We start from the raw sequence: 115,343 nt of genomic DNA on the forward strand, positions 1-115,343 counted from the left end.
GTAGTTAGTATTTAGACCTATAGTGGGATATTAGAATCCTTGTTTTGAGGTAAGAAGGGAAAGGTTGTTTTGAACCAGGAAAAAAAGGATTTTAGGATTAACAAGATCCTGCCCATCCTTTCATCCTTCCTTTCTTGGTTCAGAAAATTACCCTTCTACAAGATCCTGCCCATCCTTGCATCCTTCCTTTCCTGGTTCAGAAAATCCACTTCAATGCCCATAGTCTGGCCGCAATAGGTTTAAATACTAACTACTAAATACTAACTACTATACAACAACTACTACTTAAAGCCCTTTCAAACCCAATACAAACCCAATACAAACCCAATGCAGAACCCAATGCAGAACCCTTTCAGAAGGGGTTTGATTTGGGTTTGATTAGCGTTTAAATTGCGAATGTCAGATAGCAGATACCATCCTTACCATAACCAACTCCGCTCTAATATCTAACGTCTAATATCTACTGTCTAATTTCACAGCCCTTAGCATTTCACGTTTTCCGGGCGCGCCGGGTGCTTTTTCGATGCTAAAGCCTATAGACTTCATCGCTCTTTTGAGGTTACCGGTAATGGCGTAGGTGACAAATACGCCGCCGGGTTTAAGAAATTGGCAGACATGCGCTAATGCTTCTACAGTCCACATTTCGGGTTGGTGGATTTCAGCGAAAGCATCGAAATAGAGCACATCAAAAAGTTGATCTGGATGGAAGTCCATGAGCTTTTGATGTGCGATTTGCAGATCAATATGGGGAAGAATGTTTGTTTTGTCAATTAATGCAGCTTCATAATGGTCAAGAAACGCGTCCCAGAGGGAGGCATCGATGTATTGATTGTATTCAGATTGACTGATCAAACTTAAGGGCAATGGATAAGCCTCGATACCGCAGTAATCTAGCGTAATCTCTGATTTTCGGCAATAATCTGCTGTTAATAAGAAATTTAAACCTGTCCCGAAGCCCACTTCTAAAATGGATGCTTGGGTTGTTTGTTCCTTTTCGAGGAAAAAGCGTAAGCCGGTGTTCAAGAAAACGTGTATACTTTCCTGATGTGCGCCATGTTTAGAGTGGTAGTGTTCACCCACCTCCGCTTGGTAAAGCGTTTTGGAGCCATCGTCTGTTTTTACAAATTCCATTACGTATTTTTGGCAAATCTAAAATAAAAACAACTATTTTAGCTTTTCTCAAAGAATATTTAAATGAACAAGGTTCTACAAAACTATGGAAGCATCATCTGGTTGCTCGTTGGTATCACAATCGGTAGCTTAATAGGCGTATTTTACCCATCGGCCGTTGATGTGTTGAAACCAGTTGGAGATATCTTTTTGAACCTGCTCTTTGTATCGGTCATTCCACTTTTATTTTTCGCTATTTCTTCTTCTATCGCTAATATAGAGGACAGCAAAACCCTGGGAAAAACAATCAGCATCATGACGATCGTGTTTATCTCGACCATCGTGATAGCAGCCGTTGCGACAATCTTTGGGCTTTGGACTTTCCCGGTTACAGCACTGCAGGACAGCAATGCGCTGACAGACGCGCTGCCGAGCAATCCTGAAGACACTTGGGGCGACCGCATTGTTCGTTTCCTGTCGGTAGATGAGTTTGCTAATTTATTATCTCGCAAAAGCATCCTGGCATTCGTTATATTCTCCTTATTGGTCGGCGTTGCAACTCGTCGTTCTGGCGAAATGGGAAAACAGTTTACACAGTTTCTAAATGCAGGAAACAAGGTCATGGAGAATCTGTTGACCTTGATCATGAAAGCAGGGCCTATAGGTCTTGGCGCATATTTCGCCTTTCAAGTGAAAACATTAGGACCAGAGCTTTTCGGATTCTATGCAAAGCCGCTGGGCTTTTACTATGTGTTCGGAATGATATTCTTCCTCGTATTCTTCAGCCTTTATGCGTTTATCGCAAAAGGTCCATCGGGTATCCCTTTGTTCTGGAAGCATAATATTGCGCCTTCGCTAACCGCACTGAGTACCTGCTCAAGTTTGGCCACCCTTCCTGCTAACTTGTTGGCGGCAAAAAGAATAGGCATTCCGCATAACATCGCCAGTATTGTCATCCCGCTAGGAAATACGCTATATAAGAATGGATCAGCTATTTCATCTATCTTAAAGATCTACGTAGCATTTTCCATTCTCCAATGGGATTTCTTTGAACCCACGACCTTGATTACAGCAGTAGGAATTACCGTGTTGGTATCCATGGTAGCCGGCGGAATTCCCAATGGTGGATTTATTGGCGAGATGCTGATGATTTCGATCTATGGAATCCCGAATGAAGCTGTGCCTTCCATTTTGATCATTGGCGCCCTAGTCGATCCATTGGCAACGGTATTGAATGCAACTGCCGATACCGTGGCAGCCATGCTGGTGACACGGTTCTCGGGAGAGAAATTTGAAGCTGAAAGTGCCGAAGCTTAATATTTAAGCATTATTCGTCACTTCGAAATACTTCGATAATACCATCACGGCAATCAGATCTTCCTTTTCCTGATCCTGGAACTTCCTGCAATAGCCATTCGCCTGCTTTACAATTTCCTCTGCCTCCTCAGGATGTGCGATATAGTAGTTGAGGCGTTCTTCCAGGTCGCTATAGTCGGCTTTGATCTCGATATAATGCACATTTGGAATCAGCGTACCTTCCATATACCAGGTTTCATAGGTCGGCTTGGGCATGACGGCGACCGAATTGGACGACATAATCCACTTGAGGTTGGTCGCTACATCGTGTCCTTCGATAGCCAGGACGAATTTATATTTTAGATGCTCGGTAATCGAGATTTATGGCTTTTCCCACTTACTACCTTTCATGATATCGCCTAGATCGCAGAGCGGATGATTAAAATAAAGTTCGTAGAAAGCCTTGCGATGCTCTTGTTGCACAGCCGCACGACCAATAAGTTTATTCATCTTACTCCTAAAAGGAATATCATCCTTTATAAAATTGAAATGCCTGATCTTGTCAAGGTTTAACAAGACCGAGTTTGCATTATCGCCTGCAATAGGGCGGCTTTTTACGATGCTTGGCGACTCCGGGATGTCGACAACATCACCAGGTACCAATTGAAACGTCAAGTCACCCTCGAAATAGCGCAAGTATTCTTTACTATCGTAATAGTACACTTTAAGATGATCAGGACGATGATAATCGGCGATTCGGAGTCTGCCATTCAATAAGGGGCGATGCCCGGAGAGTTTATTATAATAATCTACGCGTTGTTGAATTTCGTTACCATCATATCGCGATAGAGTCTGTAAAAGTGATTCTCTTTTACTAACGAAGTCGGCAGCAAACTTATCTCGGAATTCGGCTTTCAGGTAACACCAGGGTTTAAAGTTCTTATTTTGGAACAATAACTTCTTAATGTTCATAGCAAAGGGTAATAATTATTAAAATGGACGCTTCCCAATCGAAGTATATCCAATTTAAAGGTAAAATTTAAAGTGGAGATTTAATCATAAAACTGCGCCATATAGGTCAATGAATTGCAATCATCATTTTACAATTCAAATTTGGTTTGCGTTTTCAAGCCAACACATTAACTTACAAGCGCTTGCAAATGGCCGCTACACTAAATTAGAACAATTCTAAATAACTTCAAATATTTGTTTAATTCATTGCAGTGCGTTGTATTTCGTATTTTTGTAATTGATTAGAATTATATTAACATAAGATGAAGAAAAGCTCGATCATTTTAATTGGTATTATCGCTATTGCGATTGCGATGATTCTTGTGATCTATACAGATTCAAGTACCTATTCTACGTTTACTGAAGCGAAAGAAAAAAATACAGAACTGTATGTTGTAGGGGTTTTAAATAAAGAAAAGGCTTTACACTACGATCCTGTTACAGATGCTAACCATTTTTCATTCTACATGTATGATAATGACAGCACTGAATGTCAGGTTGTATTCAATGGGTCCAAACCTCAGGACATCGAACGTTCTGAGCAGATCGTTTTGACCGGAAAAATGGAAGGCAACACTTTCCATGCGAGTAAGATTTTGATGAAATGTCCTTCGAAGTACAATCAAGATCAAATGGAAGTGATTGAAACGTCTTCCGCAGCCCTTTAATTTAAAATACTTTTTTAATTCCTTATGGACGTAAATTACGTTGGAGAAAACCTGTTGCCAGGCCAAATAGGACAATTCTTTGTTGTACTTTCCTTTGGTGCGGCATTATTTTCCTTCATTTCTTATTTTTTTGCTAGTAAAAATCCCGAGGTGACATCGTGGAGAACCATGGGCCGTATTGGTTTTTGGTTAAACGCGCTGTCTATTGCAGTTATTGGTGGTACCCTATTCTACATTATCTATAACCACCTTTTTGAATATCATTATGCCTATGCGCATTCATCGACAAAACTTCCGACACACTATATCATTTCCGCATTCTGGGAAGGACAGGAAGGTAGTTTTTGGTTGTGGATGTTTTGGCAAGCCGTTTTAGGGACTGTATTGGTCTTTAAAGCGAAATCTTGGGAAAGTCCGGTAATGACTTTCGTCATGCTATGTCAGGTTTTCTTGGCATCCATGCTACTTGGTGTAGAGGTATTTGGCTCCCGTATCGGTAGCTCGCCATTTATTCTCTTGCGCGATGCATTGAATTTCCCTTTCTTAAAAAATGCAAATTACTTATCCATGATTCCTGATGGTAGAGGATTGAATCCTTTATTACAGAACTATTGGATGGTTATCCACCCGCCTACCCTATTCTTAGGTTTTGCTTCCATGATCGTTCCATTTGCTTATGCAGCATCTGGCCTTTGGTTGAAACGCTTTAAAGATTGGATCAACCCGGGATTACCATGGGCATTATTCGCTGTCATGATTTTGGGAGCTGGTATTATTATGGGTTCTTTCTGGGCATACGAAGCGCTTAACTTCGGTGGCTTTTGGGCTTGGGATCCGGTGGAAAACGTATCGATTATTCCTTGGCTAACCTTAATCGCGGCAGTGCACGTGATGGTAGCTTTCAAAAATACTGGACACGCTTACTTTACTTCAGCATTCCTATGCTTAATTAGTTTTGTATTGGTGATCTACGCTTCTTATTTGACACGTAGCGGTATCTTGGGTGAAACCTCTGTACACTCTTTTACGAGTTTAGGGATGTCCGGACAGCTCATCCTGTTCAATCTAACTTTTTTAGTCATTATGATTGTGGTCTTAGTGTTCAGAAAGAAAGAAATGCCTTCTACGCAGAAAGAAGAAGATATTTATTCGCGTGAGTTCTGGTTATTTATCGGAGCCTTGGTACTTACAGTTGCCTGTGTGCAGATGATTGCAACGACTTCCATTCCGGTGTTCAACGCGTTGTTCGGAACGAAGGTAGCTCCGCCAATCGACCCTATCCCGCACTACAATAAATGGCAGGGCGCATTCGCCGTTGTGGTTATGACTTTAACTGCTTTTACGCAGTTCTTGAAATACAAACGCTCAGATGCTAAGAAATTCTGGGCTTCCACCCTAGCATCGTTTATTATCGCATTGGTTCTGTCCGCTGTAATCGTGTACTTCACGAAAGTCTACGGAAATATCATGTACATCCTGATTACGTTCAGTTCCGTGTTTGCGATCTTAGCAAACCTGCAGATATTAGCAGACTCCTTCAAAGGCAAATGGCGTTTGGCAGGATCAGCCGTATCCCATATCGGTTTCGGTTTATTATTGATTGGAGCTTTAATTGCGGCTGCTACGAATGAGGTCATCTCGGTGAATAGCAGTAATTATATTGCAGTTGCCGGTTTCGATCAGGTAGAAAAACCGGGCGAGAACTTATTTTTGACAGAAGGCGAGCCGGTGCAGATGGGCGAATACAAGATTACCTATGTAGGTGACTCCGTTGCTGCTCCAAACGTATTCTACAAGATCAATTACGAGCGCATAGACGAGGAAACAGGTGCCGTGAAGGAATCCTTCGTACTGATGCCTTTCGCACAGAATAACCCACAAATGGGTGGATTGATTGGTACTCCAGGCACAAAACACTTCTTAACACACGATATCTACACCTTGATTACTGCAGCAGCTTCGGATTCACAAGCAGCCGTAAACCAAGAGGAAGACGCTTCAGAGCGTTCCAGCTTTGATGAATACGAAGAGCCGGCGACTTATGAGGTTAATATTGGCGATACCCTACGCTACAGAAATGGTTACTATATCATCGATGCCATCAATAAAAATGCGACTATCTCGAATATTCCTAAAGAAGAAGGCGACGTACTGGTGGGTATGCAAATTAGAGTTGTGGCTTCAGATGGCAAAGAATTTAAGGCAGAGCCTATCTTCATGATCAAAGGTGGCAATACGATGGATTTCCATAAAGATGTTCCTGAACAGGGCCTTCGCTTCCGTTTCTCGAACATTATGCCAGACAAGAATAAACTAGAATTAATCGCTTACCAAAAGCCTCTTCCTGAAAAGAAATGGGTGGTATTCAAGGCGATAAAATTCCCTTATATCAACTTCTTCTGGTGCGGAACGATCGTGATGACCATCGGATTCTGTATGGCCATCTACAGAAGATTAAAAGATTCTAGAATTAGTAAAGTAAAGACCAGCTAATGAACATTGTTTTAATAGGCAGCGGAAACATCGCCAGCACTTGGGGAAAGGCCCTTGCTGCATTAGGACATCACATTACGCAGATTTATAGTCATACATTAGCCAATGCGCAAGCATTGGCTAATTCGCTTTCTAGCCTGGCGACCGATAAACTTGAGGAGCTTGATTTGACCGCTGATCTTTATATCGTAGCAGTTAGCGATTCAGCTATTCCCTCAGTCGTTGAGCAGATGCTTCAGCATTTAGCAGGGCTCGTTATACATTGTTCGGGTGCAACGGACATAAAAGCACTGTCGGGCTTTAAACGCTTTGGCGTGGTCTACCCTGTTCAAAGTTTTTCCAAGACGGTTGCCATTAATTTCAATAAAATTCCCTTCGGTATTGAAGCCAATACCGCAGAAGATGAAGCTTTGTTGCAAGGATTATTTTCGGAATTATCTTCGAATGTCTTCCCTTGCTCTAGCGAGCAGCGCTTGGCGATTCATCTAGCTGCCGTCATGGTCAACAACTTTAGTAATGCCTTATATCAGATGGCTTACGAGCTTTTAGAGCAGAAGAATTTATCCTTTGACCTGATGCGACCAATCATCCTTGAAACGGCAGAAAAGGTGCAAAATCACGTTCCTAAGGACGTTCAGACAGGACCCGCAATAAGAAATGACGATGTGACGATAAATAAGCATTTACAGTTTATTAGTGACAATCCTGAATGGCAATCTATTTACCAACAAATAACCAGCCTTATTAAAAAAAGAGGATGAAAGACAATTAAAATTTAGAAAATCACTAAATCTTTACGTTCCTCATCAAATTCTTCTTTATACTCGTTGAACTTGCTAATTTTGCATCTTAATAGTCAAGCGGTTGATCTGTTATTTAATGTGGCACATTTATAGCAGCATCAATCTGGAATTGAAAAAAAGCTTTTGATCATATAATAAATCTATCATGCAGGTTAGAAAACTAATTTTAGGGACGATCATCCTTATTAACTTAATCATCATTTCTTTCGGTATCATTTTCACACCGAGATGGTTTTGGTTATTATTAATCCCTTTCCCTCTTTTGATTATTGCGTTATATCACAGTTTCCAAACAAGTCACGCGATTTTACGTAATTACCCATTAGTAGGTTATTTCAGATATTTTTTCGAATCTATTCGCCCGGAGTTAAGACAATACTTTTGGGAATCCGATACTGATGGACGTCCTTTCAACCGTCGTCAGCGTTCGCTTGTTTATCAGCGTGCAAAAAACCAACGTGAGACCGTAGCATTCGGTATGCAATCTGATCCGCAAGCGGTGGGTAATGAATGGGCTGCACACAGTATTTTCCCGGTTCACATCGAAGATCATAACCTTCGTACTATGGTTGGAAACAGCCAATGTAAGCAGCCTTATAGCTTAAGTGTATTCAATATCTCTGCAATGAGTTACGGTGCGTTAAGCCGCACAGCTATCACAGCGTTGAATAAGGGTGCTGCCTTACAAAATTTCGCTCATAACACGGGCGAAGGTGGTATCAGTCAATACCATATCAGCGGTGGTGATTTGATCTGGCAAGTGGGTACAGGTTATTTCGGTTGCCGTGATGAGAATGGTTTCTTCTCGCCTGAGTTGTACCGCGAAAAATCAACAAGACCCTATGTAAAGATGATCGAGCTGAAATTATCGCAAGGTGCTAAGCCAGGTCACGGAGGTATCCTTCCTGCGGCAAAGAACACGCCTGAAGTTGCTGCAATTCGCCACGTTGTTCCTGGAACAGACGTTATGTCGCCTCCAGCGCACAGCGCATTCCGCACGCCCGTGGAGATGATGCATTTCATCCAGCAATTGCGTGAACTATCGGATGGTAAGCCGGTAGGTTTTAAATTATGTATCGGTGATAAGAACGAGTTTTTAGATATCTGTCATGCAATGCAAGAAACGCAAATTATGCCTGACTTTATCTCGGTTGACGGTTCTGAAGGTGGTACGGGTGCTGCTCCGCTAGAGTTCACGGATAACTTAGGTATGCCTTTATACGATGCTTTAGCTTTCGTAACAACGACATTAATCAACTACGGTCTGAAGAAACATATCAAGATTATCGTTTCAAGCCGTATCGTTACGGGATTCGATATTCTTAAAGTGATTGCTTTAGGTGCTGATGCTTGTTATAGTGCGCGCGGAATGATGTTCGCATTAGGTTGTATCCAAGCATTGAAGTGTAATGAAGACGTTTGTCCAGTTGGTGTTGCCACACAACAACCTCACCTATACAAAGGATTAGACGTGCAGGATAAGTATGTCCGCGTAGCGCAGTTCCATAGAAATACCTTGCGTGCAACGGTTGAGATTATGGAAGCTTGTGGTTTCAAAACGCTGGAAGATGTTTCTGCAGATAAATTCTTCCGTAAGGTAGACAGCCAGAATACATTAAGTTTCCAGGATATTTATTTCAAGAATACAGGAAAATTAGTCAACAACCGAAGCGATTTCGCTCCGGAAGTGTTTGACTAATAAAAATATCATAAACCTTATTTAAGGTTGTTAAAAACTATCTCCAGAATCTGCTGAGCCTGTCGCATAGAATCTCTATCGACTCCCTCCATAGCTTCTGAGATAGTTTTTTCTGCTTGTGCCATACACTTATCTTTAATTCTATGGCCTTGTGCAGTTAAATAAATCTGATTTGTTCTGCGGTCCCCCGATCCGCTTACACGAACTAATAATTTCTGTTTCTCTAAGTTGGAAATCAAGCGAGAAATACTCGGCTTGTCGCGAAAGGTAAGACGCGCAAGATCTTGCTGGCTTAACCCTTCTGAATCCCACAAGAAATACAGGATACTCCATTGCTCCGCGGTAATATTTAAACCTATCTGTTTAAAATTACGCTGTAGACGACGTCCTATCGCGGTGGAAACCCGACCGGTCAGGAACGAATAGAATTCGTCTTGGTACATGTTTGCTACATCCATTATAATAATTTGGCTAATACGGTTAACAGTTGTTGATGCAATTAAGAGATAAATTAAGAGAATTGCAAATAAAAATGTTACAAAGCGGATTTGATTGAAAAAATAATTAACTTTAAGGCTATGGAGACTATTTTAACAATACTGCTTGTAGTTGGCGGAATCTTATATAAGATTTATGAAAATTATAAGGAGGAAATGGAAAAATCGAGGAAGCGCATGCAAGAGCGGATGAAGCAAATGCAGCCCCCTGCTCCTACTCCACAACCACAATCTATGAAGTCTGCGCAGAAGCAACAGGAAGCTAAACCTATTGTTCTTCGTGTAGAGAGAAAGCGTGACGAAATCCCTCCTATACCAGTTTATCAGTCTGAGGTTCGGGAAATTGACGATGTAGAGTTGGCTCATCAACAACGATTAGCTCGCCAAATGAAACAAAGACAAGCACAACAACAGCAGCAGCAAGCTTTAGCACTTGTTGAAGAGCATTCCAATATACAGGGTAAATTTGACCTAAGACGTGCTATTATTCAACAAGCAATCTTAGAACGCCCTTATAAAGACTAGTTGATTTAGAGAATTTTGAATTGATCCTGATCATCAAGGAAAGGAAAGCGATCTCTGTTTTCCTCTAGATCTTTCGGATAGATGGTAAATGTATATAAATCCTCGTCCTCCGGTTTATAATACACTACATCACCATTTGGATTGATACACATCGAACCGCCTGAATAATAAACTTCATTACCATCATGTCCGACACGATTGACACCAATAACGAACGCTTGGTTTTCAATTGCGCGTGCTGGTATTAAAGCACGCCAATGCTGCGATCGTTTATCTGGCCAGCTTGCTGTATAAACCAATAAATCGTAAGCTCCGTTTTGATTTCTAGACCAGATAGGGAATCTAAGGTCATAACAGATCATTGGGCAGATCTTCCAACCCTTTAGTGGCAATATCACACGGGATTGCCCTGGGGTAAATACCTTATCTTCGTTTGCCATGCTAAACAAATGGCGCTTGTCATAGTGTACATAGCTGCCATCTGGCGACATCCAAATAAAGCGGTTATAATATTTGCCTTCTTCCTCGATGATGAGTGTTCCGGCAATCACACAGTCGAACTTCTTGGAAGTCTCATAGAGCCAGTGCATTGTTTTGCCGGACATCGTTTCAGCACACTTCTCGACATTGGTCGTGAAACCTGTATTGAACATTTCTGGCAGGATGATCAAGTCTGTCTTTTCTCTGAGTGCCGATAGGCGCAAAGAAAGGTTCTGCAAGTTCTTATCGACGTTTTCCCAAAAAAGATAGGCTTGAAATATTGTTATTTTTAAAGGCTCCATTTGCTAAAATCCTTTTTCGCTATGTATTATTCTAATTACCAAAGTAACAAAATCCTTGCAAATTTCATAATTACTTAACACGGTTCATCAGCATGTCTGCCAATGCAAAAAGCTCTGCTTTATTCGCTTCAGGAACATCAATAGCGCTTAATTGATTGTATGCCAATTGCATATATTCTTCTTTTAGCTGATTTGTGTATTCATCGACTGCGAGTGTACTGTATAACTTTTTCATCCTCGTGATCTTTTCTTCGTCACTAAGCTGCTTAGGAAAAAGAAGATTCTGCAATTCTTCTTTGTTTTCGCCTTCTGCTAATTGCTGCGTGCGGATACGCAGAATGGTCTTTTTATCGCAAAGAATATCGCCTCCTACTTGCTTGCCAAAGCTAGAAGGATCGCCATAAACATCCAGAAAATCATCCTGTAATTGGAATGCAATTCCTAAGTTCACTCCGAAATCATAGATCAATTGTTGTTGCTCTTCACTAGCGTCTGATAGGATAGCCCCCATTTTCAAGGCTCCACCTAGTAAAACCGATGTTTTGAGCTTAATCATATTCAAATAAGCCTGCTCGGACACGATTTCCATATTCTCGAAATCCATATCCAGCTGCTGTCCCTCGCAGACTTCTAAAGCAACTTGATTGAATACGCGAAGCAATGCAGGAATTTTATCGGCCGGACAATACGCCAGTTCTTCATATGCTTTTACTAATAGGGCATCACCAGATAATATGGCTACATTATCATTCCATTGCATATGCACTGTTGGCTTTCCTCTTCGCAAAGGTGCCTTATCCATAATATCATCATGAATCAGCGAGAAGTTATGGAAATATTCTATCGCACAGCTTGCAGGCAATACCTCCTGTAGATTTTCTTTCCCAAACAAACGTGCCCCCATCAATGCTAACATGGGGCGAATGCGCTTTCCAGAAAGGGAGAGGATATAGCGAATGGGATCATAAAGATAAGCAGGCGCCTGAGGAAAACTGCGTTCTTGCAGATATTGACTAACTAGTGTGCTGTAGGGATGCGTTTCGAACATAATCTTTTAATTAGGCGAAGATAAGGAATTTTGAAAGGAAACGCCGTTTTGGGCTTTTGAATTTCAGGTCAGTCTATGTAACTTGCGAAAATTCACAATCTATTTATGCGGATTCTCATCATTCATAATCAATACCAACACATTGGAGGCGAAGATTTCGTCATGCGTCAAGAAATGGATATCCTCCTGAAGGAGCATGAAGTAGAGTTATATTCCGTAAAGAACGTCAAAGGCATAAAAGGCTATTTGCAATACTTGAGTTACCCTTGGAATTGGAAAGAAACTAAGCGCATCCGTTCCAAAGTGGAGGAATTTAAGCCTGATATCATTCATATACACAACATGCATTATGCCTTAGGCCCGCTGTTTATTCTGCATTTGAAGAAGCTGGGAATTCCTATGTTGATGACGCTGCATAATTTCCGGTTGATCTGCCCATCGGCTACATTATTTCACGATGGCAATATTTACCTGGAATCAATCAAGTCCAAGTTCCCCTGGGATGCTGTGAGAAAGAAAGTGTTGGAAAATTCGTATATAAAAACGTTTTGGACAGCTATGACCTATTGGATACACCGCAATCGTGGAACTTTCAACGCTATTGATCAATACATTGTGCTGTCAGATTTTGCTAAACGAATATTTGCAGAATCCAGTTTTCCGGTTTCTGCGGAGAAGTTTATTGTGAAACCCAACTTTGTTGCACAAATCGAGCCGGATAGCATCGTTGATGATAGCTCCTTTATTTACATCGGTCGTTTATCAGAGGAAAAAGGGATCCTCCCTTTATTACATGCTTGGAAAGCTACTAACCATCCCTTGAAGATATTTGGTACCGGTCCGCTACAACAAGACGTAGAACAGATCTGTAATCATTCTCCCAACATTCAGTACATGGGCTTTCAGTCGCGTGAAGCAATCAGTCGGCATTTGGCTGGAGCAACAGCACTCGTTGTCCCTTCTGTCTGTTATGAAGCCATGCCCTTGTCGGTATTGGAGGCTTACTCCGCCGGGGTACCTGTGCTGGCAAGCAATATTGGAATTTTAACGGAAATGGTTGTACCTTTGTATACAGGTCTACTTTTTGATCCACACCATCACACCGACATTATCCAGCGATTAGCTGAATGGGTCAATTTAGATGCTGCAAAGAAATTAGAAATTCAAGAGAATTGTCGTCGTGAATATCTGCAGAAATACGAGCGCGCGTTGGTGATGAAGCAACTCGAGCAAATTTATCAACAGGTATTGGCAAAAGGAAAAGGAGAATAGGATGAACATTATTATCATGGACAGGCTAGGTTTAGCCCCTCAAATACAAGATGCTTTAGCAACGGTCTATGACCCGGAATTGAAGCCTGCAAATATTCTGGATCTAGGTCTGGTTTATGAAATCATAACAAAAGAGAATAAGCAAGCGAAGATTGTCATGACGCTGACTGCACCGGGATGTCCGGTAGCTGGAGAAATCATGAATGAAGTGCAGCAAAAAGTAGCTGCCATCGATGGCATCGACGAAGCTCTGGTAGAACTTACTTTTGATCCGCCTTGGACAAAAGATATGATGACTGAAGAAGCAAAATTGGAATTAGGACTGCTTTAGTCCTTTTCTACTGAAAAATACTGTCGAAGTGCTTGAATCTGTTTAAGGTTGAGCACTTTTTTTAGGTCCTCATCCGAAGCTTCTCTTACCTTTTTTACCGACTTAAAGGTCTTCAACAGCTTCTCTACCGTCACCTTCCCTATGCCGGGAATATTGTCTAACTCCGAAACAAAAGTCTTTCGACTACGCTGATTTCGGTGGAAGGTAATACCGAAGCGATGCGCTTCATCACGCAAATGCTGAATAATCTTTAGAGTTTCTGATTTCTTATCTAAGTAAAGGGGATATTGATCGCCCGGATAAAATAATTCTTCCAAACGTTTAGCAATACCGATTACGGTGACCTGCTTTTCAATCCCTAACAGTCTAAGACTCTTCAAGGCTGCTCCCAATTGTCCTTTTCCACCGTCGATGACGATTAATTGAGGAAGGCTTTGGTCTTCGTCCAGCAGTCTTCTATACCTCCTAAAAACCGCCTCTTCCATCGTTGCAAAGTCGTTTGGCCCTTCTACTGTCTTCACGTTGAAATGCCGATAATCTTTCTTTGAAGGTTTAGCGTCTTTAAAGACAACAATTGCCGATACAGGATAATTCCCTTGAATATTGGAGTTATCAAAACATTCGATATGACGAGGGAGTACAGGGAGGCGCAAATCCTTCTGCATCTGCTTTAGGACGCGTTCTGTTTTCACCTCCGGATTAAGCTTCTCATATTGCAACAAACGTTCTTTTTTAAAGTAGGCCACATTCTTGAGCGATAGGTCGAGTAGCTTTCGCTTCTCGCCCATTTTAGGCACCACAAATCGATTATCCTCATTCCCTTCGATGTCTAACTCGAAAGGTACTATAATCTCCTTAGAATGGCTCCGAAAGCGGGACCTTATTTCCGGGATAGCAATAGCCAATAGCTCTGCATCGGATTCATCCAAACGCTTTTTCATCTCCAAGGTCTGCGTTTGAATAATAACGCCATTCACGACTTTCAGGAAGTTTACAAAAGCATAATTATCTTCCGAAGCAATGCTGAACACATCCACATTGGTAATCGAGGAACTTACGACAGTAGACTTGCTTTGATAGTTGGCAAGTTTGTCAAGCTTCATTTTAAATTTCTGCGCGCCTTCAAAATCCATCCGTCCGGCCGCTTCCTGCATCTGCTCTTTCAAACGGTTGGTCACCACTGTAATTTTACCGTTTAAGATATCCTTGATATCGCTGAGATTCTGATTGTAATCCTCTTCGGTTTGATAACCCTCACAGGGTCCTTTGCAATTGCCGATCTGATACTCCAAACAGACTTTGAATTTCCCTTTTGCAATGTTCTCCTGACTAAGACTTAGGTTACAGGTGCGTAGTGGGAAAAGTTCTCGGATCATATCCAAAACAATGTGCATCATACCTACTGAAGCGTAGGGACCAAAATATCGCGACCCGTCTTTGATGTATTTTCGGGTCCAGAAGATTCGAGGGAAGCGTTCATGTTTGATGACAATCCAAGGATAGGTCTTATCATCTTTGAGCATGACATTATAACGAGGCTGATGCTTTTTGATCAGGCTATTCTCCAAAAGCCAGGCATCAATCTCGGTGTCTACGATGGTAAAAGCAATGCGGTTGATTTTACGGACCAGCACACGAGTCTTGCTGTTCAGTTGATCAGAATTGACAAAATAAGAACCCACTCTGTTCTTCAGATCTTTTGCCTTTCCGACATAGATTAAAGTCCCTTCTTTATCAAAATATTGGTATACTCCCGGTCTATGGGGTATCTTGGTCAATTCTTTCCTGTAATCAAATTCCATCATTGCATAAAAAAACCAGACTTCAATTTACGTAAATTTTCAGTCTGGTAAAAAAATTGATATCGTTGTATGACTAGAATCCTAGTCGATCATCTTCTGTCAACGGTGTTTCTGTTCTACTTGGATCATTTCCATAGAATTGAGAGAAGTTCGAACAGTTCATTTCAAAACGCGTTATTCCACCTTGAGGCATTGGGAAGTCTTCCTGCGTATAATGAAGATCCTTGTCTGCATAGACGCGTTTCATGAACAACCCGAATACCGGCATGGCCGCAGCGGCACCTTGTCCATATTGCATACTGCTGAAGCTAATACCTCTATCCTCCGCACCAGTCCAAACACCTGTAACTAGGTCTGGAGTTACACCAATAAACCAAGCATCAGAGTTATCATTCGTAGTACCAGTTTTACCACCAATTGGGTTTTTCAATCCACCAAAGTTGGGATCCCATCTCAATCGATTACCCGTACCGCCATCAACTACGCCTTTCAACATATCCACCATAGCATATGCCGTTTCGCTGTTCAAAGCCTTCAATACCTTTGGTGCTTTTTCATAAATCGGCGCGCCGTTTTTATCTTCAACACGTAAAATCATGGTCGGTTCTACCCAGGTTCCCTGATTAACAAAAGCTGAATATGCACCAACCATATCAAACAAAGAAGCATCGTACGAACCCAACGCAATGGAAAGCTCATTAGGGATATTTGAGTTAACCCCCATACGCTTCGTTAGATCAGCAACGTTTGCTGCTCCAACTTCATTGATCAAATATGCAGAAGCATAGTTTTGTGAGTACTTGATTGCATTTTTCAACGTAATAGGGTCACCACCTTGCTGTGTTCCGCGCGGTGTCCAGTTGCCGTAAGTTCTAGAATGGTTAGGAATAGATACACACGGTCCGTAGCCATTATCAATAGCATAAGCATACACAAACGGCTTCGCGGTGGAACCTACTTGGCGAGTTCCTAAGCGTACTTGATCATATTTGAAATGCTCAAAGTTGATACCACCGACCCAAGCTTTGATATAACCTGTCTTGGGCTCCATCGCCATCATCGCATTGCGTAAGAAGAGCTTGGTATAGCGGATAGAATCCATTGGAGTCATCGTCGTATCGATATTACCCTTCCAGGTAAATAGATTCATTTGAACTTTCTTATCAAATTCCTTACGAATCTGTGCGTCCGACAAACCTTCTGCTTTCAATGCGATATAACGATCCGAACGCTTCATCCCTTTTTCTAAAAGGTTTGCGTTCTTGCCTGTAAAAGCATTGCGGCGCTTCCATTGTTTATCAAACTCACGCTGCAAGCGCGTCATCCACTCTTTCTGAGCTTCTTCAGCGTGCTGTTGCATTTTATAGTTAATCGGGGTGTAGATTTTTAATCCGTCACGATCTAAATCGTATGGAGTACCATCAGGCTTTGTGATAGCTAGGCGTTGAAATTCTTTCTTGATTTCCTCTTTCAACACCGCTCGGAAATAAGGCGCTAAACCTTCGCCATAGTTCGAAATCGTTAATTTCAGACCTAAAGGTTTCTCCGATGCCTTTGCATAATCCTCAGCCGTGATAAAGTTCTGATTACGCATATTAGCCAACACCAAATTACGACGTTGCAATGCTCTTTCTTTTTGTCTAACCGGTGAGTACTGGCCTGGACCTTTCAACATCCCTACCAATAAAGCAGCTTGCTCCGCAGTCAGCTTATCTGGAGTGGTATTGAAATAGGTACGAGCTGCTGATTTAATTCCGAAAGTATTATAGGCTCCAAAGTCTACCGTATTGAAGTACATCATGATGATCTCTTCTTTGGTATAATTACGCTCTAAACGAACCGCCGTAATCCATTCCTGAAACTTCTGCATGATACGCTTCACCGAGCTGCGCGCTCTTTGTTCACCAAAAAGGTTCAGCGCTAATTGCTGGGTAATCGTACTTCCTCCCTGCTTGTTTCCACTTAGGGTTAATAAAACCGTTGATATCGTACGTGAATAATCGATACCTGAGTGCTCGTAGAAACGCTTGTCCTCCGTAGAAACCAAGGCTTGAACAAGGAATGGAGATAATTCAGAATATTTTACGTTGGAGCGATTATGCACATAATAGGTTCCTAATACGCGATTATCGTCAGTAATAATTTCAGATGCTAAATTACTTTTGGGATTTTCTAAGTCTTTGAAGGTTGGTAATTTTCCGAAAATACCGATGCGGACACTGAGTAGAAATAGTGCGCCAAACAACACCAGTCCAATTAAGATTTTCCAGAAATTACGCGTATACCTTTTTACGTCTTCTTCGGTAAGATTACTACTTTTTGCTTCTCTCTTCATTTGTTAATTAATGAAACCACGAAAGCCTCACTCACTGTGTGATAGTTTCGATTTCCTATAACATCAGTAAGTGTGCCAATTGTTAGATTACAGGTACAAAAGTACCATATTTTTCTGGACCAAAAGGAATATACGAAAAATGAACAAATATTTTTCTGGTGATCGTGTTTAGAGAAAAGAGAAAACGCATTTTAACGGGAATTGTAAAATCATTTATACAATGGACATCCGTCAATTTTCTACGGCAATAATGTTTATCTATTTGCGATAATCGCTTTCAAATAGCTACCTTCGCAATAGTATGCTGGCGAAAATCAACACTAAATCTGGGCTATTCTTCATCTTTCTTACCGTCGTATTAGACTCCATAGGTCTGGGTATTATTATTCCGGTAATGCCTGCTTTGATTAAAGAGTTAATCCATGGCGATATTAGTCAAGCCTCATCATATGGCGGCTGGCTTACATTCTGCTACGCATTTATGCAATTTTTCTTTGCGGCAGTATTAGGAAATCTAAGCGATCGCTATGGTAGAAGACCGGTATTATTATGTTCGCTATTTGGCTTCGCTATTAATTACATACTGATTGGATTTGCCCCAAGCATATTTTGGCTATTTGTAGGCCGCATTGTAGCCGGAATCACTGGAGCTAGCCATACCGTTGCTGCAGCTTATATTGCAGACGTTAGTACGCCACAGAATAAGGCGCAAAACTTTGGCCTTTTGGGTGCTGCTTTTGGATTAGGCTTCATTATCGGGCCTGTACTAGGAGGTTTACTTGGTCATTATGGTCCTAGAGTTCCGTTCTTCGCAGCCGCAGGTTTAACTTTTTTCAATTTTCTATACGGGTATTTCATCGTCCCGGAGTCGTTGAAACCCGAAAACAGAAGACCTTTTAGCTGGAAAAACGCCAATCCAATCGGTAGTTTCCGACATATCGGGCGCTACGTGCATATTCAGCCGCTTGTCCTCTGCATCTTCTTGATCAATATTGCTGCCCATGCCGTCCAGAGTACTTGGTCCTATTACACGATGGAACGCTTTGATTGGAATGAAAGAATGATCGGTTATTCTCTTGGATTTATCGGAATCTTATTAACTATTGTACAAGCCGGCCTGATCCGCATCATTATCCCTAAAATAGGCATACCGAAAAGTATCATCTTTGGTCTCTTACTGAGCTGTATTTCCTTTCTGATGATGGGACTAGCAGGCTCGTCTGCCATGCTCTATTTCTCTAGCATCCTCTATGTTTTCTCAGGCATTGCCGGCCCCGCCATACAGAGCTCCATATCCAATCAAACTCCAGCGAACGAGCAGGGACAGATTCAAGGGGGATTGACCTGTATCATCAGTTTGACAGCTATTATCGGCCCATTGATGATGACCAGCCTTTTTTCCTTCTTCACAAAAAAGAGCACCACGCTTTATATGCCTAGTGCTCCATTTTATCTGGCTAGTTTATTAGGCTTGATCGCCTGCTTGACTGCCTTACAATATTTTAGAAATCGTCCGAAAGATTAGTCGGCTTTTTGTATTAAACATACTGCATAAGCAACAACACCTTCCTCTCGCCCGATAAAACCCATCGTTTCATTTGTCGTTGCCTTTATCGATACATCGTCTACCGATATTCCTGCTGCTTCGGCAATATTGATCTTCATTTGAGGAATATAAGGCTTGATCTTAGGTGCTTCTAAACAAAGCATGCCGTCGATATTACCTAGCTCATACCCCTTTTCTTTTATTAAAGCTACGCAGTGCTTCAATAGATCCAAACTATTTGCGCCTTTCCAACGATCGTCAGTATTGGGAAAATGATAACCAATATCTTCTAAATTGGCAGCGCCGAGAATTGCATCACAAATCGCATGAGCCAAAACATCTGCATCTGAATGTCCGAACGCACCTGCATGGTGTTCCAGTTTGACGCCTCCAACAACGAAGGGGTGCCCTTCGCGCATTTGATGCACATCAAAGCCAAATCCTACTTTTATTTTCATAATTGTTACGAAGATACAGCAATATATTCTGTTAAAAAAATGAAGGAAAATCGCCTATTACAAGCTATTATTCCAACATTTTACTACAAATCGTTAAAAATCATTGCATACAGTACAGGAAACTCATTTTCCTCTAATATTTATTTACTACTTTTGGATTTTAAATCCTCATTATTTATGATGTATTCGAAAAAAATATTAATTCCAACACTTTGCCTAGCCTTCGGTTTATTAATATTTAGCTCGTGTAGTAAAAGCCACAACAGTAATTATTCGTCGAAAACCGGCGTGAAGTACAACGACCCTTATAATGGCGGTCTGCAGATCAATCGTAAAGTCAAAGAAGCTCCAGGCCCCGGCCTTGTAGGCATCGAAGGCGGTACTTTTGTTATGGGAGGTAGCCTTAATGAAGATCTGGGTTATGACTATGACAATGCGAAACGTCGTGTGACCGTTGCATCGTTCTATATCGACGAAACAGAGGTCTCTAATGCAGACTGGTTAGAATACTTGCAATGGATTGCGCAAAGCTATCCTGAAGACGGAAAGATGTACTATGATGCACTTCCTGACTCGCTAGTATGGCGCCATCCCCTATCTTACAACGAACCTTACGTTAATTTATATTTCAGACATCCTTCGTTCCAAGACTACCCTGTTGTTGGTGTAAGTTGGGAACAAGCGAATGCGTATTGCCAATGGCGTACAGATCGCGTAAATGAGCACATTCTTCGCGAATCGGGTGTATTGATGGACTATAAAACCATGAATAGTCAGCAGACAAAACCAGAAACTGGTTTTAATACTGAACTTTATCTAAATGGACAAATCCGCGGCGAAAATGTCGATGGAAAGAACATGCCTAAAGATAACAGTATCGGTGCTGCCAAAGATGCGCGTCGTCCGGTACGTATGGAAGATGGTGTATTAAAACAACCTTACCGTTTACCAACGGAAGCAGAATGGGAATATGCAGCCCTTGGATTAATTGGAAATTCATTCCAAGGAAATATTCAAACTGCTCGTACCTATCCTTGGGACGGCTTAGGCGTGCGTTCTGCACAACGTAAATCGCAAGGAAAGATGTTGGCCAACTTCAAAATTACCTCCGGTAATAATATGGGAGTGGCAGGTAACTTAAATGATGGTGGAGATATCACTGTACCGGTACGTGCTTATATACCAAATGACTTTGGATTATATAATATGGCCGGAAATGTGAATGAATGGGTTAGTGACGTTTATCGCCAGTTATCTTTCGAGGACTTTGAAGATTTCAACCCTTATCGTGGACATGTGTTCATGGATAATCAATATGAAGACGCACAAACTCGTACGCTAGCAAAAGATGAGTATGGAAGACCGATCAAGGTTCCTGCAAAGGCTGCGCGCAAACAGACTTGGGAAGAACTGCAGCAAGCAAAGACAATCGACTCAATCAATATGGGAGCAGCAACAGCTTACGATCATGATGTTCGCGGATATTTAGACGAAGAGCAAAAAGCATTATTCGGAAAAGCAACGCTTGTGAATGATAAGTCTCGCGTTTATAAAGGAGGATCATGGAACGACAGAGCTTACTGGTTGAACCCAGCGACACGTCGCTTCGCTCAACAAGATCAGTCCAGTGCAATGATTGGATTCCGATGTGCAATGACCATGGTTGGAAATATTTACGGACCTGCATCAAACACTCGCCGTTAATAGCATTCAAAAAATTATGACATAAAGAAAAGGGCTTTGAAATTTCAAAGCCCTTTTCTTTATGTGAATCCGAAGTAAAATCTATGCAGATACTTCTTCGTTTACAAATTCATCATACAAATCTCCGAACGCTTCATAATCGTCATCAGACGCAGGAGCGAATAAGCGGATATTGTTGTCTTTGATATAAGACATAATTTCTGGATCGATGTTCTCATCAGATTTAACTACGACGTCTGTAAATGACAAAGCGCCTTTTGTTAGATCTACAAAACTTCCAGAACCGTAAGCAGCAAGATCAGCAGCATCGATATCAACTTGTGATGCCAATTCAGCATACTTACTACCTAACGATGCGTTAGCAAAGTCTTCCTCGTACAACGAATAGAATACTTTAGCATCTTTGAATGTAGGATCGTCTTTGTAGGCAGTCTTTAAGTAAGCAGGAACCATAGCTGTAAACCAACCGTGGCAGTGTACTACATCCGGAGACCAGCCTAATTTCTTAACGGTTTCCAATGCTCCCTTACAGAAGAACAAAGAACGCTCGTTGTTGTCATCAAAGAACTTCCCACTCTCATCACGAAAGACCTTCTTCCGCTGGAAATATTCCTCATTATCTAAGAAATACACCTGCATCCTTGCCGCAGGCAATGATGCTACTTTAATAATTAGCGGATTATCATTATTGTCCACCACAATGTTCATTCCCGACAACCTTATCACTTCATGAAGACGATTTCTGCGCTCATTAATATTACCAAAACGAGGCATCAGAATCCGAATTTCGAATCCTTTTTCTTGCATCGCATGTGGTAACTGGCGTGTAATTTCAGAAATTTTACTTAATTCAAGGAAAGGCGACATTTCATGGGTTATAAACAAGATTTTCGTTTTTGCCATCTCCAAAGTTTTTTTTAATATTGAATAGTAAAATCGGTCTACAAAGGTACTAATAATAAATGAATTTTACAATTCCTTAAAAATCATCATTTTATAATTCAAAGATTATTCCTCACTTTTGTACCTTATTTTAATAAACAGAAGTGAAAATATTCCGCACAAAAAATGAGCTTAAGGAAGCTCTAGCAGGATTGAAAGCGCAAAACAAGACCGTAACGCTTGTCCCTACCATGGGCGCTTTACACCAAGGCCACATCTCTCTCATCGATTATGCCAAACCGCAAACTGATATCATCGTTTGTAGCATTTTCGTTAACCCGACACAATTTAATGACCCCAAAGACTTAGAGAAATATCCGCGCCCGATCGAACAGGATATCGCGCTACTAGAAGCAGCAGATTGCGATATACTCTTCCTGCCTACAGTCGAAGAAATGTATCAAGCGAATGATCCGGCTTGGCGTATAGATTTAGGAGATCTCGATCGAATTTGGGAGGGCGAGCATCGCCCGGGACACTTCCAAGGTGTTACACAAGTCGTATATAAACTGTTTTCTTTGGTAGAACCAGATCAAGCATGCTTTGGACAAAAGGATTTCCAGCAAGTTATGGTTATCCAAAAGATGATTGAAATCAAGGAGCTACCTGTAAAACTACTAATCTGTCCAATCGTAAGGAATGAAAACGGGCTCGCATTGAGCTCACGTAATGCCCGATTGACTGATGAAGGACGAGATACTGCTCTAATTCTATACAAAGCGCTAAATCACATTAAAACCGCCAATAAATCAAAATCTCCACAAGTATTGATTAATGAGGCGAAAGAAATTATAGCAGCAGTTCCTGAAGTTGAATTGGAATATCTGGCAATTTGCGAGACCAGCACGCTCCACTCCGCTTCCCAGTTCGATCCTGAAAAGGAATATGTCGTCTTAGTTGCGGCATGGCTCGAAGGCGTGCGATTGATTGATAACATTTTACTGTAATTTTTCCGGAAACCAGCTTGCTAAGCGCCTTAAACGCGCTGCCAACAAAGAATAACTGTCCTAAATAAAAAAAAGAAAAGCGTAAATTTGCATCATGATGATTGAAGTAATGAAGTCAAAAATTCACCGAGTACATGTCACTCAGGCTGAATTAAATTATGTTGGAAGCATCACCATTGATGAGGATTTGATGGATGCTGCGAACATTATCGCGAACGAAAGAGTTCAAATCGTAAATAATAACAATGGCGCTCGTTTGGAAACTTATGTAATTCCTGGACAACGTGGATCGGGTATTATCTGTTTAAACGGAGCCGCGGCACGATTGGTGCAGGTTGGTGACATCGTTATAATCATCTCCTATGCCCTGATGGACTTCGAAGAAGCCAAGAAGCATAAGCCAACCACTATCTTCCCCGACGACCATAACAAATTAATATAACGAGATCAGTGAAAACGGCTATAATTTTGTAAATTTATAGCCGTTCGCTTTTTACGACTATGCACAAATCAACTACATATCGCTTATCGATAGCTCGCTTCCTCCTCATATGGATGTGTGGCATTATCGTCAGCGGCGTAGTGTTTATGCACAAAGAGGTGACATCAACCGGAGAAATAGTCACCCACATTCACCCCTATAACTTAGGAGAGAAAAAACATCACCGACACCATTCGGACGCAGAAATTAGATACCTCGATATCATCTATCAAGGCAGTTATGTCGAATGGTCACCGTTTGTGTATAGTACTCCTATACAGACCCTTTTATCAGAAGTACAATTTGGCTTTACTGAAAGCCAACACATAACCCGCTCAGCGCACAGTCACGCCGACAGAGGTCCTCCTGCCCTTTTAGTATAACCCATCTTTTTATTTTTGGTATCCATCGATATATGGATACCCGATTGGTTTATCCTATCCGGATAAGCCTAATTCATGTTGGATTTATAGCTAAATTTCTAATGACATTATTATACAACAAGTATATGTTATGCCTATTCTTTTTATGGATGGGGCAGCAAACTATTTATGCCCAAATTAAGGGGCAGGTGATCAACGATAAACAAGATCCTATCGCCAATGCAACCGTTCAAATAGACGGTACACAAATCGGAACTTCTACAGATACCCTCGGTAACTTCGAAATACATATTAACGGATTGAATAAAGCAAACCTAACGGTTCGTGCGGTCGGTTATCAACCTTTGAAAAAGCTGATTCAAGGTGAGCAGATCAATAGATTCCAATCCCTAGCATTGCATGAAGACAACCTGAACCTGCATGAGGTGGTTGTCAGTGCGTCACGCTATGGCATGGAGCGAAAGAAAGCTCCCGTTATTGTCAATGTGTTAAGCCCAAAACTTTTCAATGCCACACAATCCGTAGCCATGTCAGAAACACTCAATTACCAACCTGGTGTCCGAGTGGAAAACAACTGTCAGAACTGTGGGTTTACCCAAGTACGCTTAAACGGTATGGAAGGTGCTTATTCACAAATTCTGATCAATAGTCGTTCGGTTTTCTCCGCCTTGAATAGCGTATATGGCTTAGATCAGATTCCTACGAGTATGATCGATCGTATCGAAGTCGTACGCAGCGGAGGCTCTGCGCTATTCGGCGCCAATGCGATTGCCGGAACAATCAACATTATCACCAAGGATCCTGTTGAAAACGACTGGCAAATAAAATCGACAAACTCCCTTATTGACGGAAAGTCTTGGGATAATACAATTGACTTCAATACGTCTTATGTCGACAATGATCTGCGAGCGGGCGCGACCTTTTATGGGATGCATCGAAACAGAGAGACCTATGACGCCAATGGCGATGATTTCTCGGAGATGACTAAACTAAAAAACTTGACTTTCGGCACGAAAGCTTTTTTCAAACCATCTGAATTCAATAAGTTAACAGTTGATTTAAGTGTATTGAATGAATTTCGACGTGGTGGCGACCGCTTAGACCTTGCACCGCATTTTACCGATGTAACCGAACAGCTTCGTACAAATTCCTTTATCGGCGGCTTGACCTTCGACCAATATTCGAAGGACTTTAAACATAAGCTGTCGCTATACGCGTCGGCCCAAAAGACTAACCGCGAGAGTTTCTACGGTGGTCTCGGCGGCGGAAGAACAGCGCAGGATTCTATACTCGCATCCAATTCTTACGGCACGACAGATGACTTCGCGATGGTCGCTGGTGCGCAGTACACCTATACCTTCGAGAAGGACGTCATCACTGCCGGAGTGGAATATTCAGGAAACAAGACAGAGGATAATATCCCAGGCTATGAGCGATTGATTGACCAAAAGACGCATGGAATCGGTAGTTATTTCCAATATGAATGGAATATCCTACCGAACCTAAAGTCCCTACTCGGCGCTCGCTATGACTATGCGCACGTCGATGGAAAGTATAAGTTAGCTGGGTATAACCGTAGCTCCGCAGAAGATTTCGGAACTTTTAGCCCACGAATCACCTTGCTTTATGACATCACAGATTTCCTACAATTCCGTGGTGGATATGCACGCGGCTTCCGCGCTCCGCAAGCCTTCAATGAAGATATGCACGTAACGTCCATCGGGGGACAACAAGTCTTTGTGTTGATTGGAGAAAACCTTAAAACAGAATACTCCAATGCCTATACCGGATCCTTGAACTTCACTAAAAACTTCGGCTCCCTGCAGACCAGCCTATTAGTAGAAGGATTCTATACTGATCTTAAAAATCCATTCACAACCGTGATGACCTCCGAAGAGGAAAACCTCATCATCGAGGAGATGCGAAACGGCGCAGGCGCCAAAGTATATGGCTCCAATATCGAGCTGAATGTTGCGCCATCATCGCGTTTCAGCGTTCAAGCAGGTGGAACCATACAGCGCTCCAACTATGAAGAGAATCAATTGCTATACGAAGGGGCTACAGAAGCGGAAAACGTAAGCTCTAAGCGCTTCGTTCGCACACCAAATACTTACGGATACATTAATACAAATTGGAAACCTGTAGCACCTTTTAGCGTGGATTTAACAGGTGTTTATACCGGAAGCATGATTGTTCCGCATGTGTTGGCTGATGATCAATTCCTACTGAAGAAATCGCCTGACTTTATGGAACTAAACTTACGCCTCGGCTACACCTTCGCGTTGAAGAAAGATCTGAACATGGAGATCTTCGGCGGAATGCAAAATATCTTCAATGCCTTCCAAAAGGATTTTGACACCGGTGCATTGCGCGACTCGCAATATATCTACGGACCATCAAGACCACGAACGATTAGTTTCGGGGTTAAAATAGGACATTTCCACTAATGAAGTTGTTACAAATCATTATAGCACAACTATTCATGTCGATCTCACTTTCGCAGGCTCAGGAGCCTGCGAAAGCCGAGATCAATTGGCTTAGCTTTGAGCAATTAGATGATTCCCTGGCTACAAGTCCAAAGCCAGTCCTATTGTTCTTTCACACCGATTGGTGCAGCTATTGCAAGAAGATGCTCGATGAAACGTTTCAGAATCCGCAGGTAATCCAAAAATTAAATAAGGAATACTATTGCGTACAATTCGACGCAGAAACCGCAGATATGATCCAGTTCGATGGCGTAAATTATACGAATGACCTAAAATCTAAAAGAAGAGGGAATTACCATACCCTCGCTAAATTGATTTTGGGTAATCCAAAGCAATATATTTTTCCGACTACAATCTTACTTGACTCCGATTTTAATGCAAAAAAACACACATCCAAATACCTTAGTATTAAAGAATTATTAAAAATTTTATAATTTTTTTCACTGTTTTGTAGCACATTTATAAATTCGAACGTTTACATTAGCATTACAGATATTCACAACACATTATGAAAAACTTTAAAATTTTACTTATTGCTTTATTGGCCGTTGTTTCCGTGAGCTCGTGTATGAAGAATGATGACGCAACGCCAGGTATTGATTATGAAAAAGAAAGAGCACGTATTGATTCTACTTTGAGAGCTCAAAAACCAATCTTAGCGGAATGGGCACAAGATAATTTCGAAAATCCAGTTTATAACGATTCGCTTCAAATGTGGTACGAGGTGATCACGCCGCCAACAGATGAAAGTTTCGAGTACACTCTATCGGGATACTCTTTCGTACCAGTTTCAGCTACGGTTAAATATAAAGGAGAGTTACTTGATGGTACAGTATTCGACGAAGCGACTACTGGAACTGTAATGACTATAGGTAGAGGCCAGTGGGTTCAAGCATTCGAACGCGCATTTTGGCCCGAAAAAGTCACTATTTCGGGCGTAGATTATTATCCAGGTTTAACACCAAAGGGATTGAAGAAAGGTCAAAAAATCAGATTCGTAGCTCCTTCACCTTGGTGTTATGATAACAAATCCCGCGAAAAAATCCCTGCTGACTCTCCATTGGTGTTTACTATCGAAGTAACCGATATTAAATCAACACTATAAGTTTATTGAAACAAACATATTTAAAGAGTAGGGGCTATCCAAAATAATTGGACAGCCCCTCTTTTCGTTTACGAATAATCCGCGCGCTCGAAAGTCTCCTTTCAAGGATCTCACCCTAAGCGGCTTCAAACCTGCTTGCTACATAAGCTTTTCTTTACTCTATTCAAACCCATATCAAACCCCTTCTGAGACGGTTATGATTGGGGTTATAATTGGGTTTAGATTGGGTTTGAAAGGGGTTTGAGTAGTACTTATTAGTTAGTATTAAGATATTAGACATTAGATTTTAGACAATTTGAGTAATGTGTCAGGAAAGAAAGGAAATTTGTCTTGAACCAGAAAAAAAAGGATACAAGGATTGGCAGGATCGGGTGGAAAGGAAGGATGTAAGGATTGGTAATGTTGGAGACGTTTAGTGAAACGTCTCTACGCATTGGCGTCCAATTGGCTCCTATACAATTTTGAACTTTATAGGCGGTAATCATGACGAACCGCGTAGAGACGTTTCACTAAACGTCTCCTATAAAAAATACAATCGCCCCCTTCATATGTCACAATACCCGATCCTGTCAATCCTTAAATCCTTGCTTTCCTGGTTCAAGACAAATTTCCTTCCTTTCCTGATACAAGACACATACTCTAATGTCTAAAATCTTATGTCTAATGTCTACTAGCCCCCCTTAAACTTAGAATCTTCCAATATCTCCTGCGCATTTTCAGTTTTTAAAAGATCGACTAATGTTTTTTCGGGATGTCGACTCATATATTTTCGAACAATCTGCCAACCGATATAGCTTCCTAATTTAGGGGCAGACTCATTATTGCTGCCTAGTTCTGGTGTGAAGGGTGCTTCGGTAAAGTATTTCTGAGTTCGCAGGTAATCGGTACTGTAGAGGAGGTCTTCTTGCAGAAACCATTGCCATACGTCTTTTTGATATTGCTGAGCCCAGGCTAGCTGCGCTGAGGTATATCCTATTTTTAGGGAGTCTGGTACTTCCGTCAATTGATCCATCGCGTATAAGACCTTTCCGTGGTAGATCATCTGCTGAAGCGTATTGACGTCGGCATCCCGAACAGGGAATAACTCTTCGCGGATAACGGCTTCGATGATGCGAGGAGTGATATTTTCAGCAGTAAATCGGCGCGAAACGTATAAGGGGATGGAGCCTATTAAGGCAGGGTAAAAAGGCGAATCATTACCTAGGAACATATCGAGTCCTACCCCGATATATTTCTCTCCAATCGGCACCTGTACTTCAAAGCCAGAGAAAAAAGAAATTATACGAGGGGCTTCATATTGGGGAAAGTAATGCTTGATATAGCGAAAAGCCTGTGTAAGCTCTTCCTCCTGTGTTTTTAGATCAGGATATTTCTTCCCGATTGCCGCCGCTAAATCGACGAAATCCTTCTTTTGTATGACTTCCTTTAAAATTTCCTGTAAATAAATCGAGTCTCGAGGATCGCTGACCTTCAGCATATATTGCATGTAGTCAGCGTAGAAGGGATTGTATTTCTGCTGCCATTCCGTATTTTTCACTTGTATCTCATTGGGCTTAAGGGCTGCAATCTCACGATCGAATCTTTCGATCTTAATATCCACAGGTATGGAAGAAACATCAGGCTTTTCCTTTTTCGATTGACAGGACAGAATAAAAAAACAAAGAAACAGAATCGATAATAGCTTGTTTAAAGTACGGCTCATCAAGTTATACGCTAGTGATACACAAAATTAATTAGTAAATTTACAATAAATTCAGCCACATGAAAATTGCGTTAGCACAACTTAACTACCATATCGGAAATTTTGAAGCGAATAACCAAAAAATAATTCAAGCAATACAGACGGCAAAGTCTGCTGGGGCAGATTTAGTTGTATTTGCAGAATTAGCAATTGGAGGATATCCCGCAAAAGATTTATTACGAAACCTTTCCTATCTAACCCAATGTGAGCAGAGCATTGCAGCCATAGCAGATGCCTGTCAGGGAATTGCTTGTATCATTGGTGCACCTATTCGTAATCAAGATGGTGAAGGCAAAGCGCTATACAATGCTGCCTTGCTCCTGGAAGATGGAAATGTTTCGCAAACCGTAAAGAAGAGTTTACTGCCGGACTATGATGTATTCGACGAATACCGCTATTTCGAACCTAATAAGCAAGTAAATTGCATTCCTTTCCGAGGTAAGACCATCGCATTAACCGTATGCGAAGACCTTTGGGATGATGACGGGCCGAATTCCTATGTAGGCGATATCATGCTGGAGCTAGCGAAAGAGAATCCAGATTTGATTATCAATGTTGCCGCTTCGCCTTTTTCTTATACGCACTTTGAAAGCCGCAAGAATGTTTTAAGCCGCAATGTGATTAAGACAAATGCACCGCTGATCTATGTCAATCAGGTCGGAGCGCATGCTGATATTATCTTTGACGGCAGATCGCTTGCATTCAATAGAAAAGCAGAAATCATTGAAGAGTTAAATGCTTTTGACGAAGATTTGCAGTTTGTTGAGCTTGAAAAAGATTTAACAGCAGAACGAACAATTACTATTTCTACGAAGAGTGAAATTGCGCTGATTCACGATGCGCTAATCTTGGGACTTCGCGATTATTTCAAAAAATCAGGATTCAAAAAAGCTGTCCTAGGACTTTCCGGAGGGTTAGATTCAGCGTTAGTCGCGGCACTCGCATGCGAAGCGATAGGCGCGGAGAACGTCTTGAGCGTATTGATGCCTTCGATTTACTCTAGCGATCACTCATTGAAGGATGCATTAGATCTTGTAAATAATACGGGGTGTGCACATCAAATCGTGCCGATTAAGGATATAGCCAACGCGTTTGAAACAGGTTTAGCGGATACTTTTGCGGGAAAAGCGCCTGATACGACCGAGGAGAACATACAAGCTCGAGCTAGAGGAACTATCCTGATGGCAATCTCCAACAAGTTCGGAAACATCCTGCTCAACACCTCCAACAAAAGCGAAGCTGCCGTAGGCTATGGAACCTTATACGGCGATATGGCCGGTTCCATTAGCGTTATTGGCGATGTGTATAAAACGCAGGCCTATCAGTTGGCAAACTACATCAACAGAGATCAAGAAATTATTCCCATTAATACAATCGTTAAACCGCCATCGGCAGAGCTGAGACCTGATCAGAAAGACTCAGACTCCTTGCCACCATACGATATCTTGGATGCCATCTTATTTCAACTGATTGAAATGGAAAAATCCGCCAGCGAGCTGGTAAACCTAGGTTTCGAGGAAGCATTGGTGCAAAGAATATCCAAGCTATTAAACAATGCAGAGTTCAAGCGCTTTCAAGCTCCACCGATATTGCGCGTCAGCCCGAAGGCTTTTGGATCAGGCAGAGCAATGCCATTGGTTGCAAAATATCCTTTTTAATAAACTGGTTTTAAACCTTTAACGTTTAGCATAGTCAAAGAGAAAAAGAGTAGAATTATGAAATCGCTTTTGTCTACATTCATTGCCGGGGTCGCGTTATTTTTAGCGTCCTGTTCATCCTATAAGTATAATACTACGAGGGTGCAAAATTTAGATTTCTCACAGTATAAAACCTATGGTTGGTTGCCTCCTGTGGATTCCCTTTCAAAGAATTATTTCACGAATGATATTTCACGTAGCAACATTATCTCGACTGCAAATAAGCAGATTGAAGCACGTGGACTAACTTATTCTAAAGAAAACCCAGATATTCTATTTCGTTACGTGACGATTGTGAACAACAAAAGTCGCATGGTTTACAGCCATAGCTACGGATGGGGCGGCCCGTGGGGCATGTATCGTCCGTGGGGTTGGGGCTGGGGATGGTATGGCGGTGGTCCTTCATACCCGGTTGGAAAAGAGAAATTCCGCTACTCTCACGTTATCATAGAAGCCGTAGATCGTAAGACAAATTCGGTGGTATGGCAAGCGAGAGGTTCTGGTGAGATTAGAACGCCAGAAAAAGCAATCAATAACCTTCCGAAAGTTGTGGAAGGTATCTTCAACGAATATCCATTGAAGTAGTTTGAGCAAAGATTTTTTTAGATTTTTTATAAAAAAGAGGGGCAGCCGATATAGACTGCCCCTTTTCTATTTTATTTATCCGCCCTTAGATTGAAGGCCGCTGATTAATATAAAATGGCACTTCGACATGGTCTTTTGATTTATTGATAATTAACTCTGCAGCCATCTTTCCCATCATCTCAAAATCCGTTGATATTGTCGTAATACCGTTTAGAATAAATTTCTTAAGCGGCGTTTCATTGTAGGAAATCACGCCTACATCCTGCCCTATCTGCAGCTTCTTGTTGATAATCTTATCCAACAGCTTTACCAAATCATCTTCCGCGATATTGATATAGCAGGTTCCGACAGTAATACGCTCCTTGTCAAGTTCGCTCACCAAACAATGATTAAATGCATACTGCTGAGCAAACTTATAAAAACCTTTAATAATAGCTTTCGGATAATCGCTATTGTCCGGGAATATCAACTTGATTGTCGCATATTTGGCCAATGCCGGCAAGGCTTCTTCCAATGCACAATAGATATCCTTTTCATAATTCTCATAAACTGCAGCAAACTCCCCCTGAATATCTTCGATATACTTACCTAAAAGCACCAGCTTTTCTCTGGGAATATATTTATTGATGATCTCAGACGCCTGATCTCTACCCTCTTTAAAATGTGGGAAAAGAACGTAATAGTCATAAGTTTTGGTCAAATTTCCCAAAAGGGTCCTCAGATAAGTAATGTCGCTGTTATAAACGAATAAATCCAAAGCGGCTTCATCCGCTAGCTCGTTTGCAAATGAGTCGTAGACAATCTTCTTATGCGCGCTCAATTTGTTCAACAACATCGCAATCTTGGCGCGTTGCTTCACATCCGTTGTAGCAACGTAGTACCCTTTGCCGGGTATAGAAGCAATAACATCAGAATTCTTTAAAAATTTATAGGCTTTTTCAACGGTATCTCGAGAAATATCGACATAAACACTGAGCTCATTGATCGATGGTAACATATCATCCTTTTCGAGGGTGCCATTCTTCACCGCATCAATAATCGCAGATGCTAGCTGTTGATATTTCGGAGTTGCCGAAAAATCACTTATTTGAATGGTTTTCAGAAAGTCTGTCACCTTACTGGTCATAGGATCGGCATTATAATAAGTCAGGTTCTCTTTATGTTGCATTCTAATATAGATAAAATACTTTACTTAGCGACTATATTTAAGGAATAGCCAGCATTGGAACCCTAAAATTAACCTATGCCATTTGTTAATCTATCCTGCCCTTACACGCGATAGCTGTTTAAAATACTTTCGCTAATTGTATGCCCAAGGCATGATCTTGATAATACGGACTGATAAATGTTGTCGAGTTGTGATGTTTCCTATTAAACAATTGCGATGTCATGGGATAGGTCCAATAAGCGAGTTCTGTAGATAGTATTCCTATGCCGGCACCAGCAACAACATCGCCAACCCAGTGTCGGTCATTGAATATTCTATAGATGCCTGTCGCTGCAGCCAAAGGATAGCCGGATATACTCAGCCAGAAGTTGTTGTCTCTATACTCATGGAATAGAAACTGTGCAGATGAGAAGGCTGTCGCGGTGTGTCCCGATGGAAATGATCTTGTATTCGATCCATCCGGACGAATCTCTCCGACCCACCTTTTCGTTGGGATCACCATCGCGCCCATATAGACTTGCGAGGTGAGGTATATCATCGTTCGATCTTTAAGATTATGCTTTCCTTTAACGCCAAATATGTTCAGTCCATAAACAGCCCCTGCAGGCGCATACTGCATGTAATTATCAATAACAGCACCCACCGTGATATGCTCTCTCGTTTCGTAGCGCGTGGAGCTATTCAATTCTTTTAAACTGGGGCTTATCAAACTGGCAACCCCGTATCCAATAAAAACAGTAGGAATAATTAGCTTCTTGTAGTGGAAATGATAAGCAGGATCATCGAGTAGTATCCTACTAGAATCTATATGGTCTACTATTTGCGCCTGAGCATGACAAACGTCAAGAAAGATTAGTAGGCAGATGAATCCAATTCGCAGCATGATGTTGTTTTTCTAACAGCAATTAACGCAATTATTCAATAAAAAATATGCAAACAAAAGTTAAAGATTTTAACATTTGTAGCGATTCGTCAACCTGTATAATTTGTATGCTGGAAGATAGAATTATCCCGAAAATTCATCTAACATTTCTAAAGATGGAACGAAGAACAAACTTCCCGTCTTCGCTGTACTGAAGTCTAATATCCGATCGTAGTTTCCGGCAGGATTTCCGATAAACATATTCCTCAACATCTTCTCTACAGTCGTAAATGTGCTGGCATAACAGATAAAATAGGTACCCATCTCATTGGAACTTACTGTACCGAAAGGCATATTATCCCTAACAATCTTGAAGTCATCACCGACATTCGCCAGTGCGCTATGCGAGTTGGCAGGTTTCTCCTCATCGCTCATCTCGATATCCATATCTTTCGAGCGGCCGATTACTTTCTCCTGTTCAGCAATGGGGAGTGCATTCCAGGCAGTTAAATCATGGACATATTTTTGAACAAACAGATAACTCCCTCCTTTATACGCCGGATCCTCACCTGAAACGATAGCAAAGTAATCCCGATCGGCGCCATGTGGATTCTCCGTGCCGTCTACAAATCCTAATATCGAACGACTATCCCAATAACGGAAGCCCTGCACTTCAACAATACAGTCTGCAAAATCGTTCATAAAAGAACTGATCGTGTTCGCCATATCATAAGCCAGGCTCTTTTCGTCAGCGCGAATGTGAAAATGAAAATCAGCAGGCGTAGATACCGCTACATGCTTATCGCCGGCTATAGCCTCAAAATTCTTGAGCTCTTTTGGGAGGGGCTTTGGTAAATCTAAACTTTGCCAAGCGTCATGTCCGATTCCAAAAACGACGCTAGCCTTTGCGTCCGGAAAGCGATCCAATGCGGAATTATTCAAATTGATCACCAACGCACAGATACGCTGAAACTTCTTTTTAATTTCAGGAAGTGCCAAGGATGTACGCATTTTCCAAACCAGGAAAAAGGTATTATTATTCGGATAATCGGTGACATTTTGTGCATGATGTGCACTGTAAGACTTATTAACAGCCATAGGAAATTCTTAATCTAAAAACCATCTGCTTCAACAACGAATAAACGGCATCAATGTTTTGATCCGAACTTTTGAATTCTACTGATCCGTTCCGAAGATTTTATTAAGAATAATCTCCTTTATTGCTGTAGGCTCCAGAGAACCTTCAAACTTGTCCTTACTGATCCATATTGGATAATATTGCCGCTCTACCTCCACTATTCCATGCGAACCTTTGACCAGGTTGGCATCCAATGGCGTAATATCTAATACCGCACGAAACCCAATCTTTTTCAATAAAAGCTTAAAGATTGCCCTAGATTTCGAGGTCATGAACATCTCTACAGGATCGTAGCCGGGCTTCTTATGAATATCGACCATGCGCGCATAGTCTGGAGCCTTCGCATCGTCCTCCCAGAAATAATAGGTAAACCAGGCATTCCGCTTTGCTAGTACTAGTAAATCGCCGGAACGCTCATGGTCCATACCATAGGATTTCTGTTCTACTTTATCCAATACTTTATCCACCCCATCCAAGCTTGACAGCAGGTTTTTAACCTTGGTCTCTATGGCTTTCGATTTACAGTAAACATGCGCAATCTGATGATCGGATACCGCGAAGGCATCCGACGCCGCTGCATCGAGCAACTCCAAACCTCGCTCCATACGAATCCCCAAAAGTCCCGCTTTTCGAAGCGCTCGATTGATATGAACCGGCTGATCAACCGCCGCGATACCATATTCCGAAAGAAGAATGACTTCAATATTTCGACTTTCAAAGAACTCCACTAGCTCTTTCACAAGGCTATCGATCTCCAACAGTTCGTTTTTGATTTTCTCTTGATCTGGACCAAACTTCTGTAAGCAGTAATCCAGGTGCGGAAGATAAATCAAATTCAATGTGGGCTGATGCTTCTCCTCCACATACATGGCCGAATTGGCAATCCAACGGGAGGAAACAATATTTGCATTTGGTCCCCAAAAATTAAATAAAGGGAATTTACCAAACTTCTCCGTCAGCTCGTCACGCAAGCTAGCAGGATAAGCATAGCAGTCGGGCATCTTTCTGCCGTCTGCTAGGTAATTTGGACGTGGTGTAACCGAATAATCCGCATCGTTGTACATGTTGTACCACCAAAACATCTGAGCGCAACTGAAGTCAGCATTGCGCTTCTTCGCGGTCGTCCAAATGCTCTCCGCCTGCACCAGCTTATTCGATTGTTTCCAGAACTGTATCTCCGAAGCCGAATGATCGTACCAACCATTTGCCACAATCCCATGTTCGCTAGGCGTCGTGCCTGTTAAGTATGTCGTCTGCGACGCAGTTGTCAATGCCGGCATTACTGGTTTAATATCCCCTAAATGATTACGCTTTACAAAAGCATTCAAAAAAGGCGTGTATTCGCCAAGTACCGACTGTGATAAACCAACTACATCTATTACGCAAACTCTATTCATCTCTATGTTAATCTTTTAACTCGTCTAATAACCATTGCAACTCCCTTGCTATTGAATCCTGAATCGGAATCTGCAAAGATGGAGGCAGCACCCCCCAGGTGTAAGTCTCTATTTCCAAATGTCGCGACCGCTCTTTCTCCTTATGCAAAGCTAAGACCTCCAATATATCTTGCTGTGTGGAAGACACTTCGCCATACTGCTCTAAGAATATAGGCACATGGAAATGGCTGCGCCATTCTACCTGATCCAGATTCTCGATATGGGGCAGCGCATCCATTAAGTCGCGATACTTAACCAATTCATTCTTTTTATCACGAGCGATAACCTGATGAAGATAGATCGGTTCATCAAATTCCTCCAGCACCTTCTGCTTATGAAGCCTGTCGGCAACATCATCAGTAAACTGTACCTTCAGCGCCGAGCTGATCTGGAACTTACCGATGTTAATTCCCAATTTTTCCAAACGCTTCATTGCTTCCGGATGCTGTTCGTATGCCAGTGCAAAATGACAAACATCATAACAAAGTGTAATATATCGATTGATGATGTGCTTTGACTGCTCTGCATCCAAACCCGCCACCATCTCAAAATATGCGCGCGCTGCTGGCAATAGTTCTTCCTGATACCAAGCAATAAACTCATCCACATTCTCAAGTACACCGTCAGGTTCAGGCTCTATATCCAGGTGCATATACTTCCCTGTGCTAATTTCCTTCTGATACAGAAAGTTTGCGACCTCCACAATCTGCTGTGTGGCCTCATGCCGCATCGTCCGCCATTCCTCGGCCGACTCATCAAACCAAAAACGATAACTAAGCGGCGATGTTGAAATCCCCGCCTCTCCTTTATCCGGTATCAGCTCCGCCAAGATTTTAAATAAGGAGATCGTATAGTCCTTCCGCTTTTTGCTCGTCCAATCCGGAAAATGAACCATATCCTTCACCCGCTTCTCATGGAAATCCCCAAAAGGAAAACCGTTCAGCGTAAAAACATAAATATCATTACGCTTCAGCCATAGCTGGAACTCCAGCAAGCATTCAGGCTTCAACAATTCTTCACTCGCTTCTGCCGAGATACGCAGACCTAAGCCAAAGGGAGCATCTGGAGAAACAGCCTCTTTGATCGCAGGAACATGCGTCCGCAACTGATCAAAATGCGAATGCCAATCCTGTCCTGGGTGTATATTCGTGCAATACGAAATATGTGTGTTAGCTAACTTCATCCAATTGATTATATGCTTGTTGAAACTCACTTAAAAAATCAATCGCCTGTAGCACATATTCCGTATCAATCTGATGGTAATCCTTGCCTTTACCCATCCGCTCTAATAGAACGACAGTCAGGCGACCGCCCAAGTGTTCCTGGAACTCCGTCAGACCCTTGATCAACTGCTGTTTTCCTTCCGGTTTCGATAGGATCGGATGATATACCGGCAATCCGAGATGATGAATCAGATGAACAACCGAAAGCGCCTCATGCTCCGAAAGATTGCCAATAAGGTAAGAATAAACGACGTCGATCGCTATCCCTATCGCCACAGCTTCGCCGTGTAGCACCTCAAAATTACTTAGCTGCTCCAGTTTATGAGCACTCCAATGCCCAAAATCCAAGGGACGCGAAGATCCCAACTCAAATGGATCACCATTTCTGATATGTTCTAAATGCAAATCTGCACAGCGATATATCAACTCGCTCATGGATTGAGAATCTCTGCGCGGTAGATCATCCGCTTGGGCCTGTATCCAGTTATAAAAATCCAGATCCTTGATCAGGGCAACTTTAATTGCCTCAGAAATCCCAGCTAACCAAGATCTATTATCCAATGTAGATAAAAACGAATAATCATTGAATACTGCGACAGGTGGTGTAAAAGTTCCTAAGAAGTTCTTCTTTCCTTTATAATTCACGCTGTTCTTTACGCCAACACCCGAATCATTTTGCGAAAGCACCGTTGTCGGAATTCTGATATGGCGAATCCCACGATGGGAAATTGCAGCGGCATAGCCCACTAAATCCAGAATTGCCCCGCCGCCGATAGCAACGACATAAGAATGTCGGTCGACACCGTATTCATCTATAGCTTGCACGATAGACTCCAATGCTTCCGGATTATTTTTGCATACTTCTCCGCCAGCCAAGATCAACGGCTCGCCAGCGAGAACAACGTCCTCCAGATCCTGAAAATAATCCTTCAGCTGTCCCGCCAAGGCTGGGTGATTTTCCCAAACACCACGGTCCACAACGAAAAGGACCTTCTGCTTGAAATCCGGATTTCTACGTTGATAGAAGAAATCCCGAAACAAGTTATTTTGTGGGGCAAAAATGCCCTCTGTGAAATAGATATTATAAGAATAATCTATGTTAAAGCCTTGTTTTAACACACGTTCCATACGTTAGAAATAATTAGGTGACAGCAAACTTCTTTGCTAAAACAATTGAGACCGGTAGGATGCAACAGACAGCCAAAGCCAAAACCCAAAAACCGCTCAAAGCAATCCAACTGGCATTCATTAAGATCAAGGCTAAAACCCCAAACTTAACGGCTTGTCGGATATCCATGGGCGCTAGTGTTTTTAGAGCTTTAAATAATGGTCTCGCGATCATTGCAACAAATCCAGCGATAAAAAGGAATGCATAGGTATGCCCGCTCTGCCAAGCGAAATAACTCAGCGTAGCGACAACCAATAAATACAATACTAGCGAAACCTGCATGGCAGTTTTATTATTTCCATACACCTCCCCTCGAGAAATGTTAGTAACCGATGCAATATAGATGAGCGGCACAAAAGCGAGATACCAATAGGATAGCGAACTTGGAATAACCGCAAAACCCAGCAACAGGTTTAAACCGCGGCACATCCCCATCGTAATTGGACCCAATACGAAATGATGTTTCGCCTTTCCATTATACACTAAGCACATCAGCACAATAGCCAATGCCATGTAGAAGCAGGTCATGTTAACCTGATAGGCCAGCCAGCAAGCAATAATAAAGGCCACAGCGCCAAAGATTGCCGCAGATGATATATCGATGCGTCCCGACGGAATAGGGCGTTCAGGGCGCTCTATCTTATCTAATTTCGCATCGAAAACATCATTATAGACAATGCCTCCTGTATAGAGCAGCATGCTGGAAACGACTATATTGAGGAGGACATCCCAGGATGGTAATGCTTGCTGCATAAACAAACAAGCAATAGCAAGTCCTGCCAACACATCGCTAATAGCGGTCAACACGTTTGAAGGTCTAATCAACTGCATCCATGCCTTCATATCTTCTCTTCTGCCTTATGAAATAATAATAGAACCTTTATTTAAGCGTGGTTGTTGTCCGCCGCGCAAGATGGTGTTTCCTTCAAACTTCGCAGTTGGGTCAGCATTCAATGTTTCATTGAGTGTTGCTAAATCCAAATGATTAGCCACAGCGAATGCATCGATTGCATTGCTATAGGTCACTTTCTCCACACTCTCCCGGTCAATGCCTTTCTGCAACATCAGCGCCGCGGTTTTAGGAACCGCCAAAGGATCACTGATTCCCCAATCTGCGGCCGAGTTTACCATGATGTTTTCAGCGCCATAGGTCTTCACGATATCCACCATGCGCTCATTTCCCATTTTCGTAAATGGGTAAATAGTGAAACCAGCCCAGAAACCACGATCCAGAACATCTTTAACCGTCTCCTCAGAGTTATGATCGATGATGACCATTCGTGGGTCTAAGCCATGCTCCAAAGCAATTTCCATGCTACGCAGTGTACCACGTGTTTTATCGCGATGCGGCGTATGCACCTGTACCGGTACATTCGCCTCCTTAGCCAATTCCAATTGCGCTCTATAATATTTTTCTTCAGCTGCCGTCTGGTCGTCAAAACCAATCTCTCCGATTCCTAATACGCCCTCTTTGTAGATAAAGTGTGGCAATAATTCCATCACCTGCTCTGCGAGCGGTTCGTTGTTCGCTTCGCGAGAGTTCAAACCAATCGTACAGAAATGGCGAATGCCAAACTGCGATGCTCTGAATCGCTCCCAACCGATCAGGCTGCTATAATAATCTTTAAACGTATCAAGACCCGTTCGCGGCTGCCCTACCCAAAAAGCCGGCTCAATTACCAGTAGAACACCGGCATCAAACAAGGCTTGGTAATCATCAGTCGTTCTGGAAACCATATGGATATGCGGATCAACAAATTTCATCCCTTTTATCACATCCAATTCCAATGGGATAGGCTTACCCATACTGGCTAAGTCTCTATTCAATTCAGTACACATAGGCTTTTTTATTTATATGCTTCCAATACTTCTTCTATTGGAGAAATTTGTTCCAACGCTTGCGCATGAGCCGACTTAAACGAGTCGCTTAACTGCTCACGATTGCTTGACAAAGATTGAAGCAGGATTGATTTCTTGGTCTCATCTGCTTCCTGCTCATAAGATTCCATCAGGATATCCAATGCGCGTGCCGGCAGATGCTCTTTCGCTAATATCCATAACATCGGATGGATCTCGCGCTTTGCAGAGTGTCGCTCATAGATATAGTCGACGATGGAGTCTGCTAATGATTTATTATTTCGTTCAAATAATCCGTGGATATTCAAAATCTTCTTCCCGGTAAAGAATGCCTTCAGAACCAACTGATTCCAGTATTCCTCATCTAGGTATAAAAAGGGAAACGTGTTATGCTCGATGACCGCTTCCTGAACCGTTCCGATATTACTGCGGATACCTTCCTTACATCTTTCTATCCAGCTTTCCGGATAGTCGAGCAAGGGAAGTGCAGCATAAAGTGCTTCGAGTTCATGCATATCAGCGAACTCGAATAATCTATTGATAAATTGTTGATAGCTAGCCTCATCATCGGAAATCTGCCCGAGCAAACATACCCGTGCAAGCTTCAGGACGCTCCAGTTCACTATCAACAACTTATCGGTATCTTCTGCAGGAATACTAATTAAGGATTCGCGCGTATCAAAGGATAAACGCCTATTCAGCGTGGAAAAAATACGGACAAAGTGCTTCTTGTAATCGTCTTGAATTTGTTGGGTGCTCAGCTCTAAATATGCCTTCTCTTCATTAGAAAGCACTTGAAATAGTCTTTCAGTTACTTTGTCGGTAGTTTTCATTGCTTAGGTTTATTCAATATTAGCAATTCTGCACATCAAATCCAAACCTACTTCAGGATTTTGATCTGCATATCCTTGTACTCGATTTTCATTGGCGGACCCACGTGAACTTGGACACCAATCAAACCTTTATCGTTTTTATTTTTCGAGTCATTGTCAATGACTTCACTCATCAATTTACCATTTACAAAATGAGAAAGCTTGTTCCCTTCTGCAACAATTTCGATATCATTCCAATCTTCCGATTTAATCGCATTCTTCAGCGTCTCTAAATTATCGATCGTGTCCAAGACCCTTCTGTTTGTCCAGGCATTACCTTTTGCTTCGGCAACAAGTCCATCCTCGATCTCGCGAATCTCTGTGCGCTCACCGCGATAAGCTAAAGTCGTACGCTTGCGCTCTTCGTAGTTCTGCCCGGTGTAGTTCTTCTTGCCGTCGATGTCCGCCTGATAACCTTTCAATGCATAGGGTAGTTCCGTAAAGCGCTCGCTGCGGTAATTTATCCCGCTATTTCCCTTATCCGAAATCTTAAACTTCGCACGCAGCACAAAGTCGCCCGGCTCACCTCCCTTCCAGATAAGAAAAGTATTGTTCTTTAGTTCGGCTCCTGGTTTTATTTCACCCGACAACACACCCTCTTTCATAGACCAGATCGTCGAGTCGCCCTCCCAGCCATTCAGGCTATTTTGATCAAGCATGGAAACAAAACCCTGCTCTTCAGAATCTTGAATCGTGCTATCCTGCCCTACTTCTGCTTTCTTTTCGCTCGTATTGCCATTGCAGGCTGTAGCAAGCAGCAGTGCACTCAGGCACATGCTGCTATAGGCTAGGTTTTTTAGTTTTTTCATCGTATAGCTTAATAGATCGATTACTTATTTATTTTTCCATTCTACGTCGGTTTCTTCCCATCGTCTGTTTTTTGCCGAGGAGATAACCGCTTCACAGACTTTCTGTGTTTCATAGGCATCACGGAACGTAGGATGACACTCTTCGCCTTTTTCCACGCTCTCTAAAAAGTCTGCAACTTGGTGAATGAACGAGTGCTCATAGCCAACCGATAAACCCGGTACCCACCACTTGTTCATATAAGGTTGATCGCCATCCGTCACATGGATAGAACGCCAGCCTCTAACGGTAGAGTCGTCTGCATTATCGAAGAACTCCAATCGGTTCAGATCATGTAAATCCCAGCGTAAGGATCCTTTTTCTCCGTTGATTTCAAAAGTGAACAAAGCCTTATGCCCCCTTGCATAACGTGTAGACTCAAAGAGTCCTAGGGAGCCATTATCGAAGTGGCAATGGAAAATACAGGCGTCATCGATCTTCACGTCTTCCATCTTCCCTGTTTCCTCATGCATACGCTGCTTGACGAAAATCTCCGTTACAGACGATACATCCTTGATTCCACCATTCAGCCACATCGCCAAGTCGATACAATGCGCTAATAAATCGCCCGTAACCCCAGAACCTGCAGCCTCCGCGTCCATACGCCAAAAAGCACGGCCGCCTTGCGGTAGGTTCTCGTTGATTGTCCAATCTTGTAGGAAGTTGGTCCGGTAGTGGAAAATCTTCCCTAATTTGCCCGAGTCAACAATCTGCTTTGCCAAGGTAACAGCAGGCAATCGACGGTAATTATACCATACCGTATTTTTTACATCTGCCGATTCCACCGCGTCTACCATTTGCTTTCCTTCTTCCAGCGTTCTGGACAAAGGCTTCTCACAAAGTACCATCTTCCCCGCCTTTGCCGCAGCAACAGCAATCTCGAAATGCATATTATTCGGTGTACAGATGTCAACCGCATCAATATCGTCACGCTCGATAAGCTTGCGCCAATCCGTTTCGTACGACTCATAACCCCACTGCTCCGCAAAAACCTTTACCTTATCTTCACTGCGCGAACAAACCGCTTTTAAAACCGGCGTATATCCTAAATCAGGAAAGAAATTAGGTACGCGTTTATATCCGTTGGAGTGGGTTCTTCCCATGAAACCACAACCTATTAATCCAATTCTTAATTCTTTCTTACTCATAATACTTGTCGATTTACTGTTGATTATTCAGACCATCCATGTTGATCACGCACTTTGATTAGCGTCTCTAAAATAGAGTTCCAGGTTTCTTGCTTATGCATCACCTCATTTGGGAACATACAGCCGTCCCAACAGATATGATTGAACGCTTTCGTCAAATTACCTTGCTCATCGCGCAACCAGTAACCTGCATCTTTCACGATATCTAATCTTCCGTTCGGATCCGTAGGCAAACAGTGGCGACCCGTCTTATCATGCGAGCCTGAACCGAACACCGTACCGTCGTTCTGAGCAACATGGAAATCAATGGTCCAAGGACGTAACTTCGATGTCAGGAATTGTAAGCCACGCTCTAATTCCGCCCGATCGCTCCATTCAAAATCGGCTTTCAGTATTCTGTCTTCCGGCGCATTGTAGCCCAATAGATACAAAAATGTATGCGACATATCTGCCTGGAAGCCGATATTATCGCGATCCACCATTTCTAATGTATCCAACATGGTTTTCCAGCTTTGCATCCCGCCCCAGCAGATCTCACCCTCCGCAGCAAGGCGCTCCCCATATTCAGCAGCAGCGTCGCATGCTCGACGGAAAGTCTCCGCAATAAGCTTCGTATTCTCTAAAGGATTCTTTGCCCAATCCTCGACACCTGAAGCCGAGTCTATACGAATCACATTGTTCGTACGGATTCCTTGTTTGCGCAATTTATAACCGAATTCTGCAGCGCGTTTTACCACATCGACAAAACGGTCGCGGTCTTCTTGCGAGCCCATAGCTGAACCTCCATCCGGTGGCCAGATCGGCGCTACTAAAGTCCCAATATCTAGTCCATAGCCGCCGATTTTGTCGACAACCCAGGAAATATGATCATCTGAAGTATCTAATTTTACGTGCGGATCGAACAGACCTAAGTCTACCCCATCAAATTTAACCCCATTTACATTCGCAGCAGCGGTCTTTTCAAGTAATTCATCTAATGAAATAATTGGCTCATGATCGCCTTTACCCACGATTCCAGGCCATGTCGCATTGTGTAATTTTGGAAAATTGTTCTTGCTCATAACATATGTTTTTAAGGTCTTTTACTTATTTCTTGATCACTAAGTCCGGATTGTTCGGGCCAAAGTGCTTCAGCATCACGATCGGATCTACCTGCGAATGGTTCTCAATCCAAACTCCCTTTACTGCGGCTTCCTCAGACACGAAATACTCATCATACGTAAGCTGCCCATAACGGATCAACGATGGCGTTTCAATCGTCCAATCGTTCAACTTACCATAACCCTGCATCATAATTAGACCATAAGCGGCAGCATCTTGGATCAATACTTTCTGCCCCGGAAAAACCGTCAATTCCTTCGCTGAAAATGCCTCAGACTTATAGCAAATCCATTTCTCACTATAGCCTGCTGCTTCCATTTCTCCTTCATCCTTTACCGGAATCGGCGCCATGAAGCGGTTCTGCATCATATTCGGATCAACGTTCAAATCCCAATCAATAATATCCATCAAACCATCGTAATTCCCGCGTTGATCTTCCGGAAGTCCTTTCCATAACAACTCCTCGTCAATAATCGCCTCATTGACCAACGATTGGTACATCGCGAAGACATCAGATGCTTTTTGTGGCTCGTAGGTACACATACTGCCCGGCGCGTGCAATAGCCCCGGAGGAACATCCCAACCAGTACCCGGCTCCAAGCGGTATGCCTGAGAATAATTGGTGATTTTATTATCTCCTTTAGAGAAATTCTCTAAACATTCCTTGATCGTTTCCTTTGACGTGCCTGGCGCAATCCCCATAAAGGTATATGGAAAATCACCGCCATGATTGTTCAGCTGCGGAGGGAAGTAGTATGCCTCGGGCTTACCTGCCTGACCGATTAACGCTGCTTTCTCATCGTTATGGTGAATGTGATGAGGCAGTGGACCCATGTTATCAAAAAACTTCGAATACATCGGCCAGCTTTGATACTCATCCCATAAGCGGTCACCAATAAGGCGGCCTTTCAATTCGTTTACAAAATCCGACAACAAGATTTGCTCCGTCTTACCATCTTCCTCATATACTACAAAACTTAAGCCTTCGAACTCCCCGGTCAAAGGGCCGTTCTTTGCTGGCGTTGTAGATGAAAACCAACGCTCATCGATCCCTCCACGTTCGCCCCCTAGCACATAATAATCATCAGGATGAAGTTTAATGCGACGACCAGGTACACAAAATGATCTCGGCACCCAATTCGGTGCTAGCCTTAATACTCCTTTTCCTTGCTCAAAAGCCTTTTCAATATTTGCCATTGGATTTATGTTTATGTTGATTAATTCTTGTTTATAATTTCTTCGATACCTGAAGCGGTATCCGATAAATGTATGGTTAGCTCGTAGGTTCTTTTTTCGTGGGGCTTCAGCATGATAAGTTCCTTGCGCTCGCGCAGTTTCTGCTGGCCCACCGGAGGATTGGTTCCAGGTTCTAGGCCCGTTACATATTCCCCCTTGCCCCAGTGCTGCCAATTCGTAAGCCAGGGCAATTGACGCTTATCGAACGATAAGCGCAGCGCTAAACCCAATTTTTCATTATAGATCGCGCAATGGCTCATATGCTGCGCATCCGCAGCGATATCGATAAAAGCAGCCTCTTCACCGCTGCCTTTATGGTCGTCGCGAGGAACCTGACAGCGTTTAAAAGACTCTCCTTCCTTAAATATCTTGTTGGCTTCGCCGTGCTCGCGAGCTGTCCAAGCACCTTCCCACAGCAACGCTGTACCTTCATCAATTAAAGGCCACCCAAAATTAAAATGATATAAAATCATATGAGGAGTATCAATATTGCCGACATTAATGATCTCATCAACGATGTGTAATGTGGGCTCGCCTAGCGTACAACGGATGGTGCGTTTCATTTCGATGTTGGTACCTAGGGGGTGGCCTTGTTTAATAATGCCTGTAATAAACATTTCTCGATCGCCACTGATCAAGTCAGGTTGTTTTACCTGTATAATTTCTGCCGGGGTATTACTGATTTGATCGTGCAGACCACGACGACCGAATTCATCTTCTTCCGGACCGCCCACATGGGTCAAACCGCAGGTAACTAGTAAGCCACCGCCGAAGGTCCGCAACCAATCGACCCCACGATCGGAAAGTGGCTGTGGCGGTGTGACGCCCAATCGGCTGATCCAACTCAAATTGTATTGGTTATATGCCGCATCAGCAATGTCCATAGCGCGATCTAGAAGCACTTTGAACCGTAATCCGGCGCCCGTGTTGATCCAGGCAATACGAGAACCGCGACCCAATCCATTGTCTAAAACAGAGGTTTCAATCCCGCCTACCTGTGCCGTATGCGATACTTTGTCTAACCAATCCTTATTCGAGTAATCCACGATCTTATCTTTTATTTCTTCTTGTATATTTCTGCATTCTCATTTCCCCCCGACATCAGATACGCCATGATATCCTTCACTTCGTCCGGACTCATTGTATTCAAAGTTCCAGGAGGCATAATCGATACTTCCGAACGTTTGATATCCAGAACATCTTTCTTCGCCAGCTCTTTCGTTACATGCGGAGCATATGGGTTTTGAGAAATGACATAAGCTTTCTCATTTTCGCTCATCAATCGTCCCAACACGGAAGTACCGTCTTTCATATTGAATACTTTCGATTCATACTGATCGGAGATGACTTCGCTAGGCTCTATAATCGCTTCCAACATATCGCGCTTCGAGAAACGGGTACCCAATTGCGTCAAGTCTGGACCAACCGAACCGCCTTCGCCCTTCATCGTATGGCAGGAGCCACATTTCACAGCGATATATAATTCCTGACCGCGTTTGAAATCGCGAACGCCCGTATTTTCTTCTACCACTTTTAAGGCCGAATCTATTTCCCATTGTCTGCCGGGTCCTTTTGGTGGAACCACATTCTCAGCTAGGCGTGTCCCCTTCTGATTCAACAAAGAGTCTCCCGACATCTTACCGTACATGGCCAATTGATCCTTCGGCACATGAGATAAAGCTTTCTTTCTAGCATTATCGATAAAACCGATGTAAGAATTTCCACCTTTGAATCCAAACGCTTTGTAGAACCAGCTAAAGTATTGCTCGCGCAGTTCCGGCGTCCAGCCGGCTTTGGAATCGCTTAAAGCGGTCGCTAAGAAAATTTGTTGTGCAGGCGGAATATTTGCCAACATATTGGCGATATCTAATCCATATTGAGGGTTGCGCAAGATCAAGTCCGAAGAACTCATGAAGTTGGTCTCCGTCGTATCATCCTTTGCATTCGCTAATAAATCTAAAGACTTTTTCACGGCTGATTCAGAATTCAAGGCCAATAACAATTTCGACAATTGTCTGTTCAGGCTATTGCTTTTTGCAGGATAGAGCGGCTCTAAACTCGCTGCTAGCGCCCGACTCGCCTCTTCTGTAGGTTTGCCCATACGCGCAATAACAATCTCATACACGCGGGTCAAATTCTCCAACATGCGTGGAGTAAGCTTATCCACGGGAATCGTCGCTAACTTAGCCATAATTCGTGGTTGCAAGGAAGCATCCCCTACGCGCGCAGCAGCAACCATAGCCTCCGTTAAACGAACGACGTTACGTTCCTGAAACAATAGATTTTGCCAAGAAGCGAGCGGTTGGTGTTCCAACGCTACGCGTGCCGCATAACGGATATGGCGATCTTCATGACCCAAATATTCCCAAATCTTTTCGGCCGTCCCTGGCGCTGAAGCTTGATGATATTGTTCAATTTCACGACGTAACTTCACCAATTCCGGAAGATCTTTTTTCTTCAGTTCCGCTTTTACCTTATCCTGATCTTTGTAGTAAACACGGTATAAATCCGAATCAAGCTTGCGCCCGCCAGTTAGGAAGTATAAAGCGCCGTCTGGCCCCACTACCCCGTCGGTTAATGGAAGCGGCGAACCGGAGATAAACTCTTCGGCCTTCGCCGTATAGGTGGCACCCTCGGATTTCAGTTCTAAGGCGTAGATAATACCAAAACTCCAGTCGAAGGCTAACAAGCTATTTCTATATTTTTCCGGGAATTTCGCTTGGCTTGGGTTAATAAAGTTGGTCGGAGAACCCTGACCAATATTTAATACGGCTGGAAGGTTATCTAAGAATCGTGAGTCCCATTTAGCATCCCCTTTTCTCCAACCGAATTCCGAGCCGCTCGTTACGTGTAAGATACGCGTCGGGCGATACCAAGGCATCCCGAAATCCCACTCCATATCTGAGTCGTAGGTAAATAATTCGCCTTCATTGTTGAATGCGATATCGAACGGATTACGGAATCCCGCGGAAATCAACTCCCAGTGCTTTCCTTCCGGATCGGTCTTCGCAATCCAGCCACCGGAGTTATGAGAATCCGAATCATGACCATGCGTATCGAGAATTAATGGAATAAGGTTATCGACACTATCATTTGGTTTTATACGATAGGCATCCATTTCCGGAACCTTCGTGAAGTTGCCAGCGACAATGTAGATTGCTGAGTCTGGTCCCAATACAATGCTGTGCGGGCCATGCTCGCCAGATCCATCAAGCGACAAGATTTCGGTAATTTTATCTAATTTATCATCGTTGTCTGTATCCTGTAGTCGGTATAAACCAGAACCTTTCTTTAACTCATCGTTCGGCTTATGATTGACCATCACATAAAGACTGTTATATGCCCACAATAAACCCTGAGCAAAGCCCATCCCTACTTTTTTCTTGGTGGTATCTGCTAAGGGCGGTCCTTCGACAGGAAACTCAATAGGCTCAATCTTAGGCTTGACCGTCGAGTCTGATCCTAATGGTGGCAGCTCTACTCGGAATAACCCTCCAAACTGATCGGAAGTGATCATTCTACCTTTATCATCGAATGTCATCGACACCCATGACCCGTTTTTATTGTCCGAAGGGCTGTAAATATGCTCGATGGCAAATCCTTCAGGCAAGGTTATTTTCTCTGTTTTCGGGTTAGTATCCACTACCTCTGGCTCCTCTTTCCCCTTACAAGCCCCCGCTGCGAAAAGCAAAAACATGGAAAACAAATACAATTTTGCTCTATTAGTTCTTATCATTGTGGTTTAATATGTTGATTAAGTTTATAACAGCTTATATCGTTTAGTACCCAGGATTTTGGCTGATGCCATTCAACTGGATTTCACGATTTGGAATTGGATAAAGTAGCATGTATTCTTGAACATTATATGAAGCGCTACTCAGTCTCGTTAATCTATTTTTTTCCGCTTCACCATGCGCCTTCATCACTTCTATTGCTTTCCCTGTTCTGAGTAATTGATACCAGCGCTGATTTTCGAATGCAACTTCCACTCTTTGCTCATTTGCTATAGCTTCTCGAAGTGTCGCTTGCGACAGCCCACTTAATGCAGTCAAGCCTGCACGCGCACGGACAGCATTTAGATGGATATAAGGGTCACCCGACCCGGTCTCATTGTAGGCTTCAGCCAACATCAGCAACACATGACCATATCGATAGACAGGCCAATTTTCATTCGAACGTCCATTTTCAGGATAAGGCGGATGGTAGAACTTTTTGATATAAGGCATTTTCCCACCGAATGCTATTGCCTCTGGATATTTTGAATTCGTCGCATCATCGAATAAAGCGATTGAGTGATCTTTCCGTTTATCTCCGGGCTCATAAGCATTATAGATACTCGGCGTCGGAATATTACTTGCACCAAGCGTTCCTGTAAATCCGACTAATTTTACTCTTGCGTCACGCGGACCGAACATGTAAATGAAATTACTGTTCTCTCCTTCAATCGAGTGATCATATTGTACTTCAAATATTGACTCCGCATTATTCTTTGTCGAAGGATCAAAACAGTCACCATAATTGCTCATTAATGAATATCCTAGCAGAGGAACTTCCTTTAGCACGGTAACAGCATCAGGAAATTGTTTGCGCGTTAGGTAAACATCGCCTAACATTGTCAATGCTGCTCCTCGCGTAGCACGACCTACTTCTGCAGTAGGGTATTCTTTAGGTAAGACATCGGCTGCACGCTTTAAATCTTCAATAATAACATTGTAGACTTCATCCACAGATGATTTTTTTCCATCGGTAAAAGCTCCTTGAGGACTCGTTACCTCCACAGTATGTAGTGGTATTTCTCCAAACAAACGAACTAGATGAAAATACGCAAAAGATCGAAGAAATTTCACTTCCCCAACGTACCTATCCTTCAATTTATCATCTGAAAAAGTAACATTATCGATACGTGTTAAAATTACATTGGCCTGAGCGACAATCCCATAGAGATTCGCCCAAGCAGTATTCACAAAGTTGTTCGACGAGGTGATCAAAAACTCATCTATTTCTTCTCTTTGTTGAGCGCCACGGTCGGATTCAGAATATTGGTAATTGGTATTATCCGCACGCATTTCAGTTAATGCATAAAAATCGGAAGTATGAAGCCCCTGAAGACGTCCATAAACGCCGTTTACAGCACGGAGAACCTGAGCCTCATTTTCATAGTATGTATTACCACTGGAAAACGTATAGGGATCAACCTCTAGTAAATGGTTACAAGACGTTAGGCTCCAAATCCCGAGACTTAATATGATATATTTTATTTTCATGACGTTCGCTTAAAAACTAAAATTCAACCCTAGTGTATAAATCTTTGGTACTGGATACGCGCCGTAATCAATACCCGGCACTAATGGACTTGTATCTCCACGATTCATATTAGTACCTTCGGGATTTCCATCATACCCGGAAAACATAAATGGGTTTTGAAGATTGCCGTAAATACGAACATTATTGATTACGCCGCCAATTGGCTTGGGCAAGGTATAGCCGAACGTAATATTTCTAACCCATAAATAGTCGGTCTTTTCGATAAACAAGGAGTGCGTATCACGATACATAACGCGACCACGCCCTGTACCATTGGTAGTCGGCACTAAACCGCTCCCCGGATTATCTTCCGATCGCCAGCGATCTGCAACTTCTTTGCGGACATTGAAAACACCATCGATATTATCCGTGTAGAATCGTGTTGCATGCAACATCTCTTGTCCCATCGCACCAACCATCATCACACGTAAATCAAAGTTCTTATAAGTAAAGCTATTAGTCATACCCCAAGTAAAGTCAGGGTAAGGATTCCCAATTACATCAAAATCATCGTTAGGTGTAATCTGACCATCTCCGTTGACATCGCGCATGCGCAGGTTTCCAGGAATTGCACCAGGAAAACTTGGATATTTGTCTAAATCAGCCTGATTCTGATAAATCCCATCCACGACATAACCGATAATCATTCCAACCGGCTCTCCGATTCGCGTAATGTTGGTGAAATTACCCTCTGAACTCTGACCAGAATAAATCGGATCGGTACTTCGTCCTAGAGCGATTACTTTGTTACGGTTAAACGAAATGTTGAAATCGGTAGTCCAAGTAAACTTGTCCTTTTGAATATTTGCAGAACTAACCGAGAATTCATAACCTTTATTTTCTACATCCCCTCTATTCTCTGTCACACTAGTAAATCCGGAAGATTGCGGAACAGGAGTGTTTAAAAGAAGATCAAGTGTATTTCTTCTATAAAAGTTCGCGGTAAATGTCAAACGATTATTCCAGGTTGAAAAGTCCACTCCAATATTCAACTCTTTCATTCGCTCCCAGCCCAACAGGGAGTTCGCTAAACTATTCATCACACGTCCCGGCGCTAAAGCCCCACCCAGCACATAGTTACCTGTGCCGATACTGCTTAGCGAAGCATAGTTTGCAATATTGAAGTTACCACTTCGACCATACGATGCTCTCAAGCGCAATTCGTCTAACCACTCCTTACCTTTTAAGAATGCCTCTTCAGATAAGCGCCAACCGACTGCAACCGAAGGGAATGAACCCCAGCGATTGTCTTTCCCAAATCTTGAAGATCCGTCCGCACGGAAGGATGCTGTTAACACATATTTATTTAAATACGAATAATTTACCCGCGCTAAATAAGATAGTAATGCCCAATCTTCAATCGCAGTTCCACCGGTAATTCGTGCAGCACCATTTAAGGTTTGAATGTCGTCGTCAGGAAACTGTGTGCCATTGAAAGAAGCGCCTTTATTTTTCTGAACCTGTACGGAATAACCCGCAAGTGAATTTATGGAATGGCCATTTTCGCTCGACCAATCATAAGTTAGCGTATTTTCGTTTGCCCAGTTGATATAGGAGTCTCTATAATAGCCCCCACTCGGAATCGATAATCCAGGCGCATTTTGATTGGCTAGCGTAGAAGGACGGAAGGTTTCCCGACTTTCATCTAAATAATCAACGTTGAAGGTAGTTTTGAACTTCAGGTTAGGTAAAAAACTATATTCGGCATAAGTGCTCATCAATAGTTTCAATTCTGACGATTTGTTAACCCGTTGATTCAAATACATCACAGGATTCGGGTTACCGAAAGACCCCGCTGACTGAATGTAGGGAACATAACTCCCGTCGTCGTTGTAAATCTTAGCAACCGGTGTAGTGATTTCAAAAAACTCATCGCGACCCTGCCCGTTTACTCCACCTTTCAGATAGGAAAGCGTAGGAGATAAATTGATCCCCAATTTTAATTTATTGAAAATAGTACCATCTATATTTGCGCGAACTGAAAAACGATCGAAACCTGTATTTAGCATCGTACCGGTTTGATTCAGATAACCCGCTGAGATAAATGATCGCATATTTTCACTACCCCCACTTAAGCTAACATTTATGTCTGACATAGGCGCAACCCGAAGGACTGCATCATACCAGTCTACACCTGCTCCTAAAGCAGCTGGATCTCTATACTCTTCGGGAATATCATTGATAGTTGGTTCTCTATTCTCCTCAAAGCGTATCTTATCCTCGATTGCCTCTTTACGAAATTGTGCAAATTCTTGAGCATTCATCAGATTTGGACGACCCTTTTGCGGAACGGACTGTAGCCCTGAACTCGCGGCAACATCGATTTTCATCTTCCCAACGGCGCCCTTCTTCGTATTAATCAATACCACGCCATTGGAGCCTCGAGAACCATAGATCGCTGTAGCAGAAGCATCCTTAAGAATAGTCATCGATTCAATATCATTTGGATTGATTGTCGCTAAAGGATTGCTCCGCTCGCTAGACGACGCAGGAACAGGGAATCCGTCGATCACATATAACGGTTGACTTCCCGCACCGATTGCACCAATACCTCGAACTTGAATTTTTGGCCCACCGCCAGGAGTACCATTGGATGTGCTCACCTGGACACCAGCAATCTGTCCGGTTAGGGCTTGATCTGGACTAATAATAGCTTGACCACGAACGTTCTTCATCGAAACTGTCGCGATTGAGCCTGTAACATCCTTTTTTTGTTGACTTCCATACCCAATCACCACAACTTCGCCGATATCTTGCTGACTCGATTCCATCGTTACATTGCGAACACTGGACTCCTGAATAACAAATTCAACATCCGCATATCCAATCATCCGAAACAACAAAGTTTGGCCTTTATTCAATTCTATTTCATAACGGCCATCTTGATTCGTAGCAGTAGCAACAGAGCTCCCCTTAACCAACACCGAGACACCCGCCATGGGCGAGTTTTCTGGATCGGTTACGAGTCCGCGAACTGTTACAACTTGTTGAATCATATCTTTTTTGTACTTACCGTCTATTTTTTTAACAACTATTTTCTTTTTTTCAATTGTTACATCCTTATTAGAGGATCTAGCGATCGAAAATTGGCTCATCAGCACTGCTGCAACAAGGCAGGCAGTTTTCGGGAAATTCCCCTTTGCTAACATGCACTTTGTATAATCTACTATCCGATTACAACTAAATCGATTGCGATTATTTCTTAGTATTTTAGGTTTGTTTAATTGGTCAGTTTGCATACCTTTGCAAAGTTTAAAGGTTAAACATAATTAAGAGTCAGGAACCTCTTTTTGATCTTGTTTGCTTTAAATTTTAACCGACGGTGCTCGAACACTGTCGGTTTTTTTAAGCAATTATTTACTGTATTTTTTTTTCTGCTTAAAAAATCCTCCTTTCTATAAATCATTAATATTTTATTTTATAGGTTCGCTTCGTACCGGGCGAAAGTAACAAAGCACATTACATTTATAATTGTTAGTAGTTCGGATGTTAGAATTCCGAAATGCGTCTAACCAAATATATTAATCACAAAAGTGGAAAGCATCCTGTGCTATCCTGACACCTCATCTAGGAAGGCCAGACGATTTATTGTCCAGACTACTTCAACTATAACCCCTTTCAAACCCAATACAAACCCAATACAAACCCCCTACAAACCCCAATCATAACCGTTCGGAAAGGGTTATGATTGGGGTCTGTATAAGTTAAAGTGAGTGTTTAATGTTTCGCAGACTGCCATAAGAGGGCAGTCTAAGTTGAGGAGGATGTCTAATACCTTAGAATTGATCGATAAAGTCTGTCAACAGGTTTGCATAACCGTTAAACCTTGTGAATGGCAAAGTTTCGTAGCGGTCATAGATATCGTGATAGGCTGTTGTGCCTCCCAGTGTATAGATGAAAAAGGCAGGCACGCCCTTTTCATAAAAAGGAGCGTGATCGCTGCGGTTCATGGCACCACGAACTTTAACTTCCGGCAAATATTTTTTTTCAGCATTCAACTTCGTGAGAAGGTCAAATTCTTTGGTGAAGATACTTCCGTTGACCACCTGAATCCCGTCATCGCCTGTACCGGCCATATCCACGTTGATCAGGAACTTTACTTTTTTCAGATCGTTCAGCGGGTTTGCTGCATAATATTTAGATCCTAAAAGTCCACTTTCCTCGCCTGAGAAAGCTAAGAATATCATGTTATACTTCGGCTTATTCTTACCGTAATATTGCGCCAAGTACAGCATGAGTGCTGTTCCACTAGCATTGTCATTAGCCCCGTTGAATACGACTTTTTTACCGATGACGCCCAAGTGATCGTAATGTGCTGTCACGAGGATGGTAGAATCGGAGTCACTACTTCCTTTCAAGAAACCACAAACATTCTGCGTTTTATAATCGGGTTGATATTTTGCCGTAATATCCAAAGATATCTGACTGTCGTTTGGATTTATCGCTAAATCTTTGATGTAGACTGCCGGTTTTAAACTTTGGCTTACTGAGGCTCTCCAAGTAAATTTGCTTGGGGTATTCACCACAATGGCGCGGTACTCTCCTGCAGTCATCAAAAGCATTATGGCACGACGAAGCTCCTGCGCATTGATAGTCTTCAACTGTTCGGCCTCATCAATATAGATGGCTTTGCCTGCGTAAGCTTTATCTTGTGCAATTTGTCTTAATACGTTATCATCATTCAATTTTCCGGAAACAGGAACGAGATCGAAGCTTCCATTGATGGATGGCGATGCGGCATCGACCAAGACATTCACCCCCATTTTCAGTTCTTCATTATTTAATTTGACGGTTGCCGCTTTCGGGAACACATTAGCCCCTAGGCTGAAATATTGCATAAAGGATTTGCCATCTACTGGTGTCAATCCTGATTTCTTCATTTCCTTCGCAATATATCCGGCTGCTTTTTTGTCGCCATTAAAGACATAACCGCGACCTGCGTACTTATCGGACGCTAATACACTAACGACTTTGCGTGCATAGTCTTCTTGCGCCTGAGCAAATTGACAGGCCACAAAGAGCATTGCAATCAGTGTAAATAATCTATTTTTCATTGTTTTTAATTAGTGGTAATAGGATACTAGAAGGATATTGACGATTAAAAAATACCCGATGATTATGCGTTTCGAAATCCGCTTCGTCGGCTTCATAAATATTGACAAACTTCTGCGGATTGCGATCCACCAAAGGGAACCAAGAGCTTTGAATCTGCACCATGATTTTATGCCCTTTCTTAAACACATGGGCAGCATCTTGCATATCAAATTTAACTTGTGTGACTTGGTTGGGTTGCATCGGCTCAGGATGCGAGAAACTATTTCTATACTTGGCGCGCATCACCTCCCCTCTGACCAGGATTTGCGCATCCGATAAGGGTGCATCTTTTACATAGGGATGCACATCGATTAATTTAACGATATAGTCTGCATCGGTACCGGTTGTACTAACGAATAAATTCGCCTGTAGGTTTCCCATGATTTTGACATCCTCCGTCAACACCTCCGACTCAAAAACCAATACATCGAGACGTCTTGAAGCAAAAACCTGATCTTCGAACATGTATTTAAAGCCGCGCATTAAGGTTTTCTCTGCCGTATAAGGTACGGGCTTGCTCGGGTCTGCGGTGTATTCCGCGTAAGCGGTATCAGCAGCTTCCGGTTTATTAAAAGATAATCCGCCGTTGGCTTGTAGATAGAGAGGTGTTTCCACCTGTTCCTTCGATGGCCATTCACTCAAGTAATTCCACTCATTCGCTCCCGTTACGAAGATGGAAACAGGGGCTAAGGGCTTTGATTCTTCATTTTTCAAATGCTTTTTGAAAAAGGCTAATTCTAGCTCTTCGCGATAATAATTACTGGTATTGGATGCAAAATCGAGGTCTCCTAAGCTTCTGCCATCTCCCCTTGTCCAAGAACCGTGATACCAAGGCCCCATCACAAAAGACAGTTTATTTTTTCCGGATTTCGCAAGTGCTTCGTAAGTCTTCAAAGGACCATATAGATCTTCCTGATCGAACCATCCGCCAACAACAAGGACCTCAGGTTTAACCTTGTTAAGATATTTGGTATAGCTACGCTCTTCCCAATAGGCGTTGTAATCCGGATTGTTCATCATCTCATTCCAGAGGATGCTTTTCCCTTGCAGGTAGTTTTTGTTGAAGTTCTTTAACGGACCTGACTTGAGGTAAAAATCATAGCCATCGCTGGTGTTGTATGCATAGAATCCTCCTGGGTGTGTGGTGCCTACGGAGTCTCTCATTTTTCCGAAAGAAGATAGGAAAGAAAAACTTCCCATCAGCATAAATGCGCCGTTATGATGTCTATCATCTCCCAAGAACCAATCGGTCACTGGCGCTTGTGGGGAGACTGCTGTTAGATTCGGATGCGCATCAATCAGTGACATGGATGCATAGAAACCCGGCGAGGAAACACCCCAAATACCGACTTTCTTATTCGATTTAAGCTGTTTTATGAGCCAATCGATGGTATCGTAGGTATCCGTTGTTTCATCCGTTTGGCCTTTTTTCTTCTTAGGAATATAAGGACGATTGGCGATGAAATCACCTTCCGATTTATACTTCCCCCGCACATCTTGATACACGAAGATGTAGCCGTCTTTTGCAAACTCCATGCTTGGACCAATGCTAGGGCGCATCTTATCCTCCCCATAAGGGGCAACGCTATAAGGTGTGCGGATCATCATAATAGGATAAGATTTTGACCTATCCCTGGGCTCATAGATCGCCGTGAAGAGTTTTGTTCCATCCCGCATTGGGATATACACTTCACGCTTGCTGTAATTGTTTTTTATGTACTCGGCATCATTTGTTTGTTGTGCGAACAAAAGCGTTGCACAACAAACAAAAAGGCCTACTAGAAAGTGCTTCATTCTTTACAATCGTTATTTCTTTAGTGTCGACTTGTATAAAACTAGCTGTTTTTTTCCTTTTTTATTAGGTTCATTGTATTCCACGTTTGTCATCTGCGCGTTCTTCACGTCGTCCATGACAACAGCTGGACGGTATTCCTTATCCTTCGCTGTGAACTTCACGTTTTCGAAGGTTACTCCGTCTACATGGCGCAAATAGAATGCCCATGCAGGTAATTCCTTAAATTGAGAAAACTCAGGGTAAGCCGCTTCCATCTCTGGAATGCTATCCAATTCTTTCGGGCTAGTGCCACGGAAGGCGTAGTTGGGATTTGAACCTCCCGGATAGACAATCTCAACGTTTCTCAAGACTATGTTCTTGATCGGTTGACCTTTCAATCCAACAATACTCGCTGGTGAGATATTTCTTGGATTGTCTTCAACAGGTCCTTCGAATGCATAACCAGCATCGGGTTTGTCTGCAGGAACTTCGATGTAGATATTCTGCATCGTCACGCCATCGATCGACCCTTGTCTGCCTTTATTCCATCGCGCACCGATGCGTAGATAGATGGCATTACCGGTATTGTAAGCATACAAGCTGTCTACTAGTACATCTTCAACGATACCTCCGTCAGGAGTCGCAATCGTGAAAGCAGAACGAAACGTGTCATACACACGGTTGTTGATGATGCGGATATTTTTATATCCACCTGCTGAAACGGTTCCAAACTTGATACCATTTGCACTGGAGCGTGCTACACAGTTTCTGATTTCGATGTTTTCATTCATCTTCGTCGCGTCATGCGATTTCAAACAGATGGCATCGTCAGAAGCATCGATATAGGAATTTAATAATTTGAAATTCTTACAATCAACGATGTCGATACCGTCATTGTTCCAGAACACTTTGCTATCCACCGTGATGCTGTCGATCAACACATCCTCACACTGATCATAGGTCTGAACCCAGTCGGCAGAGTTTTTCACAGTGACATGCTTGATGGTTACATTATTGCATTCGCGGAAATAGATCGCCTTTGGGCGATTATTTCTTGGTCTATCGTAATCTAATGGATCCTTGATAATCCCTTTGTGGATATAATCCATCAGGCTGTAGGCTACTTCTTTTCCCTGTCCATCGATGACACCCTTACCGGTAATTCCCACGTTCTTTACCCCTTTGGCGTAGACCAAAGCATTGTTAGGCGTTCCGACATTATAGTCATTGATATTGGTAGAACCTAGCAATACCGCGCCCTCTTCTAAATGCAGAGTGACGTTGGATTTCATATGGATAGTCCCAGTCAAGTATCGCCCGACGTAGAACTTTAAAGTTCCTCCACCGTTCTCACTAATGAAATCAATAGCGCGCTGAATGGAAGTCGTATTTAGTGTAGTTCCATTTGATTTAATCCCAAAATAGGAAGCATTATAATCCTTCGCCTGCAACAATCCTATGCTAAAGATCGTGCACAGTATACTTAAATATATATTCAATCTCTTCATGCTCTACTCGATTAAATGGACTTGCCGTTTGGCGTTATACTCTTTTTAATGGCGGTCGTTTGGCTTGCTTTATCTTTAACCAAAGCCTTGCCAGCGGTATCTACATAGAGATTCTCGAAGCTTACACCTTTGGAACCGGCAAGCACTAAACCTCTAGAATTTGCATAGTTTTGGCTGCGGATAATCTGATTTTTGAAGGATACATTCGTACAGTTTACCAACTCCGCGACATCACCAGATGAGTCTTCTAACATGATTCCGTCAATCTCTACGTTCTGGCAATTGTTAAACCCTAGTAAAGTCGGGCGAACGGTATTAAGTTCATTGGTCACAATACCCTTATTCACCTGATCATCAATCTTTGTTTTTACCGCAGCTGCTTGTCCTAGAATAACGCCTTTCCCGATGATTTTTACGTTAGATTGGTTTTCTCCATAGATAAAATAACGCTTACCGTTCTTTTCAATGAAGTCGTAATAGCTTGGATTCGCAACTAGGATAGCACCCTCATGCAAGTTGATCGTAACGTTAGATTTCAGTTCTAAACCGCCTGTTAAGTATCGTCCTACGTAGAAGTTTAATGTACCTCCTCCTTTAGATGATATTAAGTCGATAGCGGCTTGTATCGAACGCGTATTATTTGTCTGTCCGTCGGATACACATCCGAAAGCAGAGGCGTTATAGTCGACTGCTAAAGCCTGACCGAATGACATCGTCAGCAATAGCATGATGTATAAGATTCTTTTCATGTGATTATTATTTTACGATGTCAACATTATTGCTTTTATGCAAGAAGATCTGCTCCTTATTTCCAGCTTTTACCTCATCAAACGTCACGTTTTCAAACTTACCTGTATTCAGGTCATCCGTTACGATGGCTGGTCTGTAGTCGGCTGCTAGCGCCTTAAATTTCACGTTCTTGAACGTGATGTTGTTCGCATGACGAATATAGAATGCCCAGGCCGGTAGCTCTTTGAATTGTGAGAATTCAGGATAAGCGGCTTCCATTTCTGGGATACCATCCAATTCCGCTGCGGAAAGCCCTCTTTTCGCATAATATGGATTACCCGCGCCTGGATAAACAATTTCGATGTTCTCCAATGTTACGTTTTCGATCTTATAGTTTGGCAATCCAATAATGCTCGCTGGAGAAATATTTCTAGGCAGGTCTTCAATCGGCCCCTCATAGTTATATCCCTTATCAGGTTTCTCCATAGGTACTTCAGCGTAGACATTTCTTATCGTAATATCCTTCATTACCGGTTCTTTCCCCTTGCTCCAACGATTACCGATTCTTAGGAAGATCACATTTCCTGTGTTGATTGATCGAACACCATCCACTAGAATATTCTCCACGATACCACCGTCTACGGCGGCGAAAGTAATTGCAGAACGATATGTATCATAAACCGTTAGATTTCTCACCACGAAATTGCGGAAGCCACCACGTGAAACCGTTCCGAATTTTAAACCTGATGCACTTGAGCGTGCCGTACAGTTTTCTACTAATACATTTTCGCAAATAGCGTTGGCATCATGCGACTTAAAACAGATCGCATCATCTGCGGCATCGAAATGCGAGTTACGAATAATCACATCCTTACAATCGACAATGTCAATACCGTCATTATTCCAGTAAGATTTACTATCCACCGTAATACTGTCAACCAATATATTGACGCATTGATCGTAGGTTTGATTCCAGCTCGCAGGGTCTTTTAACGTGATACCAATAATCTTTATGTTCTTACATTCGCGGAAATAGATATTCTCCGGTCTATTCCATTCGCGAACGCGGTCGTATTTCAATTCATCTTCGATCAGCCCACGGTGGACAAGATTCAGAGTATTCATGGCGTTGTCAAAACCACGACCATTGATAGTCCCCTGCCCCGTAATACCGATATTCTCCTGCTTAATAGCATAGATTAATGATTTCCAATTAATATATGGATCCTTATCGTAATCAAAGGGATTCAGAGAACCTAGAATACTAGCTCCCCTTTCCAGATGTAGCGTAACATTTGACTTGATGTAAATTGTCCCCGTTACGTAATTGCCTGGTCCAAATACTAATCGACCCCCACCTTTCGCATTTACATAATCAATAGCAGCTTGAATAGATTTCGTATTCAGCGTGTTTCCATCGCCCTCAATACCAAAATCTCGAACTGCATAGTCCTTTGCAAATACCTGAAGGCTGCAAAAACAAACGAGTAAGCATAATAGTTTCTTCATTATTGTAGTCTTTTTGGTTAGTTATAAATTTCTACGGGGCCTACAATCCCCATGGATTGTATTTCCTGTTCGCGTCCAGGTCTGTTGACCCAGTACTGCGCATTTTCATTGTCTTTTAAAGTCTTTAGATAGTTGCCCATCGTGGTAGTCACACGAATCTCAATATCATTGCTTCCCGGTTTGAGGAATTTACTGATATCGTATATGCGGCGACCAAACCATTTTACACCCACAGGCTGTCCATTGATAAAAAGGTCTGTAATTCCGAACACCTGACCTAGATTAAGCGTCTGGTTCTTGACGTTCTGAACATTGATTTTCTTACGATAGATCGCCGTTCCGGAGAAGTCGCGCAATTCATCATCAAGCTTCATGTCGATCAGCTGAGATAGTTGAATCTTCTTACTGCGGTTCTCCTGAGCATGCTTGAGCTCAAGCTCCCATTCCGCATTCAGATTTTGTTTGTTAGTACCGTCTAGTTTCGCAGGCTGATACCATTCGCCACCCTTCGACTTGTCGAATACGACAAGAAGGGACTCCGTTGGTCCGAAATTGTGCTCAAAGCCATTAGAGCTATCCAATTTCAATCGAAAACGCTCGCCCGTGTCGGCATCCCAAATCCAAGCTTGTTTGCCTTTGCCAACTCCCGATAGGAAATCAATGCGCGTTTTATGGCTGTTGAATCGGTGCGCATTCTGAAAGAAAAAGAACTCCGACTGATCATCACGGATATATCGATTCTGCATGAAGAAGCGATTCGGCTCACTGATTTTGACATACTTTGGCAGGTTTTGCTCTTCATGAAAGCTCTGATACCATTCCAAGAATTTATTATCTACGGGCTTTTCTACGAAGACGAAGTTTGAACCTAGCCCTTTAATTTTCTGCATCCAGGTCTGCACTTCCCGATCTCTAGCTTGCATATCCTTAAAGCCCAAGCTTTTCGACGGAGTCGTCTCCATACAGATCAGTTTGCCACCCTGCTGTACAAACTCGTGCAATTTCTTGGCAGTTTCCACACCTAGGCTTTTAACGCCAGGAAGAAACAATACGCCGTATGATTTCTTTCCAAACATAATCTTGCCGTTTTGAATCTTAGAATCTTTAAGAATCAACTCCGTGACGTAATCTGCCGCACCTCCTGTTTTATGGATAGCTTCCCATAGCAGGGAAGTGTAAGGCACGTTGAGGCGCTCTGGGAAAGGATCCGTTTGCACACCTTTCTCTGCCCACAGATCGTAGTTTGCAGGGAGTATAGCCATATCGGTATACATATCTGCATTCTGCAATTGTGAGGACAAACGAGCCTTGTAAGTATTTAAATATTTAAAGTAAGGCCACCAGTTATTCTTCTCCGAATAGTAAGATCCATATTGAATCCATCCAGGGAATGGCGCCTGCTTTGGCGAATAGTTGAAACCATGCCAAATGGAATGCGTAATACCCGAAAGTAAACTCTGATCTGACCCTAATTTAAGCAGTTCTAAGGTCGCATTGAATACTAGATAGGTGTTGGTCATCTCCTCGCAGCTTACCACTCGCTTGCCTGTCAGATGAGCGGCAGAAGAAACGTACTTATTGATCATCGTATAGCCTCGACCACGACGATAGTCTTCATCCGACATCTCTTCGCCTAGCTTATGTCGTAGGTAGTTTGTTGTCCAGGACTCTCCTTCAGGAATGTCATAGCCTAAGGAAGTTTCTAACGGGAAAAAGCCGCGTCCATAAGCCTGTGCTCTAGACTTAACTTTTAAGCCCTTACACCAGGCTAAATAAGTTTCTGTAAATCGCTCTCTTAATAAGCAAGCCTTCACATATTCGAAGTCAAATCTAACGCGACTCAATACTTCCTTAAAGTCTTCCGACTTCTCCGCACCATAGTTTTCATCAACTACAGCGCCTAGTCGACCTACTTTAAACATAATAAAAGGCAGGTAAGGCATCAGGTCGTAGCCGCAGCGCTTTTGGAATTCTTCAGCAAAATCATGAGTCCAGTTACAGCCCTCTAATTCCATGCTATCAGAAAATAAAGCACGCAAGTAATTTGAGAGCGCCCCAATGCGATTCTGCATGGTATTGGACATGCGGTTCAAGTAATTCTGTACCGCCTGCTTGTCCATATGATTCAAGATAGAGCCTGATGCGCCCGGCGCGCCGTTGATAACCTGTGCAAACGAAGTGTATCGAACGACCGCATAAAGCACATGCTTTCCTTCCGGTACATCCACATGTATCGTCGCGTCGTTACACTTAGCAGACAGGTCCTGTGCTTGATCAAGACTGCTCATCGGATCTTTCGCCAGATGCAGCGATAGAATCTCCGGCTTGCGAAGTGGATTCTTATCGGTTACTCCCGGATCCACGGCCTGACAGATATTGAACTGCGAGGTCTCAAATTGCATGGGTCCTGTCAGCTTCTCCGCATAGACTAGCACAACCTGCGCACGCTCGTCCTCCATCAGGTCTTCCGAGCCGAAAGGCCATCCCGAGCCCACGATAAGATCACTCGTCATATCTAATGACTTCGCATCGTCTGCAGTATGTTTTACCAGATCAATCCATTCATTGCTCAGCCATTTTACCGATGGTATCCCCATATCGTCTGCCCTCTTAGGAAAGGATATAGGGTTTATTTCTACCCCGCCAATTCCGGCATCTTTCAACAGACGCAATTGACGCGACAGTTCGCCTTTTTCTACCTTATCACCATTCCACCACCAACGGACGAAAGGACGATAATGCATGCTTGGATTTTTAAAGAGTGTATACCAATCCTCTTTTGCTTTAAAGGCTGAGGAAGCAAAGGATTCCTCGAGGTTGGCTAATGCCAATCCCGCACCTAACAGAGAGGTGTTGCGTATAAAAGATCTTCTATTCATAAATTTAAATAGTCTTCAAATGGTCCATTAGGTATTTTTTTATCCACAGGTTTTGACGCCATTGCTCCTCATAATCCTTCACTGAATCGCCGGACGTAATGAGATACGGTGGAGGGCCAAACTCCGTGGTAAAGGTTAGTTTCTTTCTTCCTAATTGGATTTGTTTACTAATATATTGTTGCCAGACCGCTAAATGGGTCTTTACAATGTCTTCAAATAAAGGGTTGCTAACATCCGATATCTGTGAGCCTTGCGTGTGCCCGACACGCGTATGCACATGACATACATCGGATAATAGGCTAGTTAATAGGTCTTGCTGATCTTCCAGATAGCTTTCCGATACGCAATACCAATGTGAGATATCCAACGTCAATTTAAGACCCGGAAATTGCTCTTTGATTGCTGGAATTCGATGAATCCCGTAGGTCCATTTATTACGGTGTGTTTCCTGATAAATGGATATTCCTGTTTGTTGTTCTACTTTAGAACAGACCGCTAAACATGCTAATATCTGCTCGCTCGTATAGTACTCTCGACCCACCTGTGCAGAAATGAATTCCGGAGCCAAACCATACTCCCCTAAGTTAGCGAGTTCTGTAAGTTGTTCCTCTAATAATTCCAAATAATGTGCAAAGTCCTTCGCTCCGCCAAATACAGCGAACACGATACTGTAACGCAGTTGGCGATCCTGCAGACTTTGCAACATCTGCTGGTAGTCATTTTTATTTTTCTCCCCATAAGGGTACCATTCAATTCCTTGATATCCGGCGTCTTTAACGCGATCTAGAAAATCAGTCCAAGCAGTATGCTCTGCCCCCCAACGCGGATAAAAGAATTGGATATCTACCATGATTTATGATAGATTAATGGGTTTTGTTCGTCATCATTCAACAGATCGCCTACTTTCAACGTGGCCAGGTAATCCGGAGGAAGAATATTCGCTTGTCCGTTGAATACATTGCCATCCGGCATGTACGCGCAAGTCATTGCCCGGCGGTAGCCGTTGGTCATGTTCGGACCAGCGCCGTGAATGGTCAATCCATTGTGGATAGAACAGCTTCCCGCTTTCAATGGTGCTGGGGCAGGATTTATCTGCGCTAGCTCGGGATATACTTCGAAAATACCGTTCATATTCTTGCCGATACCGATGTTCGTAAAGTCCGTTTTCTTAAATGATCCAGGCACAAAATATAAACAGCCATTCTCCAAGGTAGCATCGTCTAATGCGATCCAGATGGATAGCGCTTCACGGTCGGAAAACGACCAGAAAGGCGTATCTAAGTGCCATGCTGTCGGGTTGGCGAAGGGACGTTTGAATAAAGCCTGATCGTGCCAAATACGAATACCATCCGCCTGCGCTAAATTGCCAACCAGCTCACCGATACGACGATCCAGCATCAATTCTTTAACACCTTCATCCGTTTGCCATAAATTCAATAGCTGATCGAATACTTTTCCGAAGTAATCCGCATCTTTATTGATTCCATCGTCCTCTCCCACTTGTGTTTTCTTACCAGGCATCTTTTGCCCTGCTCTTTTTTCTACGGCAGAGAAAACGACCTCCCGCCAATGTTCCAGCTCTTCGGGACTCAAAAAATCCTCGATAACTAAATAACCGTTCTCACGATAGAATGCAATTTGCTCCGGGCTAACTTGATACTTCATAATATTAGTTTATTTATAACATAGGTAAAGCAAGGTCTTGGCAGACCTTGCTCTATGATTGATTAATTTTGAACCATCTTATCGTTGTACATCATCTCATCCAATGGAATCTGCAAAGTCATTTTTGATACCGGGTAAGAAGATTTATCGACATGGTTTGTCGAAGCAGCACGGTTTACCGCGATATTCCAACGTTTGTTGTTGAAGAATTCGCGACCACCTTCGCCCCATAGCTCGATACGCGTTTGCAATTGAACCATTTGAAGCGGCGTAAGGCCTGCCATTCCTGGATAGTTGTCCACTGTAAGCGTTGTTGCACCTGCTTTAGTTCTAGCCGCCAACAATTTATTTAAAGTCGCTTTCGCTCCTGCTGCATCGCCGCTTTGTGCCTGTGCTTCTGCTTTCATCAACAAGGCTTCCGATGTACGGAAAAAGTAAGCCGTATTTTTGCCCACATTTTTCTTATCGTCACTGCCTAGTCCATGCGTTGCAGCAAACTTCAGGTTCGTGTATGCAGGAATAGTACGTTTGTCGTTGTTTGTAGGATAGGTATAATCGCCCCAAGCAGTTGCCATAAACGCATTCTTACGGAAGTCATCTGCAGCGATGCTATTGTACAATCTGGCGTCGATACGTTGGTATCCGCGCAACAGACCACCCTCAGCTTCGGCAAATGGATTCATCCACATGTTATGTGTCGTCAAAGCGTCGCCTAAAGGAAATCCGAAGATTACCTCTGGGTTCACAGCATTGTTCAGGAAGCCATTCTTCTCCGGACGCATAATTGGGCTTGCCTGCGTACCGTCGTTCGTTGCTCCATAGGCCGACTGCGGTAATAGATTAGGATAGTTGGTTAAGATATCATTCGTCGATGAAATTACCGTAGCCCAGTCTCCTGTCCATAAGGCAACACGCGCAAGAATAAAATTAGCAACCCCTAGATCAAAATCGTTTACCTCAGCAGTATAACCTTTCCCGGCATCTTTTAAATATTGGATGGCTTGTTGAAGATCCGCCTTGATGAAGTTATAAGTCTCCGTTGCTGTAGCACGAGCTTTGCTTTCTTGCGTTGGCAGGTAGGTATCATAAAGCGGCATTCCTAGCTTATCCTTGCCACCTTGAAGGTAGGCATCCTGATAGTTCTCCATCAAGAAGTTATAGGAGTAAGCACGAAGGATCAAGCCTCTAGCTTTGAACTCTTTCAAGATGGTATTGCTTCCCACCGTTGCATCATCTAAATAGTTGAGCATCTTGTTGGCCGTGGTGATACCATTCCAAGCAAAAAACCAGTATGGCGAGTTTTTATTTGTTCCTTCGGAAATAAAATCCAAAAACCTATACTCATCGCCACCAAAGATCGTTAGGTTCTGATCTCCAAAAACGATGTCATTTCCTTCCAAGTTACGCATAACTTCCAAACCGAAAACGTTCGTATATCTAGATTCAGAGTTACCTGATCCACCGTAGTTGAATGCGCGGGGCATACTATTCGCCATACCACCTAAGACGGTACGGATTGTTGCTTCATCACCACTTTTCAATAACTCCTGGATTTGCTCATCCGTAATGTTATTCGGTGGTGCCACGTCTAATTTCTTATTACATGAAACGAATAACGTTCCTGCTATAAAGAATAAAAATATCTTTTTCATAATGTGATTCTTTATTAAAATTCTAGATTAACACCTGCTGAGAATGTACGCATCGTAGGGTAGCTGTAAGCACCTACTTCCCAACCACCAACTAATGACATTCTTGGGTCGATACCACTGTGTGAAGTCAGCATAAAGATGTTGTCGCCAGAAGCATAAACTCTTAATCTTTTGATTTTGCTATTTCCTAATAGATCCGCAGGAAGTGTATAGCCTACTGTAATGTTCTTTAAGTTCAAATAAGAAGCATTGAACATCGCCATATCGCTATACATCCAGCTTCCGAAAGTAGAACCGTTTCCATACGTATTTCCATACATCACCATTGGGAATTTAGCACCTGTATTTTCTGGCGTCCATGTATTGCCAATCAATTCTGATGATAAAGCTTTACCTGGGTTCTCCGTTACGTATAAGCTGTTTGCATACTCTGTACTCAAGAATTTACCACCAACTTGGTAAGCAAATGCACCGTATAGGTCGAAGTTTTTATAACGCAATGAAGTAGAGAAACCACCAATCCAAGAAGGAACAGCACTTCCCATTTCATAACGGCTCGCTTTCGAGTAATCTGTAGTCGCTACACTTTCTCCAACTTTAGAGCCTGAGAATAAACCAGCGCTTAGATCTGCTTCCGTTACTCTATGGTAGAACATCGGTAAACCTGTGCTCTGATCGACACCCGCGTATTTGAAAAGATACATGTTGAAGTAATCCTTGTCAATACCGCGTAGGTAAGCAATATTCGTATTGCCAGCTGTACCTGCCGAACTCCAGCCGTCTACACCGCCAGTCCAATCACCATCCAATGCTGCAGAACCAACACCCGGAGGAACTTCCTTCAAGATTGTACGGTAGTGCGTTCCATTAGTTGAAACGGTCCAGGTCCAGTCCTCGTTTTTAACAACATCCACACTTAAGTCAACCTCAAAACCGTAGTTGCTTAATTTCGCAGAGTTCGTTAAGATCGATGATTGTCCTTTGGACATAGCGATAGGCTGTGACCATATTGCATTGGTTGTTAACCTGTTATAGTAATCGAATGTCGCACGAACGCGATTGAATAATCCAACCTCTAAACCTGCATCGAAGGTGTTGATTTTTTCCCAAGTCAATTGATCATTCACATAGGCATTTTGGTTCAACACGTAGGATGTAGGAATACCTGTACCACCCGTCGTCTGTTGATAAACTGCTGAGAATCCCCAAGTCTGATAACCTGAATAGTTAGAAATACCATTCTGATTACCAATAACACCATAACTAGCGCGAACTTTTAAGTTATCTAACCAGCCTTGTGTATTCTCCATGAAATCCTCTCCGTTGATTCTCCAGCCTGCACCAACAGACCAGAATGTACCCCAACGTTTATTTTTCAATTTGAACTTCGAAGAACCATCACGACGTACAGAAACTTGCGCAAAATATTTATCCGCATAGTTATAGTTTCCGCGAGCAAAATAACTTTCCATACGACGGGTATCAATACCACCACCAGGGTTGGAGAATGTACCGCCGTCGTAGCGACCAACATAGTTCGCATAAGTCGGGAAGTTGTCGATCAAGGAGTACGATGAACGATAGTTTAAGGTCTCAAATTGAAAAGCATCATACTCATGTCCTAATAAACCTTCGATCGTGTGAGAGCCTATGGTTTTGTTATAGTTCAATAATTGTTGCGCATTCATGATAGATACATTCGAGAATACTTTTCCGAATGCACCGATTCCAGCTGCTTGGCCAGATTCCGCATTCCAGTAACGCGTACGGATATCATTGAATTTATCTAATGAGAAGTTTGCTGTAAACGTGAAATCGTTCAAGAAGTTGATCGTTCCGTAAACACGCGTATTCCAATCATCAGAAACTCGCTTATCGATATCATTATCTAATACCGTCAACACATTGGTTGAGCTTAATGCTGCTGCCGTTGGACCTACCGGTGACCAGGTGTCGCCTTGTAGCACATGTACTTTATCTTTACCATTTTCCTGAATGATATTTCCATTCTGATCACGAGCGAACAATTGCGTCAGTGGGTTTTGTCCGTTGATAAAGCGGAAAGCGTTTGCTGTCGAACTACCCGGATTACGACCAAAACGTGTTGCCGGCGATTGCGTATCGCGGTTAGCATAGCCAACATTGGCACCTAATTTCAACCAATCATAAACCTGTGCATTCACATTCGCACGACCGTTATAGCGTTTGAAGGATGAACCGCGGATATAAGATGGGTCTCCCAGGTAACCACCCGAGATAAAATAGTCTATTTTGTCTGAACCGCCAGACGCTGAAACATTGTATTCCTGTCTAGTTCTGTTTTGAAGTAAATGTGAGTCATAGTTTTCGTTGTAAAGTAATCTTGCATTTGGATTCAACTTACCGTCTGTATTAACAAGGTAAGCGCCAGTCATCGTCGACGATGCATTTGCACCTGTTCCTCCTGTTGGCGTGTAGATGGCTCCCGGCACATCATACAACATCCAGTTGCCTAAGTTATTTACTTTAAAATCAGTTGTTGAGCCGGTATAGTCAAACAAGTGCTGCGACGCAAATAGCGCTGCCTCCTCATGTGACATATTCGGATTTTGGACATTCGTCGTGTAGCCTTTGGCAGTTCCTGAACCGTCTACGCCATAGCGAACTGAATTGTAAATGGACAACCAAGCAAATTCATAGATATCTTTTGGATCAGATATCTTGTCATATTGGTATGGTCCAATTTGATTCATCCCTAGTTTACTTTCAAACGCAATTCTTGGCGTTCCTTTGACACCCTTCTTGGTCGTGATTAACACTACCCCATTGGCACCACGAGAACCGTAAAGCGCTGTGGAAGCGGCATCTTTTAAGATCGTCACGCTCTCGATGTCCTTCGGACTGATCGATGCAAGCGGGTTATCGTTCTGTGCTGGAACACCATCGATTACCACTAATGCATTAGACGTGTTTTGATTTGCCGATCCTAAACCACGAACGCGGATACCCATATCGACCCCTGGCTGACCGTCAACCGCCGATACTTGAATACCCGGTGCAGCGCCTTCTAAGGCTCTACTCACCGTAGAGTTGGATTGTTGCGTTAATGCTTTGGAGTCGATTTGCGACACAGCACCTGTCAAATCACGCTTCCTTGCCGTACCGTATGCAACGACAACAACCTCCTCCAGTTCTGACTCGTCCTCAGACAGCTGAACTCGAATGTTGGACTCCGCGCCAACGGTTACTGTTTTTCTTGCATAACCAACATATTGAAAGATTAATGTTGAATTGGTTCTGGTTCCAATTTCGAATGTACCATCATTTGCCGTGGAAGTGGCATTCTTAGTAGCAGAGTCGGAAATGGATACTCCCCCTAATGCAGCACCTGTTGTAGCATCTACAACGGTACCCCGGATTACTCGATCGGTCTGAGCCATACTCATGCTCGTGGTAAACACGAACAGCATGCTCAAAACGAAAGAGAAATACCTTCCTAATTTAGATTTACACATAGTTGTTGATATTGATTAATAACTTGATAACCAAATATCATTTATTTGCTATGAAAAACCATCCTGTTGCATCCTGTATCGTTTTAGCACGCTATTAGCGAATAATTAAGGCTTTTATTGACTTTCAATATATTTTAAATTCTGGTCTCGAAAAATAATCCAGCAGCTAATATAGCTCAGCCTAAAATTCCCATTAGGTTAATTATCTTCTATTAGGACAGGAAAAATTCTTGAAAAAAGTTTGAAAAAGATGGCTTCTGTAAAATTCGAGCCATCAAAAATGACCGGCTCTTTAATTTTGCTAGATCTTGACTGAGGGAGAGTCGCTTCTAGCAGGAGACTGGTTCTACACTAAACCCTTTCAAAGCCCTTTCAAACCCAATACAAACCCCTATCATAAGCCTTTCGGATTGGGTTTGATAGGGGTTTGATGGGATTGGAAGAAAGTTGTCATTCATAGAAGGCCAATCTCTTTCCTTAGGTTGGTTGATCACCTACTTGATGACGATCAGAATGATCATCAATTGATTCTGAAAGGATTTATTTTCACTAAGTTATTTTACGCTCTAAAAAACCTGATCTCGATCAGGTCGTTTGGTATCGCTTGCTTATTCCAATGCTCATGTATAACCAGGGCAGCGCCAATTGCTGTTGCCTGTGCCATAGAGGCTGCATAAACCTCCATTTCAGGAAATTCATGCGCTAACAAATTCATGTAAATATTATTCTTACTAAAGCCGCCATCAACAAAGATGCGGGTTGTTTTCTTACCTGCCTGTATCAGCTTGGTCGATACGACCTGCGCTCTGATCAGATGTAAGATCAAGGCGTGGTAGGCCACTTCGTAATTGGCATATTGTGCTAAGTCGATTTGACCGAAAGCATCTAATTCAGATGATAGGGTTGATTTCTCTAACTCTTTCACGATTCCCCAATTGATATCCATATGCTTGAATTTCGCTGTGGTGATATCAAAATGGTCGGCTATCCTTTTCGATTGAATTTCATGTTCCTGTCCCGCAAATAAGCGCGAAGCTTTAACATGCTTCCCTTGAAAAGAAAGATAGAACAAGCAATCGCTTTCTAATTCTGACTTGGTTAAGGGCTGATCATTGAACGGATTGATTGAAATACACCAAGTTCCGGTCGAGATCAGAATGAAAGGCTCATGGAAGTTCAATAGGTAAGGAATCAATGCTGAGGAACTATCATGCAGCCCGACACCAATTTTAAACGTACTGCCGGGAAAAGTCGCCGGGAAGACCGCCGAAGCATCCACCACCGGCGCTAATTTCTCATCAATCTTTTCATCCTTCACCCATTGGTGATAATCATGCTGCTTATAATCCCATAGTGCTGTATGGCAGCCTATGCTCGTCATATCGGAATAGGCCTTTCCTGAAAGCAAGAAACTCAAATACTGCGGTAGATGTAGGGCATATTTCGTTTTCTCGTAGACTTCCGGTTGTTCCTTTTTAAGCCTGTAGACTTGAAGTCCGGAGTTCAGGCTTCCCAATGCCGGCGATGCCGTATCGAGACTGAACTGCTCAATACCACCATATTTTTTATGTAAGTCAGTGGACAGGGCATCCGGGTATTCTTTTAGGTAATTATATAGCGGTGCCAAGGGACGTCCGTTCTCATCAACGTAGACGAAACTCGCTCCATAGGATGTAAAATTGATGGCTTTCACATCAAACTCTTCACGGCGAAAGATTTCGTGCAAAGAGTCGAAGACTGACAATCGCAGGCTCTCCAAGTTTTCACAGGGGTCGCCATCCTCATCCAACGTCTCTAAGAAACGCGCAGATTTCTCATATACAATCTGATAATGCTCATCGAATAAGAAAAGTTTCTTATTGGTCTTGCCTACATCAAATATGGCTATTACCGGTTTGCGTGTTTTTCCCCCCATACGCTTATTATAAACCGGTAGCTACCGTATTATTACCACGTTCTTTTATTAATTGCTCACGAACAGCAAGCTCATTGAACAAACCGATTGGATCCAAGGCTGCGCCATCGCGAAGTCTTGCTTCAGCAACGACCGCACGTAAATCCGTACGGAAAGCATCTTGCAAAATTTGTTGTGCCTTTACAATATCGTTGTTGCGTTGTGCTTCTTTTAATGCATTGCGATCCACTAATAATGCTTGTGCATAGGCTATCATAATCGCTTCTACGGATTGCAATAAATCTACCAAAGGATCCTTTAAATTATGTGAAGCGTCGATCATCCAGCCCAGTCCCGTTGCATGGTCCATTCCTCTGGCGTCCATCCCCTCGACCAATTCGTTAAAGATGAGGAACAATTGATATGGCTTGATGCTTCCTGCCGTTAAATCATCGTCCGCATACTTACTATCGTTGAAGTGGAAACCACCGAGCTTACCTTCCATCAAAAGCAAGGAAACAATCTGCTCGATATTCTCATTCGGTAAATGGTGACCTAAGTCTACCAAAGTGTAGGCCTTAGGACCTAATTTAGAAGCCAACAATAAAGACTGTCCCCAATCTCCTATCGTCATCGAATAGAAATAAGGTTCAAAAGCCTTGTATTCCACAAATAGTTTCCAATCCTCCGGAAGGTGCGCGTAGATTTCCTTCAAGCTTTCCAACGTATTTTGGAATGCCTCGCGGAAGTTCAACTGTCCCGGGAAAGAAGAACCATCTGCCAACCATACCGTCAATGCCTTAGAACCCAAAGCAATACCATGATTGATTACATCGATGTTATGCTGTACAGCTTGTTTGCGCACTTTCGGGTCTACATGATGTAAGGAACCATACTTATAGCTCAATTCTTGCTCGGCTTGATCCTGAAAGGTATTTGAATTTACCGCATCAAACTGTAGTCCGAAGCTTTCTGCCAAAGCCTTGGTTTGTTCGGCGTCTTTTGGAATATCCCATGGAATGTGCAATGAAATGGCCCCACTAGAGCGGTTTAAAGCATGTAGCAATCCCACATCTTCGATCTTTTGCTCTAGGTTACCCGGTTCGCCCTTGCCGGAAAAACGTCCGAAGCGCGTACCGCCGGTACCCAATGCCCAACTCGGGATAGCAATCTGAAACTGCTGCAGTTTATGGATAATAGATTCCACCTGAGGAATATCCTCAGAAATAAAATCAAATGCTCTCTTATGCTTAGCTGCTAATTTACTATTATGCTGCTCTATTTGTTCTTTCTCTAATCTCATCGGTTCAGCTTTAAAATAAGTAAGGAGCATAGCAAGCGCTATGCTCCTTGCTTTTGTTGGTTTATCTTACGAATGACATGGCTACACCGCCATCTACATTCAATACATTTCCGGTCGATTTGTTCAGCAAACCGCCTACAAAAGCGAAACATGCATTTGCAATATCCTCCGGAAGAATAATTTCATTTAACAATGTACGTTTTGCGTAGTAACCCGGCAATTCTTCAACCGTCACACCATAGGCTTTCGCTCTACCTTCAGCCCATCCGCCAGCCCAGATATTACTATCTGAGATCACCGCATCAGGATTTACCACATTGACACGAATCTTCGCTGCGCCAAGCTCGGCTGCATTCAGCCTGCTCAAATGTAATTGAGCCGCTTTTGCACTTCCGTATCCGGCATTGTTCGGCCCACTCACTAATGCATTCTTGCTCACAATGTTCAATACATCCCCTCCTACGGCCTGAGCCTTCATGATTTTAATACCTTCCTGTGTCACGAAGAATTGTCCTTTAACTAACACATCATATAATAAGTCAAGATCTTTTTCTGTATGATCTTCAATTGATTTAGAAATCGATAATCCAGCATTGTTGACCACAATATCAATCCCGCCGAACGCTAAACTAGCCTTCTCGAATGCTTTCTTAATCTGTTCTTCATTGGTAACATCTAAAGATACGGAAACTACGTTATCCTTGCCAAATAAGCCTACAAACTCTTCTTCAGCGCCTGACAAACGCTCCGCATTCATATCATTCAATACCACGACCGCACCTTCCGAAGCAAACTTTTTCGCGATTGCTTTTCCGATACCGCCGGCACTGCCCGTTACTAGGGCAATCTTTCCGGATAAGGCCTTCGGTTTTGGCATACGTTGAAGCTTCGCTTCTTCTAACAACCAGTATTCGATATTGAATGCCTCCTGACGAGGTAATGAGGTGTATTCGCTCACCGCCTCGGAACCTTTCATTACATTGATTGCATTGGTATAGAACTCCGCAGCAACACGCGCGGTCTGCTTATCCTTTGCAAAGGCAAACATGCCGACCCCCGGATAGATGATGATTACCGGGTTTCTATCGCGAATAGCAGGACTGTTTGGATGTTTACAGGTTTCGTAGTACTCCGTATACATCGCTCTATAATCCTCAAAAAGAGGTGCTATCTTTTCTTTGATTGCCTGTAAGTCGCTTAAATCTTCGCTCTTATCTAAATTCAGGATAAGGGGCTGAATCTTTGTGCGCAGGAAGTGATCCGGACAACTTGTACCTAAAGGCGCAAGTTTCTCTAAATCATTCGAGTTAATATATTCCAATACGCGAGGATCGTCTGTAAAGTGACCAATCATATGGCGCTCGCTTGAGCAGAATCCTCTCAAAATTGGAGCTAATTTAGCTGCTTGCGATTGTCTATCTGCTTCGTCTAAGCTTTCTACTTTTTGGCCTCCAAATACAGGTCTATCTTTACCGTAATTCTCTTCCAAATAGGTCGCACAAGCTTCAATTACATCTAATGAATTCACATAGCTTTCATAAGCCGTGTCGCCCCAGGTGAACAAGCCGTGAGAACCTAACATGATTCCGCGGATACCTGGGTTTTGTTCCAAGCACTCTCTCAATTGTAAACCTAGATCGAAGCCCGGTTTCTGCCAGTCAACCCAGCCAATAGTCCCGTTGAAAAGATCTTGCGTAATCTGCTTACCGTCTTTGGCCGCTGCAATAGCGATCGCAGCATCCGGATGCAGGTGATCTATATGTTTGAAAGGTAGGAATCCATGTAATGGTGTATCGATGGAAGGTGCTTTTGAATTCAAATCGAAGATACAATGGTTGAATAACTCCACCATCTCGTCTTCATGCTCGATTCCACGGTACACATTCTCCAAATTACGAAGACGGTCTACGTATAGTGCCGCTAATCCGGATTTCTTCAATGTACCGATATCACCACCGGAACCTTTGATCCACATCACTTCCACCGCTTCGCCAGTCAATGGATCTTTATCCATCACCTTGCAGGATGTATTTCCTCCACCATAGTTCGTAATTCTCAAATCTGAGCCCAACAGATTCGAGCGGTATAACAATAACGCAACCTCATCACCCTCAAGTGACTTTGCTTGCTCATCGTTCCATAAATAGTTGACGTGCTTGTATGTTTTCACTTTCCTAAGTTTTTTTAAGTTTTTTATTCTAATGTTTTCGCAAAACCCACAATGCAAATAGATAGAATGATGGTTACAATTCCAGCAATAATGGCGGTGTACGTGGGTTTACTCACACCCTTCCATTCTTTTAACGCAACTCCCCAAGCATTGGATATCAAAATGATGAAGGCCATGTGTAAGATCCAGGAACTCGCCCCGTTCCCAAGTCTACTCTCGCCCATACCATAGAAGAAAAACTGCAAGTACCAGGTTGTTCCAGCAATGGCACATAGCAATAAGTTCTTTCCAATTGGAGAAGTTGAATTTGTATAATCTTTATATGTTTTATTTTTTAGTAGAAGATAAGCACACCAGATGAAATTGGTACAGAAACCACCCCAAAGGATAACGATATACGTCACGTTATTCTGATACAAGAACTCGCCTTGTCCGGGGTTCGCGGCCTTCCATAATTGGTTTGCTACATCCGCCATAGGCTTCCCGGCTTCGATACCGAAATTGAAACAAGCGCTCAATACACCCGAGACAATCGCAACGACAATCCCTAAGCCGAACTTATATTCGGACTTCGCCTCTTCGGAAAGTGCACCTAGCCCTTTTTCCTTGAGCATACCTGCCTTACCGCAGAGATAAATCCCGACGATACAAACCAGTAAACCAATCATAACACAGATACCGGCGCTTTCGGTAAAGAAATAGTCGATACCATGCTTACCCTCTGTTTTATTGAAAAAGTAATAGATGGCCGGCATCAGCGCCCCAAAGACCATACTTAATCCCAGGATAATACTGCTTCCTAAAGACACGCCCAGATAGCGAACGCCTAAACCATAGGTCAAACCGCCTATCCCCCAGAGCACACCAAATAAAAAGGTGTAGCCTAGGATACTTGCGCTACTCTCAGAAATAATCTCGACAAAATTTGGAATGGTTAACCAGGCAGCTATCGGCGGAACGATAATCCAGGAGAATAATCCTCCAAGGATCCACATGGATTCCCAGGACCAGCCTTTTACCTTCTTGTAGGGAACATAAAAGCTTCCTGATGCAAATCCTCCAATAAAATGAAATATAACACCTGCGATTGCATTCATATACTATTCTTTAATATCTCTGTTTAGGTTTCTAATTAATCGAAGATATTTTAAATAGTGCGTTTAACTGTTATGTACTGTCATGCCAAGCGTGGGAAAAGTGTGGCAGGGAGCGAAGAACGAAAGGAGTGAATAGGTTTAGCTGGAGGCAAAAAGAATAGGGATGTCTCACGACAACCCTATCCCACTTTTTAATTAAAATTCATATGAAAAATTCTAATATATCAGTTTCCCACTGGTATATTGCTTCACGGTATCTATTGACACCCCTTCATGCAACTCGACGACTTTAAATCCACCTTCTGGCAGCACATCGAACACACCAAACTCCGTCACGATTTTCTTCACGCAGCGGACGCCAGTTAATGGCAGAGAACATTCTTTTAATAATTTCGATTCGCCTTGTTTATTCACATGTTGCATGGCAACAATGATATTTTCAGCACTGGCCACTAAATCCATCGCGCCGCCCATTCCTTTCACCATTTTTCCGGGGATCTTCCAGTTGGCGATATCCCCATTTTCCGACACCTCCATGGCGCCAAGAATGGTTAGGTCTATTTTGCGGGCTCTAATCATGCCGAAGCTCATCGCCGAGTCAAAGATCGCAGAACCGGGCAAGGTCGTGATCGTTTGTTTTCCGGCATTGATATAATCAGCATCCTCTTCGCCTTCATAAGGAAAAGGTCCCATTCCTAGCAAGCCGTTTTCACTTTGCAATACCACCTGCATACCGTCGGGAATGTAATTTGCCACCAAGGTCGGAATACCGATACCCAGATTGACATAATAGCCATCTTTGATTTCTTTGGCTATTCGCTTTGCAATTCCAAATTTATCTAACATAGCTTAAACCTTTTTAATGATCATCGCACTGGCACCACCCCCACCATTACAGATCGCAGCTAAGCCGATGCTTCCATTTTCTTGATGTAATACACTGTTCAACGTAACGATGATTCTAGCACCGGAACATCCCAGTGGGTGACCTAATGCAACTGCACCACCATATACATTTATTTTATTCGTTGTAATCTCCAACAATTGTGCGTTGGCTAATGCAACCACCGAGAATGCTTCATTAAATTCGAAGTAATCGATATCGTCGATCGTCAGCCCTGCTTTTTTTAACACCTTCTGCGTTGCGATGGCTGGTGTCGTCGTGAACCATGCTGGATCTTGTTCTGCATCAGCATAAGCTATGACTTCCGCCAAAGGCGTTAAATTCAATTCTTTTACTTTCTCTTCGCTCATCAAGATTACGGCTGCTGCTCCGTCGCTCAGCGTAGAAGCGTTCGCCGCAGTAATCGTACCGTCGGTTTTAAATGCAGGCTTTAACTGCGGTACTTTTTCGAAGTTTACCATTTTGAATTCCTCATCTTCCGCTACAGAAACTGTTCCTTTACGAGAAACTACCTCTACAGGAGCTACCTCATTCGCAAATTTTCCTGTTTCCCAAGCGATCTTACTTCTTGTATAAGATTGTATTGCATAAGAATCCTGATCCGCTCTGCTAATATTGTATTTATCCGCACAAAGCTCACCACAATTCCCCATCGCTTCGTTTGAATACACGTCGGTCAAACCATCTTTTTGTAGGCCGTCGATTAACTTCTGATCGCCGTATTTTGCACCCCAGCGGGTAGTTGCGCTATAATATGGCACCTGGCTCATGCTCTCCATACCCCCTGCTACAACCACATCCGCATCGCCCAATAGAATTTGCTGCACACCTAAGCTGATGGCTTTCATACCGCTGGCACATACTTTATTGATTGTTGTTGCCGGAATATGATCTGGCAACCCGGCAAAGCGTGCTGCTTGACGCGCTGGTGCTTGTCCGACATTCGCCTGCAATACGCAGCCCATCAATACCTCATCAATCTGATCTTTGTCTAAACATATTTCTGCAACAACTGCTTCGATGGCCTTTGCTCCTAGCTGCGATGCTGTAAAACTTGATAATGCACTTCCAAAACTTCCCATTGCAGTACGTTTTGCTGCAACGATATATACTTTTTTAATCATTGTCTTCTTTATTTCTTACTGTTCGTTGTTCTATTCTTTTCTCGTATTTATCGCCTTGAAAAATCCGTTGCACAAATACGCCTGGTGTATGGATAAAATTTGGATCTAACTCGCCCGGCTCAACCAACTCTTCGACTTCCGCGATCGTGATCTTTCCGCACATAGCTACAGCATGGTTAAAGTTCTGTGCGGTTCCGCGGTACACTAAATTACCCGCCTTATCACCCTTCCATGCTTTTACGAAAGCAAAATCAGGCTCAAAAGCATATTCCATTAGGTATTCTTTTTCTACGCCATGGAAGGTGAATTTTCGAGTTTCCTTGCCTTCGGCAACCTCGGTCCCCACCCCTGCCGGCGTAAAAATTACAGGCATACCATATCCGCCGGCCATTAAACGAGATGCTAAGGTGCCTTGTGGAATCAGATCCACTTCCAATTCACCGCTCAACATCTGGCGCTCAAATTCCGCATTCTCTCCTACGTAGGAAGCAATCATTTTCTTGACCTGCTTTTTCTGTAGCAGCAGGCCCAAGCCGAAGTCGTCAACACCGGCATTGTTACTGATACATGTCAGATTCTTAGTTCCTTTTTGCAGCAATGCAGCAATCAGATTCTCCGGAATTCCGCATAGCCCAAAGCCACCCAATGAGATGGTCATCCCATCTTTGACGTCTTGGATTGCGTCCGAAGCATTTGCCACGCTTTTATCAATCATAGTTTGAATAGATTTACAATTCCCCTTCGGGAGATAAATAATTATTAAGTCAGCAGTAGTCTTTAGTCTCAGTTAAATCGAAGCATTTGCATCCGTTACATCGAATTAAAAATACTGTGATGCAGCCTAAATCTCCTGGACTTTGATTTTATAAGTTTATAAGCGAAATAAATATAAGAATATTTTGTTAAGCATTTAACTTTCAACAATTTTTATAAATAAAACATTAACTAAACAGAATTTTTAAAAAGTTATCAGTGTTTAAAACAAATCCTTGATTTGTTTATCACATTATGACAAAATTTAATAGACCGCGTATTTCAAAAATCTTCTTACAGTTAAAAGAGAAGGCCTAAAAACCGCAAAAACAGTGGGTTTAAGAGGGATTAATTTTTAATAATTTTCACAATGTCTAATTAAATTGGTAAAATTGACATGTAAAGCTTAATCAAACCCGTATGCGAGTATTTATTTATTCCCTTTTATTTTTTGTTTTGTTAGCTCCCGCAGCTCAGGGACAAATGTTACAGCAGAAGTTGAGAACTTCAAGCCTTGACAGCCAGTTTGTTTATTTGAACTTGTACTCCAAGTCGCAAAGTGCAGATTTTAAAATTATCCGCCGAGCAAACCTAGAAACCGTACGCCAAAATGTGCGCGACTCCCTCAGCACCTACAGAAAGCAAATTGCAGATTTATCTTCTTCAAATTCTTCTTCTGCCGGTAATATCAAGGGGCTTCAAGATTCAGTCAGCTCCCTGACTACACAATTAGAAGCAGAACAAAAAAAGACTGATAGCATCTCATTTTTAGGTATGGACTTCTCCAAAGGATCATACCATACTATGGTTTGGGCTATTATATTAGCGCTTGCAGCAGCATTCTTCGGAACGCTAGTTGCATTCCGCAAAGCCAAAGTAGACACCGACGACTCCAAGAAAACTGTGGATGAATTGCAGGATGAACTGCAAACACTCCGCAAGAAATCGATGGAAAGAGAACAACACCTAAAACGACAACTACTGGACGAACAGCTGAAGAGAAATTCTTAGTTAGATTTTAGACATTAGATATAAGATATTAGAGTATGGCGCCGAATAGGCGCCTTTTTTTTGTGATTAAATGACGGTTTTAAGATTGGGTGGATGGAGTTTTGTTTTGAGCTAAAAAAGGAAGGATTAAAGGATTGGGGTTTTGTCTTGAACCAGGAAAGGAAGGATTAAAAGATAAGCAGGATCCTGTAAATCCTTACATCCTTCCTTTCGTTCAAAACAAACTCCATTATCGCGTCAAACGTCTAACATCTAACATCTAATGTCTCATATCTAATATCTAAATACTGCTTAAATTATATTCCAAGTAGCCGCCTTTGGGACTATCGATTACAATCTTGGCGTTATTAGGATTTCCTTTCACGATCCAACGTACGGAAACCGCGCTCATGCCGTCGATGGTTGCGACTTCGATTTGCTCGGGTTTAAAGCGTTGCTCTTTTGTTTCGTTGAAATCTTTATTTACGACTTGCATTCCCGTGATGACCTGTGCTCCTTCTAGTCGAATATGGTTCGGACGCTCGATCTTCATTCGCACGTCATGGTCGGAATGGGTCGGGATAATACGGCTATTCCATATCGTTGCGTTCACTTCATATAAGTTGCCGCCAAGCGATTTCGTTGTTGCCTCTATGACTTCTAACTTCGGCATATGGTAAGCGTGATAGATTGTGAATGCTGCATTCCGATGTGCATCTTCCAATAATAGGAATCCCGGGTGATTACGCGTATAATTTTTTTTCGCACCGCCAATCTCGATTTTTCCGTATTGGGGATGATCATATTCCTTCCATGGCACGTATGCATCACCAAACATCAGCAATCTGTCGAACTCATAGTATTCATCCGACTGTCTAAAACCGCCTTCCGATTTTTCATTAAATAGTTTATAGGTTGTCATTAACTCGTTAGAGAAGGTAAAAATGCCGCGCGTCAATGCGAAGAAGTCTATCTCTCCGCCGAATACCGTGTATAAGTCTTTATGGATGACGATATAATTATATCCAGGCAGCATTTTTTCACCAGTCTGCCCAATAGCATTATACACTTGCACATCTTTGTTTGAATAAAAGCGTTCATCATCCGCTGCCCCAGGACCGCGCAAAATCATTCCGCCATAATTGTGATAGGATTGCGCGCCGGCAATATTGGGGTGTTTATAGACAAAATCTTTGACGGCCTGTGTTTCTGGCAATGTTCCAGGATAGTACAAAGCGCCCCCTTGCACATAGTTGGGTTGCCAGTTCCAACCCCAGTCGCGGTTAGGGTCGTAGGTGCCAGTAATATCCTCGTTGACTAGGCCATCGCCATCATTGTCAATACCTTCGAATCCTAACATCTCATACTCGCCAACCTCACCTGGCTTAACCATAAGCATGCGATTCGGGTTTTCCGAATCAACCTTGTATCTGCCTGTTTTTGATTTGCGGCGCATCATTACAATTTCACCATCACCATCTAAGTCGTCATATAAATCCTCTGCTATTAAGCCATCACCATCGTTGTCGAATGGACGGCGGCCGGTACGTGACGAGTGCATGCTGTTGGGGTTATAGATGAAATACTCGCGCGAATCAGGGTTAATGGTTGGGGCAATATAGAACACCTTGTCCTTTAACAACTCTTTAATAAAGGGTACCGCATGATAATTCTCGGCCAGATACCAGGCTGTGTACATCGATATTTCGGAACCCTGTAGTTCATTGGCGTGAATATTTCCGTCGATCCACATCGCAGGCTTACGATCAGGATTGCCTTCCTTAAAGTCTGTAACGGTCAATACGAAAATATCTCTGCCCTCATAACTTTTACCGATGGACTCGCATTTTACTAAATTAGGATATGCCTTCTGGAGATCCTTATAGAATTGCTCCATCTGTTTCAAATCATGATAGCGGCTCCAGTTCATTTGCACTTTTGGATTTGATGGAGACCCCACAGCACGAAGTCCAGCAATTTCTTTTGGTGCTTCATCCGATTTCTTTTGTGCAGATGCTGTGGAAACAGCTAATGACAAGCTTAAGGCTAAAATTTTATAGGTTAATTTCATGTTCGGACGCATTAAAGATTTATATCGATTACTTTCATCCCGGCAGTCGGACAACCGACAGTTAATTGTGCTCTACCTCTTCCTTTCACTAACCAGGAAAGGTCTTGCGACTTACCCGCTCCTAAGCTGGGGTAAAGCTGCAAACGCTTACCACTTAGGAAGGACTGGTTTTTCTGCAATTCCAAAACAGATTTAAGTTTGGATACATGCTTAATTTTATCTGCTATTTCCGGGTAAATGGGCAAAGCCCCGGTGTTGAATAAACGCACCTCGATTCGAAAGATATCATCGCCAAGTGGAGTGATTTTGGGTTGTGAAAATTCTAAACTCGCCATGGCACGCATCAACTGCACGACGAAATTGCTATGCGCCTGTGCGGAGGCGTTCAGATGTTCGATGGGTGGGTTATGTTGAAAACGTTCTACCTTGCCCCCTACCTCTACTTCCTGATTTGGGAAATCGGGGTGATTGACCTTAGTCCATGGCAGGATGGCGCCTTGTATATTGTTGGCTTTAACCCATCTTACAAACATGTCATCGTCCTTCGCTCCAGACGGCTTAGCAGTAGTTTTGCTACTGTCCTGCGTGGTTGGAATCCACCAAGAGGGTGTAACAAAGCTGAATTTTCCAGCATGATAATAGGCGGTGCTGGAAAAATTACCCTTACCTGCCGGCATTTTAGGGGCATCGCCTAGCTCTTTAGCTGCCTCTTTATAAAAGTTGGTTACCAATGCGGACACTTGCGCGTCATTGTTTGTCCAAGATTTCATGATACGTTCTGAGGCTTTCCTTTGGTCGAAAACCTCCGCTGTCGAAAGGTTATTCTGTAAACCAAAATGAAGAACAACGGCTATCTGCGGATTATCGAAGATTAAATTCATCAATGCTCGGGTTTCAGGCTCCGAGGCAGCATAGTCGCCGGTCTCCGATTCAAAAAAAGGATAATCGTAGGTGAAATTCTTATCGAGGTTAACTCCAGATAAACCATCTTCACCGTAGAATCCATCCTTATCTGCGTCTACTCCTTCTTTGTAGAGTTCAAATATGCCGGCCTCCCCTTTATTCTTTTCCGCGAGCAAAAGGAAATCCGGAGAAAGCAAATGTGGTCGGTATGTTCCGGCGGGCGACTTCACGCGCATTTGAGAAATGAGGCCATCGCCATTGAGGTCCTTCTCGGGATCTTCATCGATGCGCCCATCTCGATCAAAATCAATCTGGCGAGCATTGCCAGCTGTTAATTCGATGTGATTGGCATTCCTTTTATAGGCATCCGCATTCAGCAGCGGTAAAACCCAAATCGATTTATTTGCCAAGAGATCGGACAACTCATCTTTAGGGAGATCCAAAAGTCGTTCCGCCACATTCAAAGCATTGATCGTTCCTGCGGGGTGTTTACCGTCGATGCCAGCAACCAGTAAGAGCGTAGGTTTCGCCTCCTTACCACGCTGTATCTTAATAATGGGGATTTGTTCAGCGCCAAAGGACTTGCCAATAACGTCTAATTGCACATTGGATTTGGAGGTGAAGGATTGGATGCGCGCTTTCAGTTCATTATACTTAGGATAATTCCATTGAGCATACGTAAAGAAAGGCGTGCTGCAGAGTAGCAGCATGATGAACCTTTGTTTCATAATTTAGGGATTAATTAGTTTCTAAAACTAAACAATAAAGTGATGATTTGAAAAAAAGGACTGTCACATTCTTGATTTATTGACAATCGATCAAAAGAGCCATCTTATTATTTATATCGGTCAAAAAATCAGCCTTTTAAATACCTATATTCTTAGTAAATGATAGGGTTAGAGGGCTTTTAAAAAAAATATCCATTTATTTAGCACTTGTCTTTTGCTTTTAAGGAGATAAAACTTATTTTTGCATTCCAAAATGCAGTGTGTAAAAAGCTGTATTAAAATTGAATAATAAATTTTAGTCCCTATAATATGCCCAATATTGGTAAAATAGCGCAGATTATCGGCCCAGTAGTTGACGTCAACTTTGCCGACAATGAAAATCTTCCTAAGATTTATGATGCCTTGTACATTGAGAAAGAAAATGGACAACGCATTGTATTAGAGGTTCAACAGCACTTAGGTGAGGAACGTGTTCGTACGATTGCAATGGATGCTACCGAAGGTTTAGTTCGTGGCATGAAGGTAGTTGATACTGGCGCTCCGATCAAAATGCCAATTGGCGAAGAAATTAAAGGTCGCGTATTCAACGTTGTTGGTGACCCAATTGACGGTATTAAAAGTTTGGACAAAACAAACGGTCGTCCTATCCACAACGTACCTCCAAGATTCGAAGATTTATCGACAGAATCTGAAGTACTATTCACAGGTATCAAAGTTATCGACTTATTAGAGCCTTACGCAAAAGGTGGTAAGATCGGTTTGTTCGGTGGTGCTGGTGTAGGTAAAACGGTATTAATCCAGGAGTTGATCAACAACATCGCAAAAGGACACGGTGGTTTATCCGTATTCGCAGGTGTTGGCGAGCGTACTCGTGAAGGAAACGATTTACTTCGTGAGATGTTGGAGTCCGGCATTATCAAATATGGTGAGCACTTCATGGAAGGCATGGAAAAAGGCGAATGGCCTTTGGAAAGTGTAGATTTAGAGTTGATGAAAGATTCTAAATGTACATTCGTGTTCGGACAGATGAATGAGCCTCCTGGTGCACGTGCGCGTGTTGCCTTATCAGGATTAACAATTGCAGAATATTTCCGTGACGGTGATGGCGAAGGCCAAGGTCGTGACATCTTATTCTTTATCGATAACATCTTCCGTTTTACGCAAGCAGGTTCTGAAGTATCGGCTTTATTAGGTCGTATGCCTTCAGCAGTAGGTTACCAACCAACACTTGCTACAGAGATGGGTTTAATGCAAGAGCGTATTACATCGACTAAAAACGGATCTATTACTTCAGTACAAGCGGTATACGTTCCTGCCGATGACTTAACTGACCCTGCTCCAGCGACAACTTTCGCTCACTTGGATGCAACAACAGTATTGTCACGTAAGATTTCTGAGTTAGGTATCTACCCTGCGGTTGACCCATTGGATTCAACTTCACGTATCCTTTCTCCAGCGGTTTTAGGTAATGAGCATTACGATACTGCACAACGCGTAAAAGAAATTCTTCAACGTTATAAAGAACTTCAAGATATCATCGCTATCTTAGGTATGGATGAGTTATCTGAGGAAGATAAATTAACCGTACACCGCGCACGTCGTGTACAACGTTTCTTATCTCAACCGTTCCACGTTGCAGAGCAATTTACAGGTTTGAAAGGTTGTTTAGTAGACATCAAAGACACAATCAAAGGATTTAACATGATCATTGATGGTGAAGTTGATGAATACCCAGAAGCATCTTTCAACTTAGTAGGTAGCATCGAAGACGCGATCGAAAAAGGTAAAAAACTATTAGCAGAAGCAGTTTAGTACTAGATATTAGATAATAGACATTAGATTTAAGACTCTGTTCAAAAGAGTAGAGTCTTAAATTGTTTTTCAAAGTCTAATATCTTATATCTCAAATCTCATATCTAAACAACAATGAATTTAACAATTATTACTCCAGACAAATTAGCTTACGAAGGTACGGTTACTGCTGTTACAGTTCCTGGATCTGCTGGTTCCTTTCAAATTTTGAAGGACCACGCTGCTATTGTGTCTACGCTAGATGATGGCAAAGTCATTATTAAAAATAATAATGACGAACAAGTCATTATTATTAAAGGTGGTGTGGTTGAAGTAAAGGACAACAAAATCATCATTTTAGCGGAAGGAATTGCCGGAGAATAGATAGATAAAAATAAAGATTTTGTAGCCCTTAAAACTTCAGGTTTTAAGGGCTATTTTTTTGCAAGCTATTTTACATTTTTAGGGATTTCAGGAAGAATTTTGAGACTTTTTGAAAAAACTCGATAAACCAAGGAATATACCGATTTTAGTTTTAGTCTACTAACCTCAAAACTAAAATGTAATAAATATCAATTTTTATAAAATATTATTTTGTTAATTTTTAATCGTCAAAATAATAAACTTAATGAAAATACTTTATTTGGCTATTGTAAGAAATTTTAAATCGGAGTAACTTACAAAGTGATAAAATCACGGTGAGTGTAAACCGAATAAATAGTTCGATTCAGGTAACAAAAAAAGAAGTGTATGCAGTACTATAATCAAGACACCCAGATCTACTTAAATAATAGCTTTGTAAAAGCTAGCAGTGCCGGTGTAGACTTATTCGGTCAATCGTTGCATTATGGCTATGGCGCATTCGAAGGATTACGCGCATATAGCACGCACAACGGCACACGCATCTTTAAGGCAGAAGAACACTACGAGCGATTAAAGAGATCATGTGAGGCAATAGGATTGCCTTATACATGGAATAATCGCGAGCTTATTGAAAAGACTTATGAGCTACTGGAGGTAAACAACCTGCGTTCGGCATACATCCGTCCGTTGATCTATTCGGGATCGAATATGCACCTGACCTCAGCGACCTCGGCAAACATCATGATTGCTGCCTGGGAATGGGGACCTTATTTGGGGCAGAACCTATTAAAGGTGAACATTTCGAAAATAGAGCGTCCGAATCCGAAGTCCTTCCCTGTAGGGGCGAAAGTTTCCGGACAGTTTATCAACTCTATCTTAGCAACCAGTGACGCTATTCAGCATGGTTTTGATGAGGCCTTATTGGTAGATCAGGAAGGTTTTGTGGCGCAAGCTTCGAGCGAGAACTTATTTATCGAGAAAGACTTTAAGATCTATACCCCACCGTTGGGTAATATCTTCCCTGGAATTACACGCCAGACCGTTATTGATATCTGTAAAGGATTAAACTTTGATATTATTGAAAAGCGTTTGTCTGTTCAAGACGTTTATGCTGCAGACAGTGCTTTTTTAAGTGGTACCGCAGCGGGCATTATAGGAATTAAACAAGTAGACCAGGTTGTTTACCCGGAAGCATGGGAAGACAGCATTGGCGCATCTATCCAACGAAAATATAAAAACTTAGTATTAGAGCAAGAGAATTATGAAGTCATCATCTGATAACGAAAAGGGAATCAACAAGTACAGTAAGATCTTTACGCAAGATCAGACGCAGCCAGCGGCAAAGGCTATGCTCTATGGTATCGGCTTGACCGATGCAGACATGGAGAAAGCACAAGTTGGTATTGCGAGTATGGGTTATGATGGGAACACCTGTAATATGCACCTAAATGATTTGGCGAAAGTCGTCAAAAAAGGAATTTGGGATAGCGAATTGGTGGGTCTGACCTTTGGAACTATTGGAGTGAGTGATGGAATGAGTAATGGTACAGATGGGATGCGCTATTCGCTAGTTTCACGCGATGTTATTGCGGATAGCATCGAAACAATCTGCGGCGGTCAATACTATGATGGGGTAGTAGCGATTCCCGGCTGCGATAAGAATATGCCCGGTGCTATTATGGCGATGGGCCGCTTGAATCGTCCTGCTATCATGGTTTATGGCGGAACGATTGCTCCTGGTCATTATAAAGGCGAGGAACTGAATATAGTATCGGCATTTGAAGCCTTAGGAAAAAAGGTTGCAGGCACTATTTCTGATGAGGATTATGATGGAGTGATCAGACATACCTGTCCGGGAGCAGGCGCTTGCGGTGGTATGTATACAGCGAATACCATGGCTTCTGCAATTGAAGCGATGGGGATGAGCTTACCTTACTCCTCTTCTAACCCGGCGACTTCAAAAGAAAAACAAGAGGAATGTTTAGAAGTCGGAAAATACATCCGTATTCTATTAGAAAAAGATATTAAACCTTCGGATATCATGACACGCAAAGCTTTTGAGAATGCGATGCGCACGATCGTTATCCTAGGTGGTTCAACAAATGCTGTATTGCACTTTATCGCAATGGGTAAATCGGTAGGAGTCGATATCTCTCCTGATGATTTCCAACGCATGTCTGATGAGACTCCGGTATTAGCGGATTTCAAACCTTCAGGAAAGTACTTGATGCAGGATTTACATCAGTATGGAGGTATCCCAGCGGTGCTTCGTTATTTGTTGGATGAAGGGCTATTGCATGGCGATTGCTTGACCGTAACGGGTAAGACCATGGCGGAGAACTTAGCGGATGTTAAATCTATTATGGATTACAATCAGCCAATTATCCAGCCATTGGCGAAGCCAATCAAAGCAACGGGTCACCTTCAGATTCTATACGGCAACTTGGCAGAGCTAGGTTCTGTGGCGAAGATATCAGGGAAAGAAGGTGAGAAATTTACTGGTCCTGCGCGCGTATTTGACGGAGAGCATGATCTAGTGGCTGGTGTATCGACGGGTAGAATCAAGCCGGGCGATGTCATCGTTATCAAGAATGAAGGTCCTAAAGGAGCTCCTGGAATGCCGGAGATGTTGAAACCGACTTCATTGATCATCGGCGCAGGCTTAGGAACATCGGTTGCATTGATTACCGACGGCCGCTTCTCTGGCGGAACACATGGATTCGTTGTAGGACATATCACACCTGAGGCTTACGAAGGCGGATTGATTGGTCTGGTACAGGATGACGATGTTATTGAGATCGACGCGGTAAATAATACGATTAACCTGAAGGTTTCTGATGAGGAGATCGCTAAACGTCGTGCTAATTGGACAAAGCCAGCCTTGAAGGTAACAAAGGGCGTCTTATACAAATACGCGAAGACTGTAGCTAACGCTTCAGAGGGCTGTGTGACGGATATGTAGTTAGATGTTAGATGTGAGATATTAGATATTAGAGCAGGGGTTAACACTAGAGGTCAGCGAGGAACAATATCCACATCATGACAATAGAATTTGAACATTAAATTTTAATATACATTGGGCGAACAGGCGAGCAAGCTATCTTACCGATAAGGTCCAATGTCTAAATTCAATAAATAATGAGTACACTTGAAAAAACGGAAACTTTGGAAGCTACTACCGTAGCGGCAAACACACAGATTAGTGGTTCGCAAGCGGTTTTAGAGGCCTTAATCCACGAGGGTGTGGATACCGTATTCGGGTATCCGGGTGGTGCGATTATGCCAATTTATGATGCGTTGTATGATTACAATGATAAATTGAAGCATATTTTGGTGCGTCACGAACAGGGTGGAATTCATGCTGCACAAGGATACGCACGTACATCAGGACGTGTGGGTGTGGCTTTTGCAACAAGCGGTCCGGGCGCTACAAACCTAGTTACAGGTTTGGCGGATGCGATGATTGATAGCAATCCAGTGGTCTGTGTTACAGGTCAGGTATTTGCTTCATTGCTAGGGACAGATGCATTCCAAGAAACTGACGTGATTAACATTACTACTCCAGTCACGAAGTGGAACTATCAGGTTACTGATGCCAATGAGATTCCAAGTGTACTAGCGAAAGCATTTTATATTGCTCGCACCGGTCGTCCGGGGCCAGTATTGATTGATATTACTAAGAATGCACAATTACAGCTTTTCGATTATGAAGGCTATGAAAAGTGCAACCATATTCGCTCATATCGCCCTGCTCCTATTGTTCGCAAGGAATATGTAGAGGAGGCAGCGCGCGTAATCAATGCGGCAAAGAAACCATTTGTCTTATTCGGCCAAGGCGTTATCCTAGGTAAAGCAGAGGAGGAATTCCAGCGTTTTATTGAAAAGAGCGGATTCCCTGCGGCTGCAACCGTAATGGGCTTGAGCGCCCTTGCTACTGATCACCCGCTTCATGTCGGTATGTTAGGTATGCATGGTAACTATGCGCCAAACGTGATGACCAATGAGTGTGATGTATTGATCGCTATTGGTATGCGTTTCGATGACCGTGTAACCGGTCGTTTGGATAAATATGCGAAACAGGCGAAAGTGGTCCATTTGGATATCGACCCTGCAGAGATCGACAAGAATGTGAAAGCAGCTGTTCCTGTATGGGGCGACTGTAAGGAAACACTTCCGATGTTGACTGCCTTATTAGATAAGGTAGATCACAGCGCCTGGTTACAGCAGTTCCGCGAATTGGAAAAAGAGGAAATCAAGGAAGTTATCCAGGAGGAACTTAATCCTACGACGGATATCATGACGATGGGCGAAGTTGTTCGTGAGCTTAATGAGCTAACGGGTGGTAATGCTGTTATTGTTACTGACGTCGGTCAACATCAGATGGTAGCTTGTCGTTACGCAAAATACACTCAATCAAAATCCAGTGTTACATCAGGAGGCTTAGGAACGATGGGATTCGGTTTGCCTGCGGCAATCGGTGCTTGGTATGGTGCTCCAGATCGTGATGTCATTGCGATTATCGGTGATGGTGGTATACAAATGACTATTCAGGAGCTTGGAACGATTATGCAGTTTGGCGCAAAGGTGAAGATTCTCATCTTAAACAACGAGTTCTTAGGAATGGTTCGCCAATGGCAGCAGTTGTTCCACGACAAACGTTATTCGTTTGTGAATATCACCAGCCCTGACTTTGTTGCTGTAGCGAAGGGATATTATATCGATGGAAACAAAGTATCAGAACGTCAGCACCTGAAATCAGCATTGAAGACAATGCTTGAGCATGATGGCTCTTACCTATTGGAAGTGATGGTGGGGAAAGAGAACAACGTATTCCCGATGGTTGCACAAGGAACGAGTGTTTCTGAAATCAGATTGAAGTAAAATGGAAAAGCAAGAATATACAATAACTGTTTACACAGAAAATACTATCGGGATGATCGGCCGTATCACCGGAATCTTCTCGCGCCGTAAAATCAATATAGAAAGTTTGAACACCTCCCCTTCTGAGGTGGAAAATATACACCGCTTCACGATTCTGATTACCGAATCGGAAGAGGTTGTCCGCAAGCTATGCCGTCAGATTGAAAAACAAGTGGAAGTATTGAAAGCTTATTTCAATACGAACGATGAGTTAATTTGGCAAGAGCAAGCTTTATATAAGGTCCCAGCAGATGTAATTGCTGAGAAAGCATATGTAGAGCGTTTATTACGTCAGTACGGAGCTAACGTTGTTGTTATCCGTAATGACTACATCGTCTTCGAAACAGCAGGACATCGCGAAGAGATCGACCGCCTAACGGAAGAACTTGGGAAGTACAAGCTTATCGAATTTGTTCGTGGCGCTCGTATCGCTATCATTAAAGATAGCGCAGGATTCCACAAAAAGCTTAAGCAGTTCGAACAGGAAGAGCCAGCACCGGAAATCGTTGAAAACGAGTTCCTGGATCAACGTGATGATGTATTTACTATGTAATTCGGGACGTAGATGGAAAATGTATTTAAATTCATATTCGAGAGTCGCCGTGCTTTCATCAAATTAATCGAAGAACTTAACTTAGAACAGTTGAACGAAGTCCCTGCAGGTTTCAATAACAACATCATTTGGAACTTCGGCCATATCGTTGTCAGCACACAGACCCTGAGCTATACACGCACTGGAATCAAAGAAGGCGTAAGCTGGGTAAAGTATGTGGATGCATATGCTAAAGGCACAAAGCCAACATACTTTGTGGAGCAAGCGGAAGTCGATGAACTGAAAGCCCTAGCCTTATCGACGATCGAGGAAATCGAAAATGATTACAAGGAAGGTGTATTCGATATTATTACAGCTTATGAAACTGCTACTTATGGTGCAACGATGAATACCATCGAAGATGTCCTGACCACCTCCATTGGCCATGACAACCTGCATCTGGGATACGCAGTAGCCCAAAAACGCATAATCAACAATCAATAATCAATCTAAAAAGAAAAATATTTTAAACAGTACAGCAATGGCAAATTATTTCAACACATTACCTCTTAGAGAGCAGTTAAATCAATTAGGTGTCGCAGAGTTTATGGATTCTTCAGAATTCAACGATGGTGTAAATGCTTTAAAAGGTAAAAAGATCGTAATCGTAGGATGTGGTGCTCAAGGCTTGAACCAAGGTTTGAACCTTAGAGATAGTGGTTTAGATGTATCTTATGCTTTACGTAAAGAAGCTATTGAACAAAAAAGAGATTCTTGGAAAAATGCAACGGATAACAACTTCAATGTAGGAACTTATGAAGAACTTATCCCTACTGCTGATTTAGTGATCAACTTAACTCCAGATAAACAACACACTTCGGTAATCAATGCGGTAATGCCATTGATGAAAGAAGGCGCTACATTATCTTATTCTCACGGTTTCAATATCGTAGAAGAAGGTATGCAGATCCGTAAAGATATTACTGTCATCATGGTAGCACCGAAATGTCCGGGCTCAGAAGTTCGTGCAGAATACTTGAGAGGATTCGGCGTACCTACGCTAATCGCTGTTCACCCGGAGAATGATCCTCAAGGTAAGGGCTGGGCAGAAGCAAAAGCTTACTGTGTCGGAACGGGTGGCCACCGCGCAGGTGTTTTGAAATCATCTTTCGTAGCGGAAGTGAAATCAGACTTAATGGGCGAGCAAACTATCCTTTGTGGTTTATTACAAACAGGCTCTATCCTATCATTTGACAAAATGGTAGAGAAAGGAATCGACGCCGGCTATGCTGCAAAACTTGTTCAATACGGTGTGGAAGTGATCACAGAAGCGTTAAAACATGGTGGTGTGAGCGGTATGTTCGATCGTTTGAGCAATCCAGCTAAAGTTAAAGCTTTCCAATTGTCGGAGGAATTGAAAGACATTATGCGTCCTTTATTCCAAAAACACCAAGACGATATTATGTCGGGTCATTTCAGCAAAACAATGATGGAAGACTGGGCGAATGGCGATGCGAATCTATTGAAATGGAGAGCAGAAACTGGAGAAACCGCTTTTGAAAAGACTGCTGCTGGTGATGTTAAAATCGACGAGCAAGAATACTTCGATAACTATTTACTGATGTCTGCATTTGTTCGTGCAGGTGTGGAATTAGCTTTCGAAACCATGGTAGACGCAGGTATCAAGCCAGAATCTGCATATTACGAGTCATTACACGAGACTCCATTAATCGCAAATACTATCGCTCGTAAGAAATTATTCGAGATGAACCGTGTTATCTCCGATACGGCAGAATACGGTTGTTACCTATTCGACCAGGCATGCAAGCCATTGTTGAAGGACTTCATGAGCAAAATCGACACGGATGTTGTTGGTAAAAACTATAATGAAGGCAAAGACGGGTCAGTAGACAATATAACATTGGTTCAGGTCAATGAGCAATTACGTAATCACGAGGTTGAAGTAGTGGGTAGAAAGCTGCGTAAAGCTATGACTGCCATGAAAGCTATTAAAACTATTTAAATTTTTCGTAAATTAGATAGCTTTCAATGGGGTAAAATTAATAATCTCATAATTTTACCCCATTTACAATTAAAACCAAACAGTTCAATAAAAGAAATGGGAAAAACATTAGTAGAAAAAATTTGGGATGCACATGTCGTCAAGCGTGCTGAAGGGTTTCCAGATATGTTATATATCGATACCCATCTAATCCATGAAGTAACCTCTCCGCAGGCTTTCGATGGATTACGCAAAAGAGGACTACCGGTATTCAGACCTCAACAAACGGTAGCCACTGCTGACCATAATGTGCCTACATTAGATCAGCACCTTCCAATAAAAGAAGAGCTATCTCGCTATCAGGTAGATATGCTTACAAAAAACTGTAAAGAATTCGGCATTGAACTATACGGCTTAGGACACCCTTACCAAGGTATTGTCCATGTTATAGGTCCTGAGTTAGGTATTACACTTCCCGGAAAAACAATGGTGTGTGGGGATAGCCATACTTCAACGCATGGTGCTTTCGGTGCTATTGCATTTGGTATTGGTACTTCACAGGTTGAGCAGGTATTTGCTACACAATGTTTATTGCAACAGAAACCAAAGACCATGAAGATCGAGGTCAATGGTGAATTAGGCAACGGAGTAGGTGCGAAGGATATCATCCTTTACATTATTTCAAAAATCTCTGCTGCTGGTGGGACTGGATATTTTGTTGAATACGCAGGTTCAGCTATTCGTTCTTTAAGTATGGAGGGTCGAATGACGATCTGTAATATGAGTATAGAAATGGGTGCTCGCGGTGGTTTGATTGCACCGGATGAAACTACCTTCGAATATATCAAGGGAAGAGAATTTGCTCCAAAAGGCGAAGAATGGGATAAAGCATTAGCCTATTGGAAAACATTATACTCTGATGATGATGCACAATTCGATGAAGTATTAATATTTGACGCTGCGGATATCCAACCGATGATTACCTATGGTACTAACCCGGGTATGGGGATCGGTATTACGGAACACATCCCAACCACAGATTCTCAACCTGAGAATGAGCGTCCATCCTATCAAAAAGCGCTGGATTACATGGGCTTCCATGATGGCGATTCTGTAATCGGCAAGCCCGTTGATTATGTCTTTATTGGAAGTTGTACAAACTCTCGTATCGAAGATCTGCGTCAAGTCGCTGCCTTTGTCCAAGGTAAAAAGAAAGCCGACAATGTAGAAGTTTGGATTGTTCCGGGATCAAAACAAGTTGAAGCCCAGGCAAAAGAAGAAGGTATCGACAAGGTATTTGAAGCAGCAGGCTTCATGCTTCGTGAACCCGGATGTTCAGCATGTCTAGGGATGAACGAGGATAAGATTCCTGCAGGTAAATACTGTGTTTCGACTTCTAACCGTAACTTCGAAGGACGTCAGGGGCCAAATGCTCGTACGATGTTGGTAAGCCCATTGAGTGCAGCAGCAGCAGCAGTAGCCGGCAAAATCGTAGACGTAAGAGAATTGGTATAACGAAGAGGTTTCTCGTCTATGGTATTGGAGGTTGCAATTCTACATATTAAAGCTGGTCTTTCTAGCGAATTTGAGAAGGCTTTTAAAGAAGCTGAAGCAATCATACAGTCCATCGACGGATATATAAACCATGAATTAAAAAAGTGTATGGAGCATGATGATCAATATATCCTGCTTGTCCATTGGAAAACCCTAGAAGATCACACGATTGGCTTTAGGCAATCAGAAGTGTATCAGGATTGGAAAAAGCTGTTACATCACTTTTACGATCCTTTTCCAAAGGTCGAACATTACATTTAATTCTGACATTCCTCTAAAGCATAATAAATAAAGAGATGAAAAAATTTGAAAAACTATCCTCACGCGTAGTTCCTCTACCGATAGAAAACATAGATACCGATCAGATTATCCCGGCGCGTTTCTTAAAAGCGACAACACGCGAAGGCTTCGGTAACAACTTATTCCGTGACTGGCGATTCGACAGTTACGATCAGCCGAAGGTTGACTTCGTGATGAACAATCCTACCTATTCAGGAAAGATTCTTGTTGCTGGAAAGAACTTCGGATGTGGTTCTTCCCGTGAGCATGCTGCATGGGCTATACAAGACTACGGATTTGACGTGGTTGTTAGCTCATTCTTCGCGGATATCTTCAAAGGCAATGCCTTGAACAACGGCGTATTGCCTATCACGGTTTCAGAGGAATTCCTTGAAAAAATCTTCGACAAGGTATTTGTTAACCCGGATACGGAACTTGTTGTGGATTTAGAGGCACAGACACTAACGATTGCCGAAACAGGTGATCAATTCACCTTTGAAATCAATCCTTACAAGAAATCATGCCTAATTAATGGCTATGATGATATCGACTTCATCTTAAGCCATAAAGCAGAAATAGAAAACTTCGAAGCAGCAAGATAATGCCAGTAACGGTGCATATACGAGACTTTTCGCTCGCATACGGAAGACATTCCGTTTTGCAGGATTTGTCATGGACCATTGCGAAAGGCGAACAGCTTGTATTGGCTGGTAAATCTGGCTCCGGCAAGACTAGCTTAGCGAAAGCCATAGCCGGACTTGTCAAAGGAACTGGACAGGTGGAAATCAACTACGACCTGTCCAGCTCTTTAGCTCAAAAAACAGTGTATGTCGCCAATTGGTATCAGTTTACCAATCTTGAAGGCGACCGTAATTTCTATTATCAGCAGCGCTATAACCGTCACCAAGGACATGATACGCTGACGGTGCATGCAGAATTGATGCATTTCGCAGAAAAAGAAGGCTTAGATTTTTCCGCAATTCAGGAAAAGATCAAGGCTTTCGGATTTGAGAATGTACAGCAGTCCCAATTGATCGAGTTATCCAGCGGTGAACACAAGAAATTACAATTAGTCAAGGGACTTTGGCAAAAACCGCAGTTGCTCATCATCGATGAACCTTACACCGGCCTTGACACAAATTCACGCGCAGTACTCAACGAATGGCTAGACGAATTGATCGTCGAGGGTGTTCAGTTGCTATTGATTACAAACGATAAGCAATTGCCTCATGGAATTAATTCCATCGTACAACTTGTTGATGGCCGTATTGAAAAAGCTGATAGTCTAGACGAGGTATTGCAAGACGCGCAACGCGTCAAGAAGCCATTGCCTAGCTTCCTGAAAGCCATCCCTGAGACGCCATATTCGCATATCGCGGAATTAAAGGATATTGTCATCCGATATGGTGAAAAGGAAGTCTTGAAAAAGGTTTCCTGGTCTGTCAAGGTAGGCGAAAAATGGTTATTACAAGGACCGAATGGTTCCGGGAAGTCGACTTTATTGAGCTTAATCAATGGCGACCACCCGCAGTCCTACGGTTTGTCCATATCGTTATTCGGCAATCCACGAGGATCTGGCGAGAGCATTTGGGACATCAAGGAGAAGATCGGCATGATCTCGCCGGAGATGCACTGGTATTTTGATCAGCAGGCGACCGTATGGCATACCCTTGCTTCTGGATTCTACGATAGCATCGGATGGTTTATCGATGTAAAATTTCAGGAGAAAAAACAAATTGAAGAACTCATGGATTTCTTTGATCTTACCGAACATAAAGATCAATTGCTCCATACGCTTCCCCTCGGGAAGCAGCGACTGGCCATGCTGGCCAGAAGCATTATAAAGAATCCTCCCCTCTTGGTGTTGGATGAGCCGTGTCAGGGATTAGATACCACACAGGCTAAGTATTTTAACGATGTAGTAGACGAGCTTTGCCAATATGGCAAGACGTTAATCTATGTTGGCCATTATGAAAGCCAACTGCCAAACTGCATTGAACATAGAATTGTATTAGAGCGTGGCGAAGTAAAAGCCATTGAACATAAAGTAGAAAACGTTTTATAGTATATGAGAAAGAACATTCTTATTATTCCGGGAGATGGAATTGGACAAGAAGTAACGACTTGGGGAAAACAAGTATTAGAAGCTATTGCAGAAAAATACGGCCATGAGTTCGTTTTTGACGAAGCGATTATGGGTCATACAGCCATTGAAGCTACCGGAAATCCACTGCCAGATGAGACATTAGAAAAAGCTAAATCCTCAGATGCTATTCTTTTCGGTGCTATCGGACATGCAAAATATGACAACGACCCTTCGGCAAAGGTACGCCCGGAGCAAGGGCTATTGAAAATACGTAAAGAATTGGGCTTATATGCTAACCTACGCCCAATCCTATTATTCGATGAACTATTGGATGCTTCCAGCTTAAAGCCTGAGGTTTTACGTGGAACAGATATACTTTTCTTCCGCGAACTAACCGGCGATGTGTACTTCGGCGAGAAAAACCGCAACGAGGACAACACCTTCGCATCTGACTTAATGAACTATCACCGCTATGAGGTGGAGCGCATCGCGCGCAAAGCTTTTGAAGCAGCGAGAACACGCAGCAAAAAACTATGCTCGGTAGATAAAGCCAATGTGTTAGAAACGTCCAGACTATGGCGCGAAGTGGTACAAGAGCTTGCTCAAGAGTATAGCGATGTAGAAACAGAGCACATGTTCATCGACAATGCCGCTATGCAATTAGTGAAGAACCCTAAGAAATTCGACGTCGTGCTTACGGCGAACCTTTTCGGCGATATCCTAACCGACGAAGCATCACAGATAGCAGGCTCTATGGGTATGCTAGCTTCGGCATCGATGGGCGATGGCACTGGATTTTTCGAACCTATCCATGGCTCAGCACACGATATTGCAGGCCAGAATAAAGCAAATCCACTCGCCTCTATCCTATCCGCAGCATTGATGCTGGACATCGCTTTCGGACTACAGGACGAAGCAAAAACAGTGACGCAAGCCGTTGCTGATACCTTGAAAGCCGGCTGGAGAACAGGCGACATTGCTAATGCAGAAACCCCTGCCGACAAAATATTAGGCACCAACGAAATGGGCGCTAAAGTATTAGAATTCATCAAGTAATTTAACCAAGGAATAAACATAAATAGAAACGACATGTTACACGATCCTAATCACTTATACATTTTCGACACTACCTTGAGAGATGGAGAACAAGTACCGGGATGTCAATTAACGACACCAGAGAAAGTCGAGATTGCCAAAGATTTGGAACGCCTAGGCGTCGATATCATTGAGGCTGGCTTCCCTGTATCTAGTCCTGGCGATTTCCAATCCGTAGTGGAATTATCTAAAGCTGTCAACAATGTAATTATCTGTGCACTGACCCGTGCTAACAAAAACGATATTGATGTAGCTGCTGAAGCATTGAAATATGCGAAGCGACCAAGAATACACACTGGTATCGGCTCATCAGACATGCATATCAAGTACAAATTCAACAGCACACGCGAGGAAATCTTAGAGCGTGCGGTTGAAGCGGTGAAACATGCAAAAACCTATGTCGAAGACGTAGAGTTCTACGCGGAAGATGCCGGACGTGCTGATTTAGCATTCTTAGCACAAATGATCGAAGCCGTAATTGGCGCAGGCGCAACGGTAGTCAATATCCCGGATACAAACGGTTACTGTTTGCCGGATCAATACGGTGCTAAAATCAAATACTTAAAAGATCATGTTCAAAACATCGACCAAGCTATCATCTCTGCACATTGCCACAACGACCTAGGTCTGGCGACGGCAAACTCTATCGCTGCTGTACAGAACGGTGCTCGCCAGGTGGAATGTACCATCAATGGTATTGGCGAACGTGCCGGAAATACTTCGTTAGAGGAAGTAGCTATGATCTTAAAAGTTCATAAGCAATCGTTCGGCGGCATCACATCCAACATCGACAGCACCATGTTCACCGCGCTTTCTCGCAAGGTTAGCGAAATGATGAACATGCCTGTACAGCCTAACAAGGCAATCGTTGGCCGCAATGCATTCGCTCACAGTTCGGGTATCCACCAAGATGGATTCCTAAAACACAGAGAGAATTATGAGATTATCCGCCCGGAAGATGTAGGTTTATTAGAAGCCGATATCATCCTTACGGCACGCTCCGGTCGCCATGCCTTGAAGCATCACCTAGAGCGCCTAGGCTACAACCTAGACAAAGATAGTCTTGCCGATTGTTATCAACGTTTCTTAGTATTAGCCGATGCGAAGAAAGACATCAACGACGAAGATTTACTAACACTAGTAAAATAATAATAAAAGGCTGGGTTTTCCAGCCTTTTAACTCCCTAATACAAATCAATACCAACATGAGTTTGGATTTATCAACCTTAACCATAGATAGCGTTCAGGCCAAAGAACAAATCAAGGATGTAGTAAAAAGGACTCCTTTACAATACAACCACCATTTATCGGAGAAGTATAGCGCCGAAGTCTATCTGAAACGAGAAGACCTACAAGTAGTACGCTCCTATAAACTTAGAGGAGCATTCAATAAAATCAGCAGTCTTTCTGCTGAAGAACTGTCGCATGGCGTTGTATGCGCGTCTGCGGGCAACCATGCCCAAGGCGTAGCGCTATCCTGCAAGCGACTGAACATCAAGGGCGTTATTTTTATGCCAGGCCCTACCCCTCGCCAGAAGATTACCCAAACAGAAATGTGGGGAAATGGCAATATCGAAATCGTCCTTACGGGCGACACCTTTGATGACTGTCAAAAAGGCGCGCTAGCTTATGCTGCAGAACATCACATGACGTTCATCCCTCCGTTTGACGACATCAAGATTATCGAAGGACAGGGAACTGTAGCCGTGGAAATTCTAGAAGATCAACCGGATATTGATGCTGTATTTATCCCCATTGGTGGTGGAGGCTTGTCCTCAGGCGTCAGCTACCACATGAAGAAGTTTGCACCGAATGTAAAATGCTATGGTGTCGAACCAGAAGGCGCACCTTCCATGCAGGCTGCGTTGGAAAATGGCAGTCCAATTGAATTGGAACAGATCAACAAATTTGTTGATGGCGCTGCTGTAAAGAAAATCGGTGCACTGACCTACGAAATTAGCAGTCAACTGTTAGATAGCGTAAAATCCATCCCAGAGGGAAAGATTTGTACGACCATATTAGAACTTTACAATAAAGATGCGATTGTCGTAGAACCAGCCGGAGCGCTATCTATCGCAGCACTAGAATTCCATAAAGAAGAAATCAAAGGCAAGAAGGTAGTTTGTATCGTTTCGGGCGGAAATAATGACATCGACCGCATGAGCGAAATAAAAGAAATGTCGCTGCTTTACGAAGGCTTCAAACATTACTTTATCGTCCGATTCCCACAGCGCCCCGGTGCATTACGTCTATTAGTAACCGAAGTATTAGGTCCTAAGGATGATATCACACGCTTTGAATACATCAAAAAGACCGAACGCGAGCGTGGTCCGGCACTTATCGGTATCGAGCTGAACGATCCAAAAGATTATACCAGCTTTATAGAACGATTAAAGTCTTATAAATTCGACTTCATCGAAGTCAACAAGGATCAAACGTTATTTGAATACCTTGTTTAACTGCTCAACTAACCGTTCCTTATATTTAGAAATGGGGGCTGCGCACTGCAGCCCCTTTTCATTTTCAACCAGCAGATAAACCAATTCATAATCAATATTTTAACACTTTCGCCTGCAAACTATTTTTAGATGGGCTTGTTCTATTTACATACTAATCCAAAAGGAGGAAATATGAAAAATATAACATTCCTAATCAGTTTTCTGCTCTTATGCACACTTGGATACGCGCAGAAACCGCCTATGCCCAAGGCAACGATGCCAGCGACAAAAATGACGAAGGCCGATAAACCGAAACAAGTTGCAAGCCCACTCGACAGTTCAACAGTGACCACCAGCGACGGCGTTACGATCAATATCCGCTATGGTAGCCCCTCATTAAAGGGACGCGAAATAGGCGTAGACCTTGTGAAGCCTGGCGAGCGCTGGCGTACGGGCGCTAACGAAACAACCACCATCGAATTTGACAAAAACGTAACGGTAAACGGACAAAAACTTCCAGCAGGAAAGTACGGTTTAAACACCATTCCGGGAGAGCAAAGCAGCACCCTAATTTTTAATAAAAATTGGCAACAATGGGGTACCAAATTCGAGGAAAAAGATGACGTCCTAAAAGTCGAAGTACCTAACGAAACTACAACAGAATCGCTAGAAAGACTAAAAATTACAGCAGACCAGACCGGAAAAATCCATCTGGGATGGGGAACATACGGACTAAGTATGGATGTAAAAGCAGACCAATAAGCTGCATATACTATTCTAACATCCTTCGATACACTTCCCTTTCAAAACCCTTACAAACCCAATTGAAACCCCAATCAAACCCGCTCGGAAGCGGGTTTGATTGGGGTTTCAATTGGGAGTAGTTAGTAGTTAGTATTTAGTAGTTAGACCTATGACGTGAGATATTAGATATTAGATATTAGATGTTAGACAGTATAGTTTGTTTGCTTGATTGATTGATTGATTGATTGATTGGTTGATTGGTTGATTTGGAAGGGAAGGATGGGTTGTCTTTGAACCAGGAAAGGAAGGATGAAAAGATGAGCAGGATCCTGTCAATCCTTGCATCCCTCTTTTCCTCATTCAAAACAACCTTTATTCTCGCTTAAAAGACAAATTCCCCTTCCTTTCCTTGTTCAAAACAGCACAAAAAAAGCAGGAGTGAATTCACCCCTGCTCTAAAATCTAATGTCTAATATCTAATGTCTAAAATCTACTTCTTCAAATACTTTTCCAAAAACTGGTCTTGTTCCCATAATAAGTGGAAGATATTTTCCTTAGCTGCATATCCGTGTGATTCGCGAGGTAGGATAACCATGCGGACCGGGGCCCCTAGGTTTTTCAATGCTTGGAAATAGCGTTCAGTTTGTAATGTAAAAGTTCCAGGGTTGTTATCCGCTGCGCCGTGCACTAGCAACATCGGTGTTTTCATGCGGTCAGCACTCATAAATGGCGACATCGTTACGTAAAGCTCAGGATTATCCCAGAAGTTGCGTTGCTCGCTTTGGAATCCGAAAGGTGTTAGCGTACGGTTGTATGCACCAGAACGTGCGATACCAGCTGCAAACAGTTTTGAGTTGCTCAACAAGTGTGCTGTCATAAAAGCGCCGTAAGAGTGGCCACCTACCGCAACGCGGCTGCGGTCGATATATCCTAGTTGATCGACGGCGTCAATCGCTGCCTCGGCGTTGGCAACCAATTGAGGAATAAACGTATCATTGGGTTCAGCTGTACCTTCACCTACGATTGGGAATGCGGCATTGTCAAGAACGGCGTATCCTTTAGATACCCAATAAACGAAAGAACCATAGTTAGGGAATGTAAATTCCTTCGGGTTGTTGGTGCTTTGTCCGGCAGTCGCCTTGTCTTTATATTCTCTTGGATAAGCCCAGATTAACAAGGGTAGTTTCTCCTTTTTCGACTTGTCATAGCCAGCCGGAAGATATAAGGTGCCGGAAAGTTCCACGCCGTCTTTACGCTTATAGTTCAATACTTCCTTATGAACTGCTTCCAAAGATTGAAATGGGTTTTGAATGTTGGTTACTGCCTTTTGTTTGCCCGATTTGATATTCTTGCTGTAGTAGTTTGGAAAATCCTTTGGCGATTGTAAGGAAACGATGATATCACCTTTGTTAATATCCACTACTGATGAGATACGCTCTTGCATTTCAGAAGCCTTTGCGGTATATAAACGTTTCTTCTTCAAAGTCTTCAAGTTCATCTCGTCGATAAATGGGAACTCACCTTCTTTCGTATACCCATCGCCGATCAAATAGATATTGTCTTTATTGATGTACATGCTATAGGTTCCGAAGTTGTTTTTATCCAAATGTACTTTTCCAGGATCACCATACACATCCTGGCTATTTCTATCGTCGATTAGCTTCGTTTCACCTGTCGTTGGGTTCAGCAAGAATGTTTTCACGTTTCTGGTATCATACCAGCGTGAACTTACCAAAGCGTATTGATCATTTCCGTAGAATGCGCCGCCAAAGCGGTCTGCTATTTTCATCAACGATTTGGGTGAGCCGTTGAAAGGTGCTTCCCAGTTGAATAGCTCGTCGCGCCATTCTGCGGCCTTGCTTGCATCGCCCCCATCGATAGCTTCCACAAACGATAAGGTCGCTGCTTTGTCGGGACGCCAGCTAAATGCACGTTTGCCCGGTCTAACCGAAGAGAAACCCTTAGGCATCACCTCAATCAAAGGTGTTTCGTTTACCTTTTTAACCAAGTTGCCCTTCAAGTCGTAAATATTCGTTTCCTGTGGGAAGTTATAATATGGAACCACATAGGAGAATGGTTTTTTCAAGGTGCTCACCATTACATAGTTGCCATCAGGCGAAATACTAGAACCTACATATAGATCGGCGTCTTTAAACTTCTCTTCTTTTCCTTGCAGGTCTACCCATACTAGTTGGGAATTGCCCAGTTCGACGAACTGTTCCTCGTCTTGTGGAGTTTTCAATAGATCTTGGTAGGTACGTAGTTGGGAAATCTGACCGCCGCTTGTCGAAACGATAGGGCCGGCAGGAACATTGTCGTCATCGATGCGACGTACGGGCGGAATCACTCTTTTGTTAACCAGCAATTTATCCGAAGTGCGATTCCAACGGAATGGCGCGTCCAGCACCGCATTAAGTTCTTCGCGCGTTAATCTATCAATTCTGCGTGTCGCTAGATCCAATACATAAAGCGCTGTTCCATTTTCTGCAGTGATAGTAAATGCTGCTTTTTTAGAGTTAGGCGAAAAGCTTAAGTTAGCGATCAGGGCGTTGTTAGGGAGGTTAAGCTTGTCAAAAGTCTGCTTTCCGTCCATCGAGCGCAAATCGATATCGTTGTAAAATACTTCATCGCTAGGCATACCCGTAGCAGCATTCATACGTAGACCTGCCAAACGAGTTTCTGCTTGGCCAAGGTCAGTAAGACTTTTATAAGTTGGTCTGTAAAGGAATAGTACCCAATTTTTATCGGGGCTAATCACTACTGCTGGAGGCCTTTGATAGTCTGCTAATGCTAAGATTTCTGCCGATGGCTTTTGGTAGCTCAAGTTTTCTTGCGCAAAGCCCAGCGTACTTAACAAGAGAAAGACTATTAGAAAGTAATTTTTCATAATGCAATTGTTAATATTAATTCAATGTTATTTTTGGAAGTCCTAAAATACTGAATTAAACGGGTTAACGGATATTGCGACAAGTCTTTTACAGAGACTGTTATTTTTAGGTTAATTTCTTGTATTTTCGAATCCGATTTCCATATAGCAAAATGGAATAAAAAGCCTATTTTTTGCAGATAAAATGACACTAAAAAAACGGAACAAATTGCAGTGTATTTTGCGTAACAAATTCCTCATATCAAGTTATCCACATAGTAGAATCCTTGAAAATCAACAGCTTATTATTACCCACGTGTTGCCAAGCGCGTTTTAAGCGGATAGTTGTGGACAATGTGGAAAAGTATAGCTTAGTATCTGAAGATATTAATGAGATATTTGTTCTAGTTGAGAATGTAACCTTCTCCAATCAAACGTTTTTTCATTTATCAAAGTTCCGGACTCTACTACCGAGCTTGGGATTTTCAAACTTAATATAACATGGCAAGAATCATTAAATTCGAAAAAAATGACTGTGCACCATGCGCACAGGTATCGGCATACTTAGACAACAAAGGTATTGCCTACGAAACTATTAATCCATTCGACGAGCCGGAATTAGCTGTTAAGTTTAAAGTTCGAACGGTGCCGACGGTAATCGTTTTGGAGAACGACGAGATTAAGAATCGTATCATTGGATTTAACCCTGCCGAGTTAGATCAGATCGCATTATAATATTAAATCATTTAGCCTATATCTATGATTTATCTATATTACGACTCACGAACAGGCAACGTGGAGCGCTTTATCAACAAAGTGATCCAAGTTACAGGCTGGACAGCTATTCGTATTCAAGAGGATACGGTAATTACTGAGCCCGGCCATTTGGTAACATATACCACCAATTTCGGCAAGGTTCCTGATAAGACCGAGGGTTTCGCGAATAAATTCGCAGAGCACCTTTACTCGGTAACATCTAGCGGTAATCGCAACTGGGGACGAAACTACGCGATCGCAGCGGAGAAGATTTCGGATCACTATGCCATTCCATTGGCGATGAAATTTGAACTTTCTGGCACATTGGAAGATATTAATCAATTTATTGACATCATCAAAAATCAGCACTATGATAGCAAACGAGGTAGCGAAAAATTGGATATTGCTTAACAACGAAATCATGATCAAACATGATGACGAGTTCAGCCTCCACAAAGATAAAGAGGCTGTACGCGCCTATTTCCTTGAATATGTAAATAAGAATACTGTATTCTTTTACACATTGAAGGAGAAAGTAGATTATTTAATAGAAAACAACTATTACATTGATTTCTATGAATGGTTTACATTCGAGCAAATGGAAGAGGTTTACAATTATGTATTCGCTAAGAAATTCCGTTTCCAATCGTTCATGGCAGCGTTTAAATTCTTCCAAAGTTACGCCTTGCGCGACGACTCTGGCGAGAAGTTTTTAGAGCGCTATGAAGACCGCGTTGTTGCTGTATCTTTATTCTTGGCAAGAGAAGAGGGCGTACAGAAAGCTATTGAGTATGCAGAAATCATGATCAATCAAGAATATCAGCCCGCTACCCCGACATTCTTGAACGCTGGAAAGAAACGTTCCGGCGAGTTGGTTTCCTGTTTCCTAGATGAAATTGGTGATAACTTAAACGGTATCGGCTATGCGGTAGATTCAGCTATGAAGCTTTCATCTATCGGTGGTGGTGTATCATTCAACATCTCTAAGATTCGTGCTCGTGGTGAGGCTATCAAAGGTGTTGAGGGCCGTGCAGGCGGTGTATTGCCTATCATGAAGATCATGGAGGATACATTCTCTTACGCTAACCAATTAGGACAACGTCCGGGCGCAGGAGCTGTGTACTTAAATATTTTCCACTCGGATATCGAGGAGTTCTTAGACTGTAAGAAAATCAACGTAGACGAGAAAGTACGTATTAAATCATTGTCTATCGGTATCATCGTTCCTGATAAATTCATGGAATTGGCGGAGAAAGACGAGCCTTGCTACTTAATTTACCCACATACGGTAATGCAAGAGTATGGTAAATACCTAGACGAATTGGATATGGATGAGATGTACGATGAGCTGATCACCAATCCAAATGTTAAAAAGAAAAAAATCAATGCACGTCACTTATTAGTGAAGATTGCACAGACACAGAAAGAATCAGGATATCCATATATCTTCTTCAAGGAGAACACGAACCGCGAGCATGCTTTGAATGGCATTGGCAAGGTTAAATTCTCAAACTTGTGTACTGAGATTATGCAGGTTTCAGAAGTGTCGGATATTAATATCTACGGTAAAGAAGATACCATCCGTTATGGTATTTCCTGTAACCTAGGTTCTTTGAACGTAGCGACCGTTATGGACAACAAACGTATCAAGGAAACCGTAAAAACAGCGATGCGTGCATTGACAGTGGTTACTGACGTAACGAACATCGAGATGGTTCCATCGATTGCTAAAGCGAACAAAGAATTGCACTCTGTTGGTTTAGGAGCGATGAACTTACACGGTTATTTAGCGAAAAGCTTTATCATGTATGAATCTACTGAGGCATTAGACTTCGCGAATACATTCTTCATGATGATGAACTACTACTCTATCGAAGCTTCTATGGAGATTGCGAAAGAGCGCGGTAGAACATTCGTAGGCTTTGAGAAATCTGCTTATGCTGACGGAACATACTTCGACAAGTACTTAAACCGCGATTACTTACCAAAAACTGATAAAGTTAAAGAATTATTCGCTGGTGTTCATATCCCTACAGTTGAGGATTGGGACAACTTGAAAGCTCAGGTAAAAGAGCACGGTATCTACCATGCTTACCGCTTGGCGATCGCTCCTAACCAGTCGACTTCGTACATCATGAACGCTACGGCTTCTGTGATGCCGATTGTAGATATCATTGAGGTAAGAGAGTATGGAGATAGTACAACCTACTACCCTATGCCTTACTTAACGAACGACAACTATTTCTACTTCAAGTCGGCTTATGATATGGATCAGATGAAAGTGTTGAAATTGATCTCGGTTATCCAACGTCATATTGACCAAGGGGTATCGACTATCCTTCACACGAATTCTAAGGATTCTACGCGCGACTTAGCGAAGTACTATATCTATGCGCATAAATTAGGATTGAAGTCCTTGTATTACACAAGAACACGTAAATCCACGATTGAAGAGTGTATCTCTTGTTCGGCATAGATTCCACAACAAATAGATAAAGATATTACTAGAGGGCTGAATTGCATGTAGGACATCTACATCGATTCAGCCTCTTTCACCAACGATACTGAATAAAATGAGCAAACAATTTACCGCGGTAAACTGGAACACACCAGATAACGATTATGCGTTGATGTTCTGGGAACAAAATATTAAGCAATTCTGGATTGACACCGAGTATATTCCTTCCAAAGATATCGACAGCTGGAAAGGTTTGAGCTGGGATATGAAGGAATGTTATAAGAAAGCATTAGGTGGTTTGACTTTATTGGATACCCTGCAATCGCATACAGGTATGCCGAAGATCATCGACCATATCGATTCTTTGCAGAACAAAGCGGTATTGTCTTACATGTGTATGATGGAAGCTATCCACGCTAAATCGTACTCTACGATCTTTACCACCGTATCGACAACAAACGAAATCAACGATGTATTCGGTTGGGTTTCGCAGAATAAATTCTTGCAGTATAAAGCGGCTACAATCGACAAACACTATCGCGGAATCGATAAAGAAAAGGTTTCTAACGAGGAGCTGTTCATGGCTATGGCAGCATCTGTATTATTAGAGTCTTTCTTATTCTACTCTGGATTCTTCTTACCGTTATGGTTATGTGGTCAGGGTCAGATGGTAGCATCAGCAGATATCATCAAGAAAATCGTTGCTGATGAGTCTATCCACGGTGTATTCGTAGGGCTAGTTGCTCAAGAAGTATTCGCTAAACTTCCGAACAAAGAGGAAGTAAAACAACGTTTCTTGGCTTTATTGAATGACTTATACGAAAACGAAATTAAGTACACTGAAGAGCTTTATACCGTGGTAGGTTTAACTGCTGAGGTAAAAGAGTATGTTCGTTATAATGGTAACAAGGCCTTAATGAACTTAGGTTTCGAGCCGATCTTTGAAGTAAAACAAGTGAATCCTATTGTATTGAACGGTTTGAATACAGAGACTACGCAGCATGACTTTTTCTCGAAGAAGTCTACAAACTATGAGAAGTCTATGGAAATCGTGCATTTGATGAATGAAGACTTCGCGATGGATGCGACAGTGGAAATTTAGACGTTAGACAATAGATATTAGATATTAGATACTGAAAAAGGCGCCTTACGGCGCCTTTTTTATGTTTATAGTATACGATTTAGGATAGGTGCTAACTGATGTTGCCTTTCTTGAGTTCGTTGATGGCGTAGTCTACTGCGCGAGCGGAGAATGCCATATATGTTAAGGAAGGGTTTTGCGTAGATGTTGAAGTCATACAAGCACCGTCCGTCACGAAGACGTTTGGACAGCTGTGGATTTGATTCCATTTATTCAACATCGATGTCTTCGGGTCGAAGCCCATACGTACGCCTCCCATTTCATGGATATCTAAGCCTGGTGCCTGTGACGATTCATTGCGCTGTATATTGGTGAAGCCGGCAGCCGTGAACATCTCTTCCATCGTATCCAGATAGTCCTTTTTCATCTTAGCGTCGTTGTCATCATAGTCAACCGAGATCTTCAATTGCGGTATTCCCCATTCGTCTTTCTGGGTTTCATCGAGTGCAACGTAGTTTGATGCTTTCGGAATCGTTTCTCCCATCATATGCGATCCTACGCCCCAATTGCCCAATTGCGGATTCAATAAGGAAGATTTCAGGTCTTCGCCTATGCCGGATTGGTCTGAGCCCGAGCGGCGGTATGCTCCAAAGCCAGCAGCGTAGCCTCTAAGAAAGTCGGTTTCTTGTTTATGCAGATTTCTGAAACGTGGAATGTAACCTCCACCTGCAGGGTTCTTACCGTCGACTTTATAATCCAAATGCCCTTCATGCTCTGCAGATATCCGAGCACTGTAATTATGGAAAGCGACATATTTGCCTAAGGTATCCGAATCGTTGCCCAGTCCATTCGGGAAGCGCTTCGATTTGGAATTCAAGAGAATCAGGTTGCTGTTCAAGGCGGCAGCATTAACAAAGATCAGCTTGCCGAAGAAATCAATCTCTTCCTTCGTATTTCGGTCGATCACTTTGACACCGATCGCTTTTCCTTTTTCATCATCATAAAGGATGGAATGCACAACAGAATCTGGTCTCAGCGTCATGTTCCCTGTCTTCGCAGCCCAAGGTAGCGTGGAAGCATTGGAACTGAAATAGCCACCAAATGGGCAACCTCTTTGACATAGCAATCGATTCTGACATTGTACGCGTCCCTGATCGAGATGAATCTGATTAGGCTTCGAAAGATGCGCGCAACGAGCCGATATGACTTTGCGTCCAGGGTATTTGGATTCAACCTGTTCTTTGAAGTATTTTTCGACGATATTTAAGGGAAAGCCAGGGAGGAATTCGCCATCCGGCAACTCCGGAAGGCCATCCTTGTTGCCCGAGATCCCGGCAAAGCGTTCTACATGATCATACCATGGCTTGAGGTCGTCGTATCGGATAGGCCAATCGACAGCGAAGCCGTCTCTCGCAGGACCCTGGAAATCAAAGTCGGACCAACGTTGTGTTTGGCGGGCCCACAGCAAGGACTTCCCTCCTACCTGGTATCCACGTATCCAATCGAATGGTTTTTCCTGCACGTAGGGATGCTCCTTATCTTTCACGAAGAAGTGCTGTGCATCCTCTCGGAAGGCATAACATCTGCTAACCACGGGGTTTTCTTCCTTCACATCGTAGGGTATCTCGCCTCGATGTTCAAACTGCCAGGGATATAAATTGGTAGTCGGGTAATCTTTGATATGTTGAACATCACGTCCTCTTTCAAGAACCAATGTTTTTAATCCTTTCTCACATAGCTCCTTTGCAGACCAACCTCCTGATATTCCAGAGCCAATCACAATAGCATCATAGCTGCGTTCTTTCGCAGAATCAATATTTAAATTTGCCATTCCTTATCCGTTAACTTTCATTGCCCCATTATAGCGCCCAGGCACTAATTCATACACCAATTTATTTTTCATGACATATTCCGAGTTCAAGTAGCCTTGAATGGTACGTCGTTTCAGAAGTTGGAAAAAGACATCTTCGGCGGGCAATGCCGCTAGGTAGGTTTGCATATCCTTTAGCCCCTTTCCTTTAATCGTTTCTGCTCCTTTCAACCCTTCTATGAAAGCTTTCTGTTCTTCAGGGCTGGCACAATCGTCGACCATCTTCATCACAAAGAGATGTAGATTGAGGTCCTTAGCGCCCGGCGTGTCGGTTTTAGGGATTAGGGATTCAGTCAATTCAGCGAGGAGGTCCTCGTCTGCTTTATTAAGTTTAAGATGATTAAGCACGATGCTGGTTGATTTATCTGTGAAATCACAGGAGGTTGCAATCATCATACCCCCTGCAACCACAAATAGCTGCTTAATCGCGGTCCGTCTATTCATAAGATTTACAATCAATAGATTTAAATCTACGAATAAAACGGGAAAACTGGAATGCTAAATCGTTTAGAACAATAAACTTTCCACTTCTTTTAACGAAGAGGCAAGTTTATCTGCGTGAGAAAGGCGTTCGCGTTCGACTTCTTGTTTAGAAACAGCAACGCAATAAAGCCCTGCGGCTTTAGCGGCGGTACATCCTGTGCTGGTGTCTTCTACTACCAGGATCTCTTCGGATGGGATAGCGAGCTTCTGTGTAGCCAGTAAATAAGGTTCTGGATTGGGCTTAGGTTGTTCTACAGATTCTCTAGTCACAAAAAACGAGAAATAATCTAATAATTTATGTTCACCGAGCACGGTGTCTACTGTTGTTTTATAACTGGAGGTTACTAACCCTGTGGTTAGCCCTTTCGATTTAACTAACTCCAATATTTCTTGTGCATGTGGCATCAATCTGATCGTTCGCATATCTGCTTTTGCATATCTAGAACGCGTTGCAAACCATATGTCTTCTTCATCGACTTTCAATTTGTATTGCTCATTCAACATAACAACGTTGCGAGCTAGGGTATGTCCTGCAAAATTGGAAATCCAATCGTCGAAAGTTATGCTTAATCCATAATCTTCTGAAAGAATCGGTGCCCAATTGCTATAGTAAAAGTATTCAGAGTCTATCAAAGTACCATCTAAATCGAATAGTACAGCTTTAAAGTTATTCATACGACAAAGTTAGTTATTGCAATATTAATACAATGTTAAATCAGCAGGAGTTAACATATAAACGGTCATATGAATCTATAAATATAAAATGAGTCTCGTGAGGCAGTCGCTTGGCACTGCGCTTATCTTGCTAATCCCTCTCAGTTTTGCTAAGTTTGTTAAGCCGTTGGAGCGGAATCTCCTGAGCATTTACATCAATAAATAACATTCATGAAAATAATAGCAGTAGGTAGAAACTACGTAGATCATGCCAAAGAATTGAATAATCCGGTTCCTGAGAAACCGGTTATTTTTCTTAAACCCGACACCGCCGTTTTGAAAGATAATAAAGACTTCTATTTTCCGGAGTTTTCTAAGGATGTACATTATGAAGTGGAAGTCGTGCTTCGTGTGTGCAATGAAGGGAAGCATGTTTCTAAGAAATTTGCACACAAATACTACGACGCTATTGGTTTGGGAATAGATTTTACGGCTAGAGATATACAGGCCGAACATAAGGCTAAAGGCTTGCCTTGGGAACTAGCAAAAGCTTTCGATCATTCTGCTGTTATCAGTAACCTCATTCCGAAAGAGGAATTTGAGAACATACAGGAACTAACTTTCTCTTTAACAAAAAATGGAGAGACAGTTCAGGAAGGAAATACGAGGGATATGATCTTTGATTATGACACATTAATCAGCTTTATTTCGCAATACATTACGATCCGTAAAGGAGATCTTATTTATACAGGCACGCCGGTTGGCGTGGGCCCTGTTCAGATCGGCGACAAACTGGAAGGGTTTTTGGAGGGAAATTCCATGTTTGTATGCCAAATTAAATAAAATGAGAAAAACGTTCGTCACACTTTTACTTGCTACTACCCTTGGGATGTCATCCCATGCACAGAATAATAATATATATACTTCACGTAATTACCCACAGGGTTATTTTCGGAATCCCCTGAATATTGCTCCTGATGCTTCGGGAACATTCGGTGAGCTCAGGTCTACACATTTTCATGCGGGCGACGACTATCGCACGCAGCAAAGAATAGGTCTGCCGCTGCATGCTGCTGCTGAAGGCTATGTATCGCGCGTTCGAGTGCAGATCGGCGGCGGGGGAAACTCTGTTTACATCGCGCATCCCAATGGATATACTTCGGTATATCTACATATGGACAGCTTTAATGATGCCTTGACCAATATCATCCGCGCCGAACAATACAAACAACAGCGCTTTGACGTGGACTTGGAGTTGAAAGAGGGTCAAGTAAAATTGACGAAAGGACAGTTTATCGGCAATGCCGGAAATACTGGTGGTTCGGCAGGACCGCATCTACATTTCGAAATCCGAGATACAAAAACTCAGCGCCCGTTAAATACCCAGTTATTTGGACTTCGATTCAAGGATAACTTTGCTCCAACGATCAACGGACTCATGGTCTATGATCTTAATGAGCCTATCTTTAATGAATTCACCGGACGCCGTTATATGCAATTGAAAGCTTTAGGTTCAGGTCGTTATGCACTAGCGTCCGGAGCTCCTATTTCCGTTAATGGGAAGTTTGGATTAGGTATCAATAGCATAGATCGACATCGCGCTGGGGGCTTTCAAAACGGGGTATATTCTATCGATTTGTTTATCGATGGGCAACCCGTTTCGACGGTTGTATTTGAGGAATTAGATTTCAATACGTCCAGAGGTATTCATTCTTATATTGATTATCCGCACTGGAAAAAAACAAAAGTCAAGGTTCAGAAGAGTTTTAAAGATCCGGGTAATAGAATTGAAATATTCAAACACTTGGAAAATGAAGGTGTCATCGAATTGCAGGATCAAGAAGTTCATGATGTTAAATATGTCGTGAAAGATGTGCAAGGAAATTGCAGCGAATTGAATTTTCAAATCAGGAATAACCCTTCATATCAACCAAAGGCCAACCCTCTAAAAGGAGAACGATTCGCCTACAACAAGGTTAATAAATTCTCTGCTGATCATTTACAAATAGAAATCCCGACAGAGA

91 protein-coding genes (1 of these 91 running past the window's edge) are annotated in these 115,343 nt (G+C 42.6%); 40 read left to right on the forward strand and 51 right to left on the reverse strand.

The annotated features are described in order from the left end of the window. Nucleotides 1-453: 453 nt before the first annotated feature. Nucleotides 454-1,131, reverse strand: coding sequence for a tRNA (5-methylaminomethyl-2-thiouridine)(34)-methyltransferase MnmD (mnmD, locus tag B2400_RS01120; RefSeq protein ID WP_149524988.1), 678 nt, complete (start codon nucleotides 1,129-1,131; stop codon nucleotides 454-456). A 63-nt stretch (nucleotides 1,132-1,194) separates the two neighbouring features. On the opposite strand from mnmD, the gene B2400_RS01125 reads away from it, so the two are divergent. Next, complete coding sequence (locus B2400_RS01125) at nucleotides 1,195-2,427, forward strand: dicarboxylate/amino acid:cation symporter (protein ID WP_149524987.1); 1,233 nt, start codon at nucleotides 1,195-1,197, stop codon at nucleotides 2,425-2,427. 3 nt (nucleotides 2,428-2,430) lie between these two features. On the opposite strand, the gene B2400_RS01130 is transcribed toward B2400_RS01125, so the two are convergent. Then, the gene (locus B2400_RS01130; protein ID WP_349681670.1) at nucleotides 2,431-2,787 is read right to left on the reverse strand and encodes a glycosyl transferase family 90; all 357 of its coding nucleotides are present in this window, start codon (nucleotides 2,785-2,787) and stop codon (nucleotides 2,431-2,433) included. Further along, complete coding sequence (locus B2400_RS01135) at nucleotides 2,788-3,378, reverse strand: hypothetical protein (protein WP_246172451.1); 591 nt, start codon at nucleotides 3,376-3,378, stop codon at nucleotides 2,788-2,790. Nucleotides 3,379-3,680: 302 nt separating this feature from the next. Here B2400_RS01135 and B2400_RS01140 point away from each other — a divergent pair, with 302 nt between their 5' ends. The 4 genes from B2400_RS01140 to B2400_RS01155 all read left to right on the forward strand — a co-directional run bounded on the left by B2400_RS01140 (nucleotide 3,681) and on the right by B2400_RS01155 (nucleotide 9,080). Continuing rightward, nucleotides 3,681-4,085 carry a cytochrome c maturation protein CcmE gene (locus B2400_RS01140; RefSeq protein ID WP_149524986.1) on the forward strand — a complete coding sequence of 135 codons (405 nt, stop codon included), beginning with the start codon at nucleotides 3,681-3,683 and terminating at the stop codon, nucleotides 4,083-4,085. Nucleotides 4,086-4,109: 24 nt separating this feature from the next. Continuing rightward, complete coding sequence (locus B2400_RS01145) at nucleotides 4,110-6,578, forward strand: heme lyase CcmF/NrfE family subunit (protein ID WP_149524985.1); 2,469 nt, start codon at nucleotides 4,110-4,112, stop codon at nucleotides 6,576-6,578. Then, complete coding sequence (locus tag B2400_RS01150; RefSeq protein ID WP_286650549.1) at nucleotides 6,578-7,339, forward strand: Rossmann-like and DUF2520 domain-containing protein; 762 nt, start codon at nucleotides 6,578-6,580, stop codon at nucleotides 7,337-7,339. The genes B2400_RS01145 and B2400_RS01150 overlap by 1 nt, the downstream gene beginning before the upstream one ends. Before the next feature lie 187 nt (nucleotides 7,340-7,526). Then, nucleotides 7,527-9,080 (forward strand): FMN-binding glutamate synthase family protein, encoded by a 1,554-nt coding sequence (locus B2400_RS01155; RefSeq protein WP_149524983.1) that lies wholly within the window; start codon nucleotides 7,527-7,529, stop codon nucleotides 9,078-9,080. Nucleotides 9,081-9,097: 17 nt separating this feature from the next. Here the strand turns inward: B2400_RS01155 and B2400_RS01160 are convergent, their stop codons facing one another. After that, nucleotides 9,098-9,538, reverse strand: coding sequence for a MarR family winged helix-turn-helix transcriptional regulator (locus B2400_RS01160; protein WP_149524982.1), 441 nt, complete (start codon nucleotides 9,536-9,538; stop codon nucleotides 9,098-9,100). Between the two features lie 120 nt (nucleotides 9,539-9,658). On the opposite strand from B2400_RS01160, the gene B2400_RS01165 reads away from it, so the two are divergent. Continuing rightward, nucleotides 9,659-10,102, forward strand: a complete 444-nt coding sequence (locus B2400_RS01165) for a hypothetical protein (RefSeq protein ID WP_293930279.1) — start codon at nucleotides 9,659-9,661, stop codon at nucleotides 10,100-10,102. Between the two features lie 5 nt (nucleotides 10,103-10,107). Here B2400_RS01165 and B2400_RS01170 read toward each other — a convergent pair whose 3' ends face one another. Both B2400_RS01170 and B2400_RS01175 read right to left on the reverse strand, forming a co-directional pair. Continuing rightward, nucleotides 10,108-10,884, reverse strand: coding sequence for an amidohydrolase (locus B2400_RS01170; RefSeq protein WP_149524980.1), 777 nt, complete (start codon nucleotides 10,882-10,884; stop codon nucleotides 10,108-10,110). Between the two features lie 70 nt (nucleotides 10,885-10,954). Next, nucleotides 10,955-11,932, reverse strand: coding sequence for a polyprenyl synthetase family protein (locus B2400_RS01175; protein WP_293930282.1), 978 nt, complete (start codon nucleotides 11,930-11,932; stop codon nucleotides 10,955-10,957). Between the two features lie 105 nt (nucleotides 11,933-12,037). Here B2400_RS01175 and B2400_RS01180 point away from each other — a divergent pair, with 105 nt between their 5' ends. After that, nucleotides 12,038-13,204, forward strand: coding sequence for a glycosyltransferase family 4 protein (locus B2400_RS01180; protein WP_293930284.1), 1,167 nt, complete (start codon nucleotides 12,038-12,040; stop codon nucleotides 13,202-13,204). Nucleotides 13,205-13,220: 16 nt separating this feature from the next. Beyond that, entirely contained in the window at nucleotides 13,221-13,535 is a 315-nt protein-coding gene (locus B2400_RS01185) for a metal-sulfur cluster assembly factor (RefSeq protein ID WP_375542870.1), read from the forward strand. Here the strand turns inward: B2400_RS01185 and uvrC are convergent. Further along, nucleotides 13,532-15,340, reverse strand: a complete 1,809-nt coding sequence (gene uvrC / locus B2400_RS01190; protein ID WP_286650553.1) for an excinuclease ABC subunit UvrC — start codon at nucleotides 15,338-15,340, stop codon at nucleotides 13,532-13,534. The two genes, B2400_RS01185 and uvrC, sit on opposite strands and share 4 nt — an antisense overlap. A gap of 70 nt (nucleotides 15,341-15,410) precedes the next feature. Then, nucleotides 15,411-17,672, reverse strand: a complete 2,262-nt coding sequence (locus tag B2400_RS01195; RefSeq protein ID WP_286650554.1) for a penicillin-binding protein 1A — start codon at nucleotides 17,670-17,672, stop codon at nucleotides 15,411-15,413. Nucleotides 17,673-17,973: 301 nt separating this feature from the next. Here B2400_RS01195 and B2400_RS01200 point away from each other — a divergent pair, with 301 nt between their 5' ends. Next, nucleotides 17,974-19,197 carry a TCR/Tet family MFS transporter gene (locus tag B2400_RS01200; protein ID WP_293930286.1) on the forward strand — a complete coding sequence of 408 codons (1,224 nt, stop codon included), beginning with the start codon at nucleotides 17,974-17,976 and terminating at the stop codon, nucleotides 19,195-19,197. Here the strand turns inward: B2400_RS01200 and ispF are convergent. Beyond that, nucleotides 19,194-19,676: a 2-C-methyl-D-erythritol 2,4-cyclodiphosphate synthase gene (ispF, locus tag B2400_RS01205; protein ID WP_293930287.1), complete on the reverse strand. Its 483-nt coding sequence runs from the start codon at nucleotides 19,674-19,676 to the stop codon at nucleotides 19,194-19,196. The two genes, B2400_RS01200 and ispF, sit on opposite strands and share 4 nt — an antisense overlap. Before the next feature lie 177 nt (nucleotides 19,677-19,853). Here ispF and B2400_RS01210 point away from each other — a divergent pair, with 177 nt between their 5' ends. Further along, complete coding sequence (locus tag B2400_RS01210; RefSeq protein WP_149524972.1) at nucleotides 19,854-21,380, forward strand: SUMF1/EgtB/PvdO family nonheme iron enzyme; 1,527 nt, start codon at nucleotides 19,854-19,856, stop codon at nucleotides 21,378-21,380. Between the two features lie 81 nt (nucleotides 21,381-21,461). Here the strand turns inward: B2400_RS01210 and B2400_RS01215 are convergent, their stop codons facing one another. Beyond that, a complete protein-coding gene (locus B2400_RS01215; RefSeq protein ID WP_149524971.1) occupies nucleotides 21,462-22,283 on the reverse strand; it encodes a glycogen/starch synthase in 822 nt (273 codons plus the stop codon). 143 nt (nucleotides 22,284-22,426) lie between these two features. Here B2400_RS01215 and panC point away from each other — a divergent pair, with 143 nt between their 5' ends. The 5 genes from panC (at nucleotide 22,427) to B2400_RS01240 (ending at nucleotide 27,724) form a co-directional block, all read left to right on the forward strand. Next, nucleotides 22,427-23,269: a pantoate--beta-alanine ligase gene (gene panC, locus B2400_RS01220; protein ID WP_293930288.1), complete on the forward strand. Its 843-nt coding sequence runs from the start codon at nucleotides 22,427-22,429 to the stop codon at nucleotides 23,267-23,269. Nucleotides 23,270-23,363: 94 nt separating this feature from the next. Continuing rightward, nucleotides 23,364-23,711 (forward strand): aspartate 1-decarboxylase, encoded by a 348-nt coding sequence (gene panD, locus B2400_RS01225; protein ID WP_149524969.1) that lies wholly within the window; start codon nucleotides 23,364-23,366, stop codon nucleotides 23,709-23,711. Between the two features lie 523 nt (nucleotides 23,712-24,234). After that, the gene (locus B2400_RS01230; RefSeq protein WP_293930289.1) at nucleotides 24,235-26,580 is read left to right on the forward strand and encodes a TonB-dependent receptor; all 2,346 of its coding nucleotides are present in this window, start codon (nucleotides 24,235-24,237) and stop codon (nucleotides 26,578-26,580) included. Next, nucleotides 26,580-27,053 carry a thioredoxin family protein gene (locus B2400_RS01235; RefSeq protein WP_293930290.1) on the forward strand — a complete coding sequence of 158 codons (474 nt, stop codon included), beginning with the start codon at nucleotides 26,580-26,582 and terminating at the stop codon, nucleotides 27,051-27,053. Before B2400_RS01230 ends, B2400_RS01235 begins: the two co-directional genes overlap by 1 nt. Nucleotides 27,054-27,127: 74 nt before the next feature. Next, complete coding sequence (locus B2400_RS01240) at nucleotides 27,128-27,724, forward strand: FKBP-type peptidyl-prolyl cis-trans isomerase (RefSeq protein WP_293930291.1); 597 nt, start codon at nucleotides 27,128-27,130, stop codon at nucleotides 27,722-27,724. A gap of 670 nt (nucleotides 27,725-28,394) precedes the next feature. Here the strand turns inward: B2400_RS01240 and B2400_RS01245 are convergent. Next, nucleotides 28,395-29,324, reverse strand: a complete 930-nt coding sequence (locus B2400_RS01245) for a gliding motility lipoprotein GldB (RefSeq protein WP_293930292.1) — start codon at nucleotides 29,322-29,324, stop codon at nucleotides 28,395-28,397. 161 nt (nucleotides 29,325-29,485) lie between these two features. Here B2400_RS01245 and B2400_RS01250 point away from each other — a divergent pair, with 161 nt between their 5' ends. Then, nucleotides 29,486-31,123, forward strand: a complete 1,638-nt coding sequence (locus tag B2400_RS01250; RefSeq protein ID WP_293930293.1) for an NAD+ synthase — start codon at nucleotides 29,486-29,488, stop codon at nucleotides 31,121-31,123. A gap of 57 nt (nucleotides 31,124-31,180) precedes the next feature. Beyond that, nucleotides 31,181-31,747: a DUF4136 domain-containing protein gene (locus B2400_RS01255; protein ID WP_149524964.1), complete on the forward strand. Its 567-nt coding sequence runs from the start codon at nucleotides 31,181-31,183 to the stop codon at nucleotides 31,745-31,747. An 85-nt stretch (nucleotides 31,748-31,832) separates the two neighbouring features. Here B2400_RS01255 and B2400_RS01260 read toward each other — a convergent pair whose 3' ends face one another. The 34 genes from B2400_RS01260 to B2400_RS01425 form a co-directional block, all read right to left on the reverse strand. After that, nucleotides 31,833-32,915 carry a GntR family transcriptional regulator gene (locus B2400_RS01260; protein ID WP_246172443.1) on the reverse strand — a complete coding sequence of 361 codons (1,083 nt, stop codon included), beginning with the start codon at nucleotides 32,913-32,915 and terminating at the stop codon, nucleotides 31,833-31,835. 118 nt (nucleotides 32,916-33,033) lie between these two features. Continuing rightward, the gene (locus tag B2400_RS01265; protein ID WP_286650562.1) at nucleotides 33,034-33,798 is read right to left on the reverse strand and encodes a phosphatase PAP2 family protein; all 765 of its coding nucleotides are present in this window, start codon (nucleotides 33,796-33,798) and stop codon (nucleotides 33,034-33,036) included. 123 nt (nucleotides 33,799-33,921) lie between these two features. Further along, nucleotides 33,922-34,875 carry a Dyp-type peroxidase gene (locus tag B2400_RS01270; RefSeq protein ID WP_293930294.1) on the reverse strand — a complete coding sequence of 318 codons (954 nt, stop codon included), beginning with the start codon at nucleotides 34,873-34,875 and terminating at the stop codon, nucleotides 33,922-33,924. A 78-nt stretch (nucleotides 34,876-34,953) separates the two neighbouring features. Beyond that, on the reverse strand, nucleotides 34,954-36,312 hold the full coding sequence (locus B2400_RS01275) for an alkaline phosphatase family protein (protein WP_293930295.1): 1,359 nt from the start codon (nucleotides 36,310-36,312) through the stop codon (nucleotides 34,954-34,956). A gap of 7 nt (nucleotides 36,313-36,319) precedes the next feature. After that, nucleotides 36,320-37,534, reverse strand: coding sequence for a metabolite traffic protein EboE (eboE, locus tag B2400_RS01280; RefSeq protein WP_293930296.1), 1,215 nt, complete (start codon nucleotides 37,532-37,534; stop codon nucleotides 36,320-36,322). Beyond that, nucleotides 37,521-38,702 (reverse strand): 3-dehydroquinate synthase, encoded by a 1,182-nt coding sequence (locus tag B2400_RS01285; RefSeq protein WP_293930297.1) that lies wholly within the window; start codon nucleotides 38,700-38,702, stop codon nucleotides 37,521-37,523. Before B2400_RS01285 ends, eboE begins: the two co-directional genes overlap by 14 nt. 13 nt (nucleotides 38,703-38,715) lie before the next feature. Further along, entirely contained in the window at nucleotides 38,716-39,585 is an 870-nt protein-coding gene (gene eboC / locus B2400_RS01290) for a UbiA-like protein EboC (protein ID WP_293930298.1), read from the reverse strand. Nucleotides 39,586-39,600: 15 nt separating this feature from the next. Continuing rightward, on the reverse strand, nucleotides 39,601-40,581 hold the full coding sequence (locus B2400_RS01295) for a TatD family hydrolase (RefSeq protein ID WP_293930299.1): 981 nt from the start codon (nucleotides 40,579-40,581) through the stop codon (nucleotides 39,601-39,603). An 8-nt stretch (nucleotides 40,582-40,589) separates the two neighbouring features. Further along, nucleotides 40,590-41,432: an EboA domain-containing protein gene (locus B2400_RS01300; protein ID WP_293930301.1), complete on the reverse strand. Its 843-nt coding sequence runs from the start codon at nucleotides 41,430-41,432 to the stop codon at nucleotides 40,590-40,592. Nucleotides 41,433-41,479: 47 nt separating this feature from the next. Then, nucleotides 41,480-42,280 (reverse strand): 3-keto-disaccharide hydrolase, encoded by an 801-nt coding sequence (locus B2400_RS01305; protein ID WP_293930302.1) that lies wholly within the window; start codon nucleotides 42,278-42,280, stop codon nucleotides 41,480-41,482. 24 nt (nucleotides 42,281-42,304) lie between these two features. After that, complete coding sequence (locus B2400_RS01310; RefSeq protein WP_293930304.1) at nucleotides 42,305-43,465, reverse strand: Gfo/Idh/MocA family protein; 1,161 nt, start codon at nucleotides 43,463-43,465, stop codon at nucleotides 42,305-42,307. Between the two features lie 23 nt (nucleotides 43,466-43,488). Next, the gene (locus tag B2400_RS01315) at nucleotides 43,489-44,526 is read right to left on the reverse strand and encodes a sugar phosphate isomerase/epimerase family protein (protein ID WP_286650572.1); all 1,038 of its coding nucleotides are present in this window, start codon (nucleotides 44,524-44,526) and stop codon (nucleotides 43,489-43,491) included. 25 nt (nucleotides 44,527-44,551) lie between these two features. Continuing rightward, nucleotides 44,552-45,763 carry a hypothetical protein gene (locus tag B2400_RS01320; protein ID WP_149524952.1) on the reverse strand — a complete coding sequence of 404 codons (1,212 nt, stop codon included), beginning with the start codon at nucleotides 45,761-45,763 and terminating at the stop codon, nucleotides 44,552-44,554. A 20-nt stretch (nucleotides 45,764-45,783) separates the two neighbouring features. Further along, nucleotides 45,784-46,848: an aldose 1-epimerase family protein gene (locus B2400_RS01325; protein WP_293930306.1), complete on the reverse strand. Its 1,065-nt coding sequence runs from the start codon at nucleotides 46,846-46,848 to the stop codon at nucleotides 45,784-45,786. Nucleotides 46,849-46,859: 11 nt separating this feature from the next. Beyond that, nucleotides 46,860-49,538 carry a c-type cytochrome gene (locus B2400_RS01330; protein WP_293930307.1) on the reverse strand — a complete coding sequence of 893 codons (2,679 nt, stop codon included), beginning with the start codon at nucleotides 49,536-49,538 and terminating at the stop codon, nucleotides 46,860-46,862. Between the two features lie 43 nt (nucleotides 49,539-49,581). Continuing rightward, complete coding sequence (locus B2400_RS01335; protein WP_293930308.1) at nucleotides 49,582-51,066, reverse strand: RagB/SusD family nutrient uptake outer membrane protein; 1,485 nt, start codon at nucleotides 51,064-51,066, stop codon at nucleotides 49,582-49,584. Between the two features lie 9 nt (nucleotides 51,067-51,075). Continuing rightward, entirely contained in the window at nucleotides 51,076-54,102 is a 3,027-nt protein-coding gene (locus tag B2400_RS01340) for a SusC/RagA family TonB-linked outer membrane protein (RefSeq protein WP_293930310.1), read from the reverse strand. Between the two features lie 780 nt (nucleotides 54,103-54,882). After that, nucleotides 54,883-56,160 (reverse strand): M28 family metallopeptidase, encoded by a 1,278-nt coding sequence (locus B2400_RS01345; protein WP_149524948.1) that lies wholly within the window; start codon nucleotides 56,158-56,160, stop codon nucleotides 54,883-54,885. Next, nucleotides 56,150-57,994, reverse strand: a complete 1,845-nt coding sequence (locus B2400_RS01350) for a CocE/NonD family hydrolase (RefSeq protein WP_293930313.1) — start codon at nucleotides 57,992-57,994, stop codon at nucleotides 56,150-56,152. The genes B2400_RS01345 and B2400_RS01350 overlap by 11 nt, the downstream gene beginning before the upstream one ends. Before the next feature lie 12 nt (nucleotides 57,995-58,006). Then, complete coding sequence (locus B2400_RS01355; protein ID WP_293930315.1) at nucleotides 58,007-59,482, reverse strand: glycoside hydrolase family 28 protein; 1,476 nt, start codon at nucleotides 59,480-59,482, stop codon at nucleotides 58,007-58,009. Between the two features lie 11 nt (nucleotides 59,483-59,493). Further along, nucleotides 59,494-60,231 (reverse strand): glycosyl hydrolase family 28 protein, encoded by a 738-nt coding sequence (locus tag B2400_RS01360; RefSeq protein WP_293930317.1) that lies wholly within the window; start codon nucleotides 60,229-60,231, stop codon nucleotides 59,494-59,496. Nucleotides 60,232-60,238: 7 nt separating this feature from the next. Then, entirely contained in the window at nucleotides 60,239-61,720 is a 1,482-nt protein-coding gene (locus tag B2400_RS01365; protein ID WP_149524944.1) for a glycoside hydrolase family 28 protein, read from the reverse strand. 17 nt (nucleotides 61,721-61,737) lie between these two features. Then, the gene (locus B2400_RS01370; protein ID WP_293930320.1) at nucleotides 61,738-64,599 is read right to left on the reverse strand and encodes a glycosyl hydrolase; all 2,862 of its coding nucleotides are present in this window, start codon (nucleotides 64,597-64,599) and stop codon (nucleotides 61,738-61,740) included. A gap of 4 nt (nucleotides 64,600-64,603) precedes the next feature. Next, complete coding sequence (locus B2400_RS01375) at nucleotides 64,604-65,449, reverse strand: sugar phosphate isomerase/epimerase (protein WP_293930322.1); 846 nt, start codon at nucleotides 65,447-65,449, stop codon at nucleotides 64,604-64,606. Beyond that, complete coding sequence (locus tag B2400_RS01380; protein ID WP_149524941.1) at nucleotides 65,443-66,264, reverse strand: phytanoyl-CoA dioxygenase family protein; 822 nt, start codon at nucleotides 66,262-66,264, stop codon at nucleotides 65,443-65,445. Before B2400_RS01380 ends, B2400_RS01375 begins: the two co-directional genes overlap by 7 nt. A gap of 62 nt (nucleotides 66,265-66,326) precedes the next feature. Beyond that, on the reverse strand, nucleotides 66,327-67,916 hold the full coding sequence (locus B2400_RS01385; RefSeq protein ID WP_293930324.1) for a RagB/SusD family nutrient uptake outer membrane protein: 1,590 nt from the start codon (nucleotides 67,914-67,916) through the stop codon (nucleotides 66,327-66,329). 14 nt (nucleotides 67,917-67,930) lie between these two features. Beyond that, nucleotides 67,931-71,410, reverse strand: coding sequence for a SusC/RagA family TonB-linked outer membrane protein (locus B2400_RS01390; RefSeq protein WP_293930326.1), 3,480 nt, complete (start codon nucleotides 71,408-71,410; stop codon nucleotides 67,931-67,933). A gap of 559 nt (nucleotides 71,411-71,969) precedes the next feature. Beyond that, entirely contained in the window at nucleotides 71,970-73,325 is a 1,356-nt protein-coding gene (locus tag B2400_RS01395) for an FGGY-family carbohydrate kinase (RefSeq protein WP_293930328.1), read from the reverse strand. 7 nt (nucleotides 73,326-73,332) lie between these two features. After that, complete coding sequence (locus B2400_RS01400) at nucleotides 73,333-74,607, reverse strand: TIM barrel protein (protein ID WP_293930330.1); 1,275 nt, start codon at nucleotides 74,605-74,607, stop codon at nucleotides 73,333-73,335. 61 nt (nucleotides 74,608-74,668) lie between these two features. Beyond that, nucleotides 74,669-76,777, reverse strand: coding sequence for a bifunctional aldolase/short-chain dehydrogenase (locus tag B2400_RS01405; RefSeq protein ID WP_149524936.1), 2,109 nt, complete (start codon nucleotides 76,775-76,777; stop codon nucleotides 74,669-74,671). A gap of 23 nt (nucleotides 76,778-76,800) precedes the next feature. Further along, on the reverse strand, nucleotides 76,801-77,874 hold the full coding sequence (gene rhaT / locus B2400_RS01410; RefSeq protein WP_149524935.1) for an L-rhamnose/proton symporter RhaT: 1,074 nt from the start codon (nucleotides 77,872-77,874) through the stop codon (nucleotides 76,801-76,803). A 216-nt stretch (nucleotides 77,875-78,090) separates the two neighbouring features. Next, nucleotides 78,091-78,720, reverse strand: a complete 630-nt coding sequence (locus B2400_RS01415) for a 3-oxoacid CoA-transferase subunit B (protein ID WP_293930333.1) — start codon at nucleotides 78,718-78,720, stop codon at nucleotides 78,091-78,093. Between the two features lie 3 nt (nucleotides 78,721-78,723). Continuing rightward, complete coding sequence (locus B2400_RS01420) at nucleotides 78,724-79,902, reverse strand: thiolase family protein (RefSeq protein ID WP_293930334.1); 1,179 nt, start codon at nucleotides 79,900-79,902, stop codon at nucleotides 78,724-78,726. Beyond that, nucleotides 79,895-80,617: a CoA transferase subunit A gene (locus tag B2400_RS01425; RefSeq protein ID WP_149524932.1), complete on the reverse strand. Its 723-nt coding sequence runs from the start codon at nucleotides 80,615-80,617 to the stop codon at nucleotides 79,895-79,897. The genes B2400_RS01420 and B2400_RS01425 overlap by 8 nt, the downstream gene beginning before the upstream one ends. Before the next feature lie 458 nt (nucleotides 80,618-81,075). Here B2400_RS01425 and B2400_RS01430 point away from each other — a divergent pair, with 458 nt between their 5' ends. Beyond that, the gene (locus B2400_RS01430; protein ID WP_149524931.1) at nucleotides 81,076-81,666 is read left to right on the forward strand and encodes a hypothetical protein; all 591 of its coding nucleotides are present in this window, start codon (nucleotides 81,076-81,078) and stop codon (nucleotides 81,664-81,666) included. Between the two features lie 280 nt (nucleotides 81,667-81,946). On the opposite strand, the gene B2400_RS01435 is transcribed toward B2400_RS01430, so the two are convergent. Together B2400_RS01435 and B2400_RS01440 are read right to left on the reverse strand one after the other, a co-directional pair. Further along, nucleotides 81,947-83,716, reverse strand: coding sequence for a M14 family metallopeptidase (locus B2400_RS01435; RefSeq protein WP_293930336.1), 1,770 nt, complete (start codon nucleotides 83,714-83,716; stop codon nucleotides 81,947-81,949). 11 nt (nucleotides 83,717-83,727) lie between these two features. Next, nucleotides 83,728-85,347, reverse strand: a complete 1,620-nt coding sequence (locus B2400_RS01440; protein ID WP_149524928.1) for a M14 family zinc carboxypeptidase — start codon at nucleotides 85,345-85,347, stop codon at nucleotides 83,728-83,730. 309 nt (nucleotides 85,348-85,656) lie between these two features. Between B2400_RS01440 and atpD the strand changes: the two genes are divergently transcribed. From atpD to B2400_RS01520, 16 genes are all read left to right on the forward strand, one after another. Next, on the forward strand, nucleotides 85,657-87,159 hold the full coding sequence (atpD, locus tag B2400_RS01445) for a F0F1 ATP synthase subunit beta (RefSeq protein WP_149524927.1): 1,503 nt from the start codon (nucleotides 85,657-85,659) through the stop codon (nucleotides 87,157-87,159). Nucleotides 87,160-87,273: 114 nt separating this feature from the next. Continuing rightward, nucleotides 87,274-87,522, forward strand: coding sequence for an ATP synthase F1 subunit epsilon (gene atpC / locus B2400_RS01450; protein WP_149524926.1), 249 nt, complete (start codon nucleotides 87,274-87,276; stop codon nucleotides 87,520-87,522). Nucleotides 87,523-87,888: 366 nt separating this feature from the next. Beyond that, nucleotides 87,889-88,779 carry a branched-chain amino acid transaminase gene (locus B2400_RS01455; RefSeq protein WP_149524925.1) on the forward strand — a complete coding sequence of 297 codons (891 nt, stop codon included), beginning with the start codon at nucleotides 87,889-87,891 and terminating at the stop codon, nucleotides 88,777-88,779. Further along, entirely contained in the window at nucleotides 88,763-90,463 is a 1,701-nt protein-coding gene (gene ilvD / locus B2400_RS01460; protein WP_293930340.1) for a dihydroxy-acid dehydratase, read from the forward strand. The genes B2400_RS01455 and ilvD overlap by 17 nt, the downstream gene beginning before the upstream one ends. 176 nt (nucleotides 90,464-90,639) lie before the next feature. Beyond that, nucleotides 90,640-92,382 carry a biosynthetic-type acetolactate synthase large subunit gene (gene ilvB / locus B2400_RS01465; RefSeq protein WP_286650588.1) on the forward strand — a complete coding sequence of 581 codons (1,743 nt, stop codon included), beginning with the start codon at nucleotides 90,640-90,642 and terminating at the stop codon, nucleotides 92,380-92,382. A gap of 1 nt (nucleotide 92,383) precedes the next feature. Beyond that, entirely contained in the window at nucleotides 92,384-92,974 is a 591-nt protein-coding gene (gene ilvN / locus B2400_RS01470; RefSeq protein ID WP_149524922.1) for an acetolactate synthase small subunit, read from the forward strand. Nucleotides 92,975-92,986: 12 nt separating this feature from the next. Beyond that, a complete protein-coding gene (locus B2400_RS01475; RefSeq protein ID WP_149524921.1) occupies nucleotides 92,987-93,457 on the forward strand; it encodes a DinB family protein in 471 nt (156 codons plus the stop codon). A 37-nt stretch (nucleotides 93,458-93,494) separates the two neighbouring features. Continuing rightward, nucleotides 93,495-94,976 (forward strand): ketol-acid reductoisomerase, encoded by a 1,482-nt coding sequence (gene ilvC / locus B2400_RS01480; protein ID WP_149524920.1) that lies wholly within the window; start codon nucleotides 93,495-93,497, stop codon nucleotides 94,974-94,976. 96 nt (nucleotides 94,977-95,072) lie between these two features. Beyond that, nucleotides 95,073-96,470 (forward strand): 3-isopropylmalate dehydratase large subunit, encoded by a 1,398-nt coding sequence (gene leuC / locus B2400_RS01485; protein ID WP_293930344.1) that lies wholly within the window; start codon nucleotides 95,073-95,075, stop codon nucleotides 96,468-96,470. An 18-nt stretch (nucleotides 96,471-96,488) separates the two neighbouring features. Beyond that, nucleotides 96,489-96,770, forward strand: a complete 282-nt coding sequence (locus B2400_RS01490) for an antibiotic biosynthesis monooxygenase family protein (RefSeq protein WP_293930346.1) — start codon at nucleotides 96,489-96,491, stop codon at nucleotides 96,768-96,770. Between the two features lie 35 nt (nucleotides 96,771-96,805). Then, nucleotides 96,806-97,390: a 3-isopropylmalate dehydratase small subunit gene (leuD, locus tag B2400_RS01495; protein WP_149524916.1), complete on the forward strand. Its 585-nt coding sequence runs from the start codon at nucleotides 96,806-96,808 to the stop codon at nucleotides 97,388-97,390. Beyond that, nucleotides 97,390-98,853, forward strand: a complete 1,464-nt coding sequence (locus B2400_RS01500; RefSeq protein WP_293930348.1) for an ATP-binding cassette domain-containing protein — start codon at nucleotides 97,390-97,392, stop codon at nucleotides 98,851-98,853. Before leuD ends, B2400_RS01500 begins: the two co-directional genes overlap by 1 nt. Nucleotides 98,854-98,856: 3 nt before the next feature. Further along, entirely contained in the window at nucleotides 98,857-99,930 is a 1,074-nt protein-coding gene (gene leuB, locus B2400_RS01505) for a 3-isopropylmalate dehydrogenase (RefSeq protein ID WP_149524912.1), read from the forward strand. A 33-nt stretch (nucleotides 99,931-99,963) separates the two neighbouring features. After that, entirely contained in the window at nucleotides 99,964-101,118 is a 1,155-nt protein-coding gene (locus B2400_RS01510; RefSeq protein ID WP_149524910.1) for a 2-isopropylmalate synthase, read from the forward strand. Between the two features lie 56 nt (nucleotides 101,119-101,174). Beyond that, a complete protein-coding gene (gene ilvA / locus B2400_RS01515) occupies nucleotides 101,175-102,428 on the forward strand; it encodes a threonine ammonia-lyase IlvA (RefSeq protein WP_149524908.1) in 1,254 nt (417 codons plus the stop codon). 171 nt (nucleotides 102,429-102,599) lie between these two features. Next, nucleotides 102,600-103,169, forward strand: a complete 570-nt coding sequence (locus B2400_RS01520; protein ID WP_149524906.1) for a DUF2911 domain-containing protein — start codon at nucleotides 102,600-102,602, stop codon at nucleotides 103,167-103,169. Between the two features lie 472 nt (nucleotides 103,170-103,641). On the opposite strand, the gene B2400_RS01525 is transcribed toward B2400_RS01520, so the two are convergent. Continuing rightward, a complete protein-coding gene (locus B2400_RS01525) occupies nucleotides 103,642-106,038 on the reverse strand; it encodes an alpha/beta hydrolase family protein (protein WP_293930352.1) in 2,397 nt (798 codons plus the stop codon). Nucleotides 106,039-106,518: 480 nt separating this feature from the next. Here B2400_RS01525 and B2400_RS01530 point away from each other — a divergent pair, with 480 nt between their 5' ends. From B2400_RS01530 to nrdF, 4 genes are all read left to right on the forward strand, one after another. Further along, nucleotides 106,519-106,752, forward strand: coding sequence for a glutaredoxin family protein (locus tag B2400_RS01530; protein WP_149524904.1), 234 nt, complete (start codon nucleotides 106,519-106,521; stop codon nucleotides 106,750-106,752). 24 nt (nucleotides 106,753-106,776) lie between these two features. Further along, complete coding sequence (nrdI, locus tag B2400_RS01535) at nucleotides 106,777-107,184, forward strand: class Ib ribonucleoside-diphosphate reductase assembly flavoprotein NrdI (protein ID WP_187773969.1); 408 nt, start codon at nucleotides 106,777-106,779, stop codon at nucleotides 107,182-107,184. Beyond that, nucleotides 107,144-109,249: a class 1b ribonucleoside-diphosphate reductase subunit alpha gene (gene nrdE, locus B2400_RS01540; RefSeq protein ID WP_149524903.1), complete on the forward strand. Its 2,106-nt coding sequence runs from the start codon at nucleotides 107,144-107,146 to the stop codon at nucleotides 109,247-109,249. The genes nrdI and nrdE overlap by 41 nt, the downstream gene beginning before the upstream one ends. A gap of 97 nt (nucleotides 109,250-109,346) precedes the next feature. Next, nucleotides 109,347-110,333 (forward strand): class 1b ribonucleoside-diphosphate reductase subunit beta, encoded by a 987-nt coding sequence (gene nrdF / locus B2400_RS01545; RefSeq protein ID WP_149524902.1) that lies wholly within the window; start codon nucleotides 109,347-109,349, stop codon nucleotides 110,331-110,333. A gap of 91 nt (nucleotides 110,334-110,424) precedes the next feature. Here the strand turns inward: nrdF and B2400_RS01550 are convergent, their stop codons facing one another. From B2400_RS01550 to B2400_RS01560, 3 genes are all read right to left on the reverse strand, one after another. Next, entirely contained in the window at nucleotides 110,425-112,143 is a 1,719-nt protein-coding gene (locus tag B2400_RS01550) for a GMC oxidoreductase (protein ID WP_293930356.1), read from the reverse strand. 3 nt (nucleotides 112,144-112,146) lie between these two features. Then, entirely contained in the window at nucleotides 112,147-112,626 is a 480-nt protein-coding gene (locus B2400_RS01555) for a gluconate 2-dehydrogenase subunit 3 family protein (protein WP_149524899.1), read from the reverse strand. A 63-nt stretch (nucleotides 112,627-112,689) separates the two neighbouring features. Then, nucleotides 112,690-113,340 carry an HAD family hydrolase gene (locus B2400_RS01560; protein WP_293930359.1) on the reverse strand — a complete coding sequence of 217 codons (651 nt, stop codon included), beginning with the start codon at nucleotides 113,338-113,340 and terminating at the stop codon, nucleotides 112,690-112,692. A gap of 210 nt (nucleotides 113,341-113,550) precedes the next feature. On the opposite strand from B2400_RS01560, the gene B2400_RS01565 reads away from it, so the two are divergent. Both B2400_RS01565 and B2400_RS01570 read left to right on the forward strand, forming a co-directional pair. After that, nucleotides 113,551-114,162 carry a fumarylacetoacetate hydrolase family protein gene (locus tag B2400_RS01565; RefSeq protein WP_149524896.1) on the forward strand — a complete coding sequence of 204 codons (612 nt, stop codon included), beginning with the start codon at nucleotides 113,551-113,553 and terminating at the stop codon, nucleotides 114,160-114,162. Nucleotide 114,163: 1 nt separating this feature from the next. Then, a protein-coding gene (locus B2400_RS01570; protein WP_293930361.1) for a M23 family metallopeptidase crosses the window boundary here: on the forward strand, nucleotides 114,164-115,343 show its 5' portion. The gene runs 542 nt beyond the window's last position; the window shows 1,180 of its 1,722 coding nt (coding positions 1-1,180); its start codon is at nucleotides 114,164-114,166; its stop codon lies beyond the right edge, outside the window.

Origin of the sequence: Sphingobacterium sp. UBA6645 (genome assembly GCF_002455685.1) — a bacterium.
GTDB lineage: Bacteria > Bacteroidota > Bacteroidia > Sphingobacteriales > Sphingobacteriaceae > Sphingobacterium > Sphingobacterium hotanense.

Excerpts from the sequence above, each read along its gene's own strand:
- B2400_RS01175 (WP_293930282.1), bottom strand. The coding sequence starts at position 11,932 with ATGTTCGAAACGCATCCCTACAGCACACTAGTTAGTCAATATCTGCAA.
- B2400_RS01455 (WP_149524925.1), top strand. The coding sequence starts at position 87,889 with ATGCAGTACTATAATCAAGACACCCAGATCTACTTAAATAATAGCTTT.
- B2400_RS01370 (WP_293930320.1), bottom strand. The coding sequence starts at position 64,599 with ATGAATAGAAGATCTTTTATACGCAACACCTCTCTGTTAGGTGCGGGA.
- B2400_RS01320 (WP_149524952.1), bottom strand. The coding sequence starts at position 45,763 with ATGGCAAATATTGAAAAGGCTTTTGAGCAAGGAAAAGGAGTATTAAGG.
- B2400_RS01365 (WP_149524944.1), bottom strand. The coding sequence starts at position 61,720 with ATGAAGAAACTATTATGCTTACTCGTTTGTTTTTGCAGCCTTCAGGTA.
- B2400_RS01330 (WP_293930307.1), bottom strand. The coding sequence starts at position 49,538 with ATGATAAGAACTAATAGAGCAAAATTGTATTTGTTTTCCATGTTTTTG.
- B2400_RS01240 (WP_293930291.1), top strand. The coding sequence starts at position 27,128 with ATGAAAAACTTTAAAATTTTACTTATTGCTTTATTGGCCGTTGTTTCC.
- B2400_RS01510 (WP_149524910.1), top strand. The coding sequence starts at position 99,964 with ATGTTACACGATCCTAATCACTTATACATTTTCGACACTACCTTGAGA.
- B2400_RS01300 (WP_293930301.1), bottom strand. The coding sequence starts at position 41,432 with ATGAAAACTACCGACAAAGTAACTGAAAGACTATTTCAAGTGCTTTCT.
- ilvC (WP_149524920.1), top strand. The coding sequence starts at position 93,495 with ATGGCAAATTATTTCAACACATTACCTCTTAGAGAGCAGTTAAATCAA.
- leuC (WP_293930344.1), top strand. The coding sequence starts at position 95,073 with ATGGGAAAAACATTAGTAGAAAAAATTTGGGATGCACATGTCGTCAAG.
- rhaT (WP_149524935.1), bottom strand. The coding sequence starts at position 77,874 with ATGAATGCAATCGCAGGTGTTATATTTCATTTTATTGGAGGATTTGCA.
- B2400_RS01565 (WP_149524896.1), top strand. The coding sequence starts at position 113,551 with ATGAAAATAATAGCAGTAGGTAGAAACTACGTAGATCATGCCAAAGAA.
- B2400_RS01385 (WP_293930324.1), bottom strand. The coding sequence starts at position 67,916 with ATGAAAAAGATATTTTTATTCTTTATAGCAGGAACGTTATTCGTTTCA.
- B2400_RS01340 (WP_293930310.1), bottom strand. The coding sequence starts at position 54,102 with ATGATTCAACAAGTTGTAACAGTTCGCGGACTCGTAACCGATCCAGAA.
- leuB (WP_149524912.1), top strand. The coding sequence starts at position 98,857 with ATGAGAAAGAACATTCTTATTATTCCGGGAGATGGAATTGGACAAGAA.
- mnmD (WP_149524988.1), bottom strand. The coding sequence starts at position 1,131 with ATGGAATTTGTAAAAACAGACGATGGCTCCAAAACGCTTTACCAAGCG.
- B2400_RS01475 (WP_149524921.1), top strand. The coding sequence starts at position 92,987 with ATGGAAAATGTATTTAAATTCATATTCGAGAGTCGCCGTGCTTTCATC.
- B2400_RS01250 (WP_293930293.1), top strand. The coding sequence starts at position 29,486 with ATGAAAATTGCGTTAGCACAACTTAACTACCATATCGGAAATTTTGAA.
- B2400_RS01530 (WP_149524904.1), top strand. The coding sequence starts at position 106,519 with ATGGCAAGAATCATTAAATTCGAAAAAAATGACTGTGCACCATGCGCA.
- panD (WP_149524969.1), top strand. The coding sequence starts at position 23,364 with ATGATGATTGAAGTAATGAAGTCAAAAATTCACCGAGTACATGTCACT.
- B2400_RS01500 (WP_293930348.1), top strand. The coding sequence starts at position 97,390 with ATGCCAGTAACGGTGCATATACGAGACTTTTCGCTCGCATACGGAAGA.
- B2400_RS01185 (WP_375542870.1), top strand. The coding sequence starts at position 13,221 with ATGGACAGGCTAGGTTTAGCCCCTCAAATACAAGATGCTTTAGCAACG.
- B2400_RS01335 (WP_293930308.1), bottom strand. The coding sequence starts at position 51,066 with ATGAAAATAAAATATATCATATTAAGTCTCGGGATTTGGAGCCTAACG.
- B2400_RS01200 (WP_293930286.1), top strand. The coding sequence starts at position 17,974 with ATGCTGGCGAAAATCAACACTAAATCTGGGCTATTCTTCATCTTTCTT.
- B2400_RS01210 (WP_149524972.1), top strand. The coding sequence starts at position 19,854 with ATGATGTATTCGAAAAAAATATTAATTCCAACACTTTGCCTAGCCTTC.
- B2400_RS01150 (WP_286650549.1), top strand. The coding sequence starts at position 6,578 with ATGAACATTGTTTTAATAGGCAGCGGAAACATCGCCAGCACTTGGGGA.
- leuD (WP_149524916.1), top strand. The coding sequence starts at position 96,806 with ATGAAAAAATTTGAAAAACTATCCTCACGCGTAGTTCCTCTACCGATA.
- ilvD (WP_293930340.1), top strand. The coding sequence starts at position 88,763 with ATGAAGTCATCATCTGATAACGAAAAGGGAATCAACAAGTACAGTAAG.
- B2400_RS01315 (WP_286650572.1), bottom strand. The coding sequence starts at position 44,526 with ATGAGCAAGAACAATTTTCCAAAATTACACAATGCGACATGGCCTGGA.
- B2400_RS01180 (WP_293930284.1), top strand. The coding sequence starts at position 12,038 with ATGCGGATTCTCATCATTCATAATCAATACCAACACATTGGAGGCGAA.
- B2400_RS01390 (WP_293930326.1), bottom strand. The coding sequence starts at position 71,410 with ATGTGTAAATCTAAATTAGGAAGGTATTTCTCTTTCGTTTTGAGCATG.
- B2400_RS01285 (WP_293930297.1), bottom strand. The coding sequence starts at position 38,702 with ATGGAACGTGTGTTAAAACAAGGCTTTAACATAGATTATTCTTATAAT.
- B2400_RS01555 (WP_149524899.1), bottom strand. The coding sequence starts at position 112,626 with ATGAATAGACGGACCGCGATTAAGCAGCTATTTGTGGTTGCAGGGGGT.
- B2400_RS01435 (WP_293930336.1), bottom strand. The coding sequence starts at position 83,716 with ATGAAATTAACCTATAAAATTTTAGCCTTAAGCTTGTCATTAGCTGTT.
- nrdF (WP_149524902.1), top strand. The coding sequence starts at position 109,347 with ATGAGCAAACAATTTACCGCGGTAAACTGGAACACACCAGATAACGAT.
- atpD (WP_149524927.1), top strand. The coding sequence starts at position 85,657 with ATGCCCAATATTGGTAAAATAGCGCAGATTATCGGCCCAGTAGTTGAC.
- B2400_RS01270 (WP_293930294.1), bottom strand. The coding sequence starts at position 34,875 with ATGGCTGTTAATAAGTCTTACAGTGCACATCATGCACAAAATGTCACC.
- nrdE (WP_149524903.1), top strand. The coding sequence starts at position 107,144 with ATGATAGCAAACGAGGTAGCGAAAAATTGGATATTGCTTAACAACGAA.
- B2400_RS01260 (WP_246172443.1), bottom strand. The coding sequence starts at position 32,915 with ATGCAACATAAAGAGAACCTGACTTATTATAATGCCGATCCTATGACC.
- B2400_RS01400 (WP_293930330.1), bottom strand. The coding sequence starts at position 74,607 with ATGAGATTAGAGAAAGAACAAATAGAGCAGCATAATAGTAAATTAGCA.
- B2400_RS01350 (WP_293930313.1), bottom strand. The coding sequence starts at position 57,994 with ATGAAGCACTTTCTAGTAGGCCTTTTTGTTTGTTGTGCAACGCTTTTG.
- B2400_RS01345 (WP_149524948.1), bottom strand. The coding sequence starts at position 56,160 with ATGAAAAATAGATTATTTACACTGATTGCAATGCTCTTTGTGGCCTGT.
- B2400_RS01230 (WP_293930289.1), top strand. The coding sequence starts at position 24,235 with ATGACATTATTATACAACAAGTATATGTTATGCCTATTCTTTTTATGG.
- B2400_RS01255 (WP_149524964.1), top strand. The coding sequence starts at position 31,181 with ATGAAATCGCTTTTGTCTACATTCATTGCCGGGGTCGCGTTATTTTTA.
- B2400_RS01430 (WP_149524931.1), top strand. The coding sequence starts at position 81,076 with ATGCGAGTATTTATTTATTCCCTTTTATTTTTTGTTTTGTTAGCTCCC.
- B2400_RS01420 (WP_293930334.1), bottom strand. The coding sequence starts at position 79,902 with ATGATTAAAAAAGTATATATCGTTGCAGCAAAACGTACTGCAATGGGA.
- B2400_RS01425 (WP_149524932.1), bottom strand. The coding sequence starts at position 80,617 with ATGATTGATAAAAGCGTGGCAAATGCTTCGGACGCAATCCAAGACGTC.
- B2400_RS01275 (WP_293930295.1), bottom strand. The coding sequence starts at position 36,312 with ATGAATAGAGTTTGCGTAATAGATGTAGTTGGTTTATCACAGTCGGTA.
- B2400_RS01490 (WP_293930346.1), top strand. The coding sequence starts at position 96,489 with ATGGTATTGGAGGTTGCAATTCTACATATTAAAGCTGGTCTTTCTAGC.
- ilvB (WP_286650588.1), top strand. The coding sequence starts at position 90,640 with ATGAGTACACTTGAAAAAACGGAAACTTTGGAAGCTACTACCGTAGCG.
- B2400_RS01125 (WP_149524987.1), top strand. The coding sequence starts at position 1,195 with ATGAACAAGGTTCTACAAAACTATGGAAGCATCATCTGGTTGCTCGTT.
- B2400_RS01295 (WP_293930299.1), bottom strand. The coding sequence starts at position 40,581 with ATGTGTACTGAATTGAATAGAGACTTAGCCAGTATGGGTAAGCCTATC.
- B2400_RS01155 (WP_149524983.1), top strand. The coding sequence starts at position 7,527 with ATGCAGGTTAGAAAACTAATTTTAGGGACGATCATCCTTATTAACTTA.
- B2400_RS01265 (WP_286650562.1), bottom strand. The coding sequence starts at position 33,798 with ATGCTGCGAATTGGATTCATCTGCCTACTAATCTTTCTTGACGTTTGT.
- B2400_RS01440 (WP_149524928.1), bottom strand. The coding sequence starts at position 85,347 with ATGAAACAAAGGTTCATCATGCTGCTACTCTGCAGCACGCCTTTCTTT.
- B2400_RS01135 (WP_246172451.1), bottom strand. The coding sequence starts at position 3,378 with ATGAACATTAAGAAGTTATTGTTCCAAAATAAGAACTTTAAACCCTGG.
- ilvN (WP_149524922.1), top strand. The coding sequence starts at position 92,384 with ATGGAAAAGCAAGAATATACAATAACTGTTTACACAGAAAATACTATC.
- nrdI (WP_187773969.1), top strand. The coding sequence starts at position 106,777 with ATGATTTATCTATATTACGACTCACGAACAGGCAACGTGGAGCGCTTT.
- B2400_RS01550 (WP_293930356.1), bottom strand. The coding sequence starts at position 112,143 with ATGGCAAATTTAAATATTGATTCTGCGAAAGAACGCAGCTATGATGCT.
- B2400_RS01145 (WP_149524985.1), top strand. The coding sequence starts at position 4,110 with ATGGACGTAAATTACGTTGGAGAAAACCTGTTGCCAGGCCAAATAGGA.
- B2400_RS01140 (WP_149524986.1), top strand. The coding sequence starts at position 3,681 with ATGAAGAAAAGCTCGATCATTTTAATTGGTATTATCGCTATTGCGATT.
- B2400_RS01170 (WP_149524980.1), bottom strand. The coding sequence starts at position 10,884 with ATGGAGCCTTTAAAAATAACAATATTTCAAGCCTATCTTTTTTGGGAA.
- eboC (WP_293930298.1), bottom strand. The coding sequence starts at position 39,585 with ATGAAGGCATGGATGCAGTTGATTAGACCTTCAAACGTGTTGACCGCT.
- ilvA (WP_149524908.1), top strand. The coding sequence starts at position 101,175 with ATGAGTTTGGATTTATCAACCTTAACCATAGATAGCGTTCAGGCCAAA.
- B2400_RS01160 (WP_149524982.1), bottom strand. The coding sequence starts at position 9,538 with ATGGATGTAGCAAACATGTACCAAGACGAATTCTATTCGTTCCTGACC.
- B2400_RS01310 (WP_293930304.1), bottom strand. The coding sequence starts at position 43,465 with ATGAGTAAGAAAGAATTAAGAATTGGATTAATAGGTTGTGGTTTCATG.
- ispF (WP_293930287.1), bottom strand. The coding sequence starts at position 19,676 with ATGAAAATAAAAGTAGGATTTGGCTTTGATGTGCATCAAATGCGCGAA.
- eboE (WP_293930296.1), bottom strand. The coding sequence starts at position 37,534 with ATGAAGTTAGCTAACACACATATTTCGTATTGCACGAATATACACCCA.
- B2400_RS01305 (WP_293930302.1), bottom strand. The coding sequence starts at position 42,280 with ATGAAAAAACTAAAAAACCTAGCCTATAGCAGCATGTGCCTGAGTGCA.
- B2400_RS01520 (WP_149524906.1), top strand. The coding sequence starts at position 102,600 with ATGAAAAATATAACATTCCTAATCAGTTTTCTGCTCTTATGCACACTT.
- B2400_RS01360 (WP_293930317.1), bottom strand. The coding sequence starts at position 60,231 with ATGAAAAGAATCTTATACATCATGCTATTGCTGACGATGTCATTCGGT.
- B2400_RS01355 (WP_293930315.1), bottom strand. The coding sequence starts at position 59,482 with ATGAAGAGATTGAATATATATTTAAGTATACTGTGCACGATCTTTAGC.
- B2400_RS01415 (WP_293930333.1), bottom strand. The coding sequence starts at position 78,720 with ATGTTAGATAAATTTGGAATTGCAAAGCGAATAGCCAAAGAAATCAAA.
- B2400_RS01195 (WP_286650554.1), bottom strand. The coding sequence starts at position 17,672 with ATGAAGAGAGAAGCAAAAAGTAGTAATCTTACCGAAGAAGACGTAAAA.
- B2400_RS01395 (WP_293930328.1), bottom strand. The coding sequence starts at position 73,325 with ATGGGGGGAAAAACACGCAAACCGGTAATAGCCATATTTGATGTAGGC.
- B2400_RS01380 (WP_149524941.1), bottom strand. The coding sequence starts at position 66,264 with ATGAAGTATCAAGTTAGCCCGGAGCAAATTGCATTCTATCGTGAGAAC.
- B2400_RS01215 (WP_149524971.1), bottom strand. The coding sequence starts at position 22,283 with ATGGCAAAAACGAAAATCTTGTTTATAACCCATGAAATGTCGCCTTTC.
- uvrC (WP_286650553.1), bottom strand. The coding sequence starts at position 15,340 with ATGATGGAATTTGATTACAGGAAAGAATTGACCAAGATACCCCATAGA.
- B2400_RS01560 (WP_293930359.1), bottom strand. The coding sequence starts at position 113,340 with ATGAATAACTTTAAAGCTGTACTATTCGATTTAGATGGTACTTTGATA.
- atpC (WP_149524926.1), top strand. The coding sequence starts at position 87,274 with ATGAATTTAACAATTATTACTCCAGACAAATTAGCTTACGAAGGTACG.
- B2400_RS01235 (WP_293930290.1), top strand. The coding sequence starts at position 26,580 with ATGAAGTTGTTACAAATCATTATAGCACAACTATTCATGTCGATCTCA.
- B2400_RS01165 (WP_293930279.1), top strand. The coding sequence starts at position 9,659 with ATGGAGACTATTTTAACAATACTGCTTGTAGTTGGCGGAATCTTATAT.
- B2400_RS01375 (WP_293930322.1), bottom strand. The coding sequence starts at position 65,449 with ATGGTAGATATCCAATTCTTTTATCCGCGTTGGGGGGCAGAGCATACT.
- B2400_RS01525 (WP_293930352.1), bottom strand. The coding sequence starts at position 106,038 with ATGAAAAATTACTTTCTAATAGTCTTTCTCTTGTTAAGTACGCTGGGC.